Source organism: Streptomyces diastatochromogenes, from assembly GCF_002242805.1.
Lineage (GTDB): Bacteria > Actinomycetota > Actinomycetes > Streptomycetales > Streptomycetaceae > Streptomyces > Streptomyces diastatochromogenes.
Genome location: NZ_MCGQ01000007.1, coordinates 341,521 through 456,863 on the forward strand (window position 1 = coordinate 341,521; position 115,343 = coordinate 456,863).

Consider the following 115,343-nt stretch of genomic DNA (forward strand, 5'->3'; position numbering starts at 1 on the left):
CTCTGAAGGGTAGGACGGCCAACCGGTCAACTGACCCTCGATCAACAAAAGTTCAGCCCGTTAGGTGAAGAAAATCAGACCGGCGGACGCATGGCGGCGGACTCTGGTGGGTAAAACCTCTGTTTCCTCCTTCCACGGATACCACGCCGCGCCCTGGTCCCGCTCTGCAAGTCCACGGAACGGACCCTCACCCGGCCGGTAGGCTCCGCCCCCGTGAGCGACTCGACGGCACCCTTCCTGCGGAACACCCGCTCCTCCTACGACGCGATCGCCAAGGACTACGCGTCCCGCTTCCCGGACGGCCTGCCCCACCCTCTGGACCGCCAGCTGGTCACCGCCTTCGCCGAGCTGGTCACGGCGAACGGCCCGGCCCCCGTGGCCGACCTCGGCAGCGGCCCCGGCTACGTCACCGCCCGCCTGCACGACCTGGGCGTCCCCGCGTTCGGGGTGGATGTCTCCCCCGCCATGGTGACCCTGGCCCGCGAGGCGCACCCCCAACTCCGCTTCCACGTGGGCTCGATGACGTCCCTCGACCTGCCCGACGCGACCCTGGGCGGCATCCTCGCCCTCTACTCCACCATCCACGTCCCCGACGACCACCTGCCGACGGCGTTCTCGGAATTCCGCCGCACCCTGTCCCCCGGCGCCCCGGTTCTGCTCGCCTTCCAGTCCGGCCCGGAACCCGGCCACCTCCATCTGGCGGAACGCTTCGGCCATCAGATCGACCTGGACTACTACTGGCGCACCCCGGAGCAGGTCACGGCGCTGCTCACGGGGGCGGGCCTGGAGGTGGTGGCGACGGTGCTCCGGGAGCCGGACGGGGAGGAGACCCGCGGGCGGGCGTTCCTGCTGGCCCGAAAGCCCTAGCCGTCCGTCGCCGGCACTGCGTCGCGCCAGACCGTGACGTCCAGGGTGACGTAGTCGCTGGCGCTGGTGCTGGGCGACTGGCCCTGGAAGGTCCCGAGGGCGATGACGCCGTCCGGTGTGGTCACGCAGAACTGCCTGCCCTCGGACAGACGGCTCACGGAGATGCCGTCCCCCTGGCGGATGTACCGGGTCTCGTGCCTGCAGGCGTCCAGCGAGCCCTTGGCGCCCTGGTCGAGCAGGGCTAGTTCGTTGCCGACGGTGCTGACCGAGCAGGTGCCGCTGCCGCACAGCAGGTCGAGGTCGTAATATCCGCCGTCGTGGCGCGGCACCAGCGGTCTGTCCGCGAACTTCAGGGCGTAGCCGTCGGCCAGGTTGATGTTCTTGTAGACGGTGGCCTCGGGCGCGCTGCCCGAGGCCGCGCCGGACGGCGAGCCCGTCTTCTTCCCCCCGCTCTTCGCACCTCCCGTGGCCTGCGCCCCGGAGGTGCCGGCCCTCTTCGCGTCGCCACTGTTGCCGGAACTGGAACTGCCGCCGAGGTTGCCGAGGTAGCCGACGGCTGCGGCTATGAGCACGAGGGCTCCCGCGACACAGCCGAGGATGACGCCGGTCTTCGGCCGCCGGGCGGGATGGCTCACCGGCTGAGGAGGTTGCGGGGGCTGAACGGGGTGGGCGGCCTGGGTCGGCGCGTAGTGGGGGTGCGAGGAGGCCGCCGGAGGCTGCTGATGGGCCATGGGCGGCTGCGGGGACACCGGAACCGACGGGGACACGGCCGTCGGCTGGTACGGGCCGGGTGCCCCGGGCGCAGCCGTCGGGGGGTGCTGCGGCGCGGCGGGTACGAATGTCCCGCCGGGCCCTGCCGGAGGCTGCTGGGGTGGCACGGGCGCGGGCAGAGGAGCGGGCAGAGGAGCGTCGTAACGGCCGGCGATGACGGTGGTCACCGCGCCCGGCAGCCAGTCCTCGGGCCGGCGTAGCTGCGGGGTGCCGGAAGCGGCGCTGCACAGGGCGAGGACCTCGGCGAGCGAGGGGCGGGCGTCGGGGTCCTTGGCGAGGCACCGGCGTACGAGTTCGGTCAGCTCGGCGGGCAGTCCGGTGAGGTCCGCCTCCTCGTGCACGATCCGGTAGAGCACCGCGTGGGACGGCCCGTCCCCGTGGGCGGACCTGCCCAGGGCGGCGAAGGCGGCGACCTGGCCGAGGGCGAAGACGTCGGACTGCGGACCCACGGCCCGCCCCGCCGCCTGTTCCGGCGACATGAAGGCGGGCGTGCCGACCGTGACCCCGCTGCCGGTCAGCGCGGTGGTGTCGGCGGCGCGGGCGATGCCGAAGTCGATCACGCGGGGGCCGTCGGCGGCCAGCAGCACGTTGGACGGCTTCAGGTCGCGGTGCACGATGCCGGCGCCGTGCACGATCTGGAGGGCCTCGGCCACGCCGGCGGTGAGCAGCAGGACGGTGGAGACGGGCAGCGGCCCGTGCTCGGCGACCGCCACGGCGAGCGTGGGCCCGGAGACGTAGGCGGTGGCCAGCCAGGGCTGCGGGCCATCGGTGTCACTGTCGATCACGGGGGCGGTGTACAGCCCCTGAACCCGCTCGGCCGCACGCACCTCCTGCGCGAACCGCCGCCGGAATTCGGGGTCTTCGGCGAACTCGGGCCGAATCACCTTGATCGCGACAGGCCGCCCACCCGGCGTATGGGACAGATACACCTTGCCCATCCCACCGGCCCCGAGCCGAGCGGCGAGCCGATATCCGCCGATCACCGGCGGATCATCCACATCCAGCGCCTGAAAGGCCCCTTGAGGCATGCCTGAGCCGTTCATCGATCCCCCGTGTCATGCAACTCGTCTGCGGCGCAGGGATCTTAACGCGACGCCCCGTCGGCCTCTCTGGTCACACGAGGGCGACGATGGGGGTCGACGCCGCCCGGCGCCTCGGCCACGACCTCACGGAGCACCGCGGGCAGCAGATCACCCTGGACATGCTCGCCCTGTACCTCGGCGACCACGACGTACATCGCGGCGGGGCCAGGACAGCTAGGCCAACCCCACCGCCGCCAGCCGGTGCACATCCTTCGCCGTCCCCGTCACGCCCGACAGGAACCCCTGCGCCCGAGGCGAGGCGTTCTCCGTCAGCCAGCTGGGGTCGATGTCGCAGACGGCCACCCGTACGCCCGTGCCGGCCAGGGCCAGTGGCAGGGTGTGGACGACCGTGGACGGGAAGCTGAGGATGGTCCGGCCGATGGGGCCCCGGCGGGCGATCAGCTCCAGCGGCAGGTCCGGGCGGACTATCTCCAGCCCCGTCGACGTGGCCAGCCGGTGCAGCTTCTCCGTGTGCTCGCGGCGGTGTGCGAAGTAGCGGGTGGCGCCGTGGGCCCTGGCGAGGGAGCGGACGGCCTCCAGGTAGCGGTCGCCGTCCACCACGCCGGTCTCCACCAACGAGGTGCCGACCATGTCGGCGCCCTTGGTGATACGCGGCGGGCCGAAGCGGTCGCGGGTCCAGGCGAAGTCGTTGGCGGTGACCGTGACGCCCTCGGGGGTCTCCGTCACCGGCATGGAGGAGAAGACCTCGACGCGCCGCCGGTCGCTGGGCGTGAGCCGCCGGCGGGCCGAGGAGGAGACGGGGGCGAAGAGCAGGTCCCTGGCCCCCGGGCGGCCGCCCTTGCGGTGCCAGCGGACCAGGCGCTCGCCCCGGGCGAGCTGGGCGACGAACTCCATCGTCGCCGTGCCGTCGTCGACCACGACCAGGTCACGGGCCCGGGTGATCGTCAACAGCAACTGCACGTAGCGGGAGAACGGATCTCCCATGACGATGCGGTCGGCCCGGCGCAACGCACCCGCCAGGCCGCCGATCGTGTGGAACGGCGCGGTCGTACCGCCCCGCGCCTCCTCCCAGCGCACCCGATACCCCTCGTCCCGGGCCAGGTCCGCCATGCGGCGCAGCTGGCCCCGGGTCATGGGGTCGGTCGGGGACAGTACGACGACGGTGAGCTCCGCGTCGGCCGGCGGTACGGCACTGGCCGGCGACCGCCGTGCCTGCGCGGGCACGGACAGCCGGGCCGGCTCGGGGGCGCCGCGCAGGCCGTGGAGGTGAGCCCACTCCAGTACGTTCAGCAGCTGTACCGGGCTCTCCACGAAGGCGAGCGTGTGGGCGGGGTGGCCGGCCTGGCCGGCGCGGGGGCTCATCGTCGTACGACCGTCCCGTCGTAGGGCACGTAAGGCAGGTGAGGCGTGTAAGGGGTCGGGGCGCTCAGACCGCGACCGGCTCGCCCGCCGCCGCCGCGATCTCCGCCTCGGCGACGACGCCGGCGACGCGGCGCAGCTTCTTCATCGGGCCCAGCTCGGAGTCGTAGACCTTCTTGACGCCGTCACCGAGGGAGGCCTCGATGGTGCGGATGTCGCGGACGAGGCGCGTGAGGCCCTGCGGCTCCACGGAGGCGGCCTGGTCCGAGCCCCACATGGCGCGGTCGAGGGTGATGTGACGCTCGACGAAGGTGGCGCCGAGGGCGACGGCGGCCAGCGTGGTCTGCAGGCCGGTCTCGTGGCCGGAGTAGCCGATCGGGACGTTCGGGTACTCCTCCTGCAGGGTGTTGATCACGCGGAGGTTCAGCTCCTCGGCCTTCGCCGGGTAGGTCGAAGTCGCGTGGCAGAGCAGGATGTTGTCCGAGCCCAGGACCTCGACCGCGTGGCGGATCTGCTTCGGGGTCGACATGCCGGAGGACAGGATGATCGTGCGGCCGGTCGCGCGCAGGGCGCGGAGCAGCTCGTCGTCCGTGAGGGAGGCGGAGGCCACCTTGTGGGCCGGGACGTCGAACTTCTCCAGGAAGGCGACGGCCTCGGTGTCCCACGGGGAGGCGAACCAGTCGATCCCCTTCTCCTTGCAGTACTCGTCGATCTGGCGGTACTCGTCCTCGCCGAACTCGACGCGGTGGCGGTAGTCGATGTAGGTCATCCGGCCCCAGGGGGTGTCGCGCTCGATGTCCCACTGGTCGCGCGGGGTGCAGATCTCGGGCGTGCGCTTCTGGAACTTCACGGCGTCACAGCCGGCCTCGGCGGCCGCGTCGATCAGCTTGAACGCGTTCTCCAGCTCACCGTTGTGGTTGATGCCGATCTCGCCGCAGATGTAGACGGGGCGGCCCGGGCCGGCCTCACGCGTACCGAAGGAGCGGATACGGGAGTTGGTGCTCATGACAGGGGATGTCCTTACTTGGGGAGGGAATCGAGAGAGGGGCCGAGGATCCAGCTGGCGATCTCTCGGATCGCGCCGTCACCGCCGGGTACGGTGGTGATCGCGCGTGCGGCGCCGCGTACGACGTCGTGGGCGCTCGCGACCGCCACGGGCCAGCCCACGAGGGCGAAGCACGGGAGGTCGTTGACGTCGTTGCCGACGTAGAGCACGCGCTCCGGCGCGATGCCCTGCTCCTCGCACCACTGCTTCAGTGCGAGGTCCTTGCGGTCGATGCCGTGCAGCACGGGGAGCTTCAGCTTCCGGGCGCGGGCGGCGACCACCGGGTTCTGTTCCGAGGACAGGATCAGCATCCGCAGCCCGCTCTTGCGCAGGGCGGCGATGCCGAGCCCGTCTCCGCGGTGTACGGAGACGAACTCCCGTCCGTCGGAGTCGATCAGCACCCGGTCGTCGGTCTGGGTGCCGTCGAAGTCGAGGACTACGGCGTCGATGTCGTCGTAGGTGGGGAGCGAACCGGGGCGGTCCGCGTCGAAGAGGGGGGCCAGCGCGCGGGCGCGGGCCAGGTCGTGCGGGTCGTCGATCTCCAGCACGCGCGCGGGGTCGGTGCGGACGAGTTCCGTACGGCCGAAGAAGCGGTGCTGGTGCTTGCGGAAGCCGGCCGCGTCCATCGCGTAGGCGGCGCCGGTCTCCAGGAAGTCCTGGGGGCGGTCCTGGCGGCGCGGGCGGAAGGACTTGTCGTGGTTGACGCCGAAGCCGCCCTCGCCCGCCTCGTCGGAGTGGCGCCAGACGAAGCCGTGGAAGGGGGCGACGGTGACGGCGGTGTCCGCGCCCTGCTCGGCCACCGCGCCGGCGACGCCGTCGACGTCCTCGCGGACCAGGAAGGGGCTGGTGCACTGCACGAGCAGGACGACGTCGACGGGGGCTCCGTGCAGGGCCTCGTGGGCGTCCATCGCGTGCAGCACGGCCGCCTCGGAGGTGGCGGTGTCGCCGGCGATGGCGGCCGGGCGCAGCACGACCTCGGCGCCCGCCGTACGCGCCGCTGCCGCGATGGCCTGGTCGTCGGTGGAGACCACCACGTCCGTGACGAGCCGGGTGGCCAGGCACTCACGGACCGCCCGGGCGACCAGCGGGACCCCGCCGATGGGGGCGAGGTTCTTGGCGGGCACTCCCTTGGAGCCACCCCGCGCGGGGATCACCGCCAGCACACGGCGCACCACAACTGCTTTGTCGGACACGGGATTTACTCCTTGAAGGGTCACAGCTCCCCCATCCGTCGGATCACGGGGGCCACACGCTGCACGCCGTGGCGGTAGGCGCCGCGCGCGGCTCGGCGCACGATCTGGCGGACGGGTCCCGGCTCCTTGTCGGCGGCGGGCGCGCCGGGCAGCGGGGCGCCGTCGGGGCCGAGGTGGTGGCGGGCGAGGATGCCGGGCAGGTAGCCGGGCGCGGTCTCGGGTGTGTAGTAGGGGGTGAGGGGCGGCAGCCCCCCTGGGCGGTCCAGCAGCTTGGCGATGCGCTCGCGGGCCGTGTCGAAGGCGGTGGCGTAGGAGCCGTCGGCCGCGACGCCCTGCCGGGCGACCCACTCCTCGTTCGGTGCCGGGCGGTGTCCGGCGTCCAGCTGGTCCCAGGAGGCGAGGCACCCGGAGCCGGTGAAGTGGTGGTTGCCGAGCACCTCGCGCACGCCCAGGTCGGTCAGGACGACCGTCGGGATGCGGCGGTGCAGGGCTTCGAGAGCGGCCGTGGAGCTGACCGTGACCAGCAGGTCGGTGCGGTCGAGCACCTCGCCCATGTGGCCGTACACCAGGCGGAAGTTGGCGGGCAGGTCCGTGCCCTGGACCAGCTTCTGGTACGGCAGCTCCTCGATGTGGGTGGTGTGCTCACCGGGCTTGGAGCGCAGCTTCAGCAGCACCTCCCGCTCGGGGTGCTTCCGGGCGTGCCCGATCAGCCGGTTCAGCAGGTACGTACGGTCCTTGCGGCTGTCCGGGACGGAGGGCTGGGCCGCGAACACGACCGTGTAGGGCTCGTGTTCACCGGTGTACGGCTCTCCGCCGAGGAACGGCAGCGCGACCTCGGTCACCGCGGAGGCGTCGGCGCCCACCCCCTCGTACACGGCGCGGAAACGGTCCGCGTCGTGGCGGGAGTTGGCGAGGACGAGGTCCGCGCCGTGCCGCAGCAGCAGCCCGTCGGCGAGCTTCTCGTAGACGACGCCGACATAGCCGGTGACGACGACGGGACGCTTCCCGGAGCCCCAGGCGTTGCGCAGCCCGTGCAGCATCGCCTGCACACCGCCGCCGACGAGGGCGATGACGAGGACGTCGTACGACTGCTCGCTCATCGCGCGCAGGAACTCGACGCCGGTCACCTCGCGGAGGGAGTCCGCGTGGACGCCGACCTCTTCGAGCTGGCGGGGGGTGGGGGTGGCTCGTCCGCGCAGGAGGTAGCCGTCGAGCCGGATCTCGGCGCCCGTGGGGGTGACGCGCTGCGCGGTGAGCGCGCCCCACTTCCATCGGGTGTCGGAATCCGCGAGGACGGCGACCCGCAGGGACTTCGTTGCACTTGCTGGCACGCCGAAGACGCTAGGAAGGCATTCCGAGGTTCCGCCCAACCCGAATACAACAAACGGTTAACAGCACATCGCCGAATGGCGAATCAGGCCGTGATCGGGCCGGAAAACAGCCCGGTTCACAGCTTCGCCACGCGTCGTTCACCTGGCATCAAGGCGACGGTCAAGACACATGACGGGCTTCGCCCTAACGTCCGTGACGTGGTCAAGCTCTCCGTCATCGTGCCGTTCTACAACGTGCAGCAATACGCGCCCGACACCCTGAGGAGCCTCAGTGCGAACGCGCGTGAGGACTTCGAATTCATTCTCGTCGACGACTGTTCCCGCGACGGGACACCAGAGATTCTCGCGCGCGCGGAGCGCGAGCTGCCAGGCGCGGTCCTCGTCCGGCACGAGCAGAACGGAGGGCTGGCGACCGCCCGCAACACCGGTATCGACCGGGCGCGCGGCGAGTACCTGACCTTCCTGGACGGCGACGACTGGCTCGCCCCCGGGTACTTCCCGAAGCTGGTCAGCGCCATAGAGGATCTTGGCTGCGACTTCCTGCGCACCGATCATGTGCAGTGCACGGCCCGGTCGCGCACCGTGCACCGGGTGCCGGTCGGCCGGCGGAACGTGGTGCTGAACCCGCGCGAGGCGATCCTGCCCGCCGACCGGTCCACCTCCGTGGACTACGCCTTCGCCTGGGCGGGCATCTACCACCGCCGGCTGGTGGACAAGGGTCTGCTGCACTTCACCGACGGGCTGCGCACGGCCGAGGACCGGCCGTGGATCTGGAAGCTGCACCGGGAGGCGGAATCCTTCGCCGCGGTGAGCATGCTCGGTGTGTTCTACCGGCGCGGAGTCGCCTCGTCACTCACCCAGATCGGCGATGTCCGGCAGCTCGATTTCATTCGCGCGTTCGATCAGGTGATCGCGGAAACGGCCGCCGACCCGGAAGCCGACGCGCTCCTGCCGAAGGCCGTACGCACGTATTGCGCCATCATTTCCCATCACCTGGGATCCATCGAAAGGTTCGAGCCCGCGGTGGCGAAGAAACTGAAATCCCTGAGCGCCGGGGCGCTGCAGCGCATGCCGCAGGACGTGCTGGACGAGGCCCTGGACTCCATGGACCTGCAGCGCGCCACCAAGCTGCGCCGGCTGCGCCGCCGTCCCGCCTCGACGGGGGTCGCCGCGTGACCACCCAGATCTTCCAGGCGTCGACGCTGTACGGCACGGCGACGCTCGCCGCCGCCCTGGACTCGGGCTGCTTCGGCCCGGCCGGCCGGCGCATCCTGCTGGTCTGCAACAACGCGGCGACGCCCGAGACCACGCCCGGCCTGGACGAGATGCCCGGCTTCGAGCGGCTGCGCGAGCGCTTCGACGACGTGATCTCGTACAACGAGACGATCTTCCCGTTCCACCCCGGCGGCTGGGCGCCCCGGGTGGACGACATGCCGCTGTGGGAGCGGTATCTGCGCCACGAGTGGCACCTGGGCGACGACGACGTGGAGCTGGCCGTCGAGTCGATCCAGGTCAACCCGTCGCTGGCGCTCGCCCAGATCTTCACCGGCGCCCCGGTCACCGTCTACGCCGACGGCCTGATGAGCTACGGCCCGACCCGCAACAAGATCGACCCGCTGGTCGGCACCCGCGTGGACCGGGTGCTCCACCTCGACCTGGTGCCGGGCCTGAAGCCGCTGCTGCTCACCGAGTTCGGCGTCCCGGGCGAGATCGTGCCGACCCAGGCCTTCACCAAGGTGCTGGCCGAACTCGCCCCGCTCGGCGACGACCTGCCCGAGGTCGAGGAGCCCGCGCTGCTGCTCGGCCAGTACCTCTCCGCGCTGGACATCCTCACCGCCGAGCAGGAGGAGAACCTGCATGTGCGGATGCTGAAGGGGGCTGTCCAGCTCGGCCACACCAAGGTGGTGTTCAAGCCGCACCCCTCCGCTCCGGCCCGCTTCACCCGCAGCCTGGAGCAGGAGGCGGAGAAGCTCGAGGTCGAGCTGACCGTGCTCGACACGCCGGTCCTCGCCGAGGTCGTGTACCAGCGGATGCGTCCCGCGCTGGTCGTCGGCTGCTTCTCCACCGCGCTGCTCACGGCCTCCGCGCTGTACGGGCTGCCGGTCGCCCGGGTCGGCACGGACCTGCTGCTGGAGCGGCTGACGCCGTTCGAGAACAGCAACCGGATCCCGGTCACCGTCGTCGACGCGCTGCTGCCCGAGCTGAGCAACGGCGAAGCGGTCACCGAGCAGCGCGAGGGCATGGACGTGGCGGCGCTGGGCGCGCTGGTGCGTGCGGTGGGCTTCGCGATGCAGCCGAAGATCCTGCCGAGGCTGCGTGAGGAGACCGAGCGGTACCTCGCGGGGAACCTGAACGCGCAGACCCTGCGCTACTTCAAGCGCAAGCGTCTGACCTCGCTGGCGCTGCCCGGCGGGGTGCCCTCCCAGCTGTCGTTCATCCCGCGCAACGCCACGGTCCGCCGGGTGGCGCGCAAGGCGCGCAATCTGCGCCGGGTCGTACGTCGCTGAACCCACCGTAAGGCCGACCCCCCGTGAGGGCGGGCCCCGCACCGGGCCCGCCCTTCCTGCTGTCTCAGCGGCCCAGGACCGTCCGGATCCGGGCCGCGTTCTCCTGGGTGACCTTCCACAGCAGCTCCTGCCGGTCGTGCACGTCGGCGACGGTCCGGCTGTGGTGGTCCAGGATCTGCAGCGCCCGCTCGGTGAGCAGTGCGCCCAGGTTCTTCTCGTGGACGGAGACACCCCACTCGGGGCGCTCGATGTCGCTGAGGAAGTACGCCATCTTCGGGTGCGAGATCAGGCTGACGATGGGCGTGCCGACCCCGAAGGGGATCATTCCGGCGTGCCCGCGCATGCCGATGACCAGGCGGGTCCTGGCGTACGTCGCGCGGATCTCGTCGTTGGAGAAGTCGTACATCGGGATCACCGGCAGCGAGATCCCGTGCTCGCGGCGCAGGTCGAAGGCGATGCGCTCGTCGTCCAGGGAGTGGGCGACGCACCGCACCTCGGTGTGGGCGCCGATCGCGCGGACGGCCTTGGCCATCTCGGCGAGGAAGTGTCCGTAGTCGTGGCCGAAGCGCAGGCCCGCGCGGTCGTAGGCGGCGTTCAGCAGGACGGTGTCCTCGCGGTGCAGCGGGTCGCTCCAGCCGGGGACCAGCTGGCGCATGACCGTGGTCGGGCAGGGCTGGAAGACGACCTTGTCGTGCAGCTCGGGCGGGAGCAGCGAGCGGACCTTGGCGATGGAGCCGTGGTTGCGCAGGCCGAAGAAGGAGGCCTTCTCCACCAGCAGGCGCAGGCTCTCGTTGAACCGCTGGGCCCGGTAGGACTGCCCGTCGAAGGCGTTGAAGCCGACCGCGAAGACCATGATCGGCACGTCGATGGCGCGCAGGTGCTCGTCCGGGACGTTCCACTGCCAGGCGCTGTTGCCGTTGGGCATGGTGTCCGGGATGAACAGTCCGCCGCCGCCGATGACCAGGCCGCGCCGGGCGTTGACCCGCTCCAGGGCGGCCGGGTCGAACAGCCGGTGGGCGTGGACGGAGTGCCAGCGCCGGGAGGTGGTGTCGGGGCCGAAGGCGAGCCGGACCGTCTCGGGCAGCAGCTTGTCGCCCGCGTTGCCCTGCCGGTCCATGTAGAAGGCCACGTGCGCGAGCTGGTCCTCGGCGGCGCCCTGCTCCTGGCTGGGTACCGCGGCCGCGCGCTGGGCCCACAGCCGGCTGGAGCGGTGGGTGGGGTCGACGGTGAGGCCGGCCGTGGCGTACTTCAGGGCCTCGGCGTTGTCACCGTGCACCCAGGCCATCTGGGCGAGGCGGGCGTAGGCGGTGGCGGCCCGGTTGGGGGCGGCGGTGGCCAGCAGCAGCTGGGTCTTCGCCTCCTCCTGGCGGGAGACGCTCATCAGGGCGTGCCCGAGCACCTCGTGCGGCCAGGCCTCGTCCAGCGGGATGCGGACGCTGCCGAGGAGGTCCACGGCGTCCTGGTACTCACCGGCGGCGATGTGGGCGGCGGCGACCTTGCGGGCGGCCTCCACGTCACCGGTGCGCCGTACGTGCGGGGTGCCGTAGTGCACGAGCAGGTCGTGGTGGAGGTTGCCCTTGGACAGATAGGCCGCGTGGAACTCGGCGTCGCCCAGCTCGAACTCGCGCCAGCGCTCCTCGGCCTGCGCGTACCCGGCCTCACCGCCCTGCCAGGGCTTGTGCCGGCCGGTGAAGTGCAGGATCGCGGTGTCGTCGGGGACCGGCAGGTCGCCGGAGAGCCGCCGCTTGACGAAGTTGTAGCGGGAGTCCAGGCGGACGAAGTCGCCGTCGAGGACGGCGTTGAGGATGCCCTGGTCGTGCTTGTCGAGTTCGTAGGAGCCGCTGCGCCCGACCTGGTCGATCTTCGCGCAGAACGCGTCGGACAGGTACTCGCGCTGGATGACCAGGAGCCCGGAGTTGAGCTTGTGCTGGCCGTAGAAGAACTGCGGTACGGCAGCCAGTCCCTCGCGCAGCTGGAGGAGTTCACCGAGGTCGCCGAGGACGACCATGTCGGTGTCCAGGGTGATGACGGTGTCGTAGTCGCGCAGCTTGAAGATGTCGAGGATGAAGTAGGCCTTGCGGACCAGGTAGTTGTCCTGGTCGCCCTTGACGTAGGAGTCGTAGTGCTCGGCGTCGACGCGGCGCAGCACGATGCGCGGGTGCAGGGCGCGGATGCGGGCGACGGAGGAGGGCTTCAGGTCGTCGTGGAGGACGACGAAGTCCTCGCAGACGCCGGGGTTGGACAGGGCGAGGCTGCGCAGCAGGACGAGGAAGCCGGGCAGGTAGTTCTCGTCGACGAAGCTCGCGAAGGCGATGCGCCGCCGGCCGGTGAGGAGGTGCGCGGAGGTCTCCGGTGCTACCGGGGTGAAGGTGGTCATCGCAGGGATATCCTCAGGTCGGTCACGCTCTGGGCCCGCTCCATGACCCATGCCTTCTCGCTGGTGTATTCGTGCACGGAGGTGATGGCGAGCTTCATGGCCTCCTGGACGCGGTAGGCGCCGCTCTCGTAGAAGTCGAAGCCGATCAGGTCCAGGGTCGGGCTGACGTCCAGGAAGTCCAGCAGCCACAGCATGTTGAAGCCGGTGGTCGGGATGCCGGACCAGACGTCGTTGCCGACCCGGCCGATGTTCCGGACGGGCCAGCGCAGCGACTCGTCACCAAGGTACTGCTGGGCGCCGGGCACCAGCCGGTTGCGCAGCGAGTGCTTCCAGTCGCCGGAGACCCCGCCGAAGACGAGCCGGGTGGTCACCGGACGGTCCCAGTTGAAGCCGTGCTTGTGGATGGTGGCGTGGATGTCGGTACGGCTGCCGGTGTGCCCGGGGTCGATCCGGTACGAGTTGAAGCGGACGACGAGGTCGTAGTCGTCGATCTGGGTGCCCATCGAACTCTCGCCCACCCGGCCGGAGTTGGCGATCAGGCAGATCGACTTGCCGGCGATCTGGTTGCGGAACTCGCCGAGGCTGATCCACTGCACCCCGCCGACGGTGGGGTCGGCGACCGGGCCGCGCATCCGGATGCGGCGCTGCTCGGCGTAGAGGGCGACGGCCTCGGTGAGGGCGGTGGGGTCGGCGGCGATCCCGGTGCGCAGGTCGAGGTACTGGCTGAGCAGTTCCTGCCGGTCGGCCACCGGGGCCTCGTCGGCGGACAGCGCGAGCAGGGCGCCGACCAGCCGGGGCTCGGCCGCGTCCCAGTCGCCGAGGGCGTGCAGGGCCAGGCCCTCGGCCCACACGTCGGTGGCGGGGCCGCGGGCGAAGTCGGCGGCGCGCGGGCACTGGCGCTGGAGCAGGGCGAGCAGTTCGCGTTCGCGTTCGGCGGCCCGGCGCAGTCCCGTGATCCGGGCGGCCACGCCGAAGCCGTCCTCGCTGGTCAGTTCCAGATAGCGCTCGTAGGCCTGGACGGCCTCGGGCTCGTCGCCGAGGGCCTCCAGGGCACGGGCGCGCAGCCGCCAGCCGGCGCGGGAGTTCTTGCGCTCGGCGAGGACGGTGTCGCTGATCTGCAGGGCGAGGTTCAGCTCGTCGTCGTAGCCGCACTCGAGGGCCTTGTTGCCGACGGCGAGCAGAGCGTCCAGCAGGTCGGCCGGGATGCTGCCGGCGGGGGCGGTGGCCCCCTTGACGGCCCGCTTGAGCAGAGCGGTCGCGCCCTGGGCCGGGACGGGTGCGGGAGCGGACGTGCCGGTGGTGCTGAACACTACGAGCAACTTGCGCAGCTGCTCGGCCAGTTCCGTGCGCCGGCGGTCGAGGCTGCCCACGAGTTTGCCGCTGTGCACGGCGCAGGCTCGCAGGCAGTCCTCCAGCTCTCCTCCACGCGCAGGTGTCCGCCGGTTCTGGACCCTCGTCATAGCTCTCCTGATTTTGCCAAGCAAATACGGTGTTTACGGCGACATGCCGTCGGTTTGCGAAAGCGTGGGGGTGGATGGAGAAACTAGGAAGTCAAAGCGACCAATGGGTTAACGAATCCGAACAGGTAAGAGAATGGTTAGACCGTCAATCACGTCATTCCTGTGATTCACCCAGGTGACGGCGGAACGGCTCCCTCATGCCGGGGACTTTCACCAGAGCACCCGAGATGATCAACGCATCTTCGGGTAGGCGCCGAGCATCATGGCTGCTTCATCCCCCACTCTTGTCACCGCTCCCGCGCCCGCTCCCCCCACGCCCGGAACGGCCCCCGCCCCGCCACGCCGGGGCCGCCTGCTCGCCCTGGACGGCCTGCGGCTCGTGGCCGCGCTGATGGTCTGCCTCTACCACTACGCCGGACGCGGCGGCACGGTCTCCGCGTCCTGGCACCAGACACCGGCCCGCGTCTTCCCGACCCTGTCCCAGGTGGCCACGTACGGCTGTCTCGGCGTCCAGTTCTTCTTCGTCATCAGCGGTTTCGTCATCTGCATGAGCGGCTGGGGCCGTACTCTCGGCGACTTCTTCCGCTCCCGCGTCGCCCGCCTCTACCCGGCCTACTGGGTCGCCCTGGTGCTCGTCACCGGCGCGGCCCTCGCCGTGCCGGCCGTCGTGCACCCGGTCCGCCTGGACGAGTTCCTGGTCAACCTGACGATGCTGCAACAGCCCATGGGCGCCTCGCGCGTGCTGGGCGTGTGCTGGACGCTCTGGGTCGAGGTCCGCTTCTACGCGCTGTTCGCCCTGTTCGTCGTCGCGCGCGGGGTCACCTACCGCCGGGTGGTGCTGTTCTGCTGTGTGTGGACGCTGGCGGCGGCGGTGTGCCGCACCTCGGGCAACACGCTGACGGACCAGCTGGTCATGCCGGACTACGCCCCCTTCTTCGTCGGCGGTCTCGCCCTCTACCTGATCCACCGCTTCGGCGGCGACCTGCTGCTGTGGGGGATCGTGGCCGCCTCCTGGCTGCTCGGGCAGAGCAACGCCACGCGCGGCCTGTGGCACACGGGCGCGCACGGCGACTTCGTGCGCAGCCCGTACGTGATCCTGCTGATCGTCACGCTCGCCTTCGCCGGGGTGGCGGCCGTGGCGCTGGGCTGGACCCGCCGGGCGAACTGGCCCTGGCTGGCCACGGCCGGGGCGCTGACGTACCCGTTCTACCTGGTCCACGAGCACCTGGGCTGGTTCGTCATCCGGGTGCTGCACCGGGGCCTGGGCCTGCCCGCGTGGCCGACGCTCGGGGCGACGGTGCTCGGCATGCTGCTGCTGGCGTGGCTGATGCACCGGTTCGTGGAGAAGCCGTTCGGCCCGCGGCTGAAGAAGGCGCTCCGTGGCCGGAAGTTGGGCAGTCGTTCATCTCGCCTTGGGTTTTGAACCGGCCCCGGGGGCAGGCACCGTAGTGCCCCGCCCCCCGCGCCACAGGCTTTCCGCAGCGAACCCACAGACTGCCGTACCGAGGGAGTGCCTCCGCCTCATGGCCACCACCCAGGAAGCGATGCGACCGCCCCACCGACTCGACGACGTGCCCGGCTGGTTCCCGGTCCTCGACCAGTTGCTCTTCGAGTGGTTCCTGAACCGGCAGGAGGCCGGCGGGACCCGCGGCGACCTCCTGGAGGTCGGTGTCTACATGGGCAAGAGCGCGATCTTCATAGGCCGGCACCAGCAGCCGGGCGAGCGGTACACCGTGTGCGACCTCTTCGAGGGCGACGCCCCGGACGACGCCAACCGGGCCGAGTCGACCAAGTCCTACAGTGCGCTGACCCGGCGCGTCTTCGAGGACAACTACCGCTCCTTCCACGACGAACTGCCCCGGGTGCTCCAGGGGCCCAGCTCCCTGGTGCCCGCCGAGGTCGAGGCCCGCTCCTGCCGGTTCGTGCACATCGACGCCTCGCACCTGTACGAGCATGTGCACGGCGACATAGGGGCGGCTCACGACCTGCTGCTGCCCGACGGCATCGTCGTCCTCGACGACTTCCGCTCCGAGCACACGCCCGGCGTCTCCATAGCCACCTGGGAGGCCGTGCTCAACCGCGGCCTGCACCCCATCTGCCTGAGCACGCAGAAGCTCTACGGCACCTGGGGCGATCCCGAGCCGGTCCAGGAGGCGCTGCTGGACATGGCGCGGGAGCGGTCCGACTGCCACCTGAGCGTCCAGGAGGCCGCGGGGCACCGGATCGTCCGCCTGAAGTCCAAGGGGATGCCGGCGCCGGTGTTCCCGCCCTCGAAGCACGCGGTGGCGGCCAAGGCGCCGGAGCCGACGCCGGCAGCGGTGTCCGCACCGGCACCCGCTCCCGCACCCGCGGTACCGCCCGCCCGGCCCGCGCCCCGCCGGGGCAGCCGGGTCCGCCGGGTCGCCGTGGACCTGTTGCCGCCGGTCGTCACGCGGGCGATACGCAAGGCGCGCGCGGCCCGGAGCTGACCGCTCGCTCAGCCGATCCCGTACCGGGCCCCGATGCCCGCGATCACCAGCGCCAGCCCTTCCTCGAACTGCTGGTCGTAGTCGTCGAAGAGCACCTTTCCGGCCTCGGCCGCGAGCGGGAAGTCGGCCATGCGCCGGGCGCGCTCCTCGATGTCGTACCCCTCCCGGCGCTCGCCCGGGAGGGGCTGCACGCCCTGCTCCTCGGTGACGAACCCGATGGTGAACACGTTCATGGTCCGCGCCGCGTTGACCGCCTGCACCAGGGTGAAGCCGGCGCCCGTGAGGACGCGCAGGTGCGCCTCCATCTCGCGGGCGTGGTCGGTGCCCGTGAAGCGTGAACCGCTGAAGACCTTGGCGCCGTCGCGGTAGCCGAGCAGGGCGGCGCGCAGCCCTCGGCTGGTCCTGAGCAGCCGCTCCTGCCAGCTGTCGGCGGGATCGAGCGCCGTACCGGCGACCATCCGCCGGTACATCTCCGTCGCCATCTCGTCGAGCAGCGCCTGCTTGTCCTTGAAGTGCCAGTACAGCGCCGGGGCCTTGACGTCCAGCTCCTTGGCGATGGCACGCAGGGTCAGCCCGTCGAGGCCGACCTCGTTCAGCAGCCGCAGCGCCGTGTCCGCGACCCGTGTGCGGTCCAGGGGCGCGCGTCGTTCCGTACTCACGCTTGACAGCTTAACAGCGTTAAGGGCACGCTCATGGGCGACGGCACTTAACAACGTTAAGGAGAATTGTCATGGATGTACTGATCGTGGGGGCCGGTCCGACCGGCCTCACCCTCGGCATCGACCTCGTCCGGCGCGGTGTGGACGCGCTGGTCGTGGAGCGGGCGGAGGGGCTCTTCCCTGGCTCGCGCGGCAAGGGGATCCAGCCGCGCACCCAGGAGGTCTTCGAGGACCTCGGCGTCCTGGACGCGATCCGCGCGGCGGGCGGTCCCTACCCGGCGCGGACGATCTGGAAGGACGGCGAGCGGCTCGGCGAGCAGCCGATGTTCGAGGCCGTGGCGGCGGACGAGGGTGCGCCGTACACCGAGCCGTGGATGGTTCCGCAGTGGCGGACGCAGGAGATCCTGTACGCGCGGCTGGTCGAGCTGGGCGGCGAGGTCGGCTTCGGGCGCGAGGTGACGGGCCTGGAGCAGGACGCGGACGGCCTGAGCGTGCGGTTCGCCGACGGTACGACCGTCCGCGCGCGGTATGTCGTCGCGGCCGACGGCGGCCGCTCGGCGGTGCGGCGCGCGGTGGGCGTGGGCATGGCCGGGGAGACGGTCGACCCGAACCCGTTCCTGGTCGCGGACCTGCGGCTGAAGGGTCTCGACCGGGAGTACTGGCACACCTTCCCCAGGGCCGACGGCACCGGCGTGGCGCTGTGCCCGCTCGCCGGCACGGACGACTTCCAGCTGGCCGGGAGGTTGCCGGAGGGCACCGAGTTCGACCTGTCCCTCGACGGCATCCGGAAACTGGTCGCCGCGTACACGCACCTCGACGCCGAGGACGTCACCGAACTGCGCTGGGCCTCGGAGTTCCGGCCGCGGACCGCGCTGGCGGACCGGTTCCGGGTGGGCCGGGTGTTCCTCGCGGGCGACGCCGCGCACCTCCACTCACCGGCGGGCGGGCAGGGTCTGAACACCAGCGTCCAGGACGCGTACAACCTGGGCTGGAAGCTGGGCGCGGTGCTGCGCGGCGGGGCTCCGGAGGCCTTCCTCGACACCTACGAGGAGGAGCGGCGCCCCAACGCGGCCGCCATGCTGGGCCTGTCCACGGGCGTGCACCGCGGGGAGGTGCAGCGCGGGAAGGCGACGGTGCAGCTCGGGCTCGGGTACCCGGAGTCGTCCCTCAGCGAGGAGACCCGGGCCGTCCCGTCCGGGGTACGGGCAGGCGACCGCGCACCGGACGGCAGGGTGGACGGCGTACGCCTCTTCGACGCGTTCCAGGGGCCGCACTGGACGCTGCTGGGCGCGACGGCACCCGTTGCCGGGGTCCGCGCCCTCCCGGCAGCCCCGGAGTCGTACGGCCCCGGTGTCTTCCTGGTCCGCCCGGACGGATACGTCGGCTGGGCGGGCGACTCGACGGCCGGACTGCCCGCGTATCTCGACCGGGTCGGCTGCCGCTAGAACCTACGCGCTGGCCAGCGACAGCTTCACCGCGAACCCGAGGAACAGGGCGCCCGCCGCCGAGGTGGCCGTGGCCGACAGGCGCTTGCGGCGGCGGAAGGCGGCGGCCAGGCGGGTGCCGCCGAATATCAGCGCGCTGAGGTAGAGGAAGCTGGCCAGCTGCGCGAAGGCGCCGAGGACGACGAAGGAGAGGGCCGGGTAGGCGTACCCCGGGTCCACGAACTGCACGAAGAAGGCGACGAAGAAGAGGATCGCCTTGGGGTTGAAGAGGCTGACGACGAAGGCCCGCCGGAAGGGCTGCTCCTCGGCCGAGGCCACGGTCGCGGCCTCCTCCACGGCCTTCTCCCGCCGGGTCCGCCACATCGCCCACGCGGACCGCAGCATCCCGATCGCCAGCCAGGTCAGATAACCGGCACCGGCGTACTTCACGATCCCGAACAGCACGGCGTTGCCCTGGAGCAGCGAGGCGACCCCGGCGGCGGACAGTGTCATCAGCACGGTGTCCCCGCACCAGACGCCGGCTGCGGCGGTGTAGCCGGCCCGGACTCCGCGGCGGGCGGCGACGGAGAGCACGTACAGGGAGTTGGGGCCGGGGAGCAGGACGATCAGGACAAGACCGGCCAGATAGGTGGGGAGATCGATGACGCCGAACATGAGAAGGAGTGTCGCATGGGGGTACGACAGTCAGTCGTCCCCGTCCAGGAGGGTGTCCACGGGGAGGTCGAGCATGAGACCGACGGACTCCGGGACGAGCACGGTCTGACCTCGCTTGTAGCGGACGGGGGCGGGGTACTTGCCATCGACCGGGTCGGTGTAGAGAAGGACCTCGTCGTGCTTGCGGTCGGCGATGAGGTAGGCGGGGATGCCGGCCTGGGCGTAGCACTCGACCTTGGGGCCGAGATCGTCGGACCAGTTCGACGAGGTCACCTCGACGACCAGTCGGAAGACGTTCGGCGCATAGCAGTTCTTCTGGACGTGAGCGTCACGGAAGTCCTCGTCCACGACCGAGAAGTCCGGAACCGCGAAGTCGTCCGGCAGGGCGGGCAGCCACAGGCCGATGCCTTGCACATACCTAAGCCCTGCCTTCCGGGCTCCTGCTCCGCCGAATGCTTCGACCAGCCAAGTCAACGACAGTGCATGCGAACCGTCCGGCGGCGGTGTCACGATGAGCCTCCCCTGGAGAATCTCCACGCGGTGGCCAGGCAGTGCACGGGCAAGCTGGTCGGCTGCCTCGCCCAGGGTCAGCTCCTGCTGCAGTACGGCCATGGCGTCCTCCTTTTCGGGGCCCACTCTTCACGAGCGTAGCCGGGGGTGTGCGGATTCCGCCCCCGATCACTCGTACGAAGTAATCGCCCAGCTCAGAACGCATCCGTCGGCACATAACTCCCCCAAACCTCCCGCAGCGCGTTGCACACCTCCCCCACAGTCGCCCGCCCCCGCAACGCCTCCCGCATCGGATACAGCACGTTCTCCTCCCCCTCCGCCGCCTTCTTCAGCGCGGCCAGGGCCGAGTCCACCGCCCCCTGATCCCGCTCGGAGCGCAGCCTGGCCAAGCGCTCCCGTTGCCGTGCCTCGATGGCCGGGTCCACCCGGAGCGGCTCGTACGGCTCCTCCTCGGCCAGCTGGAAGCGGTTGACGCCCACGACCACCCGCTCGCCGGAGTCCGTCTCCTGGGCGATGCGGTACGCGTTCCGCTCGATCTCGGCCTTCTGGAACCCCCGCTCGATCGCCGCCTCCGCGCCGCCGAGATCCTCGACCCTCCGCATCAGGTCCAGCGCGGCCGTCTCTACGTCGTCGGTCAGCTTCTCGACCGCGTAGGAGCCCGCGAAGGGGTCGACCGTCGCCGGTACGTCGGTCTCGTAGGCAAGGACCTGCTGGGTGCGCAGGGCGAGCCGGGCCGCCTTGTCCGTCGGGAGAGCGATGGCCTCGTCGAAGGAGTTGGTGTGGAGGGACTGGGTGCCGCCGAGGACCGCCGCCAGCGCCTGCACGGCGACCCGGACCAGGTTCACCTCCGGCTGCTGGGCCGTCAGTTGTACACCCGCCGTCTGCGTGTGGAAGCGGAGCATCAGCGACTTGGGGTTCTTCGCCCCGAACTCCTCCCTCATCACCCGCGCCCAGATCCTGCGCGCCGCGCGGAACTTGGCGACCTCCTCCAGCAGCGTCGTACGGGCCACGAAGAAGAAGGAGAGGCGGGGTGCGAAGTCGTCGACGTCCATGCCCGCAGCGACCGCCGTGCGGACGTACTCGATGCCGTCGGCGAGCGTGAAGGCGATCTCCTGCGCGGGGGAGGCGCCCGCCTCCGCCATGTGGTAGCCGGAGATCGAGATCGTGTTCCACTTCGGGATCTCGGCGGTGCAGTACTTGAAGATGTCGGCGGTCAGGCGCAGGGAGGGCTTCGGCGGGAAGATGTACGTCCCCCGCGCGATGTACTCCTTCAGGACGTCGTTCTGGATGGTGCCCGTCAGCTGGTCGGCCCTCACCCCCTGCTCCTCCGCCACCAGCTGGTAGAGGAGCAGCAGCAGGGCCGCCGGGGCGTTGATCGTCATCGAGGTCGAGACCTGGTCCAGCGGGATGCCGTCGAACAGCACCCGCATGTCCTCGACGGAGTCGATCGCCACGCCCACCTTGCCGACCTCGCCGTGCGCGAGGGGTGCGTCGGAGTCGTGGCCCATCTGGGTGGGCAGGTCGAAGGCGACGGACAGACCGGTGGTGCCGTGCGTGATCAGCTGCCGGTAGCGGGCGTTGGACTCCACCGCCGTGCCGAAGCCGGCGTACTGGCGCATGGTCCAGGGGCGGCCGGTGTACATGGTCGGGTACACCCCGCGGGTGTACGGGTACGCCCCCGGTTCGCCCAGCTTCGTGTCCGGGTCCCAGCCGGTCAGGTCCGCCGGCCCGTAGACCGGCTCGATCGGCAGTCCCGACTCCGACTCACGCGCCATGGATGCCTCCGCAGTACGTCTCATCCGCGTTTTGTCCAGGTTTTATCCCCCCTCACCATGCCCCGTAGTTCGGCGGCGGTCACGCGGGGAAGCATCCCCGGCATGAGGATCCCGGGGAGACCAGCCGCTCTACTCGTCTCGGCCGCCGCCCTCGCCGCGCTCTGCGGCTGCACCGTGCAGCCTCCGGACGCCGACGGCAAGCACCACTCACCGGTGCGGGTCCAGCTGCCCTCCAGCCCCGCCCCCGACCCCACCCGGACGGCCGAGCGGACGCCCGCCGCCCAGCCCGCCCGGCCCGCGCCACGGGTGCTGTGGTCGCGCGGGGACAGCGGCCCGGGCGTGCGCGAGCTGCAGGCCCGGCTCCGCCAGGTCGCCTGGCTGTTCGACGGGCCGACGGGGACCTACGACGATCTGACCGAGCAGGCCGTCCGGGGCTTCCAGGGCAAGCGCGGGCTGCCGCGGACCGGTGAGCTGGACACCGTCACCTGGCAGCGGCTGCTGGCCATGACGCACCGGCCGGGCCAGTGGGAGCTGTACCTGATGGGCGGTCAGCCGGCCGCCGCGCCCGACCCGCGCTGTCTGACCGGCCGGGTGCTGTGCATCAGCAAGACCAGCCGGACGCTGCGCTGGATGATCGACGGGCGCACGGTCGAGACGGTCTCCGTCCGCTTCGGCACCCAGTACACGCCCACCCGCGAGGGTGTGTTCCACGTCTACTGGAAGTCACGGCACCATGTGTCGACGCTCTACCACTCCCCGATGCCGTACGCGATGTTCTTCAGCGGCGGCCAGGCGGTGCACTACTCCTACGACTTCGCGGCGCGCGGGTACGCGGGTGGTTCGCACGGATGCGTCAACGTGCGGGACGAGGCGGCGATCGCGCGGCTGTTCGCGCAGGTGGGGATCGGCGACAAGGTCGTCGTCTACTGGTGAGGATTTGGGGCGCGGGCGGGACCGGGGGAACGTGTCCCGCCCGCGCCAGGTGCACGAGCCACGGGTACGGGGGGAACCCCGGCTCAGTGCGACGGCCGATGACCAGTCGGCTCACTCATTACTGCGTCGCGGGGCCCGGAAACGTCACACCCTTGGCGGAAAAATTTTCGCGGCCGACAAAATCGCAGGTCAGAGGCGATATAGGGGTGGGGCAGGGGCGGGGCGGAACTCAGAGCGTGGTGTACGACGGGCTCGGCGTGGGCGCCGGACCCGTGGCCTTCCGGTCCGCGCCCGTGGGTGCGAAGGCCGAGGGTGCGGGGCTGGCGGCGCGGCCCTGGCGGTCGTGGCGGTGGCCGTGGCCCCGGCCCGGGTGACCGTCGTCGTCACCGCCCTGGCCGTTCTCGTCGCCCTTGTCCTTGCCCTTGTCCTTGCCCTTGCCTTCGCCGCCGCCGTTCGCGTTGCCCTTGCCGCCCTCGTCGCCGCCGGTGCCCTTGCCCGTACCGCCGGAGCTGTACTGGCCCGCGAGGACGGACTTGCAGTACGCGGTCACCCGCGAGGAGCCGCCCGCCAGGCCCTCCAGGGCCCGCCTGCGGTCGGAGCCCAGCTCCTTGCCGTCCTTCAGGTCGCGGCAGGCCGCGCTGGCGACCTGCCACCAGGTGCCGGGATTCCCGGAGGCGTCGCCGGAGCCGGGTGTGGTGCCCGGGTCCGTGCCCTGGTCGGGTGCGGTGGCCCCGCCGGAGGGGTCGAGGGACCCGCTGGTGCCGCCGTCGGGCGTGTCCGTGCTCGGGAGGATGCCCTGGGGGGACTGCGGCGTGGGCGAGGTGTGCGGTTGTCCCGGGCTCTGGGCGGCGGAGACGGAGGCCGCGGGGTCCGGGCGGTCGTCGTGGAACGGGATCGGCAGCACTCCGCTGCCGGCGGCCATGGCGACCCCGCCGAGCATGCCCGCGGCCACCGCCGCGGCGAGCGCGAGGCGCACCGGGCGGGCCCAGCGCGGCCGGCGGGCGCGGATTCCGGTACGGGTCGGGACGCCGATGCGGACCAGGCCGGCGTCGGAGCCGCGCGCGGACAGGCCGGAGCGCCCGGGGGTGCCGTCGCCGAGCGCGGCGGCGGTCCGCTCGGCCTCGGCCGCCTCGCGGACCTTGCGGAACGCGGCCAGCGCGGCCTGCTCGCCGGGGAGTTCACCGGTCGCGGGAGCCGCCTCGGCGGAGAGTGCGCCGAGCGCCTTCGCAAGCCGTTCCGCCTGGTCAGAGGAGGAGGCGTCGACGGCTTCCAGCGACTCACCGCGCAGCAGACGTTCCGCCGTATCACGGGTAAGCCACTTGTTGTGCTCGTCGGCCATCACATGTCCTTCTGCGTCCTCGCACGCGTATGCGTCACAGTTGCGGACGACACCGCACGACCGCGCGGTTCTCGCTGGGGAGGCAGCGCGTCGAGCACGCCCGCCGATTCCGGATCGTCGCCGAGCAGCTCCGCGAGCCGCTTCAGACCGCGGTGCGCGGCGGTGCGTACGGCCCCCGCGCGCTTGCCGAGGGTCTCGGCCGCGGACTTGGCGTCCAGGCCGACCACCACGCGCAGCACGACCGCCTCGGCCTGGTCCTGCGGGAGCCTGGCGATGAGCGAGAGGGTGCTGTCGGTGGCCAGGGCCTCGATGGCCTCACCGGCCGTGTCGGACTCGGCGGCCCGGCCGGTCAGTTCCGTCTCGTCGCCGCCTATCGCGGGGCGGCGGCCGCGCATCCGTATGTGGTCCAGGGCGCGGTTGCGGGCGATCCGGGCGGCCCAGCCGCGGAAGCGGTCCGCGTCACCGCTGAACCGGTCGAGGTCCCGGGCTATCTGCAGCCAGGCCTCGGACGTGACGTCCTCGGCGTCCGGGTCGCCGACGAGTGTGCGTACGTATCCGAGCAGCCTCGGATGCACCGCGCGGTACACCGTACGGAACGCGGTCTCATCCCCGTCCTGTGCCGCACGCACCGCGGTGGTCAGCTCCGCGTCGTCCCCCAGCACCGCACTCCCTTTACGCCTGGCTTCGGTCGGCGCGAAAGGCACGTTACGGCGTGAAACCGTTCCCCGTCCAGGTCGGTAGAAGATGCAACTAACTCGTGACACGCCCAGGTGTGACAGAAAACGCACTCTCGGCGCTGAAGGAAGTACGGGCCGTACAGCGGCCCGTGAGCGCGACGGCCGGGGCCTCTCCTGTGGGGGGTGGCGGCCCCGGCCGTTGCCCTGACGCTCGACCGCGGGTGAGCGGAGTCACTTCTTCCCGCCGGACTTACCGGAGTTGGCGGAGCCGGCGGCCTTCGAGTCCGCCTTGCCGCCGCTACCGCTCTTAGCGCTTTCGCTACTTCCGTGCCCATTACCGCTGTTGTGCGGCTTGTCGCTCTTGCCCTTGTTCGCGCCATCGGCGAGGGCGATCTGCTCGGAGCAGTAGGCGGCGACGTTCTCCTCGCCGCCCGCGGCCGTGACGAGCCGCTGCCAGGCCGTCGCCTCCAGGGCCTTGCCGCGGTCCTTGATCTGCTCGTAGGCGCGGCAGTGGGCCAGGGTGTCCTTCGCGGTGGCCGGGTGGCCGGGGCGCGTCGAAGGGGCTCCGGACTCGGGAGCGGTCGGCTGCGCGCTCGGCTGTTCCGGGGCGCTCGACGAGGGCCGCGTCCGCCGCCCGTCGTCGTCCTTCGCGGATCCGACGGAGTCGATCGCGGCGAAGGCGACACCGCCCAGCGTGACGCTCGCCAAAAACACGGAGAGCGTGGCCTTCAGTGAGAGCCGGGCGCCGCGCGCCTCCCGGGGCCGCCAGTCGTCCCGGCGCCGGGTCCGCGACGCGTGCGCCCCGGTGTCCCGGGCGGCGCGGAACGCGGCCACGGCGCGCTGCTCGGCCTCGGGGTCGATGCCGCCCGAGGCCGCGCCCCGGCGGAGCGCCGCGGCGAGCCGCGCCTCGAACGCGGCGTCCCGGCCGTCCCGGTCGGCCGGTGCCGGTCCGAGGACGGTGCCGCCAGGGTGCCCGCGCCGGCGGCCGGGCTCGTCGCCGCTGTGCCGTTCACCCATGTCCGTACCCGATCCTGTTCCTAGTGCGGCCCGCCCAGCCTCTCGGATCCGCCGGAGGCCTCGCCCCACTGCTTCTGCAGAATCCATACGGCTGGTGGCCGTCAGCGTTCATTTCGACTCCCCCAGCGTCCGGGGGCCGTCATCCGTCACACCTGAGTCCGCCGCGTCCCGGACGCCCAGCTGGCGGGCAAGCCATTTCAGCCCGCGGTACGCGGCCGTGCGGACCGCTCCGGGGCGCTTGCCGAGGACGCGGGCGACGGAGGGTCCGTCGAGGCCGACGACCACCCGCAGCAGCACGGCCTCGGCCTGGTCGCGCGGCAGCGACCGGACCAGTTCCAGGGCGCGCCCGGTGGAGAGGGACTCCAGCGCCTGGTCGTGCGTGCTGTGCGGTCCGGGCAGCTCCAGTACGTCCTGTTCGAGCGCCGCCGCCCGGGGCCGTACCCGCTGTCTGCGCAGGTGGTCCAGGGCCCGGTGGCGGGCGATGGTCGCGCTCCAGCCGCGGAACCCGGCGCCGTCGCCGCGGAACCTGCCGAGGTCGCGGGCTATCTCCAGCCAGGCGTCGGAGGCCACGTCCTCCGCGTCCTCGCCGACGAGGCCGCGGAGATAGCCGAGCAGGCTCGGCTGCACGATCCGGTAGGCCACCGCGAAAGCGTTCTCGTCACCGTCCTGGGCCCGTGCGACAGCCGCGCCCAGCTCCCCGTCCTGCGCCTGCAGGCGACGGGGCTCCCCTCCCTGGCCCAAAGACTGTCCTCGTTCGTACCGAGTGTGTAGCCACCATGGGTGGCGCGTCCCCCGTCGGGCGGCACACTCCGGCCGTGTCCACGCCCTACAAGGTCATCAGCGTCAGGCCTCACAGAAGTGTCACAGCTCCCGGTGCGCTCCCGGGTCGTCCGCACCCGTCCCGTGCCGTGCCCGTGCCCGTGTCGTCAGCCGATGGCGATGCGGGGATGGGCGCCGGGCCGGATCCAGGCCATGATCCGGTCCATCGTGGCGCGCGGCACGGACACACAACCAGCCGTCGCCCCCTTCCCGTTGACGTGCAGGAAGATGCCGGCGCCGCGACCGGGCGTGGCGGGCCACCGGTTGAAGTTGACGACGAGCGCCTTGGCGTACTGGGTCGGGTAGTTGATCAGATGCTCGCTGCCCCGGTCGCCGGACTCGGTGAGCGGGAAGTCGGCGCCCGCCGCGGTGTGCATCGAGTTGTAGTACTTGGACTGGGGGTCCTCCACCCACCAGTCCGAGCTGTTGACGACGTGGTACGGCATGCTCGTCCCGCCCGCCTCGACCCCGAAGCCCTCGGTGAGCGTGTACGTCCCGGAGGGCGTGGTGTACGTCCCCTGCCGCCGCGTCGCCCCGTCCGTGACGCCGTTGGAGCCGACCCGGCCGGCACTCGTGCCGAACTGCGCCTTCCAGCCCGAGGCGCCCTTGGCCCAGGCGGTGACGGTGGCGTAGGAGCCGCTCGCCTTCACGGTGATGAGCTGGGTGGCGTCGCCCGGGGAGGCGGGGACGGGGAAGTTCGGGGCGGCGTAGGCGGCGGGCGGCGCGGTGGTGGCCTGCTGGGTGACGGCGGTACCCGGGGCCGTACTCGGCGAGGCGGAGGCGTTGCCCTTGCCGCCGTCGTCCTTGGCCTTCGATGAAGCGGAGGCGGACGCGGACTTCGAAGGCGAGGACGACGCCGATGCCGACGCCGATGACGACGAGGAGGCACTCGGCGACGCCCCGACCGCGACACTGTCGGACCCGCCCCCGGCCTGCTGCTCGGCTCCCCCCTCCCCGCCTGGGCCTCCACAGGCCGACGCCGCCAGCAGGACACCGGCGACGGCCGGCGCGACGACGAAGCACGTACGGGCACGGGAACGCGAAGAGGGCAGCACGAAGAGACCCTTCGATGGGCAGCGGGAAGTGAAGGAACGGCCGGAAAACGGCGGCCGACCGGAACGAGGGCCGGTTATACAGCAGCGGTGAACGCGGAGGCGACCGAGGAGACGAACCGGACTCTCCACGCGAACCGCTCACCCGGTACGACGGCCGGCCTGCTCCCGCCGCGCCCGCCCGTGCAGCTTCAGCCAGAAGGTCTGCAACGAGTCCTCCGGACCGCCCGCTTCGAAACGGTTGAGCACCTTGCCGAGCGGGTTCCACACCCGCCCGTCCGGCATGCGCACGCCCGTCGACTGCCCGAAGTAGGCGCGCTGGTCGGCGTCGAAGTCCACCCACACCGCCCCCGCGCGGCGCACGAGCACCTCACCGACGTACGCCCCCAGCCCGGACAGCGCGTCCCGCGCCCGCTCCCGGTCGGCGCCGCCCTTGCGCAGCCCGTCGACCAGGAAGTCCACGACCCGCAGACTGCGCTCGGAGTAGTCCAGCGGCAGCCGGGTGCGGGCAGTGGCACGAGCGACGAAGTCAGCCGCGCACGCACGCATCTCACCCGCGCGCGGTCGTGTATCCACTCCACCCATGACAACGTTCCCCGTTCGCTCGGATCAGGGGAGCAGGACCCCGTTCCCCCGTCCACCAAGCGGAATCCGCCTCTCCAACATCACGGGTCACAGACGTGTCAATCACCACACGGGAACTCACACCAGACGCACAACCTTCTTACCCTGCCGTGCGTCGCACAGGTCACTTCACACCGGACGGCAGGGCCACGTTCCCGTCGAACACGCCACGGTTGTCGGCCCGTACCTCCTGACTCACCGTGATGTCCCCACCCTGGAACGGCACGAGAAACGTGAACGCGTACCGGTGTGCCACGACCCGGTACCCCTGCGCCCCGTCGCCCAGATCCCACGTCTCGGCGAAGCTCCTGAGCGTGATGTGACCGTCGGTCGCCGTCACCCCCGCCTTGCGCAACTGCCCCAGCACGGGCTCCACTTCGCGCACCGCCCGCTTGAGCGCGGGACGGTCGCGGGCAGCCGACAACTGCCACCCGGACGCACGCACCCGAAGCCGCACGCCCGCCCCCGTACGACTCACCGTCGCACTCTTGGCGTACGCCGCGAACGCGTCCAGCTCGGCCAAGGGGTCCTCGACGTCATTGGCGATGCCGGGCTCGGAGAGCGCCCCCTTCTTCCACCCCTCGGCGCCCTTCTTGACGTAACCCGTGCCACCGACGACGTACACCACCTCGGGCTCGCGCTCCCCCTTGCTGGTGGTCACAGTGCCGGTCTGCCGGAGCGCGACCGGGGCGGTGGTCCGGTGCACGGTCGCGGCGTACGTCGCCCCGGACGGCGCCTGCCCCTGCATGACGGCGGACTCACTGCCCCGCAGGGCGAACGTCCACCCCTTCTCGGCCCCCATGGCCTCCCGGGCACGGGCGACGAACTGCGCGGCGGTCCTGGGCTCCGGCTTCGGCGTGACCTTCGGCTCGGGTTGAGCCTGCGCGGTCTTCGAGGAAGTGTGCCGACCCGCGGGCTTCCGCTCGCCGTCGTGCGACGAACATCCGGACGACACGGCCACGGCAACGGCGACCAACACGACACCGAGGGCAGGGCGCCCATGCGGGCAGAGGGGTTTTCCGGTTCCGGGCAGCACGAATCAACCCTTCGACAGGGACGGCGAGTTCGATGGAGGCCCGGTTATACAGGAGCTGCGGAGGGGAGGGCGAGCAGCCGTACGAAGCGGGGCGAACGGGGCCCGTACCGCCGACTAGGACTTGTCCGGCCGATCACGGCGTTGGACGGGCAGCACGCTTTGGATATGAGGCGTGCTCGCCCGGTCCGGCCGGGATGGTTGCTGAGGTCGCCCTACCGGGCGTATCACCCGCTGTGTTCGGTGGTCACAGTCCTGGCTTCCCATGTTGAACACGTTGGCTGGTCTTTGGGGACCTGCTACCCAGGGCAACGGTGTCAGCCCACACAACTAGGGTTGCTGACCACTGACCTCAAGGGGCTTCACCATGGGCATTCATCCCGACGTCGCAGTACTGCTCGATCTCGTGCCGGCAGACTTCGCAGGCGGCGAGCAGATCGACTGGGCTGGGGCCGAAGTTGCGCTCGGCGCCAAGCTGCCGAGTGACTACAAGGCTCTGCTGGACACATACGGCGTGGGCGATATCGGAGAGCTCGTCATTCTGCCTCCACTTCCGAGTGATGTGCGCGGGTGGGAAGGGTGTCACATCGGAGCCATGACGGACGGCCTGCGTGGGCTCTGGGAGGAGGACGCAGGATTCCCCGACGTGACGCTGGGTGCCGATGCCGTCCTGCCCTGGGGTTCTGGAATGAACGCCAACGAGATGGCTTGGCTCATGAACGACCCAGATCCGGACAAGTGGCCTGTCATAGCCTGGCGCCGGCACCGCTCGTGGGGCGAATCGCCGTGGGCCCTGTTCGACTGCAACATGGTCCAGTTCATCACCCGCATGATGCTGGGTCAGTTCGACGCTTGCCCACTCGGCGATGCGTCGCTCTGGAAGCGGACAGACACGTTCGTCAGCTGGCGAGAGCAACATCGACGGCTCAGGGCCGGACTGGATCCTTCTACAGGCGAGCCCGATCCCTACGCTCACATGTACCCCATCACCGAGGACTGGCCCTGATCAGGCCCGGAGCCAGATCGCGAGGGCTGCCGCTGTCTCTATGCCGAGGAAAACGTGACGATCGCCCCCGGGAATCCCGGGGGCGATCGTCTTTCACATGTGGCTGGGACTCAGCGGCCGATCAGTCGATGCGGTCGTCCAGGCCCAGCACCTCCGGGTGGTCGCTGGGCCAGTTCTTGGGCATGCCCGGCACGTCGATGGTGCGCCCGTACACGCCGGCCAGGAACGCCACGGCACCGACCGGGAACTCCGACCAGTCGCCGTTGTCTCCGCGGACGACCACCGGCCATGCGTCCGGGTCCGCGGGGCTCGTCCTCCAGTAGAAGGAGTCCCCCGAATTGGACGCCGCCCAGCTGATCAGGCCTCCCGGCTGCGGGAAGGGAACGTAGTCCTCGGTGTCGCCCATCTCGTACAGATCCTGAAGGATCTCGTCCTCCCGGCACGCGGATCCCCACAACGCCTCGTTACCGGGCGTCGGAACGGACACCATAAGGAAGTCGTCGACGACCAGGACCGGATACGCCTCCGCCAGCGTGCGGAAGTCCGAGGGCAGCGCCGTCCCGAGAGCCGCCTCGAGGGCGGCCCAGTCCACAGCGCGCCCTCCTGGCACACGCCACTGCCTCATCGACGGCAGCGCGGCCTCCAGCTCTTCTACCCTCAGCATGTCGTCAGTCACCTCAAGTCTTCCTGCCGGGAGCGTACGGGTGGGATTCCGGGCTAGGAGACGGGACGTCTCGCCGTCAGTGCCGTCGAGTAGGTTCCGTCCGTTCGGCCCGACAGGCGAGCCGAACGGACGGGAGGACTCGTCGCCGTGAGCATCCACCTACACCTGCGCGCCGTCGCGGAATCCGAGATCCGGGACGACCACACCTGGCTTGCGGCGTTCATGTGGGAGGCCTGGGAAAACCACCCCGACGAGTACGCAGCGGGCATCGCCGACTCCATCGACAAGGTCTGGCACTCCGTCAATGACCTCTATGCCGCTGCCGATGCCCGCTCTGTGGATACCGACAAACCTTGGACGTTGCCGATTTACGGCGGACGCCCCGTGGCACACAGCGCCGAGGCCGACACCTCCAACCCGCCCCTGATGATTCTGGAGCGGCCTGGGGTGTCACAGGCCGCACGCTTCCTCGCGAACGTCTCTTTCGACGAGTTGTGGAACGTCGCCGGCGCCAAGCTCGGCGGCTACGGCCGAGACGAGGCGGAGGCCAGGCAGGAGTTCCTCGACCATCACAGGGACCTGCAAGGGTTCTACGGGCGAGCGGCTGCAGCAGGCCACGCCGTGGTCAAGGCGGTGTGGGCCTAGCTGGTCATGTGCTGGTTACAGCCATTCGTTGATGGCTGCGACCTGCGCGGTTGCTTCGTAGCGGACGGCGAGTCTCTCGTCCCAGCCGAAGTGGCTCAGTACGTCCGGTAGTAAGGCTCCCCGACAGACCCCGCGATCCCGAAAGGCGAGAACTCGGCGTCCGCCACCACCCGGTAGATGAATTCCGAGGCGGTCATGTCGAATCGCTGAAACGGTTCCAGCGGGTCAACGCGAGCCACAATCGGCCAGGTCGAGGGATCCGTCGCGGTATCGGCCAGCCAGTAGTACTCCTCCTCGATGAAGGAATAGCCCCACTGAACCAACCCCTTGCCGCTCTCCACCTCGCCCGCCCCGAGGATTCCGTACGGCTCGAACATCCGCCGACTGTCCGGGTTCCCCCGGACAGCTTTCAGCAACTTCTCATGGTTGGCGGGGACAGATTCCGACCCGCCCTGCGCCTTGAGCAGCATGACATGGTCACAGAAAGCGCCCCACTCGGAGAAACGGCGACGCAGTTCCTTGAAGTCGGCCGGCAGAGGGGCACCCAGGGCCTGTTCGGCTTCCGACCAGTCGGGTTCGCCGGGCTCGGCGTCCCAACCGGTCTCCGCCACCAGACGATCGACCCATTCCATATGCACCCCTCCGCGCGGCTGACTTGGCTATGCAGCCCATAAGCCTTTCATGGCCTTATAGACCGATTGCAACTTCGTCAGGGCTTGTTCAGAATTGTCTGGTTGACTATCTGGACTCCTGTCGAAGTATAGGCCGTCATTGTAACACCCGACGGAATCGGGTTGGTGGAGTTTTCATAGATCGGAATCGACGAATAGTAGACGGTATTCCCCGCCGCAATCGAATCTGCGATCTTCTGCTCCGCCCCGGACATGACCGGGGAATTGGCATTCCGGTACAGCGGAACGAGATTGCGCCGGTCCGTGCCGCTGCCGCCGAGCTGACGCGCCAGCAGATGGCCGCGGTTCATCGTGGGGTCGTTCCCCAGTTTGAAGCCCGGAGGGACGCTGTCCCAGAACCCTGGGGTCGAGGGCGGCCACGGTGCGTTGCTACCCATGATCTTCGTGTCCGGTCCGTTCAGCACCGAGTCCCCGTTCTTGTCGGTGTAGTTGAACCCACCGGCGGTGAGACAGGCGAACGCGCCAGTGGCTCGCCCCTGCTGATCGAGCGGGGCGTAGTAGGTCATGCTCGTACCGCGAGAGCAGTCCCCCCGGTCGAACGGACGCTGGGCGTCGCCGGGCTGCCATTCCTTCTCGGAGTCCGGCTTGAGGAGGAGCCCCTTGCTGTAGTCCGGCTTCTCACCGGGATCCGACTCGTATCCGTTGGGTGCGGTCGGCGTGGGCGCGGATGCCCACGCGAAGACGGTTGCCGCGATGCCCCAAGGAGACAGCCTGCTCAGCAGGCTGCCCCCACTCGCCGCAGCGCTGCCAGTCGCCTCAGCGGCGCCCGACAGGGCGCCTTCCAACGCTTCGGCACCGCCCTCCAGCGCGCTGCCGATGTCGCTGATCACGCCCGGGATGGACAGATGGCCGTCGAGCTCGACCATGCTGATCGGGTTGCCGCCGCCGAAGGCGTAGCGGTTGCCGGTGTAGGGGTCGGTGCCGAGGTTCATGTCGGCGAGGGCGCCGTTGTACATGTCCCGGCTGGTGAAGCGGTTCAGGCCCGGGCTGTAGTTGCGGAAGCCCATGTCGTACGTTCCGGACTGGGCGTCCCAGCGCTTGGCGTTGAACCGGTACGGGTTGTACGCCTCCTTGGTGGGGTCTGCGGCGTCAGGCTTGTCGATGCCGGTGAAGTCGGAGGTGTCGTCGGAGCCGTAGGCGGTGTAGCCGTAGGTCGCCTTCGTGTCGCCGTTCTTGTCCGTGAGGGTCTCGACGTCACTGTGGCCGTTGTAGCCGTAGTAGCCGTCCTCGGTCGTCCCGTCGCTGTTGTGCTTGATCTGCGACAGGCGTTCGCCCCACGGGCTGTACTGGTACGACTTGGTCAGCGTGCCGGCGACCTTCTCGTCCAGGACCTCCGAGGAGAGGCCCAGGTACTCGAAGTCCGTTGTCTTGCCCGCCGCCGTCTTCGAGGCGGTGCGGTCCAGCGGGTCGAAGGTGTACGTGGTGGACTTCATCGCGCCCGTGTCGTCCGCCTTCTGGGACTCCACGACGTGGTCGAAGCCGTCGTACACGCTCCGCTCGATGACCTTTCCGTTCGAGGTGACGGACTCCTGGCGGCCGAACGGGTCGTAGTTGTAGTTGGCCGTAGACGAGCCGGTGGTGGCGCTCAGCAGACGGTTGCGGTCGTAGTTGTAGTTGGTGGTGACGTTCTTGACGGTCTGGCTGATGACGTTGGCGTTGTTGTCGTGGACGTACGTCTCGGAGCCCGCGCCGTTGCCGGTCTTGACCGACTGCTTGAGGCGGTCAGCCGGGTCGTAGGTGTAGTCCGTGGTGGAGTCGAGGTACGCCGCGTGGTTGTCGGCGTTCATCTTCTTCGCCACGTCCTGCGACTTGTTGCCGTTCGCGTCGTAGGCGTAGGTGTGCGAGTCGACGAGGGTGCCGTTGGGCTTCTTCTCCGTCGTCGACTTGAGTGCCGCGTCCAGGTAGTACGTGTAGTCGACCGTGTTGCCGTTGGCCTTGGTCTCCTGGAGCTTCTGAGCGCGGTCGGTGTACGTGTACGAGGACACCTTGGGCGACGCGTCCGTGGCGGACTTGCCGACCGAGACCGTCTTCACCAGTTCACGCAGGTCGTACGTGTACTTGGAGAACTGGTCCGGGTGCGTGATGGTGTCCGTCTGGCCGTCGGCGTCGTACGTGTACGACGTGGCCTTCTTCTCCACGCCGGCCAGGGACTCGCTCACCTTCTGGACCTGGTTGAGGCCCGTGTAGGTGATGGCGTACGCGTCGATCTTCGCGGTCGACGAGGTGTCGTCGAGCTTGGTCAGGTTGCCGTTGAGGTCGTAGGTGTAGGCGAAGTTGTCCTTCTCCGTGTCGGCCGGGTCGCCGCTGGTGTCACGGACGAGCTTCACGCCATCGGCAACGACCTTGCCGCCGCTGTTCTGGAACAGCTGCAGCTTCGCCGCGTTGCCCTGCTTGAACGCGAAGGATCCCAGCGAGACCCAGGTGCCCTGGTTGGCGGTGGCGTTCTGGTCGATCGTCTTGTCGGTCGTGCCGCCGTCGTACGTCACCGTGTACTTCGCCGTCGTCGCGGCACCCGTCACCTGCGGGAACTTCACGTACGCGGCGTACGTGCCGTCCTTGGGGACGTTGAGCGTCCACGTGTAGGCGTCCGTGCCGGTGCCGGCCGCGTGGGTCTCGTGGTTGTAGCCCTGCTGACCGGTGATGTCTCCCTTCGTCCAGGTACCGGTCTTCGAGGTGTTCTGGGTGTCGGAGTTGTCGGCCAGGACGACCGACTTGCCCGCCGGCACGCCGTCGTCGGAGCGCGACTTCAGGGCACCGTCGGCGTAGTAGTCCCAGGTCATCGTGCGGTCCGAGGAACCGCCCGCCGAGGTCAGGGTCCGCTTGGTCTGCTGACCCATCTCGTTGTAGTCGTAGGTCGTGGTGATGTCCCACGGATCCGTGGACGACCTCGCCCAGCCGTTGTCGAAGTAGCTGTAGGTGGTGTCGTTGCGGACCGTCTCGCCGTCCGACGGCGGCAGCGAGGTCTTCGAGACCTGGCCCACCTTGTCGTAGGTCGTCTCCGTGTAGACGTTCGGGTCGTTGTAGCGCGAGTCCGCCGGGTCGTAGGGCTGGTACTGCTTGACCGGGCGGTTCAACGCGTCGTACTCGGTACGCGCCGTGAACGCCGTGGTCGTTCCCGCGGCGACCGCCCTCGGGGTGATCACCTTGGTGGTGTTGCCGACCTGGTCGTACTCGTACTTCGTCGAGCGTGTCGTGGTGCCCTCGTGCGGGACCTTGACCTCGGTCTGCTTGCCACGCTCGTCGTACGTGATCGTGGTCGTGTTGTTCTCGGCGTCCGTGGCCGAGGTGACCAGGCCGTCCTTGTCGTAGCCCTTCTTGGTGGTCTTGCCGGCCGCGTCCGTGACGACCGTGGCCCGGTGGTCCAGGTCGTAGTCGGTCTTGGTCGTGTAGTCGGTCGTGTCGGCCGTCGCGTTCTTCTTCGGGTCGATGACCTTGGTGACGTTGCCGACGTTGTCGTACTCGTAGGAGACCTTGTCACTGTTCGCGTTGACCACGGACGTGAGCTGGTAGATCTCGTTGTAGGTGTTCGTCGTGACGAAGTCGGTCGCGTCCGTCGTCGTCGCCGTGCCCTTGGGCTCGGTCGTCGTCTTGACGTTGCCGACCTTGTCGTACGTGTACGTCGAGGTACGCGGGGCGGTCTGGTTGTTCGCCGGACCCGTCGCCGACGTGATCTCGTCAGCGTTGTCGTACACCGCTGTCGAGACCGCGCCGTTGGGTGCCGTCGACTTGGTGACGTTGTCGTTCTCGTCGTACACCGGCGCCGGGCTGGTGATCACCACGCCGGTTTCCTTGGGCACGGTGTTGACCAGCGGACGCCCGAACGTGTCGTACGTCTGCGTGGTCACCTTGTTGTTGGCGTCGGTGACCTGGGTGACCTGGCCCCGCTCGTCGTAGACGTACTTCGTCGCGTTGGACTTGGCGTCGGTGATCGTGTCCGGGTAACCGGTGTCCCCGAAGCCGCTGTACGTCGTCGGGTTGCCGTTGGCGTCCGTCGCCTTGGTCAGCTCACCGTAGGCGTCGTACTCGTACTTCGTGGTGTAGTCGTCCGGCACCGACGTGGTCGCGACACCCTTCGGGTCGGTGACCGCAGTCACGTTCCCGAAGGTGTCATACCCGAACTGCCAGGCCCGCCCCTCGGGCGACGTCTTGCGGAACAGGTCCGCCGAGAAGCCGTCCGCCCGGGTCTGGTACTCGAACTTCGCGGCGTTCGCCGGCCACTTGGTGGTGTCCGAGACACAGGTGGCCGTCTGGTCGGGCACGCCGGCCTTGTTGTTCTCCGCGTCGCGCTGCCAGAGCGGGTAGCCCGTCTTCTGGTCGTAGCAGTACGCGGTCTTGGCGCCGTTGTCCTCCTCGACATACGTGACGTTGTTGTCCGCGTCCCAGCTCATCTTCGACGTCTGGGACTTGGCGTTGGTCGTCTGGACCGGGCGGCCGAAGTCGTCCGTGACGTACTTGGTGGAGTGCGTCTCGGCGTCCGTGACCGTGGTGTCGGTGAACTTCGTGTTCGCGGTGTCCACCGCGTAGGCGAAGCCGGTGTCACCGTTCAGACGGTCCGTGAACGTCTTCGTCCACCAGTGGTACTTCGGGTCGTCACCGCTCTGCGGCGCGTAGTACGCCAGCTTGGTGTCGTGGCCGCGCGGGTCGGTGGCCGTCACCAGCTTGACGTTCTTGTTGCCCTGCGTGGCGTCGTAGGTGAACTTGAAGACCTTCGGCTGGGCGGAGCCGTCGCCGTCGGTGAACCGACCGAGCAGGCCCTGCACCGTGTAGTAGAAGGAGACCTTACGGCCCGAGATGTCCGTGATGGACTTCACGTGGTCGTAGATGTCCGGGTCTGTCAGGCTCGTGCCCGTGACCTTGGCGCCCGTGCCGTCGATGTAGTCGTACGACGCGTCGCCCTTCTTGTAGTAGTCGAGCGTCAGGGACTGCCGGCCCGCCGGGTCGGTGACGTAGGCGAGGAACTTCGCCGCCTTGCCCTGGGTCTTGTGCTGCTCGTAGGTGTAGGTCTGCGTGTTGCCGTTCTTGTCGACGACAGACGTCAGGTAGCCGTCGCAGCCGAAGTAGAACCGCGTGCCGTCCGGACGCAGCAGCGTCCAGGCGTCCGGCACCGGGTCCTTGTCCGGGTTGCAGTCCAGGCCCGCCTTCATCGTGATGCGGTAGTGGACACCCGCAGGGGCCTTCCACGAACCGTCCGGCTGCTTGGTGAAGACGTGCGTGGTGCCGTCACCGTCCGGCAGACGGATCTCCGACGCGTTCTGAACCGGGTTGGGGTGGAAGTCCAGCGCCGCACCGAGCCGGATCGGCCCGCCCAGCTGCGCCGACCAGCCCGCACCCGCGCCACCGGTGGTGTTGTCGGTGTCCAGCGAGTTGTACGCGAAGCGCGCGAACGTCGTCAGACCCCGGCCCGGGTTGGTGAACGCGTTGTACGACCACACTGTGTTGCCGGAGGACAGATTGTTCATCACCGTCGAGCCGGCGCCCGTGTTCTTGCCGGTGTACGAGTAGAACTTCTCCAGGCCCAGCGCGTTGGAGGTGGGGTCCTCCACCGCCACGTTCTGCTTCAGCGGCGGTATGCCACCCGTGCCCGCCGACAGCCAGCTGCCGTCGGAGACCTTCTTGACGTCCCAGCCGAGTACGTACTTGGTGCGCTTGCTGCCCGAGTCCGAGTTGATGGGCGTCTTGACCTGCGCCTGGATCGTCGTCGACTGGCCCGGGGACAGCGCGGGGATCGCCGTGGACAGCTGGTTGCCGCCCGTCGTCGCGTCCGTGCCGTCGGGGAGCTGCCAGGTGTACGACAGGACCCGCTCACCGCTCGCCCACGCGCTCGACGTGGTGTTGGTGACCGTGAAGTCCACCGTGTACGTCGAGTTCGGGGTCATACGGGCCGGAGTCTGCGGCGCGTAGTACGTGTCGTCCGTGGTGGAGTCGACGTAGATGACGCGCAGCAGCGGGCCGATCTGCGGGTCGGCGGCCTCCGAGGCCAGGAACATCGTCTGCTCCTGCGGGCCCGTGGAGGTCTCGTCCTTCAGCTTGATCAGGGCGCCGTGGTTGGAGGACGGGGTGCGGGTCCAGCCCTGGGTGAGGGAGGTCGCGTCCCACCAGTGGCGGCCGACGTCCGAGACCGTGGCGACGGTGTCGGAGACGGTCGCCGAGTAGTCGCCGCCCGCCGTCGTCCACGCCGTGCCGGTCGCGGCGTTGTTCCAGGTGGCCTGGGTCTCGGTGAAGTCCTTGTTCAGGCCGTGGAGTTCGTAGATCGCGCCGTTGGTCTTGGTGGTGGTCTCCGCGCCCCACATGAAGAGGCGGGACTCCAGCACCGTGGCCGTCGTCGGGATCGCGCTGGTCGGGAACTTCATGACCGCGCGGGTCTTCTCGGTGGTGTTCGTGGGCGTGTTGTTGCCCACGCTCAGCCACTTCTGGCCCACGCCGTCCCGGCTGATGGTGTCCAGGTTGGTGGTCGGGGTCGCGGAGGACAGGGTGGTGTCCGTGACGCTGCCCGCGGTGCCCTGGATCAGGCTCATCGTGCGGCCGGCCTTGGGCACGCCGACGATGCGGGTGGGCGAGCCGAGGATCTGGCCGCCCTTCGTCTTCACCGCGAGCTGGTAGTAGTACGACCGCCCGATCTCCACCGAGGAGGAGTCCGGCGTCGGGGTCGCGGTGGTATCCGTGTACGCCGTCGACGACTTGTCGATCGGGGCGACGAGCGTGGCCGCGGACGGGGTGAACGCCTGCTGCGTGGAGCGGTGCAGCTGGTACTCGACGATGTCGTTGCTCGGATCACCGGTGGTGTTCGAGTACGCCTTCCAGGACAGCTCCGGGCCGGTGCCGTGGACCACGGTGGGCGAGTTCAGCGTGGTGCCGACCTTGCCGTACGTCACCGTCAGCCGCGGGATCGTGGAGGTCTCGCCGCCGTAGTCGCCGTCGCCGGCCTCGTAGCGCGGACCGCCCACCGGGCCGGCCGTCGTCTCGTCGGCGGCCTTCAGCACGAACCCGTTGTTGACCGAGGTGCCGTCCAGCCACTGCTGGACCGTGTCGGTCACCGGGAACTTGTGCCACTGGCTGTACTCGCCGATGTCCTTGTTGATCATCGCCGGGTTGGTGAGGCGGACCGCGTCCGCGATCACGGCCGTGGACGCGGACGCCGGGCCGTCGCCGAGGACGACCTTGCCCGCCGTGCCCGCCGCGAAGTCGATCTGCGCGCCGCCCGCCAGCGGGGCCCAGACACCGTTGGTGCCGGACTGCTGGTTCACCGTGTAGGTGGTGGAGCCGGTCTTGGACGTCACCGTGTACGGGGCGTTGGTGGCACGGTCGGTGGCCGCGACGTAGTGCACGTCGACCTGGTAGGTGCCCGCGTCCTTGATGTTCGGCTGCCAGGTGTAGGTGTCCCCGGCGACCGTGTCCTTGTTGTAGTGGTAGTCGCCGCCGATGCCGTACTGCCCGAGCGAGGACGTCGTCGCCGGCCAGGAGCCGGTGGCCGCCGTGGTGCCCGCGTCGCCGTCGTCCACCGTGTAGCTGGTGCCGGACAGCTCACCGACGGACGAGCTGGTGTTGTTCCAGTTCGCCGTCGTCTCGTCCCAGGTTCCGGTCGCCCGGTGCACCTCGACCGGCACCTTCGTGCCGCCGCCGTCGTGGGCGTTGTCGAAGTACATCTCCAGACGCGCCGAGTCGATCTTCGTGCCCGAGGGGATCTCGCTCAGCGGGAACTTGATCAGGGAGCGGGCCGTACCGGTGGCCGTGCGGCCGACCGACAGCTTCCAGGAGGTGTTGAAGTTCGTCGTCGGCTGGTCGGACAGGACCATCGTGTCCTGCGAGTCCGTCGGCGACGGCGCGATCGTGATCGTCGGGTCGATCACCACCGGGTACTGGCGGTCCTTCGAGGCCAGCCACTTCGTATCCGGGGTCACGGTCAGCTTCCAGGACTTGCCGTCCTTCGTGAGCTTCTGCGTGACCTTCGTGCTGTAGGTCTTGCCGAAGACGGACTTGTCCGCCTTCTTCGCGTCCGTCATGTACGGCGCCGGGATGACCATCACCGGGGTGTTCGGCAGCGCACCGTACAGCGCGATCGACCCGTCCTTGCGGGCCCGCGGCACCAGACCGTCGGTGTCCAGCGTGAACGTGAACTTCAGCGGACCGGTGGGGCGTTGGGCGAGGGTGATGTTCTCCTTCACCCGGCCGGGGCCCACCCCGTACTCCAGGTCCGCGCCGTGCACGGCGTCCTTGTAGGTGACCGTCGAGCCCTTGGCCACCGGCTTCAGAGAGCCGTCCGCGCCCTGCAGGCCCAGCGTGACCGCGCGGCCGTCGGGGGACCGGAAGCGCACCAGTCGGTCCGCGTCCGAACCGAACCAGCTGCGGCCCTCGTTGGTGGTGTTGGCGAAGTCGAAGCCCTTCGCGTCCGTCGCGTGGACGGCGGTGTCGATCGCCTTCCAGGCCGCCTTCTTGCCGGAGCCCGAGCGGTACGAGGTCGGCACGGCCGACAGATCCGCCTGCACCCGGCCGTCGGACAGCTGCCAGAAGCGCGCGGTCGAGGTGCGCCGGCTCTTCAGCTCCTTGACCCGCTTGGCCTTCGGGGCCTTCCTGCCCTTCGGCAGCTTCTGCCGGTCGGCCACGTCCAGCTCGTCGTGGGACGGCGGCTTGGCGAGCGGATGCTCGTCGTCGGCGCCGAGCCAGCCCTTGACGGTATCGACTATTCCTTTTCCGTCACCGTCGTGCGAATCGGACGCCGCATATGCGGCCTGTGGCAGCGCGGTACTTGCCACCGCGGACACCACCAGGCATGCAATTAGCCTGCCCAATCTGGGTTTCACTGCAACCCTTTCCTCATGTCTGACGTCGTAAACATCGACCGGAAACGTGTGGCTCACCCCATGCCGGGCAGGCCGCACGTAGCGGCGCCGCGGTTGTAATCACGCAGGTGAGGGCGTGTCAATTGACCTCACAGATCCCGACAGTTCGCCCATCGCGGGAAATCGGCGCCCGGTTTGTCCACTCGGTGGCGCGCCTTGTCCGCCGTCCTGTATAAGAGCCCGGATCCAAGAATTCCGGCGCACGCCCGCGAATTCCGAACGGCCGATTCAAAAGGGACTTTTCATGGGCGCTGAAGAGCGGGAAATGGCGGTGGACACGGCCGGGACCGGGGAGACCGGCGGGAATTCCGGACCCGGTGACACGGCGCGTGCGACCCGCCCGGACCGCACCGGCGTCCTCATCGCCGGCGCCCTGCTGGCCGTCTGCGGCGGGCTCGTCCTCTACGGCGTGCTCGACACCGCCGACAAGCCGGGCAAGCCCCCGGTCCCGACCGCAGCCGTGACCTACGAGGTCACCGGGAAGGGCACCGCCGACATCGCCTACCAGGGCCGGAGCGAGGGCGGGACCGCGACGGTCGACCGTGCCGTCGCGCTGCCGTGGAAGAAGACCGTTCAGGTGCCGCTCGGCAGGCCGCCGCTGGTCTCGATCACGCTCGGCGAGAAGGGCGGACAGGCCAGCTGCTCGCTCGCCGTGCGCGGCGAGCACGTCCAGACCGCCTCCGCGTACGGCAGGTTCGGCCGCGCCACCTGTCAGGCCGAGCTGGCCTCGCCGAAGCCGTCGGGGGCCGCCGGGTGAGTGCCCGGGCTGTCGCGCCGGCCGGGTGAGTGCCCCGCCTGTGTGACGTCCGGGGTACCCCGTGCGCTTTACAACTACCGCCTGTGTGACAGGTGGTGTCACTGTGTTGATTTCCTAGGGGTGGGACATTTTGAGTCCTCGCAGGACCCATGCGTACAGACCGCTCAGCCTCCAGCGGAGGGCGTGGCTGACACTCGGAGCCGTCGTCCTGGGCGGTGCCGGAGTCGTCACCTACGCGGTCGCGGATCCGGGCGCGCACCACGACGGCAAGGGTGGGGGCCGCGGCGCCTCCGTGCACACGCTGAAGCTGGCCGACCAGGGCGGCGGGCACCGGGGGCTGGCCAAGCGGGACACCGAGCGGTTCAGCGCCGCCCTGCTCACCTGGGACGACGAGCACGCCGGGCTGAAGGGCACGCCCGAGATCCGCTACCGCTCGCGGGAGACCGGTGAGTGGTCGGGCTGGCAGCGGCTGCCCGACGACCCGTTCTCGGCCGACGGCACCGAGGGCACGCGGGCCCGCGCCCGCGGCGGCACCGGGTCGATGTGGACGGGCGACGCGGACGGCATCGCCGTCCGGGTGGTGAAGGCCGACGGCACTCCGGTTCCCGGACTGCCGGCCGGCCTGGACGTCAAGCTGCTCGACCCCGGCACGGATCCGGCGGGCGGCGCGCAGCCGGCCGCGTTCGCGGCGGAGACGACGACTCCGGCGCCGTCCGACTCGTCGTCAGCGTCGGACTCGTCGTCACCGACGGACTCCCCGGCGCCCAGTGACTCGGCGTCAGCATCCGAGTCCGCGTCAGCATCCGAGTCCGCGTCGGACTCCGCGTCCCCCTCGGTGTCCGAGTCCGCCTCCACGTCCGTCTCCCCCTCCCCGTCCAGCACCGTCCCGGCCGCGCGCCCCTCCACGGTCGCCAAGCCGCCGGTCATCACGCAGGCCGAGTGGGGCGCCTCCACCGACTACGACGGCACGCCGAGCTACGGCACCGAGATCAAAGCCGCCGTCATCCACCACACCGGCGTCGACAGCGACAACAAGCTGTCCTGCGCCGACTCGCGGGCCCGGCTGCGCACCATCCAGCAGGAGCACTTCTCCCGCGGCTACTTCGACATCGGCTACAACTTCGTCGTCGACCGGTGCGGCCAGATCTTCGAGGGCCGCAGCGGCGGGATGGACCTGCCGGTGGTCGGCGCGCACGACATCGGGTTCAACACCAACACGGTCGGGATCTCCTACATCGGCAACTACATGAGCGCGCAGCCCAGTCGCGCGGCTCTGGACTCCATCGCCCGGATCGTGGCGTGGAAGTTCGGGATGTACGGCGTCGACCCGACCGGCAAGGTCACGCTGACCTCCGGCAGCGACGCGGGCGTCGACGGCAACAAGGTCGCGAAGGGCACGTCGATCACGCTGCCGCGGGTGTTCGGCCACCGGGACACCAACGCCACCGCCTGCCCCGGCGACAACCTGTACAAGAAGCTGTCCCTGATCGCCGCGCTCGCCAAGACCCCCGGCATCTCGCACGCCCTGCCCACCTCGGACCGCGACCGGGACGGCCTGCCCGACCTGGTGGCGGGCACCCCGAAGGCGAACTCGGTGACGGTCGTGCCGGGCGGGGTCGACGGCCCGGTCACGGCCAAGAAGGTCACACTGACCCAGAACAGCCCGGGCGTCCCCGGCACCTCCGAGTCGGGTGACGGCTTCGGCACCTCGACCGCCTGGGGCGACGTCAACGGCGACGGGTACGCCGACCTCGCGATCGGCGCGCCCGGCGAGGACGACACCAACGGCAACGCCGACCGCGGCCAGGTCACGGTCCTGTACGGCCCGGCCCTGAACACCGGCTTCTCGTACACCACGTCCGGGGTCACGGCGGCGGGCGCGGGACTCGGCTCCACCGTCACGGTCGGCGACTTCAACGGCGACGGCAAGGCGGACGTGTTCGCGGCCGGCACCGGCAAGGGCGGCACCTGGAACGTCCGGCTGACCGGCGGCGCCACGTCGTCCGGCACGCTGACCACCGCCACGGGTGCGGTGGCCCACCTGGACGCGGCGACCGGCGACTTCAACCGGGACGGCTACGCCGACGTGGCCCTCAACTACCGGGACGCGGGCGGCATCGGGCGCGTGGTCCGGTTCGCGGGCTCGGCGACGGGCCTGACGAAGGCCGGGGTCATCTCGGTCAAGGGCGGCCGGTCGATCGCCGCGGGCGATGTGGACGCCGACGGCTACGACGACGTCGTCATCGGGCAGCCGTACGCGAGCGAGTCCGGCGGCAAGGCGGGCGGCCAGGTCACCCTGGTGCGCGGCTCGGCGACCGGGTTCACCACCACCGGCCTGACCACGGTCCACCAGGACACCTCCGGCGTCCCCGGCGCCGACGAGTCCGGCGACGCGCTCGGCGCCTCCGTCTCGGTCGGCGACTACGACGGCGACGGCTACCCGGACGTGCTCGCGGGCGCCCCCGGCGAGGACATCACCCGCGACGGCGTGAACCGCTCCAACGCGGGCTCGGCGGTCCTCCTCAAGGGCGGCTCCACGGGCCTGACCGGCTCCGGCGCGGTCGCCGTCTCGCAGGACACCTCCGGTGTCCCGGGCGCCACCGAGTCCGGCGACCAGCTCGGTTCGTCGGTGTCGCTGACCGACCTGTCCGGGTACGGCCGCGCCGATCTGACGCTGGGTGTCGCGGGCGAGGACGGCGGCGACGGCATCCTGATGTACCTGCCGAGCAACAGCACCGGGCTGGGCTACGCGCAGACGACGGTGCTGAGCAAGGCGGTCCTCGGGACGCCGACGGCCGGGGCGCTGGGCACGACCCTGGCGCCGTAGCGACCACGTGATTCCACCGGCCGGGACCCGCTCGTGCGAGGGGGCCCGGCCGGGCGCGTTCATACGGAGGCGGTCGCGTCCCGGCACAGCAGGCGAAGCGAGCCGTTGCCCGCGAAGCAGCGGCGGGCCTCCTCCAGGGGGTCCCACAGCTTGCCGTCGGGCGTGCGGATCCAGTGGTCGCCGCCGGTCGCCCACCACTCGGCGCCGGTCTGGCGGACGATGACCTCGCCGGCGTAGGCGCCGAAGCCGCGCAGCACGTTCTCGACCGCCGCGTAGGGCGGTTCCTCGCGGCGTATCTCCTCGATCATCCGGTCTACCCGCCACAGGCTCTGCGCCGAGTAGTCGAGCCGCACCCGCGCGCCCTCGCGCATGGTCGCCACCGCGTCGGCCGCCCACCGGACGGGCTTCGCCGCGGCGTGCGGCCGGGTCTCCTGTGCTGTCACGTACTGCGCTGTCACATAGGAAGAAGCGGGCCGGGCCGGGCATCCGTCACGCGGATCGGAGCCGTTCCCGCAACCGGTGCAGGACCGCCCCACGGCCACCGCACGACGGGCACAGGACTCCCCCAGAAGCGGGGTTTGAAATCCGGTCAGCCGCGGCTGCGGGCCCGGCGGGACACCACCGCCTGCAGCACCCGGCGGCCCTCGACGGAGACGTCGAGGGCGCGGCGCAGCCCGTTCGTGCCGTGCTCGGCGAGGAGTTCCAGGACGACGACCTGGCGGCGCAGTTCGGCGGCGACGAGCGGGGACGCGTCCGCGGCGACGCCGCTCGCGCGCCCGGCCTCCAGGCCGTCGGCCGACGAGCTGTCGCCCGCGGCCGGGTCGAGGAGCCGGTGGATGCGCAGGGAGGCGACGGAGCAGGCGTCGGCCCAGGCCCGTATCGCCTCGGCGGTGCGCTCGGCCGGGGCCGCGTCCAGCATGCGGTGGGCGAGATGCTCGGCCTCGTCCTCGCCGGCCTGCGCCGGACCGAGCGCGCCGCGCGCCTTCTCCAGGCCGGCGGTCCACTCGGAGCCGTCGGCGATGCTCGCCCACATCGGGCGCAACACCTCGTCGTCACCCCCGAGCAGGGGGACGCACCGATCCAAACAAGCCAGCCCACTGGCAGCCAGTCCGCGTTCGTCGGCCTGAGCGATCAGTTCCACCAGGCTCATGAAAGCCTCCCTCGCCAGGGCGCCGCCTTTACGGAGCCCGCACTTCCCCTTACTGCGTGCGACGGCGAGAGAGTGTCACATCAGTGGGTTTTCAGCCAAGAGCCGGGACGAGCATCGGGCCGGCGAGGGCCTTCTGGTGCTGCATGCGGGTCAGCCGCAGTACGACGAGGACGGCGAGCCCGGCGGCCACGATGTCGACGGCGTCCGAGATCATCACCTCCAGCGCCGCTTCCCGGAAGTCGGCCGCGGTGTGCGCCGAACCGTAGGCCCGCTGCATGAGCCAGCCCACCTGGCTGGTCACGAGCCACAGCGCCCACCAGAAGTTGACCAGCGCGTGCCGCGGGCGGGCGCCGACCGGGCCGCTCGCGTCCCAGACGTCCAGGACGACCCGGCGCGGGTACCAGAAGTTCGCCAGCGGCACGACCCAGCCGGCGATCACCCAGGCGCGCGCCTTGCTGTGGCCGTCCGGGCGGAACACCTCGGCGTTCACCCGCACCCGGTAGAGCCAGACGAGGAACACGACAGCGCAGACCAGCCACATCGCCGTCTGCGCCACCCCGGACGCCGTGTACAGGGTGTCCGCGTCGTGGGCGCGCCCGGTCAGAGCCGCGCCGAAGGCACCGGAACCCCTCGCGAGGTCGTCCGCCACCCCGTACACACCGAAACCGGCCCCGATGGCGAACAGATCGGTCAGGGCGACCAGGCCGAGCAGCACGACGGTGGCCCGGCCGAGCCCGAGCGGCGAACGCAAGCGTGGAACAGACATGAACCGAGACCCCCGTGTCCCCCTGTATGTGCTTCAGCACGCGGAATCTACGGTTCATCGGCCCCGTACGTCCACCCCGAACGGGTCAGCCGAGCCGGTCCGCCAGTTGCCTGAACTGCGCCCAGGACAGAGTGGGCGCACCCGGGTCCCACAGCTTCTGCACGGTGGCCCTGAGCGGCATCCGTATCCCGGCGGCGACCTGTGCCTCGGTCTGGGCGTTGGGGAAGTCGGACCACACCGCGAAGGACCCGCCGAGTATCTGCCCGTCGTAGCTCGCCGGTACGGCGGTCGTGCCGCGCAGCACCCGCGGGTTCCACTGCTCGTAGATGCGCTGCCCGGTCGGATAGACGAAGGTCTGCGGCTGCCCGAGGACGTAGTACAGGAACTCGTCGTTGTAGTTGAGCACCTTGCGGCCCGCGCTCAGGTACTCCACCGGCTGCCGGGCGCCGATCTCCTTGCCGGTCCAGTAGGCGACCTGGAGATCCTTGGCGGGCTGCACCGAGGTGTTGCGGAAGAAGCCGTCGTTCCAGGCCCGCATGGTCCGGTCGTGGGCGCGCACGGTGGCGGCCCGGTCGTTCAGCCAGCCGGTGGCGAGGTCGGCGACGGTCGCGCCGGAGCCGAACTTCTGCTGCGCGGCGGCCGCCAGCTGCGGATACGACGCCTGCGGGTTCGCCACGGTCAGCGCCTGGTACTCGTCGCCGCCGAGGTGCCACTGGTTGCCGGTGAAGAGCCCGGCGTACTCGTTGAGCAGATCGTCGACGATCTTCGCGGAGGCGGCCTTGGAGATGTCGATCGCGCCCCTCGTCGCGACCCCGTTCACGTTGCGCAGCTGCAGGTCGGGGTGGGCGGCGATGACCGCGCCCAGATGCCCGGGCGAGTCGATCTCGGGCACCACGGTGATGTGCCGGGCGGCCGCCAGGTCGACGATCTGCTTGACCTGCGCCTTGGTCAGATGGTCCTTGGAGACGATCTCGGGATGGCTGCTGGACTCGATCCGGAAGCCCTGGTCGTCGGAGAAGTGCAGCCCCAGCTCGTTGAACTTCAGGTCCCCCAGCTCGCGTATCCGGTCCTCGATCCAGGACGCGGTGTACGGCTTGCGCGCGATGTCCAGCATGAAGCCGCGCGCCGGCTTCGCGGGCTCGTCCCGTACGACACCCTCCGGCGCCGTACCGCCGCCGTGGACCTCCTGCTTGAGGGTGCGGGTGCCGTAGAAGACGCCCGCGTCGGCCGGCCCGCTGATGTCGACCCGCCCGCCGCGCACGGTCATGGTGTACGACTCCGGGTTGCCGCCCCCGCTGCCCAGGGTCAGCCGCAGATCCCCGGCCCGTACGTCGTCCTTCTCCCCCGCGTACGCCAGTCCCAGCTCACCGGCTATCAGCCGCCCCTCGTCGGCCAGCTCCGGATCGCTCACCACCACCCGCTCGCCCCGCTGCGGCCGCCAGCCGGGGCCGCGCGCCGGGGTGTGGGAGCGCACCGCGGGTATGGTGCGCGGCGCCTGGGAGAGCGGATAGGACCGGCTGGGCGTGGGACTGCTCGGCGTGGCGGCGCGACTGGACGCGGCACCGGAGGCCCGTTCCGACGGCGCCCGCACCGCACTCCCGGCCGGTTTCCCGCCGCCGCCGTCCGCCGAGGCCCACACGCCGACGCCCACGCCGAGCGCCACGGTCCCCACGAACGCGGTGGCTATCACCGCTCGCTTCCGCCTCACCTGCTGCGCCGAGGCCCGGCGCCTGTGCTGGCTCACTCAGCCAACGTACGACCGATCGGCGGTTCATTCGTCACCGAGACGTTCTGAAACTCTCCCGTTCGAGTGAAATTCGGGCATCCGACGGACACAGAGTGACCACTCTCGATAACGTGACGACACACCTTTCACGGCATCCCCTGCCACACCACATGTGACGCGAGGACCCACGCTGCCTGCGCACCGTCTCCCGTATCTCCCCAAACCGCTGGACGCCTTCAACGCCGCTCCGGCTGACGAGGCCCGCGCCCTGCTCCTCCACTGCCTCCGCAGCCTGCGCTGGTCCCGCCGACTGACCGACCACCGCCCCTACCCCGACCTGGACTCCCTCCTGGCGGCGGCGGACGAGGCGGCGTACGACCTGTCGCCGGGGGATCTGGCCGAGGCGCTGGCCGGGGAGTCCCTTCCCGATCTGCCCGAGGACGCCTACTCGGCCGCCCACATGGCCCTGAGCGCGGCACACGCGGCCTACGAAGCCCGATTCGGACACGCGTTCGTCATCTACCTGGGCGATGCGCACCCGAACGAGGCCATCGACCACATCCTCGAAGGCATTCGATCACGATTGGCAAACGATCCCGAGGAAGAACGGGTACTGGCAGCAGACGAACTCCGCCGCCTCGCAGGGCAACGGCTGGGACAACTCCTCAGGGGCGCGGGGCTGCATCTACCAGCGGCTCCGCCGTGGGGCGCGACCAACCACAACGGCGCCGCACCCGGCAAATAACCGGACAGGCCACCCCAGTAGCCGCAAGGCAATAGCCCATCCGATGCCAGTTTGATCACACAGGTAGGCCCCCCGTAAGCCTCACGGCACCGCATGGATACGATGCTGGGGGCCGGTGGACCGTACCCGGCCGGGCCCGACCGACACCGAAGCCGGCGCGGCCCTAGTCCCCGCTCCCGGAGGGTTCTTCCGTGCCGGCTGGAACGCTGTACCGCGGCCGGGAAGGAATGTGGTCCTGGGTGGCTCACCGAGTCACCGGCGTCCTCATCTTCTTCTTCCTGTTCGTTCACGTCCTGGACACCGCACTTGTCCGTGTCTCCCCCGAGGACTACGACAAGGTCGTAGCCACGTACAAGACGCCGATCGTCGCGCTGCTGGAGTACGGCCTCGTCGCCGCCATCCTCTTCCACGCGCTCAACGGCCTGCGCGTCATCGCCGTCGACTTCTGGTCGAAGGGCCCGCGCTACCAGAAGCAGATGCTCTGGAGCGTCGTCGGCATCTGGGTCGTCCTGATGGCCGGGGCGATCTACCCCGTCCTCGGCCACGCCGCTCGTGTTCTGTTCGGGAGCTGACGCAGATGTCGACCACTGAAACCACCGCAGCCGGCGTCGGCCCCGTCGAGGGCGCCCCCGTCTACACCGTCGACAACCCGGCCCCGCTCATCGAGGCGCCGCGCAAGCGGACCAAGAAGACCCCCAAGTCCACGCGGGGCAACTTCGAGATGGCGGCCTGGCTGTTCATGCGCCTGTCCGGCGTCGTGCTGGTCGTCCTCGTCCTCGGCCACCTGCTGATCCAGCTGGTGCTGGACGGCGGCGTCTCCAAGATCGGCTTCGCCTTCGTGGCCGGCCGCTGGGCGTCCCCGTTCTGGCAGGTCTGGGACCTGCTGATGCTGTGGCTGGCGATGCTGCACGGCGCCAACGGCCTGCGCACGGTCATCAACGACTACGCGGAGCGCGCGAACACCCGGCTGTGGCTGAAGGGCCTGCTCTACACCGCCACGGTGTTCACCATCCTGCTGGGCACGCTGGTGATCTTCACCTTCGACCCGAACATCCGCTAGGCACGGGGCTGCGAGAATCATGAAGATCCACAAGTACGACACCGTCATCGTCGGCGCCGGCGGCGCCGGTATGCGCGCCGCCATCGAGTCGACGAAGCGCAGCCGCACCGCCGTGCTGACCAAGCTCTACCCCACCCGCTCCCACACGGGCGCCGCGCAGGGCGGTATGGCCGCCGCGCTCGCCAACGTGGAGGAGGACAACTGGGAGTGGCACACCTTCGACACGGTCAAGGGCGGTGACTACCTGGTCGACCAGGACGCCGCCGAGATCCTGGCGAAGGAGGCCATCGACGCCGTCCTCGACCTGGAGAAGATGGGCCTGCCGTTCAACCGGACGCCCGACGGGACGATCGACCAGCGCCGGTTCGGCGGTCACTCCCGCAACCACGGCGAGGCCCCGGTCCGCCGCTCCTGCTACGCGGCCGACCGTACCGGCCACATGATCCTCCAGACGCTGTACCAGAACTGCGTCAAGGAGGGCGTGGAGTTCTTCAACGAGTTCTACGTCCTGGACCAGCTGATCACCGAGGTCGACGGCGTCAAGAAGTCCGCCGGTGTGGTGGCCTACGAGCTGGCCACCGGCGAGATCCACATCTTCCAGGCGAAGGCGGTCATCTACGCCTCCGGCGGCACCGGCAAGTTCTTCAAGGTGACGTCCAACGCGCACACCCTGACCGGTGACGGCCAGGCCGCCGTCTACCGCCGCGGTCTGCCGCTGGAGGACATGGAGTTCTTCCAGTTCCACCCGACCGGCATCTGGCGCATGGGCATCCTGCTGACGGAGGGCGCCCGCGGTGAGGGCGGCATCCTCCGCAACAAGGACGGCGAGCGCTTCATGGAGAAGTACGCGCCGGTCATGAAGGACCTCGCGTCCCGTGACGTCGTCTCCCGCTCCATCTACACGGAGATCCGCGAGGGCCGCGGCTGCGGTCCCGAGGGCGACCACGTCTACCTGGACCTGACGCACCTCCCGCCGGAGCAGCTGGACGCCAAGCTCCCGGACATCACGGAGTTCGCGCGCACCTACCTCGGCATCGAGCCCTACACGGACCCGATCCCGATCCAGCCCACCGCCCACTACGCGATGGGCGGCATCCCGACGAACGTCGAGGGTGAGGTCCTGTCGGACAACACCACCGTCGTCCCGGGTCTGTACGCGGCCGGCGAGGTCGCCTGTGTGTCCGTGCACGGCGCCAACCGTCTCGGCACCAACTCGCTGCTGGACATCAACGTCTTCGGCCGCCGCGCGGGCATCGCCGCCGCCGAGTACTCGGCGAAGGCCGAGTACGTCGAGCTGCCGGAGAACCCGGAGTCCTTCGTCGTCGAGCAGATCGAGCGGCTGCGCAACTCCACCGGCAACGAGCGGGTGGCCACGATCCGTCGTGAGCTGCAGGAGACCATGGACGCCAACGTCATGGTGTTCCGCACGGAGCAGACGATCAAGACGGCCGTCGAGAAGATCGCCGAGCTGCGCGAGCGCTACAACAACGTGGCGATCCAGGACAAGGGCAAGCGGTTCAACACCGATCTGCTGGAGGCCATCGAGCTGGGCAACCTGCTGGAGCTGGCCGAGGTCATGGCGGTCTCCGCGCTCGCCCGCAAGGAGTCCCGCGGCGGTCACTACCGCGAGGACTACCCGAACCGCGACGACGTCAACTTCATGCGCCACACCATGGCGTACCGCGAGGTGGGCGACGACGGCACCGAGTCCGTCCGTCTCGACTACAAGCCGGTCGTCCAGACCCGCTACCAGCCGATGGAGCGTAAGTACTGATGGCAACTCCTGTTCTGGACAAGGTGGAGGCGGAGGCCGCGGCCTCTCCCTACATCACCGTCACCTTCCGGGTCCGCCGCTTCAACCCGGAGGTCTCGGCCGAGGCGACGTGGGAAGACTTCCAGCTGGAAATCGACCCGAAGGAGCGTGTCCTCGACGGTCTCCACAAGATCAAGTGGGACGTCGACGGCACCCTCACCTTCCGCCGCTCCTGCGCGCACGGCATCTGCGGCTCGGACGCCATGCGGATCAACGGCAAGAACCGCCTGGCGTGCAAGACGCTGATCAAGGACATCAACCCCGAGAAGCCGATCACGGTCGAGCCCATCAAGGGCCTCACGGTCCTGAAGGACCTGGTCGTGGACATGGAGCCGTTCTTCCAGGCGTACCGGGACGTCATGCCGTTCCTGATCACCAAGGACACGAACGAGCCCACGCGCGAGCGGCTGCAGTCCGCCGAGGACCGCGAGCGCTTCGACGACACGACGAAGTGCATCCTCTGCGCGGCCTGCACGTCCTCCTGCCCGGTGTTCTGGAACGACGGCCAGTACTTCGGTCCGGCCGCGATCGTGAACGCCCACCGCTTCATCTTCGACAGCCGTGACGAGGCGGGCGAGCAGCGCCTGGAGATCCTCAACGACAAGGACGGCGTGTGGCGTTGCCGCACGACCTTCAACTGCACGGACGCCTGCCCGCGCGGTATCGAGGTCACGAAGGCGATCGCCGAGGTGAAGAAGGCACTGATCACGCGCCGCTTCTGACGTCGGCATCCGTACGTCGGTGAGGGCCCCGTTTCCGCTGGAGACGGGGCCCTCTGGCGTGCGGAAGCACGATCGGGTGAACATGATCGCGCAGAACGCACGGGCATGGTCCGCCTACCATGATGGTCCCGACACCAGCCCACGAGAGGGACGTGATGTCCGCTGCAGCCGTCGAGCGGCCCTCTGGAGACCGTCCGCTGATCGCGGAAGCCAACCGGCTCATGGAGCGCAACCCGGGCTACCGCGTCGAGATCATCGGGGGCCAGATCATCGTGTCCCCGCCCCGGGACGGCGCCCACGCACGCGCCCTGACGCAGCTGATGCGTCCCTTCATTGCTGCTGGGCCGGCCGACGGAGAAACCGAGGTCCTCCAGGGCATCGGCCTGTGGCTCCCCGCCGGGGGCGAGGATTACGCGATTCCGGACCTCGCCGTCGTGGACGCCGACCTCGAGGAACACTTCGTCGAGAACAACTGCTACGACCCCGTCTGCTTCCGCCTGGTCCTGGAGGTCACCTCCAGCAACTACCGGACCGACCTGCGCACCAAGGTCGCCGCGTACGCGGAGGCGAAGGTCCCGATCTACGTCATCGTCGACCGCAAGCACCAGCGCCTCCACGTCCTCACGGACCCCGCCGGGGACAAGTACGAGAACCACCGCCCCCACGCCCCCGGCGAGATGGTCACCCTCCCCGACTCCCTCGGCGCCATGGTCACCCTGGACGTCGCCGAGATCCTCGAAGCGGGCCGCTCCCGGCGCACCTGAGCGAGCGCCAGGAGCCCCACCGAATCCGCTTCGGTGGGGCTCCTCGCATCTTGTCGGGATTCCCCCCTAATCTGACGACATGTCTGACGATGAGTCGTACGAGCTGCTCGGGTTCGACAACGTACTGCTGCCCGTCGGGGACCTCGGTGAGGCCGTCGGGTTCTATGAGCGGGCCGGGTTCGCCGTCGGGTTCCGGTTCGACGAGGGTGGGATCGCGCTGCTGAAGGTCGGCGGCGAGACGCCCGGGATCCTGCTGCGCGTCGAGGACGGGCTGGGCCACCGGCCGCCGCCCTGGCCCTCGCCGCGCCTGTGGCTGGAGGTGCCGGACGCGCGGGCCGCGGCGCGCGAGCTGGCCGCCGCCGGGATCCCGCCGCTGGACGAGGTGTTCTCGGTGGCCACGGGCTGGACCGTCGAGATCGCCGACCCCTGGGGAAACGTCCTCGGTTTCACCGACTACACCAAGCGGCCGGCACTGGGCCGCCGAGGCTGAGATCCCACCCCCCTATTGAGTTGAACATGTTCAAAAGCAGGTCTACAGTCATACCTGTCAGCGTTTTGAACGCGTTCAAGAAGGGGTGGGGCATGGACCGCACCGTCATCGCCTACGTCATCTATCTGGTCGTCAGCATCGGTCTGACCATCTGGGTGGCGCGCACGCTCAGCCGCAACGGCCGGGTCTTCCTCGGCGACGTGCTGCACGGCAACGAGAAGCTCGCGGACGCCGTCAACCACCTCCTCGTGGTCGGCTTCTACCTCGTCAACCTCGGCTTCGTGGCGCTGTACCTGAGCGGGGACGAGACGATCGAGGACACCCGCGGCATCTTCGAGGCCCTGTCGACGAAGCTCGGCGTGGTGCTGCTGGTGCTCGGCGTGATGCACCTGGGCAACGTGTACGTGCTCAACAAGATCCGGCGGCGCGGGATCATGGAGCGCGAGCAGCAGCCTCCGGTGCCCCCGCAGGGCTGGATGCCGCCGACGGTCGGGGCGTGACCAGCGTGACCACCACGGGGGACCGGGGCGCCGCGGGCGTCCCGGTCCGCGGGCTCACCGTCCTGTACGACGCCCAGTGCGCTCTCTGCACCCACCTGCGGGACTGGCTCGTACGACAGTCGCAGCTGGTACCGCTGGAGCTGGTGCCGGCCGGGTCGGCCGAGGCGCGCAGGCGCTACCCGGGGCTCGACCACGCCGCCACCCTGGACGAGATCACCGTGATCGGCGACAGCGGGCAGGTCTACCAGGCCTCCCGGGCCTGGATCGTCGTCCTGTGGGCCCTGCGCGAGCACCGCCCGCTCGCCCACAAGCTGAGCACCCCGGCCGGGGCCAAGCTGGCCCGGGGCGCGGCGCTGGCGGCCGCGAAGTGGCGCGGTGCGCTGTGGGGCGGGCAGAGCTACCGGCGCACGGACGGGTGGGCCTACCACCCCCGTACCGGCTGGAGTTACCAGGGGCCGTCCTGTTCCGACGGTGCCTGCGCGACTGGTTAGGCTCGTCCCGTGCCCGTGAAGAACGACGGCCCCGAGGCCGGCCCCCAGAGCAAGTCCGAGCAGACCCGCGCCCTGATCCTGGAGACCGCGATGCGGATGTTCCAGGAGCTCGGCTACGACAAGACGACCATGCGGGCCATCGCCAAGGAGGCCGGGGTCTCCGTCGGCAACGCCTACTACTACTTCGCGGGCAAGGAGCACCTGATCCAGGGCTTCTACGACCGGATCGCCGCCGAGCACCAGGTGGCGGTCCGGGAGGTCCTGGACCGGGAGACCGATCTCGAGGCGCGGCTCGCGGGCGTGCTGACCGCATGGCTGGACATCGCCAGGCCGTACCACGAGTTCGCGGTGCAGTTCTTCAAGAACGCCGCCGACCCCGACAGCCCGCTCAGCCCCTTCTCACCGGAGAGCGAGCACGCCCGGGAGCAGGCCATCAGCGTTCACCGCGAGGTGCTGGCCGGCTCCAAGTCCAAGGTGGCGCCCGAACTCCGGGAGGTGCTCCCGGAGTTGATGTGGCTCTCCCAGATGGGCCTGGTCCTGTACTGGGTGTTCGACCGCACCGAGGGACGGGAGCGCAGCTACCGGCTGGCGCGCCGGGGCGCACGGCTGACCGCCCGCGGGGTCGCCCTGGCCCGCTTCCGGGTGCTGCGCCCCCTGGTGCTGGAAGTCCACGAACTGTTCACGGACTTCCTGCCGGGGATGACGAAGGCACTGCCGGACCCGGGGGCCAGGGCGCGACGCGACGAGACGGACTGATCAGATCCACTGCAGACGCCACAGGCGGAACACGCCCGTGCCGTCGTCGAGGTACTGGCTGCCGCCGACGTCCTCGGTGCTGACCACGTACTCCTTGCGCTGCCACAGCGGGATCAGCGGCACGTCGGTCGCCACGTCCTTCTGGATGTCACGGAAGTCGTTGGCCGCCCGCGCGCGGTCGGCGTACTGCTGGCTGTCCAGGATGAGGTGGTCGACGACCTTGTTGCTGTAGCCGGTGCTCATGGTGGAACCGGTGCCGACGAGCGGGGAGCCGAAGGTGTCCGCGTCGGGGTAGTCGGCCACCCAGCCGACCGCCCACGCGTCCATCTTCCCGGCGGCCCAGCGCTTCTGGAAGTCGGTCCACTCGTATCCCTGGACGTCCACCTTGAACAGGCCGCTCGCCTCCAGCTCCTTCTTCAGCTCGGCGGCCTCCTGCTCGCCCGCGCCCCGGTTCTTGCCGTAGCCGAAGGTGAAGTGCACCGGCAGGGTCACCCCGGCCTCGGTGAGCAGCTGCCGGGCCTTCTGGGTGCTCTGCGTCGGGTAGTCGTCGAAGAAGGACGTGGTGTGGCCGGTGATGCCGGTCGGGATCAGCGAGTAGAGCGGGTCGACCGTGCCCTCGTACACCGTTTCGGCCAGCCGCTCGCGGTTGACCAGCCAGGCCATGGCGCGGCGCACCCGCACGTCGTGCAGCGGCGAGCCGGCGCGGGTGTTGAGGTAGAGGTTGTGGGTCTCGGAGCTGTCGGACTCGTTGACGCGCTGGTTCGGGTCGCTCGGGTTCAGCCGGGAGAGCACGCTCGGCGGCAGGGTCCGGGTGGCGACGTCGAGCTGCTTGTCCTGGTAGGCGCTGTTGAGCTGCGCGGAGTCGGCGTAGTAGCGCAGCTCGATGGGGCGGCCGGTGCCGCTGAGGTACCCCTTGTAGCTCCCGTACGGGTCGAGGACGGCCTTCTTGTCCTTCGTGTACGAGGCCAGCGTGTACGGGCCGGTGCCGTCGACGCCGGTGTCGGTGCGCAGGGCGGTGGCCGGGTACTTGTCCTTGTCGACGATCGAACCGGCGCCCGTGGCGACCTTCAGCGGGAAGGTGGCGTCCGCGGACGACAGATGGAAGGTGACCGTCGTCGCGTTGTCGGCGGTCACCGAGCCGAGGGTGGAGAACAGCGACGCCGGGCCGACGGGCGCGTTGATCTTCTTGACCCGCTCGAAGGAGTACTTCACGTCCTCGGCGGTCATCTTGCGTCCGCTGGGGAACGTGATGTCGTCGCGCAGCCTGCACTGGTACGTCTTCAGCCCGGTGCCCTCGAAGTCGCAGCTCCTGGCCGCGTCCGGGACCGGTTGGACACCGCCCGGCTCGAAGGTGAGCAGTGTCTGGAAGACATTGCTGAACAAGGCCCAGGAACCGGCGTCGTACGCGCCGGCCGGGTCCAGTGAGGTGACGGCGTCGGTCGTGCCGACGGTGATCGTCTTGTTCTGGTCCGTTTGCGACGGCAGCAACTGCCAGCCGCCGATTCCCACGACCGCGAGTACGAGCAGCGTCACGAGAATGCGCATGCGAACAGATCGCATGGTGGTGCCCTCCCCAGGCCCTCCAGGGCCCTACCCCTGGCCAGCACAATTTCGCCACTCCCCTAAGCGGCGGGGCTCACCTAATCACAGGACTTTCACCCGGGGGAAGGGCTTTCTGACCAGTTGTGGAAGAACTTACCGAGGCGTTTGTTTCCGCCGGGTTTCACAGGGTCTTCACAGGCGTAGGGGGGTTCGGGTCACGCGCGCGTGGCGGCCAGTTCGATCACCGTCACGTCCGACGGTGCCCCCACACGTGTGGGCGGTCCCCAGGCGCCCGCGCCCCGGCTGACGTACAGCTGGGTGTCGCCGTACCGGTCGAGACCGGCCACGGTCGGATTGGCCGCGGCCGCGATGAGGTTGCCGGGCCAGAGCTGGCCGCCGTGGGTGTGGCCGGAGAGCTGGAGGTCGACTCCGTGCCGGACGGCCTCGTGGATCTGCGCCGGCTGGTGGGCGAGGAGCACGCACGCGCGGGCCGGGTCCCGGTCCCCGAGCGCCCTCTGGAAGTCCGGGCCCTGGCCCTCGCTCTCGCCCTGGAGGTCGTTCACCCCGGCCAGGTCGAAGTACGGCAGCTCGGTGCGGGCGTTCTCCAGCGGGTGCAGGCCGAGGCTGCGCACCTCGGCGACCCACTGTTCGGCGCCGGAGAAGTACTCGTGGTTGCCCGTGACGAAGTAGGCACCGTGCCGGGCACTGAGCTGGGCGAGGGGTGCGGCGGCCGGGCCGAGGTCCTTGACGCTGCCGTCCACCAGATCGCCGACGACCGCGATCAGGTCGGGCTGGGTCGCGTTGACGGTGTCGACGACCCGCTGCGCGAAGCTCCGGCCCAGGACGGGGCCCAGGTGGATGTCGCTGACGACGGCGATCCGGAAGCCGTGCGCGGCGCGTGGCAGCTTGGCGAGCGGGACGGTGATCCGCTTCACCTGTGGGCCGCGGAGTACTCCGTAGGTTCCGGTGCCTACGGTCGCTACGGCGGCGCCTGCTGCGGCGCCGGCGACGACGCGGCTCACGAAGAGGCGCCGGGTGGGTTCCTGGGTGCCCGGTGCCTCGGTGGGCGTACCAGGGGGCTCCGCCCCCTGGACCCCCGTCTTGCCCACCCTGCCCACCCGTCTCGGTCGGCTGAGAAGTGGGCGTATCACCTCTCCCGTCGCCACCGCCAGCAGCAGGTACAGCGCCAGTGCCATCCACAGGAAGCCGGGCCAGGCGAGGGTGCGCTGGAGCCAGAAGGGGGCGCCGGAGCGTTCGGCGACCAGGGCCGCGATCATCAGGAGCGGGCCGGCGACGAAGACCGCCGTACCGGCGCGGCGGGCGGGGCCCGGGCCGCGGGTCGTGTCGCGGACCAGGCGGCGCCACAGGTACCAGTGCCCCAGCGCCAGGACGGCCAGGACGATCAGCGCGACAAGGACGAGGACGAGGACCACGCTGCCGTATCCCCCGCTATGACGAACGGCGCAGTGCGCGCAGTCCGCGCAACCCGATGACCCCGATGACCGTCCCCAATACGAAGGAAACGACCGCCAGCAGCAGGTGCACCCAGAAGTACGCGGTCGGGTGACCGTCGTCGAAGGCGAGTCCGCTGCTGTCCTTGACCAGGTTCTTGACGAAAGTGACCCAGATGACCCAGCTCCACACCCCGAAGGCGAGCAGGAACCAGGAGATGGGGCGGCTGAGCTTCACAGGGACTGACCTTTCAACGCAACGCCGGGCACCCGCAGGCGGCCGGGGGTCCGGGGGTTGCCCCCCGGATGAGCACAGCATGGGACCAGTATCGCCGTTCGGTGTCCGGCTCCGTGTCCGGGGTGGGGTGCGAGGCGGGACTTCGCGGCCTGTGCCAGGTACGTTTCCGACCGTGCCCGCACCGAAGAAGACCGTCAGGCGATCCCTGCTGGTCACCACCGCCACGCTGCTGTCCCTGTCCGTCACCGCGCCCGCCGCGCTCGCGGCCCCGACCCCCTCGACGAGCCCGACGGCCACGCCGCCGGCGCAGATGTCGCTGGTCGGCGGAGCCCGGCTGGGGCAGCCCGGGACGCAGGTGAACCTCGCCGACGGCGTGCCCGTGCTCCCCAAGGACCTCACCGCCCGCTCCTGGATCGTCTCCGACGCCGAGTCCGGCGACATCCTCGCCGCGCACAACGCGCACTGGCGGCTGCCCCCGGCGAGCACCCTGAAGATGCTGTTCGCCGACACCGTGCTGCCGAGGTTCCCGAAGACGACCGAGCACAAGGTGATGCCGAACGACCTGGCCGGCATGGGCGTCGGCTCCAGCGTGGTCGGGATAAAGGAGGGCCGCACCTACAGCGTCCACGACCTGTGGCTCGGCGTCTTCCTGCGCTCGGGCAACGACGCCGTGCACGTGCTATCCGCGATGAACGGCGGCGTCGCGCAGACCGTCAAGGACATGCAGGACCACGCCGACGAACTGCAGGCCCTGGACACGCACGTGGTCAGCCCGGACGGCTACGACGCGCCGGGGCAGGTGTCGTCGGCGTACGACCTGACGCTGTTCGCCCGCTCCGGGCTGCAGAAGAAGGACTTCCGCGACTACTGCTCGACGGTGAGCGCGAAGTTCGGCTCCGGCGAGATCCGGAACACCAACCGGCTGCTGAGCGGCGACACCGACGTGCCCGTCTATCAGGGCATCGCCGGGGTGAAGAACGGCAACACCACCAACGCGGGCGCCACCTTCACCGGTGTCGCCGAGCGGGGCGGCAGGGTGCTGCTGGTCACGGTGATGAACCCGGAGAAGCACGAGCACAACGAGGTCTACAAGGAGACCGCGAAGCTGTTCGACTGGGGCTTCCAGGCGGCCGGCAAGGTCCAGCCGGTGGGCGAGCTGGTCCCGCCGAAGAGCGCCGCGCAGTCCACCGCCACGCCCGGCGCCACCGCCTCCGCCGGGACGGCGGGGAAGACCGGCGGCTCCGGCTCGAAGCCGGTGGCCAGCGCCACCGCAGGGGGCGGCTCCAGCGGCGTCGGGATCGCCCTGGGCGTCGTCGGCGGGCTGCTGGTGCTGCTCTGCGGCGGGGCGTTCCTGGTCAACCGCCGTTGGCCGCTGCCGGACCTGATGCGCCGTCGGACGCGTTCCTGACGACGCCCTCGCGTCCGTTCTCGCCGTTCTCGCGGTTCCCCTCGCTCGGCGTCGCCGTCCAGGCGGCGCAGAACAGGAGGAGTTTCGCGGTGAAGTTGATCCACAGCAGCAGGGCCACAGGGACGCCGAACGCGCCGTACATGCTCTTCGCGGCGACTCCCTGGATATAGCCGCTGAGCAGCACCTTCAGCAGTTCGAAGCCGACCGCGCCGATGAGCGCGGCCACCAGCAGGCGGCGGCGCGGCGGCTCGACACCGGGCAGCAGGGTCAGGACGTAGAGCAGGACCACGAAGTCGGCGAGCACGGCGACGGTGAAGGCCGCGATCCGCAGCAGGACCGCGCCCCAGCCCGCCCGCTCGATGCCGAGCTGGTCGGTGGTCCAGCCCACCAGCGCGGAGGCGACGGTGGAGATGGCGAGCGTGGCGAGGAGCGCTCCGCCGAGACCGACCAGGATGCCCGCGTCCTTGACCTTGGCCAGGACCGGGTTCCCCTCCCTGTCGGGCAACTCCCACACCACGCGCAGGCAGTCGCGCATCTGGCCGACCCAGCCCATGCCGATGAACAGCAGCACGGCACCGGCGATCACGCCGACCGTACCGGCGTTCTGGACCAGGGAGTTGATGTCCAGCTGGTCGGCGATGCCGGGGACCTGGTCGGCGATCTTGTGCTGGAGGTCCTTCTGCTGCGACTCGCTGAGCGTGGCGGCGGCGATCGCGGCGATCAGCGTCAGCAGCGGGAACAGCGCGATGAAGCTGATGAAGGTCATCGCGGCGGCCAGCCGGGTCCACTTCACCCGGTCCAGCCGCTCGTACGACCGCCACGCGTGCGTGGCCGTCAGCCAGGTGACGATCGGCCCGATCCCGGGAAGCTTCTTCAGCCAGTCCATGATCGGACTGTGCCCGCTCCGAGTGGCCGTCAACACCGCGTTTCTCCACCAGAACGGTCATACACGGGCGATACGGTCGGCTGTCATGAAGGACGCCACCGATCTGCCCCAGTCCCTGCTCGTCCTCGGCGGCACGTCCGAGATCGCGCTGGCCACGGTCCGCCGCCTGATCGCCCGCCGCACCCGCACCGTCTGGCTGGCCGGCCGCCCCTCCCCCGCCCTGGACCAGGCGGCCGCGCACCTGCGCGCCCTGGGCGCCGACGTCCGCACCGTCGCCTTCGACGCCCTCGACCCCGAGTCCCACGAGACGGCCCTCGGCAAGGTCTTCGCCGAGGGCCACATCGACCTGGTGCTGCTCGCCTTCGGCATCCTCGGCGACCAGGCCCACGACGAGCGCGACCCGCTGCGCGCGGTCCGGGTCGCCCAGACCAACTACACCGGAGCCGTGTCGGCCGGCCTGGTCGCCGCCCGCGCCCTCCAGACCCAGGGCCGCGGCTCCCTGGTGGTCCTCTCCTCCGCCGCCGGCGAACGGGCCCGCCGCGCCGACTTCATCTACGGCTCCAGCAAGGCCGGCCTCGACGCCTTCGCCCAGGGCCTCGGCGACGCGCTCCACGGCACCGGCGTGCACGTCATGGTCGTACGACCCGGATTCGTCCGCACGAGGATGACCACCGGCCTGCCCGAGACCCCGCTCACCACCACCCCCGAGGCGGTCGCCACGGCCATCGAACTGGGTCTGCGCCGACGCTCGGAGACGGTGTGGGTGCCGGGCGCGCTGCGCCTGGTGATGTCGGCCCTGCGGCACGCGCCGCGGGCGCTGTTCCGGAGGCTGCCCTTGTAGCCCGGCCGTACTGCCGGCGCTACGAGACCGCGCTGCTCCGGTCCACCCCGCGGAGCGCTTGTGGAGGCACGACGGACCCTCCGAACGTGTACTCCCGCAGCTTGCGCCACACGTCGTCGGCGCCCTGCTCGTACAGCGCGAACCCGGTGCACGGCCACTCGGCCTCGAAGCCGGCCAGCTCGGCGAAGGCGCGGTCCATCGCCGCCTCGTCGATGCCGTGCGCGACCGTGACATGCGGGTGGTACGGGAACTGCAGCTCGCGCGCCACCGGCCCCGAGGAGTCCCGCAGCCGCTGCTGCAGCCAGGCGCAGGTCTCGGCGCCCTGTACGACCCGCACATAGACGACCGGAGACAGGGGACGGAAGGTGCCGGTCCCGCACAGCCGCATCGGGAACGGCCGGGCGGCCGCCGCGACCTGCGTGAGGTGCGCCTCGACCGCCGGCAGGTCGGTCGCGTCCAGCTCGGTCGGCGGCAGCAGGGTGACGTGGGTGGGGATGCCGTGAGCCGCGGCGTCGCCGAAGCCCGCGCGCAGCTCCTGGAGCAGGCTGCCGTGAGGCTCCGGGACCGCGATCGACACGCCGATCGTTACGGTCCCCACGTCGTCTCCTGTCGTCGCGTGATGTCGTCTCGGCCGTCCCCGTCCGGGCCGTCGGCTATCGACTGTACGGCCATGGATGTCCTGTGGGCAGGCGCAGCGGAAGTGATGTGCAGCGCTCTGCCCGGTGGGACGTGTGTACGGTCGTGCGCCGCAGCGCCGGTCCGTGCTTCTCAGTGCTTCGCCGGCAGGAAACCCACCCGGTCGTACGCCTGCGCAAGCGTCTCGGCGGCGACGGCGCGCGCCTTCTCCGCGCCCTTGGCGAGGATCGAGTCGAGCGTCTCGGAGTCGTCCAGGTACTGCTGCGTGCGCTCCCGGAACGGCGTCACGAACTCGACCATGACATCGGCGAGGTCCGTCTTGAGCGCGCCGTACATCTTGCCCTCGTAGTCCTGCTCCAGCTCGGCGATCGACCTGCCGGTGAGCGTGGAGTAGATGGTGAGGAGGTTCGACACGCCCGGCTTGTTCTCCGCGTCGTAGCGGATCACGGTGTCGGTGTCGGTGACGGCGCTCTTGACCTTCTTGGCGGTCGCCTTCGGCTCGTCGAGCAGGTTGATCAGGCCCTTCGGCGTGGACGCCGACTTGCTCATCTTGATCGACGGGTCCTGAAGGTCGTAGATCTTCGCCGTCTCCTTGAGGATGTACGGCGACGGGATCGTGAACGTGTCGCCGAACCGGCCGTTGAAACGCTCGGCGAGGTCGCGGGTCAGCTCGATGTGCTGGCGCTGGTCCTCGCCGACCGGCACCTCGTTGGCCTGGTAGAGGAGGATGTCGGCGACCTGCAGGATCGGGTACGTGAACAGGCCGACGGAGGCCCGCTCGGCGCCCTGCTTGGCCGACTTGTCCTTGAACTGGGTCATACGGCTGGCCTCGCCGAAGCCGGTGAGGCAGTTCATGATCCAGGCGAGCTGGGCGTGCTCGGGGACGTGGCTCTGCACGAAGAGGGTGCAGCGGTCCGGGTCCAGGCCCGCGGCCAGCAGCTGGGCCGCGGCCAGGCGGGTGTTGGCGCGCAGGTCCTTCGGGTCCTGCGGGACCGTGATCGCGTGCAGGTCGACGACCATGTAGAAGGCGTCGTGGGACTCCTGCAGGGCTACCCACTGGCGGACGGCGCCGAGGTAGTTGCCCAAGTGGAACGAACCGGCGGTGGGCTGGATGCCGGAGAGCACGCGAGGTTGGTCAGCGGAAGCCATGTTTTTTATTGTCGCAGAGAGCTCGGGGGGTTCGGTGCGTGGGGAACTGCGGACCGTGGTGGGCTGGTCGCGCAGTTCCCCGCGCCCCTGAGGTTGGCTGCCCCTTGAGGCGTTGATCAGCCCAGGTCGACTTCCGGGTACAGCGGGAAGCCCGCGACCAGGTCCGTGGCCCGCTGGGCGATCTCCTCCGCGATCTTCTCGTCGAGGATGTGGGCGGCCTTGGACGGGGCGCCCGACTTGGTGGTGCCCTGCTCCGTCGTCGTCAGGACGCGGTCGATCAGGCCCGCCGCCTCGTCCATCTCCGCCGTGCCGAGACCACGGGTGGTCAGGGCGGGGGTGCCGATGCGGATGCCGGAGGTGTACCAGGCGCCGTTCGGGTCGGCCGGGATCGCGTTGCGGTTGGTGACGATGCCGGACTCGAGCAGGGCGGCCTCGGCCTGGCGGCCGGTGAGGCCGTAGGAGGTGGCCACGTCGATCAGGTTGAGGTGGTTGTCCGTGCCGCCGGTGACCAGGGTGGCGCCGCGCTTCATCAGGCCCTCGGCGAGGGCGCGGGAGTTGTCGACGATGCGCTGGGCGTAGTCCTGGAAGGAGGGCTGACGGGCCTCGGCCAGGGCGACGGCCTTCGCGGCCATGACGTGCGGGAGCGGGCCGCCGAGCACCATCGGGCAGCCGCGGTCGACCTGGTCCTTCAGGGAGTCGTCGCACAGGACCATGCCGCCGCGCGGGCCGCGCAGCGACTTGTGGGTCGTCGTGGTGACGATCTGGGCGTGCGGGACCGGGTCGAAGTCGCCGGTCAGGACCTTGCCGGCGACCAGGCCCGCGAAGTGGGCCATGTCGACCATGAGGGTCGCGCCGACCTCGTCGGCGATCTCGCGCATGATGCGGAAGTTCACCAGACGGGGGTACGCCGAGTAGCCCGCGACGATGATCAGCGGCTTGAACTCGCGGGCCTGGGCGCGCAGGGCCTCGTAGTCGATCAGGCCCGTGGCCGGGTCGGTGCCGTAGGAGCGCTGGTCGAACATCTTGCCGGAGATGTTCGGGCGGAAGCCGTGGGTGAGGTGGCCGCCCGCGTCCAGGGACATGCCGAGCATGCGCTGGTTGCCGAAGGCCTGGCGCAGCTCGGCCCAGTCGGCCTCGGAGAGGTCGTTGACCTGGCGGGCGCCGGTCTTCTCCAGGAACGGGACCTCGACGCGGTCCGCGAGCACGGCCCAGAAGGCGACGAGGTTGGCGTCGATGCCGGAGTGCGGCTGGACGTAGGCGTGCCGGGCGCCGAAGAGGGTCTTGGCGTGCTCGGCGGCCAGGGACTCCACCGTGTCGACGTTGCGGCAGCCGGCGTAGAAGCGGCGGCCGATGGTGCCCTCGGCGTACTTGTCGCTGAACCAGTTGCCCATCGCCAGCAGGGTGGCCGGGGAGGCGTAGTTCTCGGAGGCGATCAGCTTGAGCATCTCGCGCTGGTCGTGGACCTCCTGGCCGATGGCGTCGGCGACGCGCGGCTCGACGGCACGGATGACGTCGAGGGCGGCGCGGAAGGCGGTGGACTCGGTCGACAGGGGCTGCTCTGGCATGGGGACCTCCGGACGGCGTGTGTACAGCGTTCACGTTCGGCCCAGGCGCACGGCACTGTTTTACCGCTCGGGCCGCTCCCCGATGGTCGGTCCCATCCCTAGCGCGCCAGTCACGGCCCGCTGATCAGCCTACCGGGCGCGTCGGATCGCGCAGGTCCCGCGTCCACCATGCGAGCGAGGATAAGAAGGGGGATGCATCCCGACTCTCTGGCCCTCTGGAGTTCCCGTGAACGCTACGGAGACGCTCATCGCCGCCGCCGACGCCCATAGTGCGCACAACTACCACCCGCTGCCGGTGGTCGTGGCCACCGCGGACGGGGCCTGGATGACGGATGTCGAGGGGCGGCGCTACCTCGACCTGCTGGCCGGGTACTCGGCGCTGAACTTCGGGCACGGCCACCGGCGGCTGGTGGAGGCGGCCAAGGCGCAGCTGGAGCGGGTGACGCTGACCTCGCGGGCGTTCCACCACGACCGGTTCGCCGCGTTCTGCACCGAGCTGGCCGCGCTGTGCGGTATGCAGATGGTGCTGCCGATGAACACCGGCGTCGAGGCGGTGGAGACCGCGGTGAAGACGGCCCGGAAGTGGGGGTACCGGATCAAGGGGGTGCCCGCCGAGATGGCGAAGATCGTGGTCGCGAGCGGCAACTTCCACGGCCGTACGACGACGGTCATCAGCTTCTCCACCGACCCCGAGGCACGGGCGGACTTCGGGCCGTACACGCCGGGCTTCCAGATCGTGCCGTACGGCGACCTGACCGCGATGCGGGAGGCGCTCACCGAGAACACGGTCGCGGTGCTGCTCGAACCGATCCAGGGCGAGTCGGGGGTGATCGTCCCGCCGGCCGGTTATCTGCCGGCGGTGCGGGAGCTGACCCGGGAGCGGGACGTGCTGTTCATCGCCGACGAGATCCAGTCGGGGCTGGGCCGGACCGGGCGGACCTTCGCGTGCGAGCACGAGGGGGTCGCACCGGATGTGTACGTGCTGGGGAAGGCGCTGGGCGGCGGGATCGTGCCGGTGTCGGCGGTGGTGTCGAGCACCGAGGTGCTCGGGGTGTTCCGGCCGGGTGAGCACGGATCGACGTTCGGCGGGAACCCCCTGGCGTGTGCGGTGGCGCTGGAGGTGATCAGGATGCTGCGGACGGGCGAGTACCAGGCGCGGGCCGCCGAGCTGGGCGATCATCTGCACCGGGAGCTGGCCGCCCTGCTCGGCACCGGCAAGGTGACGGCGGTGCGCGGGCGCGGACTGTGGGCCGGGGTCGACATCGCGCCGAGGCTCGGGACGGGCCGGCAGGTGTCCGAGCGGCTCATGGACCGGGGTGTCCTGGTGAAGGACACCCACGGTGTGACGATCCGGATCGCGCCACCGCTGGTGATCAGCAAGGAGGACCTGGACTGGGGCCTCGCCCAGCTCTCGGCCGTGCTGGAGGGCTAGAGGATCACGTGCGGCAGGAAGCGGGCGTACCCGTCGGTGATCAGGCCCGAGGACTCGCGGATGCCAAGGCCCGCCGGTTCGTCCCGGACGACCCAGGCGCCGAGCACGACGTGGTTGCCGTCGAAGGCGGGCAGCGGGGCCAACTGCTGGTAGCAGCACGGCTCTTCGCGCGGGGCGACGGGCGTGCCGGGCTCGTGCACGGTGACGCCCTCGCCCTCCCGGCCGAGCAGCGGCTTGGCGACGTAGCCCTGGTGGGTGGCCAGCTCGCGCGGGCCGTCCAGGTAGGCGGGCAGGAGGTTCGGGTGGCCGGGGTACAGCTCCCAGAGGATCGCCAGGAGGGCCTTGTTGCTCAGGAGCATCTTCCAGGCGGGTTCGATCCACAGGGTGGTGCCGGTGCCGCCGCCGTTGTCGAGGGTGTCGAGGACGTGCCCGGCGAAGGCGTCGGTGGTGAGCCACTCCCACGGGTAGAGCTTGAAGATGCTGCGGATGAACCGGAGCCCGTGGTCCACGAAGCGGCCGGAGAGGGTGTCCCAGCCGATCTCCTCCATGGAGATCCAGTCGGTGGCGAGGCCGGCCTGTTCGGCGGTCTCCTTCAGGTAGGCGACCGTCATCAGGTCCTCGCCGAGTTCGTCGGCGGAGGAGTGCGCGAAGTGCAGGGGGCTGCCCGGCGGGAGCAGCGCGGCCTGCCCGCGCCAGGCGTCGACCAGGCGCTCGTGCAGGGAGTTCCACTGGTCGGCGCCGGGGAAGCGTTCCTCCATCCAGAACCACTGGGGGGAGGCGGCCTCGACCAGTGAGGTCGGGGTGTCGGCGTTGTACTCCAGGAGTTTCGCCGGTCCTGTGCCGTCGTAGCGGAGGTCGAAGCGGCCGTAGACGGAGGGGAGTTCGGCGCGGCGCTGCCAGGCCTCGGTGACGGCGGCGGCGACGCGCGGGTCGGTGATGCCGAGGTCGGCGAGGCGGCCCCCGGCCACGATGTGCTCGGCGGCGGCCAGGCACATGGCGTGCAGTTCCTCGACGGTCTCCTCCAGTGCCTCGACCTCCTCCAGGCTGAAGACGTAGTAGGCGCTCTCGTCCCAGTAGGGGCGCAGCGAGCCGTCGGGGTGGCGGGTGAGCGGGTAGACGAGCCCCTGCTCCTCGACGGTCTGCTGCCAGCCGGGACGGGGGGTGGTGGTACGGCGTTCCATGCGACGTCCGTGTCTTCTGGGTCTTCTGGGTCTTCCGGGTCTCCCGGTCAGCCGCCGGAGCTGCCGTGGCCGCCGCCGAAGCCGCCGCGGTGCACACCGCTGTGCGAGGAGCCACCCGAGCCCGAGCCCTTGCTGGGCTTGGTGAAGGAGCCCCCGTCGACCCAGGAGCCCTTCTTCTTGCCGCCGTAGTACCAGGCGCCGTTCACGGAGACCTTGGTGGCCTTGCAGTTCTTGTCGGAGACGACCTTGTAGCCCTTGGCCAGCCGGTAGCTGTCGCGGTCGACGCAGCGCTTGTCCGGGGCGGAGGAGCAGGCGGTCAGGGCGGTCGCGAGCAGGCCCATGCCACCGAGCAGGACGGTCCCGGAGCGAAGGCGTCGGCGTACGGTGTCCATGCTGCGGTCTCCCCCGTCGGCTGGCTGGCCTGTTTTCGGCGGTCAGCCTAGAGACTGGTGAGAACGGGCACCGAGGCGGGTCGCCGCTTCCCCCCTCCCCTAGAGTCACTTCGTGCTCTTTGGAATGGTGTGTGCCCTGGCCGCTGCGGTCTGCTTCGGTACGGCGACGGTGCTGCAGGCGGTCGCCGCACGGGAGGCCGGTGAAGGCGGAGGCGGCGAGGCCGCGCTGCTGCTGCGGGCCCTCAGGCAGTGGCGGTACTTGGCGGGTCTTGCGCTGGACGGTCTTGGCTTCCTGTTCCAGATCGCGGCGCTGCGCTCGATCCCGATCTACGCGGTGAGCGCGGCACTGGCGTCGAGTCTGGCGGTGACGGCGGTGGTCGCGGCACGCCTGCTGCGGGTACGGCTCAGCGGCACGGAGTGGGGTGCGGTGGGCGTGGTGTGCGCCGGGCTCGCGATGCTGGGCCTGGCAGCCGGGCCGGAAGGGGAGGTGGCCGGGTCGGAGACCCTGAAGTGGGCCATGCTCGCGACGGCGCTCGCCATGCTGGTACTCGCGCTGCTGGGCGGCCGGCTGTCCGGGCGCATGCGGGCGCTGGTGCTGGGGCTCGGGGCGGGATTCGGCTTCGGCGTGGTCGAGGTGTCGGTCCGCCTGATCGACTCACTGCACCCGGCCGACCTGCTCACCAACCCGGCGGCCTACGCCCTCCTCATCGGCGGGGCCGCCGCCTTCATCCTGCTGACCTCCGCCCTCCAGCGCGGCTCGGTGACGACGGCGACGGCGGGCATGGTGATCGGCGAGACGATCGGCCCGGCGGCCATCGGCGTGATCTGGCTCGGCGACCGGACGCGGGAGGGGCTGACCTGGCTGGCCGCGCTCGGGTTCGCGGTGGCGGTGGCGGGGGCGTTGGCGCTGGCGCGGTTCGGGGAGGCGCCGGTGGCTGAGGAAGCCTGAAGCAGCCTGTCCTACGGCAACACCCTGCACAACGCCTCCAACGCCCCCGCCCAAGCACTCTCCGGCGGTGTCCCGTACCCCACCACCAGCGCGTCCAGCGGCTCGGCGAGCGCCTGCTCGTGGCGGTGGAAGGAGAGCCCGTGCAGGGCCAGGCCCTGCCAGGTCGCCGCCTGGATCACCGACTGTTCGGTGCCGGACGGCAGGCGCAGGACCGCGTGGAGGCCGGCCGCGATGCCGGTGACGCGGACCTCGGGGGCGCGGTGGGCGACGGCGGTGGCGAGGGCGTCGCGGCGGCGGCGGTAGCGCAGGCGGGCGGAGCGTACGTGGCGGTCGTAGGCGCCGGACACCATGAACTCGGCCAGGGTCAGCTGGTCCAGCACTCCGCAGGTGTCGATGCGGCCCTTGGCCGCGGCCGCCTCCTCCACCAGGGACGGTGGCAGCACCATCCAGCCGAGGCGGAGGCCGGGGGCGAGGGACTTGCTGGCGGTGCCGAGGTAGACGACGCGGTCGGGGTCGAGTCCCTGGAGGGCGCCGACGGGCTGGCGGTCGTAGCGGAACTCGCCGTCGTAGTCGTCCTCCAGGACCAGCCCGCCGGTGCGGCGCGCCCACTCCACGACGGCGGTGCGCCGGTCGGGGTGCAGGGGCATGCCCATCGGGAACTGGTGGGCGGGGGTGAGGAGGACCGCTCCGCCGTCGCCCAACCCGGCCGTGTCCGTGCCGAGTTCGTCGTAGGGGAGGGCGGGGGTCGCCAGGCCCGCGGTGCGCAGGAGGTCCCAGTGGACGGCGAGGCCGTACGACTCCACCGCGATGGTGCGCACCCCGCGCGTGCGCAGCACCGAGCCGAGGATGCGCAGGGCGTGGGAGATGCCTGCGGTGATCATGACCGTGTCGGGGGTGGTACGGACGCCGCGGGCGCGGGCGAGGTAGGTGGCGAGGGCGGTGCGGAGTTCGGGGCGGCCGAGCGGGTCGCCGTAGCCGAGGGCGTCGAAGGGGGCGGTCGCCAGTGCGCGGCGGGCGGCCTTGAGCCACTCGGTGCGCGGGAAGGCGGCGAGGTCGGGGGTGCCGGGGATGAGGCTGTAGGCGGGGCGGCCGGGGTCGCGGCGCCGGGGTTGTGCGGTGTCCGCGGGCGGGACGACGGCCCGCTCCGCGACGCTGGTGCCGGAGCCCTGTCGCGCGGTGAGCCAGCCCTCGGCGACCAGGTCGGCGTAGGCCTCGGCGACGGTGTTGCGGGCGATGCCCAGGTCGGCGGCGAGGGTGCGGGAGGAGGGCAGCCGGGTGCCGGGGGCGAGGCGGCCGGTGCGCACCGCGTCCCGGAGCGCGTCGGTCAGGCCGCGGCGCAGCCCGCTGGATCCGGCGGGTTCGAGGTGCAGGTCGACGCCCAGAGTGGCCCAAGGATTCGCCATGGAAATGGACCATACTCCTGGGCTTCCTCGCTCCTAGGGTCGAAGCCATGAGCACCGCAGAGGAAACCGTCGAGTACGCCACCGAACACGCCCCCAGGATGCAGTGGGCCAAGCACTCTCCCGAGGTCTACAAGGCGATGGTCCGCCTGGACTCGGCCGCCAAGCAGGGCCTGGACCCCACGCTGTACGAGCTGGTGAAGATCCGCGCCTCGCAGATCAACCACTGCGCGTTCTGCCTCGACATGCACACCAAGGACGCGCTCGCGGCCGGCGAGAGCGTCGAGCGGATCGTGCAGCTCAGCGCGTGGGAGGAGTCGCGGCACTTCTACACCGAGAAGGAGCTGGCGGCGATCGAGCTGACCGAAGCGGTCACCGTGCTGACCGACGGCTTCGTGCCGGACGAGGTGTACGACCGGGCCGCCCAGCACTTCGAGGAGGCGGAGCTGGCCCAGCTGATCGCCGCGATCACGGTGATCAACGCGTGGAACCGGTTCGGCGTGACCACCCGGATGACCCCGGGCCACTACCGGCCGGGGCAGTACAAGTGAGCCGTACGCAGCTGCTGGACCGCGAGGTCGGCCTGGCCATGTCGGCGCTGAGCGCGGCGGAGTCGGACGACCGCATCCATCTGCTCAACGCCTGGGAGGAGGCCGAGGACCTCTACAGCGAGCGGGAGCGGGCCGCGCTGGCGCTGACCGAGGCGGTCACCGTGCTGACTGGGGGCACCTCCCGGACGAAGTCTGGGGGAGGCTTCGTACCGGACGAGGTGTACGACACCGCCGCCAAGCACTTCGGCGAGGCCGAACTCGCCCATCTCATCGGCCTGATCACCGTCATCAACGGCTGGAACCGCCTGATGGTCAGCCGCCGTGTCCCGCCAGGGGGGTACCAGCCGTGAACAAGGTGGACGTGTTCCGCACCCTGCACCGCAAGCGCGCCCAGGGCGATCCACTGGTCCTGCCGGGCCCCTGGGACGCGGCGAGTGCCCGGGTGTGCGTCGAGAGCGGGTTCCCGGCGCTGGCCACACCGAGTGCGGGGGTGGCCGCCTCGCTCGGGTACGAGGACGGGGAGACCCCGGCCGACGAGATGTTCGCGGCGGTGGCCCGGATCGTGCGGGCGGTGGACGTGCCGGTCTCGGCGGACGTCGAGGGCGGGTACGGGCTCGCGCCGAAGGAGCTGGTGGAGCGGCTGCTGGAGGCGGGTGCCGTGGGGTGCAACCTTGAGGACTCCAACGGGGGTGTCCTCAAGGACCCGCACGAGCACGCCGAGTACCTCGCCGAGGTCCGCTCGGCCGCCGCCGACCGGCTCTTCGTCAACGCCCGCGTGGACACGTTCCTGCACGGCGACGGCGATCCCGAACGGGCCATCGAGCGGGCCGCGTTGTACGTGGCCGCGGGCGCGGACTGCGTGTATCCGATCCTCGCCCCGGTGGACGTACTGCCCCTGCTGCGGGCCGGGATCCAGGGCCCGCTGAACATGGTGGCCCGGCTGGACGGCGAGGGCCCCTCGCCCGCCGTGCTCGGCGAACTCGGAGCCACCCGCGTCACGTTCGGGCCGGGGCTCCAGCGGCGGGCCACGGCGGCGCTGCGGGAGATCACCAAGAACCTTTCCGCATAAGAGCTTGAGCAGATAGGCGATCGTCAGCGGTGCCGTTGGGGGTTGTTTGCCCAGCGGCGGATGATGGTTGGGCGGATCAGGCTGCGGATCGTGACGGTGATGTCGTCGCTGACCCGCTTGCCTGGTGAGTCACTTCGCGATGAGGCCCGTCGCGGCGGCGATCCGGCCAAGGGTGTGGAGCAGGGCCGCTGCTTCGGCGGGGCTGATCGCGCTCAGCAGTTCCTCATCGTTCTGCCGCGCCAGTGAGAGCGTCTGATGTCGCAGCTCGCGGCCGGTCGGCGTCAGTTCGATGAGCTGACGCCGGCGGTCTGCGGTATCGCGTACCCGTCGCACGGCATCGAGTTGCTCAAGCTCATCGAGCATGTCGACGACCACGCTCGCGGTCACGCCGACGGCCTTGGCCAGTTCGAGCTGCGCCCGCGGCCCGCCGGACAGGAGTTCCAGGACGGCGCAGTGCCGGGGGCGCAGCCCGAGCGGGGCCAGCCGGTCCGCGAACCGCACGTTCGCCTGTTGACCCAGCTTGCCCAACAAGAAACCCACCGTGTCGGTCAAAGACTCTTCCGCTGCCACATCGTCAACGTTAGCCTAGCCATATGATTCGGTACCCGAACGATATGGTTCCCTCAGTAAATGCCCGTCGATTCGGCGGGCTTGTCGCGCTCCTCACTGTGGTCACGTCCGGCTACTTCACGGTGTCCAGCCTGGTCGACCCAGGCGGGCTGGTGCCTGGAGGCGACCAGGTCGCGCCCAGGACGTATGCCGCCTATATGGCGGCCCGCAGCATCGTCCTGCTCGGCGGAATGGTCTGGCTGCTGGCCATACGCGCCTGGCGTTCCCTTGGCCTGCTACTCGCGCTGAACGGCGCGGTCCAGATCGTCGACGCAGTGATCGGCGCTGTCCATCAGCAGGTCTCTCAGACCATCGGCCCCCTGCTGTTCGCCACAGCCCTGCTGACAGCGGCCCGACTGCTTGGAGTCCGCGCCCGGCCTCTGGGACGGGCTGGAAGCACGGGCACGCACGGCCCCCATCCTTGAGCACTGACGCGCGCCTGGGAGTTGTGGCGACGCGGGGCCCAGTCAACGGCCCCTGCCCCACCACCGGATCGCACGCGCCAGGGTGGGGCTGGACGCAAACGCAGCATCACCGCCAGTGATGCCCGTTGTGCAAGCCCATCGCTTTAGCGATGGGTAGTTGACGGCAGCCACTTCTTCCACTCGGAGGGGTGGCTGTCCACCCACTTCTTCGCCGCCTCCTCGGGCGACAGCTTCTGGTCGGCGATCATCAGGGAGACCTCGTTCTGGTCCTCGGTCGTCCACTTGAACTTCTTCAGGAAGGCCGCCGCCTCGCCGCCGGACTTCGCGAAGTCGGCGTTGAGGTACTTCTGCAGCGGGGTGTGCGGATACGCGCAGGCGACCTTGGCCGCGTCGGCGTCGCAGCCCTCCTTGTACGGCGGCAGCTTCACCTCCGTCATGGGGACCTTCTTGAACAGCCATTGGGGTGAGTACCAGTAGGTCAGGAAGGGTTTCTTCTCCTTGGCGAACTGTTTCATCTGGGTGATCTGGGCCGCCTCGGAACCGGCGAAGACGACCTGGTAGTCCAGCTTCAGGTTGTTCACCAGGGCCTTGTCGTTGGTGACGTAGGACGGGGAGCCGTCCATCAGCTGGCCCTTGCCGCCGCTCTCCGCGGTGCGGAAGAGCGAGGCGTACTTGTTCAGGTTCCGCCAGTCGGTGATGTCCGGGTGCTGCTGGGCGAGGTACGTCGGGACGAACCAGCCGATGTGTCCGGTCACCCCGAGGTCGCCGGCGCGGGCGATCGTCTTCTTGTCGGTGACGTACCGCTTCTCCTGGTCCGGGTGGCCCCAGTCCTCCAGGATGGCGTCGACCCGGCCCTGGCTGAGCGCGTCCCACGCGGGCACCTCGTCCACCTGGACGGTGTCGACGCGGTAGCCCAGCTTGTGTTCGAGGAGGTACTGGGCGACGGCCACGTTGGACTGCGCGCCCACCCAGGACTGCACGGACAGGGTGACCGTCTTCGCGCCCTGGGCGTTCGCGAACGGCGAGGCCTGCTTGGTCATGTCGGCGGCGCCGCAGCCGGTCAGCAGCGCCAGCGCGGACACACCGGCGGCCACCGTGAAGATCGTACGAATGCGCATGTCAGGCTCCCTTCCTCGCGCGGCGCTCGGTCGGCTGGGTCACCCGGTCGAGCATCAGGCCCAGGCAGACGATGGCCGCACCGGCGACCAGGCCGGTCGCCAGGTCGCCCTGGGCGAGGCCGAAAGCGACGTCGTAGCCGAGGGCGCCACCGCCGACCAGGCCGCCGATGATGACGACGGCGAGGACCAGGACCACGCCCTGGTTGGCGGCGAGCAGCAACGACCGCCGGGCGAGCGGGAGCTGGATCTGCCACAGCTGCTGGCGGCCGGTCGCGCCGAGCGAACGCGCCGACTCCAGCGCGGCCGGGTCGACCTGGCGCAGGCCCTGCGCGGTGATCCGGACGACGGCCGGGAGGGCGTACACGACGGCCGCGGCGACGGCGGGCGCGCGGCCGACGCCGAACAGGGCGACGACCGGGATCAGGTACACGAACTGCGGCATGGTCTGGCAGACGTCCAGGACCGGGCGCAGCGCCCGTTCGACGCGGTCGCTGCGGGCGGCCGCGACACCGGCCGCGAAGCCGAGGACGAGGGTGACGGCGACGGCCGCAAGGACCTGGGAGAGCGTGTCGAGGGACGGCTCCCAGACCCCGAGCACGCCGATCGCGGCCATGGCGAGGACGGCGGTCAGCGCGGTGCGCCAGGTGCCGATCAGCCAGGCCAGCGCGGCGACGAGGAGCAGCACCGACCACCAGGGCAGCCACTGCAGGCCGCCGCGGACGGGGTCCAGGATCCAGGTGGTGAAGTGGCCCGCCCAGTCGGCGGTGCCGCCGACGACCGGGACGCCGGAGTAGAGGTGGGCGGTCATCCAGTCGACGGCGCGGTTGACCGGTTCGGCGATGTGCAGGGTCCAGCCGGAGGGCCAGTCGAGGGTGCCGAGGAGGCGGGTGGCCAGGGCGACGGCCACGGTGATGGCGAGGACGTACGGCCAGCCGATGGTACGAGGCTGGGCGCCGCCTTCTCCCGCGGCCGCGGTAACACGGTCCAGGACCACCGCCAGCAGCACGATCGGGATGCCGGCCGCGAGGGCCGCGCCCACGTCGACCGAGGCGAGGGCCTGGTAGACGCGGTCGCCGAGGCCGCCCGCGCCGATGACGGAGGCGATGACGGCCATGGACAGCGCCATCATGATCGTCTGGTTCAGGCCGAGCAGGAGTTCCTTGCGGGCCAGCGGGATGCGAGCGGTCAGCAGCCGCTGGCGGGCGGTGGCGCCGAGCGACTCCACGGCCTCCAGGACTTCGGGGTCGGCGCCGCGCAGGCCCAGCGCGGTGAGGCGGGCCATCGGCGGGGCGGCGTAGACGACGGTGGCGAGGACGGCCGCGGGGACGCCGATGCCGAAGACCAGGACGACGGGGAGGAGGTATGCGAACGCGGGGAGCACCTGCATGGTGTCCAGGACCGGGCGCAGGGCCCGGTCCAGGCGGTCGGAGAGACCGGCGGCCAGGCCGAGGAGCGCTCCTACGGCCACGGAGGTGAGGACCGCCACGACCATGAGCGCGAGGGTCTGCATGGTCGGCACCCACATGCCGAGGGCTCCGCAGGTCAGGAACGCGATCGCCGTGCCGGCGGCCAGGCGGACACCGGCGACCCGCCAGGCGACCAGGGCTCCGAAGGCGGTGACGCCGGTCCAGCCCGCGGCGAGGAGGGTGAGGTAGACGGCGCGTACGGCCAGTACGACGGCGTTGCTGACGTAGCCGAAGCCGTAGAGGAACAGGGGGTGGGTGTCCCTGTTGTCGATCACCCAATTGCTGGCGGTGGCGAGGGGGTGGGAGAGGTCGACGGTGAGGGTGTGGGGCCAGGTGTTGCTGCCCCAGTGGCTGTTGGCCAGGGGGACGAGGACCGCGGCGACCGCGGCCAGCGCGAGGAGCTTGGCTGCGGCTCGGTTTCTCAGGATGCCGGGGATCGCCGTGCGGGAGGTCGGGACGGTGAGCGTTGCCATCAGACGTCCTCCGGGCTGGTGCGGGGCGGGGGTGGGGTCGCTTGCCCGCGCTTGCGGGGTGCCGCTGCGCCCACCCGTGCCGCCCCAGCGGCACGACTGCCCGCAGCTGCGGCGGCATGGCTGTCCGCGGCTTCGGCGGCGCCGGTGCTCGCAGCAACGCCTGCGACCACGTCGAGCAGCTGCGCGTGGTCGACCACCCCCACGCACTTCCCCTCGTCCATCACCCGGGCCGGAGCGCCCGCTCGGGCCACTGCCTCGATCGCCTCTGCCACCGGGGCGTCCGGGCGGACCGCGGGGCCGTTGGCCGGGTCCTGCGGGGACGCGGGGCGCATGGCGGTACGGCAGGTGACGACCTGTTCGCGGGGGACGTCGCGGACGAACTCGCGGACGTAGTCGTCGGCCGGGGAGGAGACGATCTCCTCCGGGGTGCCGAGCTGGACCACGCGGCCGTCGCGCATCAGGGCGATGCGGTCGCCGAGCTTCAGCGCCTCGCTGAGGTCGTGGGTGATGAAGACCATCGTGCGGCCCTCCTCGCGGTGCAGCCGGGCCACCTCGTCCTGCATGTCGCGGCGGATGAGGGGGTCCAGGGCGCTGAAGGGCTCGTCGAACAGCAGCACCTCGGGGTCGACGGCGAGTGCGCGGGCGAGTCCGACGCGCTGGCGCTGGCCGCCGGAGAGCTGGCCGGGGCGGCGCTTCTCCATGCCCTCCAGGCCGACCTTGGTGACGAACTCGGCGGCCCGCTCGCGCCGTTCGGACTTGCCGACGCCCTGGATCTCCAGGCCGTAGGCCACGTTGTCGAGGACCGTGCGGTGCGGGAGCAGGCCGAAGTGCTGGAAGACCATCGCGGCGCGGTGCCGCCGCAGTTCGCGCAGGCGGGCCTTGTCCATGGCGCGGACGTCCTCGCCGTCGATGGAGATCGTGCCCGCCGTCGGCTCGATCAGCCGGGTCAGGCAGCGGACGAGGGTGGACTTGCCGGAGCCGGAGAGGCCCATCACCACGAAGACCTCGCCCTTGCGGACGTCGAAGGAGACGTCCCGGACGGCGGCCGTGCAACCGGTGCGGGAGCGCAGGTCGGCGGGGTCCAGCGCGGCGAGTTCGGCGTCGGCCGGGATCCGGTCCGCCTTCGGGCCGAAGACCTTCCACAGGCCGTCCACCGAGAACACCGGCGTGTTCGGTGTCGTAGTCGTAGTCGTACTCATCACGCACCACCTCCGATCAGGTCGACGGCCTTCTCCCCGACCATGAGCACCCCGATCATCGGGTTCACGGCGGTCATGGTCGGGAAGACGGAGGCGTCGGCTATGCGAATGCCGTCGAGACCACGGATCTTCAACTCCGGGTCCACCACGGCTAGTTGGTCGTCAGCGGCGCCCATCTTGCAGGTGCCCGCCGGGTGGTACACGGTGTGGGCGACCTTGCGGGCGTACTCGCTCAGCTCCTCGTCGCCGGTGACGCCGGGGCCGGGGCACACCTCCCGCTTCAGCCAGCCCGCCAGCGGCTCGGCCTTGGCGATCTCGCGGGCGATGCGGATGCCGTCGACCAGGGTCCGGGCGTCATAGTCGTCCTCGTCGGTGAAGTACCGGAAGTCGAGGGCGGGCTTCACGGAGGGGTCCGCGCTGGTCAGGTACAGGCGGCCGCGGCTCTTCGGCTTGGGGATGTTGGGGGTCATCGAGACGCCGTACGAAGGGCGTTCGTAGCCGAAGCGCTCCGGATTGTCCGTGAACGGGATCTGGTAGAAGTGGAACATCAGGTCCGGGCCCGGGTGTTCGGGGTCCCGGCGCACGAACAGGCCCGCGTCGGAGTCCATCGCGGAGTTCTCCGGGATCGGTCCGTGGGTCTCCCAGACGATGACCGACTCGGGGTGGTCGAGCAGGTTCTCGCCGACGCCCGGCAGGTCCTGCACGACGGGGATGCCGAGCGCCTCCAGGTCCTCACGGGGGCCGATGCCCGAGTGCAGGAGCAGGCGGGGCGAGTCGACGGCGCCCGCGCACAGCAGGACCTCGCCCCGGGCCCGGATCAGCAGCTCCTCGCCGTCCTTGGTGCGCACGTGGACGCCCTCGGCGCGGGTGCCGTTCAGCTCCAGCCTGTGCGCCCAGGTCTCCAGGAAGAGGTGGAGGTTCGGGCGCTCGTCCATCACCGGGTGCAGGTACGCCACCGAGGCGGAGGAGCGCTTGTTGTTCTCGGGGTGGTAGGCGAGGTCGAAGAAGCCGGCGCCCTCGGTGAACGGCTTGCGGTTGAAGCCCTCGACGCGGGGGACCCCGAGCGCCTGCTGGGCGGCGTCCACGAAGTCGCGGGCGATGGCGTTCCGGTCCTTCTCGTCCACGGAGACGATGTTGTTGAGGAGGCGGGCGAAGTAGGCCTCCATGGGGACGGCACCCCAGCCCTTGGCGCCGGCCGCCTCCCACTCGTCCCAGTCGGACGGGAGCGGCTTGAAGGAGATCAGGGTGTTGTGGGAGGAGCAGCCGCCGAGGACGCGGGCCCGGCTGTGCCGGATGTGGGAGTTGCCGCGGGGCTGTTCGGTGGTCGGGTAGTCGTAGTCGAGGTCGCCGCCGAGCAGGCCCATCCAGCGGCGCAGGGTCAGCACGTCGTCGCGGCCGACGTCGCTGGGGCCGCCCTCGATGACGGCGACGGTGACGTCGGGGTTCTCGGTGAGGCGGGAGGCGATGACGGAGCCCGCGGTGCCGCCGCCGATGACGACGTAGTCGTAGAGGTGGGGGGTGTGGGACATGGTGGGACTTACTCCAGGTGGGGCTTGCGGCTTGCGTGGGGTGGGGGGCTCAGCCGGCGAACCAGCGCACCGGCTTCGGCGCGAGGTTCTGGTACACGTGCTTGGTCTCGCGGTACTCGGCGAGACCGGCCGGCCCCAGCTCGCGGCCCGTGCCGCTCCTGCCGAAGCCGCCCCACTCCGCCTGCGGCAGGTAGGGGTGGAAGTCGTTGATCCAGACGGTGCCGTGGCGCAGCCGGCCCGCGACCCGCCGAGCGCGGCCGGCGTCGGCGGTCCAGACGGCGCCCGCGAGGCCGTACTCGGTGTCGTTGGCGAGGGACACCGCCTCCTCCTCCGTGCGGAAGGTCTCGACGGTGAGGACCGGGCCGAAGACCTCCTCGCGTACGACCCTCATCTCGCGATGGCAGTGGTCGAGGACGGTGGGCTCGTAGAAGTAGCCGGACTCGGGGCGTTCCGGAGCGGGCGAGGGCCGCTTGCCGCCCGAGCGCAGCACCGCGCCCTCGGCCAGGGCGGAGGCGACGTACGCCTCTACCTTGGCGCGCTGCTGCGCGGAGACGAGCGGGCCGCACTCGACGCCGTCCTCGGTGCCGCGGCCGAGCCTGATCTTCTCGGCGCGGCGGGCGAGTTCGGTGACGAAGCGGTCCCGGACGGACTCCTCGACGATGAGGCGGGCGCCGGCCGAGCAGACCTGGCCGCTGTGGATGAAGGCGGCGTTGAGGGCCTGGTCGACGGCGGTGTCGAAGCCCTCCTCGGTGGCGCAGGCGTCGGCGAAGACCACGTTGGGGTTCTTGCCGCCGAGTTCGAGGGCGACCTTCTTCACGGTGGGCGCCGCGGCCTGGGCGACCTTGGTGCCGCTGACCAGGCCGCCGGTGAAGGAGACCAGGTCGACGTCGGGGTGCTCGGCGAGGCGGGCGCCGACGGTGTGGCCGGGTCCGGTGACCAGGTTGGCGACTCCGGCGGGCAGGCCGGCCTCGGCCAGCAGCTCGATCAGCGCGACGGTCGTCATCGGGGTGATCTCACTGGGCTTGATCACGAAGGTGTTGCCGGCGGCGAGCGCCGGGGCGATCTTCCAACTGGCCTGGAGCAGGGGATAGTTCCAGGGCGTGATCAGCGCGCACACGCCGACGGGCTCGTGCACGACCACGCTGTGGATGTCGGGCGAGCCCGCGTCGACCACCCGGCCGGGGGCCTCGGCGGCGACCAGGTCGGCGAAGTAGCGGAAGGCGTCGGCGACACAGTCGATGTCGATGCGGCCCTCCTCGGCGGTCTTGCCCGCGTCCCGGCTCTCCAGCAGGCCGAGTTCTTCGCGATCGCGCACGAGGAGGTCGGCGACGCGGCGCAGCAGGGCCGCGCGCTCGGCGACGGGGGTGCCCGGCCAGGGGCCGTGGTCGAACGCCTGCCGGGCGGCGGTCACCGCGCGCTCCGCGTCCTTCTCGTCGCCCTCCGCGACCACGGCGAACGTCCGGGCGTCCGCGGGGTCGAGGATCTCGCGCGTCGCGCCGGAGCCGGCTTCCAGCCACTGGCCGCCCGCGTGGATGGTCGCCCGGGCCTGTCGTTCCGTAATGTCCGCCATGATCGGTATTGCCTTCCGTTCCTGTTCAGTGCCCCTGTGTCACAGTCGTGTCACAGTCAGGGACCGTCACCGCCTGCCCCGCCCGTCCGATCGCATGCGCAATCGATGTCCGATAGTGTGCCGCGTCACTGAAAATGCGGGCGAAAAGGGACAAAAGTAGGCTGGAGAAGGGAGCTTGCGGCGATCACGGAGGTGCCGCGATGGCCGGACGGCCACTGATCTGTGCGGCGGCAAGCGTGACCTTGCTCCTCTCCCCCGCCCTGGTGACGGCGGCCGGCGCGGACGACACCGGCGATCCGAGCGCCCGTGAACTGGCCCGGGAGGCGGAGGACCATCTGCTCCACACCCAGTCCCTCCACATGACGTGGACGGACCGGACCGCGGCCGCGAAGAAGGGGGAGCTGGCGTCGATGGACCTGTCCCTGGACCGGGACGGCAACTGCGTCGGCACGGTGCGGATGGGCGCGCACGGCGGCAGCCTCGCGATCATCAAACAGGGTGACGAGGTGTGGCTGAAGGGCGACAGCACGTACTGGAAGGCCGAGCTTCCGGGCGTCCAGGGCACCGCGGCGGCCGCACTCCTCAAGGACCGCTACATCCACGGCACCACCCACGACAGCGTGCTCAAGAACTGGGCCGACGCCTGCGACCTGAAGGCCTTCCAGAAGGAGCTGACCCCCGACTCGTCCCCCGAGAAGCCGCTGACGCGAGGCGACAGGACCACGGTCGAGGGCATACCGGTGATCCCGCTGAAGGGCGAGGAGGACGGCAAGCCGGTCACCCTCTACGTCACGGCGGACTCACCGCACCTGCTGGTCGAGGGCACCCAGAAGGGCGACGGCACCGACCTGACGATCACGTTCTCGGACTACGGCGAGCCCGTACCGTCCGCCACCCCCTCCGCGAAGGAGTCGGTGGACGTGTCCCAGCTGGGGGATCTGCGGAGCACCTGAACCGTCGGCTGGTGACCGGCCGACCGTCGCATCAGCTCCCCTACACAGCCGCGCAGCCAGGCGTGGGCCGGGTCGGCGTCGTGGCGGGGGTGCCAGGCCAGCCCCACCGGGAGCGGCGGGAGCGGGAGCGGCACCTCGAAGGTGACCAGGCCGAGGGCGGCGGCCGGCGGACACCCCCAGGAGCTGACCAGCCCGACCAGGTCGGTCTCGCGCAGCACGAAGAGCGAGGCCGGGAAGGTGCCGACGCTGCCCACCACCCGGCGTTCCAGGCCGAGTTCGGCCAGCGCCTCGTCGACCGGTCCGTACAGCCTGCCACGCCGGGAGACGTTGAGATGGCCGGCCTCGGTGGCGAACCGCTCGGGCGTCAACTCGCCGGCGAGCAGCGGATGTCCGGCTCGTACGACACCCAGCATGCGGTCCTCGTACACCGTCTCGACGTGCACCTCGGGCGCGGCCGTGTCGATCACGCCGACCTCCAGATCGGCGGTGCCCTGGCGCAGGACCGGCGCGTCCACATGGCTCTCGGACAGGAAGCGGAGGCGGATGCCGGGGGCCTCCTCGGCGGCACGGGCGAACAGGGTGGCACCGTGGGCGGCGGCGATCGCATCGTGGCCGATGATCGTGAAGGTACGGGTGACGGTGCGCAGGTCGGCGTCCCGGCCGGGCCGGAACAGCGCGCGGGCCCGCTCCACCACCGCGCTCACCTCGGCCCGCACGGCGAGCGCGTGCGGGGTCGGCACCATCCGACGCCCGGCCCGGACGAGGACCGGATCACCGAGGGCCTTGCGGATCCGGCCGAGGGTGCGGCTCATCGCCGGTTCGGACAGGTGCAGCCGCCGGGCGGCGCCCTGCACGCTCTGCTCCTCCAGCAGAACGTCCAGCGCGACCAGCAGGTTCAGGTCCAGGTCCGCGGATTGCGTCATGCGCAAGTGTCCCTTGCAAAGGTTGCACTGGAAAGCAGGTCAGGGGCGAGCCTACGGTGACAGGGCATCCCTCACCACCCGCCCTAGCTCCCGGGAGGAGCCGTGCCCTCGCACGCCCTGAAACGCCCCACCCTGCTCGCGCTGTGCGCCTGCGTCCTGGTCGCGCAGAGCATGGTCGCCGCCATCAACCTGCTGATCCCACAGCTGAGTTCGTCCGGCCTGCATCCCTCGCACAGCGAGATCCTGTGGACGGTCGACGCGTACGTCATCGTCTTCGCCGGGCTCCTCGTCCCGGCCGGCGCGCTCGGTGACCGGCACGGTCGCAAGGGCGCGCTGCTCGCCGGGCTCGGCCTCTTCGCGGTGGGCGCCGCCACCAGCGCGCTGGCGACCGGCCCGGCCGTGCTGATCGCGGGGCGGGGTCTGTCCGGCGCCGGAGCGGCCCTGATCACCCCCGCCACCCTGTCGATCCTGATGCAGCTGTCCGCGCCCGAGCACCGGGCCCGCTCGCTGGCCGCCTGGACCCTGTCGATCGGCCTGGGCGGGGCGGCGGGCAACCTGGGCGGCGGCCTGGCCGGCCAGTTCCTTTCCTGGCGTGCCCTGTTCGCGGCCATGGTCCCGCTCGCCGCAGTGCTCGCCGCCGCCGTCGCCGTCACCACCCCGCGCACCGAACGGTCCCCCGGCAGCAACCCCGACCCGCTCGGCACCCTGCTGCTCACCGCGGGCCTGGTCGCGGTCCTGTTCGGCATCATCGAGGGCCCGGCCTACGGCTGGACCTCCGCCCGCATCCTCGGCTCCTTCGCCGCGGGCGCCCTGCTGATCGCCACGTTCACCCTGCACGCCCTCCGCTCGGCGGCCCCGCTGTTCGACCCGCGCGTCTTCGCCTCCTCCCGCCTGCGCGCCGCCTCCCTCGGCACGGCCACCGGCTTCTTCGGTCTGTTCGCGCTCTTCTTCGTCAACTCGCAGTACCTGCAGGACGTGAAGGGCTTCGGGGCGGCCCTCACCGGTGTCGCGATCCTGCCGCTGCCCGTCGGGATGGCGGCCGCCCAGCGGCTGGCCAACCGCTGGGCGGCCCACCCGCGCGCGGTCATCGGCACCGGCCTCGCCCTGATCGGCCTGGGCCTGCTCGGCGTCTCCACGGCCGACGCGCACACCCCCTACTGGGCCTACGCCGGCTGGCTGCTGGTCGTCTCGGCCGGCACCGGTCTGTCCATGCCCGCCCTGACCCTCGGCGTCGTCACCTCGCTCCCCGCCCATCAGGCGGGCCTCGGCTCGGGCCTGGGCACCACCGCCCGCGAGACCGGCGCGGCCCTCGGCGTCGCCGTCACCGGCACCGTCCTGTCCGCCCACCCCGACCTCGTCCACGGCATGGGCCCGGCCCTGCGCACGGTCGCCCTGGTGGTGCTGGCGGCGACGGCGCTGGTGGTCGTCGGCTACGGCGGCCGGACCGGGTCACGCACTATCGCGTCCGGACCGGAACGCGTACTGTCGCGATCGGCGCGCCCCTGACGCCCAACGCCCGCCGCAGACCACCGGGTTGCCCCCTCCCCCGCTCGCCACGACACCGAGGAGCCGTCCGTGCCGGCCCTGCTGAACCCCGTCCTCGACCTGCTGATGCTCCGGGGCACCGTCACCGAGACCGAACCGATCGCCGCGCGCATGCGACGCCTGCGCATCGAGGGCGACGCGCTGGCCGGGCTGGAGGTGCGGCCCGGCCAGCAGGTGCGGGTCCTGGTCGGCTCCGGGCTGACCCGGCGCACCTACTCGGTGTGGCGCCACGAGCCCGCCGGTGCCGTCGAGTTGTGCGTCCTGGACCATCCGGAAGCAGGGCCTGGCGCCCGCTGGGGACGGACCGCCGGGGTGGGCGACGAGGTGCGGCTGGGCAGACCGGAGGGATCGTTCGTGCTGCGTGCCGAGGCCGCACACCATGTCTTCGTCGGCGAGGAGACGGCGTCCGTCGCCTTCGGGGCCATGCTCGCGGCGCTGCCCGAACAGGCGCGTATCTCGGGGTGCGTCGAGACGGGGACGGCGGCGGACCGCCTGCCGCTGCGCCACGCCGGGCGCCTGAACTGGTCCCTGCGCGGCGACACCTCGCTGCCGGAGGCGGTACGAAGGCTCGCCCCCGAGCCGGGTGGCATCGCGTACGTCGCCGGGGAGGCGCGGACCGTGCAGGAGGTGCGGCGGGTGCTCGTCCGGGAGGCGGGATGGGACCGGCGGTCGGTCCTCACCAAGCCGTTCTGGGCGCCGGGCAAGCGCGGAATGGAGTGACCGCGGCCCCAGGCCCCTGTCGGCCCTACGCGCAAGACCCACCCGTCGGGCAGAAGGAAGCCAGCGCCGTCGTGAGCGGCCCGCGGACCAGGCCGTCGGACAGGCTCTCCGGGCCGCTGGCGCGGATCGCGTACAGCGTGCCGTCGGTCGCGCGGAAGCGGTGGTCGACGACCCGGCGGGGGCCCTTGTCCGGGTCGTCGTAGCGGTACGACAGCTCGGCCCAGGTGGCTCCGGAGCGGCGGGCGAGGGCCCGGTAGCCGGGCTGGCGGGAGTAGCCGTAGCCCGGGTCGTTCTCGGCGAGGTCCAGGGACTCGGTCACGGTGGACTCGGCCAGCTCGAAGAGCTGCAACTGACGGCCGTCGGACGGGGAGTCGTAGAACACCACGGTCGCCTTCTCGCCCTGCTTCTGCCGCCGGGTCCAGCCCTCGGGGACGGCGAGGGTGTAGCCGACGGGGTCGTGGGCGAGGCGGTAGCCGGCGGGGGGCTCCGTCGATGCGGACGGGGGCGTCGGGCCGGGCGCCTCGGGCGCGGCAGGCGTCGAGGCCTTCGAGGCGGAGACCGTGACCCCGGCGGCCGGAGCGGATGCCGACGGGGTGCCGCTGCCGGCCCGGTCCCGGCCTAGGTACCAGACGCCGAAGCCGGCGCCGCCGCCGACCAGGGCCATGGCGACGACCAGGGCGAGCAGACGGCCGCCGTGGACGCGGCGAGGCGCGGCGCCGTACGACGGCGAAGGGACCGGGCCGTCGGCCTGGGTGGGGGTGACAGGCCAGGGCTGCGGCGGAGGCGGGGTGTCCGCGGGGCGGCCGTCGGCGGAACCGGGCGGCGGCGGGACCGGGCCCGTGCTGGTCTCCGCGGACGCCCAGGGCGGAGGCGGCGGGAGCGGGGCCGACTGGGTCTGGGCCGAAGCCCACGGCGGCGGGGTGGGCGGTTGGTCGGCGGTCCAGGCCGCCCGGCCTCTCTCCTCGCCGGGTGCGCGCTCGGCCCCGGGCCCGTGGTCCGGACCGGAACCCTCCGCGCCGTAACCCTCCGGGCCGTTCCAGCCGTTCGATCCGTTCCAGCCGCTCATCACGAACCCCCCGAATCACCCTTCCCTGTACTGCTTTTGACAGTAGCGGCGAAAACGGGCGCGGGCCCCGCTCCGGACGAAACCGGAACAGGGCCCGCACAGGCTCGCGGCGCATCGCCGGAGGCAGCCGGGTGCGGCCTCAGATGAGACCCAGGGAGCGGACCGCGTCGCGCTCCTCCTCCAGCTCCTTGACGGAGGCGTCGATGCGGGCGCGGGAGAACTCGTTGATGTCCAGGCCCTGGACGATCTCGTACTTGCCGTCCTTGGTGGTGACCGGGAAGGAGGAGATCAGGCCCTCCGGGACGCCGTAGGAGCCGTCCGACGGGATACCCATGGAGGTCCAGTCGCCCTCGGCGGTGCCGTTGACCCAGGTGTAGACGTGGTCGATGGCGGCGTTGGCGGCGGAGGCGGCCGACGAGGCGCCACGGGCCTCGATGATCGCGGCACCGCGCTTGGCGACGGTCGGGATGAAGTCCTCGGCCAGCCACTTCTCGTCGCTCACGACCTCGGCGGCGTTCTTGCCGGCGACCGTGGCGTGGAAGATGTCCGGGTACTGGGTGGCGGAGTGGTTGCCCCAGATGGTCAGGCGCTTGATGTCGGCGACCGTCGAGCCCGTCTTCTTCGCGAGCTGGGTCAGCGCGCGGTTGTGGTCGAGGCGGGTCATCGCGGTGAAGCGCTCGGCCGGGACGTCCGGCGCGGCCGCCTGCGCGATGAGCGCGTTGGTGTTGGCCGGGTTGCCGACGACGAGGACCTTGATGTCGTCCGCGGCGTTGTCGTTGATGGCCTTGCCCTGCGGCTTGAAGATGCCACCGTTGGCGGAGAGCAGGTCGCCGCGCTCCATGCCCTTGGTGCGGGGGCGGGCGCCGACGAGGAGGGCTACGTTGGTGCCGTCGAAGGCGACGTTCGGGTCGTCCGTGATGTCGATGCCCTGCAGGAGCGGGAACGCGCAGTCGTCCAGCTCCATGGCCGTGCCCTCGGCGGCCTTCAGCGCCGGGGTGATCTCCAGGAGGCGCAGCTTGACCGGCACGTCCGCGCCGAGCAGCTGGCCGGAGGCGATGCGGAAGAGCAGGGCGTAACCGATCTGGCCGGCCGCGCCGGTGACGGTGACGTTCACGGGAGTGCGGGTCATGGCGTTCTCCGTATGACAGCTGGCGGTGGGGCGTCACCGCCCCTGCGGATGATCGATCTCTTGGCGTCAAGAGAATCCAGCGGTCAGGCTATCGCGCATCCGGCATGCGAGACGTCCGGGGGGTCATGTGGCTCAGCCCACAAGTCGGACTCGTGATTCAAGAAGTGGCGGCCGCCCGTCCGGGAGAGGAGGGAGGACGGCCGCCGTTGGGGGGTACCGGCTGACCGGACTCCCGTGGGGGTACCGTTCGCGTGCCCAGGATCCGGCGAGCCATGCCTCCGTCCCCGGAATTCCACCCGAATTGGTTCGCCCCCCTCGTCCGAGGACCGCCGGACGGCCCCTGACGTCCTACTTCGTGCACCCCGTCCGCCCGGAGGCGAGGGTCGCGCAGGCCTTGGCCTCGGCCGCGTCCTTCACGGCGACCATCGGCGTGTAGGCGATGGTGTCCCCGGTGGCGGTGATGTCCCCCGTCTGGCGGAGCTTGCCCGCGGAGAGCTGGACCCGGTCGCCCTGGGCGGCGCCGGTGATCCGTCCCCAGGCGGTGCCGCAGGTCTTGCTGTAGCGGACCTCCAGGGTGGTGGTGCCGACGGTGGCGGTCTTGGCGGTGGTCACCAGGTCTCCGCTGCAGCCCATCGCCTCCGCGTCCTTGCCGTTGCAGGCGGCGCCGCTGCACTTGACCCCGACGGGCAGGCTGGGGTTGCTGCTGGCGGTCGGGGACGGCAACTTGGCAGCACCCTCGTGCTTGGCACGGCCGCCCAGGTCGGTGAAGAAGTAGACGGCCGCGACGACGACGAGGACACCGACGAGGCCCGCGAGGAACATCGTCAGCCGCCCCTTGCGCCCCTTGGCTGAGGTGCCGCCCGCGGGCCGCGCCGCCTGCGGCTGCCCGTCGTACGGGTTCGGGGTGCCCGGGGTCCAGCCCGGACCGTCCGCCGGGGACTCGGGCCGCGCACCGGCACCAGCGCCAACACCGGCACCGGCACCGGCACGGCGGCTCGTCTTCGACGGGCCCTCATAGCCCGCCAGCCCCCAGGAGTTGACCTCGGACGCCGCGCCGCGGTCCGCGTTCTCCCGCCCGTCGGCGTCGGACGCCGTCGGCTGCGGCGGGATCGTCGGTGAGACGCCCGCCGGGCCGGCGATGCCCGGGATCGCGGTGGTGCCGGCGCCTCTGCGGGCCGTCTTGGTGCCGCTCGCGCCCTCGGCGGCCTCGGCCTCGGCCGCCCCGAACTCCCCGAGCGCGGCGCGCGCCTGGGCGATACGAATCTGCTCCATGGTCCGGTCATGCCGCATCTCCGCCCGGCTCCAGGCGCGTTCGGCCAGCTCCCACATGGTGGTGAGATGGACCGGGTTGGTGCCGGTGACCTCGGCGAGCGCGACGATCGCGCCCTTGGGCGCGAGCAGCCGGCCGCCCAGGTAACGCTCCCAGGACGTCTTGCTGTAGCCGGTCCGGTCGGCCAGCGCCGCGATGCTCAGGCCGCTGCGGTCCACGAGCCGCCGCACCTGGCTCGTGAACTCCTTGATCTGCGGATCCAGCTCGTCCGGCAAGGCTTTCCAACGAGGCATTGCTTCCCCCCTCTTTTCCCCCCGGTTGGTGCTGTTGGTTCCCCGCGCCGTTCCCCGCACGTGACCCTCGCGCCGGTCCGGTCCCCCCGGCGCGGCCCCCTCTGGCTACCCACAGGGATGCGCTGACTAAGGATCCCAGTTCCCGGAGTGGGGGCGCACAGGAGCATCGCCCCCGCCGGTTGTGCACCGTCGCACGCCGACCGCCCCACAGTCCACCGGACCGTCCCGATTGGACACCTTGGACACGTTAGCCCGGTTCTACGGCACCTTCGAAAGGTATCCCCGAACTGTCAACACATCGACACGGCAGGCACACATGTGGCAGGGCGCGGACACCGTAGCGGAACGGTCACCTCCGTGCCACAGCACACGGACAGCCGTTGAGCAGGCAGTTCATGGGGGGAAGGCTGGATCCGGACGGCGGCTCGTCCTTGCTCGGGGGAGGGGGCGGGCCGCCGTTCCTGGGGCTGTCGGCCTGTTGGACAGGCCCCGAGATCATCCGCCGCGCGGGCGGCGCTACTTGGTGGTCAGCGTGAAGTGCAGCGTGTCCTTCAGGAAGGGGATCTGCAGCCACGGATTGGGCTGGGCCATCATCGCGAGCAGGACGATCGCGAGGCCCAATATCCCGTAGGTCACGATGTCCGTGAAGCGCGAGCGGACGGCGAGCATGCCGACACTCGGCAGTATCCAGCGCAGGACCGCGCCGGCCAGCAGGGCGGCCCCGATCAGCAGGGTGCCCACACGGAACAGGTCGAGCGCGCACAGCAGCAGGCCGAGCGCGACCGTGGACAGCATGACGAGCATGGGCCACTGCCGGGCGGGCGCCGGGGCGTCGCCCCGGGCGGTCCGGCCGCCGCCCTCGGGGCGCGCGGTGTCCTTGGTGAACCGCGGGAAGCGGCGCGTGGGCCGCTGCGGCTGCCCGCCGCTGTCGGGGGCGGCCGGCCCGGCGCCGGGGCGGGTGTCCTCAGCCGGCACTGCGCTCCGCCGCCTCGACCACGTTGACCAGCAGCTCCGCACGGGTCATGGGGCCCACGCCGCCCGGGTTCGGGGAGATCCAGGCGGCCACCTCGGCCACGTCCGGGTGGACGTCACCGACGATCTTGCCCTCGGCGTTCCGGGAGACGCCGACGTCCAGGACGGCCGCGCCCGGCTTGACGTCCTCGGCGCGGATCAGGTGCGGGAAGCCGGCCGCGGCGATGATGATGTCGGCCCGCTTGAGGTGGGCGGACAGGTCACGGGTGCCGGTGTGGCACTGGGTCACGGTGGCGTTCTCGCTGCGGCGGGTGAGCAGCAGCGGCATCGGGCGGCCGATGGTCACGCCCCGGCCGACGACCACGACCTCGGCGCCCTTGATCTCGACGCCGTGGCGGCGCAGCAGGGTCAGGATGCCGTTGGGGGTGCAGGGCAGCGGCGCCGGCTCGTTCAGCACGAGGCGGCCGAGGTTCATCGGGTGCAGGCCGTCCGCGTCCTTGGCCGGGTCCATCATCTCCAGGATGCGGTTCTCGTCGATGCCCTTGGGCAGCGGGAGTTGCACGATGTAGCCGGTGCAGGCCGGGTCCTCGTTCAGCTCGCGGACGACCGCCTCGATCTCCTCCTGGGTGGCCGTGGCGGGCAGCTCGCGCTGGATGGAGGCGATGCCGACCTGGGCGCAGTCGCGGTGCTTGCCGGCGACGTACTTCTGGCTGCCGGGGTCGTCCCCGACCAGGATCGTGCCGAGGCCGGGCGTGACACCCTTCTCCTTCAGCGCCGCCACGCGGGCGGTCAGATCGGACTTGATCGCGGCTGCGGTGGCCTTGCCATCGAGAATCTGGGCGGTCATGACACCATCCTCGCGGATGACCGGCTCCCGGTTCCAATCCGGGTCCGCCCGGGGCGGTCCCCCGCGCCCTCTCCTTGATCGATGATGTTGCACTTGCACAACACCTTGCGAATCCGGCTGGACAACAATCGGCCTTTCCTACGAGCATGAGCGGCGCAGTATCGCGGTCCGGTTGGGGGGCAAGCCGCTCAGATCCTGACGTTCCTCCGTTCCTTCCGCGTCGTCCCCGCAGTGTCAACGGAGGAAATCCGCCATGAGTTTCGGCTCGCCCAACAACCCTTACGGACAGCCGCAGGATCCCCAGCAGGGCTACGGCTACCCGCAGCAGCCCGGCTACCCGCAGGCCCCGCAGGGCGTCCCGCCGCAGCAGGGCTACGGCTACCCGCAGGCGCCGCAGGGCGGATACCCCGGCTACCCGCAGCAGCCCGGCTACGGCATGCAGCCGACGTACGCGAACTGGGGCCAGCGCTTCCTCGCCCGGCTGCTCGACAGCCTGCTGTACGCGGTGCCGTACGGCATCGCCGTCGCGGGCGCCAAGAACGCCCCGATCCTCGCGATCATCGGCTTCCTCGCCCTGATCGGCCTGTTCGTCTGGCAGATCATCATGGAGGGCAAGACCGGCCAGACGGTCGGCAAGAAGGCGCTGGGCATCCGCACGCTCAAGGAGGAGACCGGGCAGCCGCTCGGCGGTGGCATGGCGTTCGTGCGCCAGCTGGCCCACATCCTGGACGGCCTGCCCTGCTACCTCGGCTACCTGTGGCCGGCCTGGGACGCCAAGCGTCAGACGTTCGCCGACAAGGTGTGCGGCTCGATCGTCATCCGCTCCAACTGAGCTGAGCGCCTGAACGGAAAGCGGCCTCCGGCCCCCCGCGAGGGGAGCCGGAGGCCGCTTGCTTCAGCCCTGTGGGCTCAGTGGAAGAAGTGGCGCGTGCCCGTGAAGTACATGGTCACGCCCGCCGCCTTGGCGGCCTCCACGACGAGTTCGTCACGGATCGAGCCGCCCGGCTGGACGATCGCCCGGACGCCCGCGTTGATGAGGATCTCGGGGCCGTCGGGGAAGGGGAAGAAGGCGTCGGAGGCCGCGTAGGAGCCACGGGCCCGCTCCTCGCCCGCCCGCTCGACCGCCAGCTTGCAGGAGTCGACGCGGTTGACCTGGCCCATGCCGACGCCGACCGAGGCGCCGTCCTTGGCGAGCAGGATCGCGTTGGACTTCACCGCCCGGCAGGCCTTCCAGGCGAAGGACAGCTCGGCCAGCTCCTGCTCGCCGAGCGGCTCGCCGCTGGCCAGGGTCCAGTTGGCCGGGTCGTCGCCGTCGGCCTGGAGCCGGTCGGTCTCCTGCAGCAGCACGCCGCCGTCGATCGCCTTGACCTCGACCGGGTCGGCCGGGCCGTTCGGGGCCTTCAGCACGCGGATGTTCTTCTTCGTGGCGAGGGCCTCCAGGGCCCCCTCCTCGTAGTCCGGCGCGACGATGACCTCGGTGAAGATCTCCGCGACCTGCTCGGCCATCTCCTTGCTGACCGGGCGGTTCACGGCGATGACGCCGCCGAACGCGGACAGCGGGTCGCAGGCGTGCGCCTTGCGGTGCGCCTCGGCGACGTCCGCGCCGACCGCGATGCCGCAGGGGTTGGCGTGCTTGATGATCGCGACGCACGGCTCGTCGTGGTCGTACGCGGCACGGCGGGCGGCGTCCGTGTCCGTGTAGTTGTTGTACGACATCTCCTTGCCGTGCAGCTGCTCGGCCTGGGCGAGACCGGCGCCGGCGGCGTCGACGTACAGGGCGGCGGGCTGGTGCGGGTTCTCGCCGTAGCGCAGGGTGTTCTCGCGCTCCCAGGTGGCGCCCAGGAAGTCCGGGAACGGGGAGTCGTCGACGGGCGCGTACGCGGACGCGAACCAGGAGGCCACGGCCACGTCGTAGGCGGCCGTGTGCTGGAAGGCCTCGGCGGCGAGCCGCTTGCGGGTGGCGAGGTCGAAGCCGCCGGCCGCGACGGCGCCGAGGACGTCGGCGTACCGCTCCGGGCTGGTGACCACGGCGACGGAGGGGTGGTTCTTGGCGGCGGCGCGGACCATCGACGGGCCGCCGATGTCGATCTGCTCGACGCACTCGTCGGGCGAGGCGCCGGAGGCGACGGTCTCCCGGAACGGGTAGAGGTTGACCACGACCAGGTCGAACGGCTCGACACCCAGCTCGGCGAGCTGCTCGCGGTGGCTGTCCAGACGCAGGTCGGCGAGGATGCCCGCGTGCACCCGGGGGTGCAGGGTCTTGACCCGGCCGTCCAGGCACTCGGGGAAGCCGGTCAGCTCCTCGACCTTGGTCACGGGGACACCGGCGGCGGCGATACGGCCGGCCGTGGAGCCGGTGGAGACCAGCTCGACACCGGCCTCGTGCAGCCCGCGCGCGAGGTCTTCGAGCCCGGTCTTGTCGTAGACGCTGACGAGCGCCCGGCGAATGGGCCGCTTGGTGCTCTCGGCGGTGGCGGTCACTGGATAACTACCTTTCGTCCCTCAATGCGATAGCCGTGGCGGGCGAGCCGCCCCACGACCTCGACGAGCAGCCTTCGCTCGACTTCCTTGATGCGCTCGTGCAGCGCGCTCTCGTCGTCCTCGTCCCGGACCTCGACCACGCCCTGAGCGATGATCGGCCCGGTGTCGACGCCGTCGTCGACGAAGTGGACGGTGCAGCCGGTGACCTTGACGCCGTACGCGAGCGCGTCCCGCGCGCCGTGGGCCCCGGGAAAACTGGGCAGCAGGGCGGGGTGCGTGTTGACGAACCGCCCGCCGAACCGCGCGAGGAATTCCTTCCCGACGATCTTCATGAACCCGGCCGAGACCACGAGGTCGGGTTCGTGCGCGGCCACGGCCTCGGCCAGGGCGGCGTCCCACTCCTCCCGCGTCTCGAAGTCCTTCACCCGGCACACGAAGGTCGGCAGCCCGGCCCGCTCGGCGCGGGCGAGCCCCTCGATGCCGCCGCGGTCGGCCCCGACGGCGACGATCCGAGCGCCGTACGACTCGGCTCCGGCGCGCTCGATCTCGTCCAGGAGCGCCTGCAGGTTGGTGCCGGATCCGGAGACCAGCACGACAAGGCGCTTGACCGCTTGGCCAGCGGAGGTGGCGGCCACGGTGGGGCCCTTTCTCGGGGAAGCGTTGTGTCCGGCCGGCGTTTGTACAGTCGTACGAATGCTTCGCGCCCCCGGATACGGGGAAGTCTACGAAGCGGCCGACCGTCAGCAACGATACCGGCACTCCGGAAGGCCCCCTCGGGACGGGTGCGTGGCCGGAAGGTAGCGTTCGGAAGGAATCACGAAGGAGCAGCCTCGGGAACGCGGTCGCCGTGCGGTGCGTTCACCAGGTGGAAGCTCACGTCGGACTGCCGTATTCGCCTAGGGGAAGACGCTCTTTTGATGCCCGATCGCAGCCTGCGACTCCTCACGTTCCCCCCGAGCCCGGCCCAGGGAGGCGAGTGGGGTGCCGTGCTGCTGCGGGAGCGGCCGGCCTCGCCGCCCCAGGCGCCCCAGGGCGGGCGGGACGGCGACGAGCGCGGCGGTGAGCAGCAGGACGACAACCCGTTCGCGCCGCCGCCGGAGGGCTCCCCGGACCGGCCGTGGCAGCCGCGTCGCCCCGAGGGGTCCTCGGGCTCCGGGGGCGGTTCCTCCCGGGGCACCCAGTGGAGCGACCGGCAGCCCGGCCGCTCCCCCGGCGGCTTCGGCGAGCGGCCCGGCGGCGGCCCCGAGGGCCCGGGCGGCCCGACCGGCCCCAACCTGCGCTGGGACCCGACGGACCCGGCCCAGCGCCGCGCGCGCTACGCACTCCTGTCCGGCATATGGGCCGTCTTCTTCGCCCTCTTCAGCTGGCCGTACGTGGCCCTGCTGCTGGGCGCGCTGGCCCTGTACTGGGGCATCAGCGCCCTGCGCGCCAAGCCCCGCACCCCCGACCCCGACACCCCGGCGCCCGCCCCGGGCCCCCGCCCGCAGACCACGGCGGCGATCGGCGGCCTGGTCACGGCCTCCCTGGCCCTCGCCCTGGTGGCCACGACCTTCGCGGTGCAGCTGGTCTACCGCGACTACTACACCTGCGTCGACGACGCCCTCACCCATGAGGCCAAGCAGTCCTGCCAGCAGCTTCTGCCGCAGGAGCTGCGGGGGGTGCTGGGGGTCGGGAACAGCTAGGGCTGCGGGCTCAGCGGGGTGCTTCCGAGTCGGGGGGATCGGTTCGCGAGGGTTCGGTGGGCTGGTGAAGGGCGTCCGTGAGGGGCGAGGGCTCCGGTACGGGTGAGTGGCCGGCCGGCGGGGGCGAGGGCTCGCGCAGGGGCGGCCAGCTGGGTGCGGCGGGCTCGTCGATGAGGGACGAGTCGGGTGAGTCCAGGGGCGTCGATGCTGCTCGCAGGGCTGCCCAGCGGGTGGCGCGGGCGACGTCGTCGTGCCAGGCCGAGGGGAACGGGTCGGGGGCGGGCAGGACCTCGTAGCGCTCGTCCTCGTCGGGGGCGGTGAGGGCGGTCGGGGGGTTGACTGTGGGCTTGGCCGGGGGTTCTTCGCGGCGGGTTGGGGTTTTCGCCGCCTTGGCTGCCTGGGCCCGCGTTTCCTTCGCCTGATCCTTCGCGGCGGCCTGCGGGGAGTCCTTCGCGGCCTCCTTGGCCACCGGCTTCGTAGCCTCCTTCGTGGCGTCCTTGGCCGCCCCCTTCGCCGCTTCCACCGTGGCCTCCCCGGTCGCCCCCTTCGCCGCTTCCGCCACCGTCTTCTTCGCCACCGCCCCCTTCCCCGCCTCCGCCGGCCGCTTGCTCCCCGGTTCCGTCCCCTGTGCCGGCACCGCGCCCCGGGCCCGCCGGCCCCGCAGCCGCCATGCCCGTGCCGTCAGCGTCACCGGCATTCCGACCACCGTGAGCCAGAGCGCGGCCGCTCCCCCGCTCTGCCACCACAGCGGGCCGAAGCGGGCCAGTGCGGCCACGCCCAGCGGGCCGCCGGACAGCGCGGCGAGCAGGGCGAGGATCGCCGCACAGAGGAGCGCGGCCAGGACGAGCACCCCGACGGTCCGCCCGGCCGACCAGGGCGCCCTCGGCTCCTGCTGGGCCTCCTGCGCCTCCTGCGTCACGCGCCCCGCGGCCCCCCGCGCCACGAACCAGCCGACCGTCACCCCGGCCGCCACCGGCACCAGTCCCGCCGTCCAGTTCAGCGTCGTACCGGCGCCCGCGTCCGGTACCGCGGCGAGCAGGGGGAACGGGGGCAGCAGCGGGGCGGGGTCGGAGGCGAGAGGGTGCACCAGGTGCCCGGTACCGAGGGCGAAGCCGGGGCCGAGAGCGTAGGACGCCGACCACACCGCCGCGTTGGGGATGAGCCCGATGCCGAGGAGCAGGACGGCGAACCGGCCGGTCCAGCCCTCCGTCAGCTGCAGGAAGGACGCCCGCGCGGCCGCGCCGTGCAGGACCAGCGAGACGCCGAGCAGCAGCGACCCGCCCCCGAAGAGCACCGCCGTCCCGGCCCCCGCGGCCCGTACGGCCGTACCCACCCGCGCCCGCGCGTCCGACCCGAACAGCAGCCGCCGCACCGGCCCCGGCAGCGTCAGCAGCAGGCCGAGCACGGGCTCGCGCGGGCGGCCGTGCGCCGACCACACCCCGGCCCCCGCCGCGCTCGCCGCGACGAGCGGCAGACATGCCGTCACCCAGCCCCACACGGGCCGCAGTTCGCCGCCGGAGCAGTACAGCGCGGCCGCGGCGCCGACGCCGAGGTAGCCGAGGACCACCCCCGTCCACGCCGTGTGCGCCGGGACCGGTGGCGGGGCGTCGGGTTCGGCGGACGCGTCCGTCGCGTCCCGCGCCGCCCGGTACAGCAGCCACACCGGCAGCGCGAGCAGCAGCAACGGGGTCACTCCGACCGGCAGCGGCACGCCGGAGAGCGTGTCGGTGCGGACCAGTTCGACGCCGTGCGCCAGCAGCCACAGCGCGGCGGCGATGCGCAGCGCGCCGCCCGGCCCACTGTCGGGGTACGGCGAGCTGATCCACAGCCCCAGGACGAGCACGGCGAGCGAGCCGAGCCCGAGCCCGGCGGCGACCGCACCGCCCAGCAGGCTCGCGCCCAGCCCGGGCGATCGGTCGCGCATCCCGTTCAGCAGGAGCGACAGCGACGGTCGGCGAGCGGTCATGAGGGTCACGCCCGCCATGCTCCCAACGACACGCGCTTTTCCGTCGTAACGGGCGAACCGCCGATGTGTCGCTCAATATATGTTTATGTGCTTTTTCGTACGAAAGGGTGTTCTGTGACGAAGAGCCAGATCAGCGAGCAGCCAACCGCCCTGACGCCCGCTCAGACCTTCGACGCGCTCTACGCGTTCTGCGCCCCCGCACTCGTACGCCAGACGTACCTGCTCACCGGACGCCGGGAGCTGGCCCGGGAGGCCGTGGAGCGGGCCTTCCAACTCGCCTGGCAACGCTGGCCGGAGGTGGCCCAGGACCGGGACCCGGGCGGCTGGGTCCGGGCGATGGCCTACGAGTACGCCCTCTCCCCCTGGCACTCCTTCCGCCCGCGCTACCGGCACCCCGAGCCCCCGCCCGCCGACCCGGCCGACCGCACGCTGCTGTCCGCCCTGCTGAAGCTCCCGCCGTCGTACCGGCGCACGCTCATCCTGTACGACGGCGTCGGCCTCGACCTGCCGGAGACGGCGGCGGAGACGGAGGCGAGCACCCCGGCCACCGCCGGCCGGCTGACCCGCGCCCGGGCGGAGGTGGCCGCGCTGCTTCCGGAACTGGCCGACCCCGCCGCACTGCACCGGCGGCTGCTGGAACTGGCCTCCAAGGAGCATCTGCGTGCCGCGAAGCCGCCCGCGGTGCGGACGGTCGGCGAACGCCGGAACGTGTTCTGGACACGGGCGGCCATCGCCTTCACGGTCACGATCATCAGCGCGACGACGCTGACACTGCGGACGGCACCCACGCACTACGAGCCGCCGATCGCTCCGGCGCAGGCGGTGCGCGGGGTTCCGCCGGCGGGGGTCATGGGTCCGCTGTCCCAGGAGGAACTGGTCCTGCGCGCCAAGCTGCACGGCGAGACGTCGAGCGGCCCGGAACGGTTGATGCCGGCGGCACGCTGAGGCACTGACTCGCCGCAGGGCCGAGCAGGCGAAACGTCGGCAGGCCCGCCCCGGACAACGGGACGGGCCTGCCGGCGTTCGGCCAAGAAGCTCAGGCGCTCAGGATCTCCCGAGCGAGCTTCGCCGTCTCGGTCGGGGTCTTGCCGACCTTGACGCCCGCGGCCTCGAGGGCCTCCTTCTTCGCCTGGGCGGTGCCGGACGAACCGGAGACGATGGCACCGGCGTGGCCCATCGTCTTGCCCTCGGGCGCGGTGAAGCCCGCGACGTAGCCGACGACCGGCTTGGTCACGTTCTCCTTGATGAACGCGGCCGCGCGCTCCTCGGCGTCGCCACCGATCTCACCGATCATGACGATCAGGTCGGTGTCGGGGTCGTCCTGGAAGGCGGCCAGGGCGTCGATGTGGGTGGTGCCGATGATCGGGTCGCCACCGATGCCGACGGCCGTCGAGAAGCCGATGTCACGCAGCTCGTACATCATCTGGTACGTCAGCGTGCCGGACTTCGAGACCAGGCCGATGCGGCCCGGCTTGGTGATGTCGCCCGGGATGATGCCGACGTTCGACTGACCCGGGGTGATGATGCCGGGGCAGTTCGGGCCGATGATGCGGGTCTTGTTGCCCTTCTTGCCGGCGTACGCCCAGAAGGCGGCCGTGTCGTGCACGGCGATGCCCTCGGTGATCACGACGGCCAGCGGGATCTCGGCGTCGATGGCCTCGTCGACCGCGTCCTTGGTGAACTTCTCCGGCACGAAGATGACGGAGACGTTGGCGCCGGTCTTCTCGATGGCCTCGGCGACCGTGCCGAACACGGGTACCTCGGTGCCGTCGAAGTCCACGGTCTGACCCGCCTTGCGCGGGTTCACGCCGCCGACGACGTGGGTGCCGTCACCCAGCATGAGCTTGGTGTGCTTCATGCCCGTGGCGCCGGTCATGCCCTGGACGATGACCTTGCTGTCCTTGTTGAGCCAGATAGCCATGGTGGTGTGAGTCCTCGTCCTTGTGCTTACTTGGCGGCGGCCAGCTCGGCGGCCTTGTCGGCCGCGCCGTCCATGGTGTCGACGCGCTGCACCAGCGGGTGGTTGGCGTCGGTGAGGATCTTGCGGCCCAGCTCGGCGTTGTTGCCGTCGAGGCGGACGACGAGCGGCTTCTCGACCTTCTCGCCGCGGTCCTCGAGGAGCTTCAGGGCCTGCACGATGCCGTTGGCGACCTCGTCACACGCGGTGATGCCACCGAAGACGTTGACGAACACGGACTTGACGTCCGGGTCGCCCAGGATGATCTCCAGGCCGTTCGCCATGACCTGGGCGGAGGCGCCACCGCCGATGTCCAGGAAGTTGGCGGGCTTGACGCCACCGTGGTTCTCACCGGCGTACGCGACGACGTCCAGGGTGCTCATGACGAGACCCGCGCCGTTGCCGATGATGCCGACCTCGCCGTCGAGCTTGACGTAGTTGAGGCCCTTCGCCTTGGCGGCCGCCTCGAGCGGGTTGGCGGCGTCCTTGTCGTGGAGCTCCTCGTACTCGGGGTGGCGGAACTCGGCGTTCTCGTCGAGCGACACCTTGCCGTCGAGGGCGATGACCTCACCGGAGGCGACCTTCGCGAGCGGGTTGACCTCGACGAGGAGGGCGTCCGACTTGATGAAGGTGTCCCACAGCTTGACGAGGACGTTGGCGACCTTGTCCGCGACCTCGGCCGGGAACTTGGCGGCCGCGACGATCTCGCGGGCCTTGGCCTCGTCCACGCCGTCGATCGGGTTGATCGGCGTCTGGGCGACGGCCTCCGGACGGGTGGCCGCCACCTCCTCGATCTCCATGCCGCCCTCGACGGAGGCGATGGAGAGGAAGGTCCGGTTGGCACGGTCGAGGAGGAAGGAGACGTAGTACTCCTCGAGGATCTCCGGAGCCGTCTCGGCGATCATCACCTTGTGGACCGTGTGGCCCTTGATGTCCATGCCGAGGATGTCCGTCGCCCGGGCGACGGCCTCGTCCGCGGAGGCGGCCAGCTTGACGCCACCGGCCTTGCCGCGACCACCGACCTTCACCTGCGCCTTGACGACCGACTTGCCGCCCAGCCGCTCGGTGATCTCGCGCGCCGCCTCAGGCGTGTCGATGACTTCACCGGCCAGCACCGGTACATCGTGCTTGGCGAAGAGGTCCCTCGCCTGGTACTCGAACAGGTCCACGCGCTTCCGTCCCTATCAGTGATCTCGCGGTTCGTTGGATGCGTGGGCGTGCCGCGAAGGGCAACGTGACGTCCGCTGTCACTAGGGAAGCGCACACGGTGTCCGAGCGCGCGGCATGTCCGTCTCGCAGGTTATCGCCGCTTGCGGGGGCTCCCTAAATCGAGGGTCACACCTGAGCGGTGATACCTGTCACATGATGCCGGTATTCCTGACACGGCGTGCCGCGATCGGGGTGATGTGCGAGGCCTCACCGGGCTGGGGTTGACCCGGTGAGGCCTCTGGACGGGCCCCGAAAGGCCCGGGGCGGTTGATCCCCACCCCAATGGGGACCACCCGCCCCCTACCGCGGGGGTGCGGCCGGACGGGCCGTCGGCGTTCGGCCGTCCGGGTCCGCCGGCCCCCGCGGAGCTGCTCGGGCGCTCAGCCCTACTGCACGCCGTGGGTGTACGCCAGACCCTGGACGTAACCCTGGGCGTAACCCGGGGCGACGGACTGGGCGACGCCCTCGGCCCCGGCGACCGCGTGCCCGGCCAGCGGACCGCCGGTGGCCTGCGCGGTCCCGGCGAGGTCCTGCGCGAACGGCCCGACCTGCTGCGTGAGGGGCGCGGTCGCGCCGACGACACCGCCCGCGTAGGGACCGGCCTCGCCCGCCACGCCGTACGCCAGCCCGCTCGCGCTGCCGCCGACACCGTCCACGACCGGCGACACGGTCCCGGTGACCGTGTCCACGAGGGGCTGGACGGCCCCGGTGACTCCGGCCGCGAACGGCGGCACCTGCCCGGTCACCCCCTCCGCGAAGGCACCGGTCTGCCCGGTGACCCCGTGGGCGAGCGGCGGTACGGCGCCCGCGACACCGCCGGCGAAGGGCCGCACGTCGCCCACCACGCCGTACGCGAGCGTCCCCGCGTCCGCCACGGCCTGCCCGGCGACGGGCGCGACCCCGTGCACGGCGGTCCCGGCGACGGGCGGCAGCACGGCGTCCACGGCGTCGTGGGCCACCTGGCCGGCCAGCCCGGTGGCGTACGGCGGCACGTCCGCGAGGACCCCGCCGGCGAGGGGCAGCCCGTCGGCGAGCGCACCGGTGGCGACGCCGTGCACACCGGCGACCGCGCCCGTCCCGACCCCGTGCACGTCGGCTCCCGCGCCCATGGCGACGCCGTGCACGTCGGCTCCGGCGCCCGTGCCGACCCCGTACACGTCACCCACGGCGCCCGTCGCGACGCCGTGCACGTCACCCACGGCACCCGTGGCAACGCCGTAGACGTTGCCTGCTGCGCCCGTCGCGAGTCCGTGTACGTCGCCCACGGCACCCGTGCCGACCCCGTACACGTCGCCCACGGCGCCCGTCGCGAGTCCGTGCACCTGGGCCACGGCGTCCGTGACCGTGTGCCGCACGCCCGCGACGGTGCTCGTGGCGGTTGCCTGCGCGCCCGTCGCGGCGCTGGTGGCGGTGCCCTGCGCACCTGCCACCGCGTACCCGGCCGTGGGCAGGACGCCCGCCACGGCACCCGAGGCGGTGCCCTGCACGCCCGCGACGGTGTACCCGGCGGTGGGCAGGACGCCCGTCACGGCGCTCGTGGCGGTGCCCTGCACGCCCGCCACCGCGTACCCGGCGGTGGGCAGGACACCCGTCACCGTGCCGGTGGCGGTCCCCTGGACGCCCGTCACCGTGCCCGAGGCGGTGCCGTGGACACCGGTGACCGCGTGCCCGGCGGTCGGCAGGACGCCCGCCACCGCCTGGTCGGCGACCGGCCGCACCCCGGCCACGGCGGCGGAGGCCACCGGCGGGACGGCGGCGGCGGTCGTCTCGTCCACGACGGGTGCGACGGTGCCCGGCACGGCCCGCACCGTGCCGACGACCCGCTGCTCGACACCGGAGACCGTTCCGGTGACGTGCGCGGGCACGGCGGCGACGCTCGCCTCGGCGGCGCCGGTCGCCCGAGCCGCCTCGCCGCCCGCGAGGGCGGCCGCACCGGCGGTACGGCCCTGCGCCCCGGCCACGGTCTGCTGTGCCGTCGTCCGTACGGCGCCCTCGACCCCCGCGGCCCGCAGGCGCGCGGCGGCCTGGGTGGCCTGCAGCTTGGTCTGGGCGGCCGCCAGGGCCTGCTCCAGCTCGGGGGCGAAGGAGGAGAGGGGGCCGAAGAGGTAGTCGATCGCGTCCTGCGGGGAGGGGGTGGACGGAGCAGAGGGCGCGGTGGGCGTGGACAGATGGGTGGCCGTGCGGGTCGCCGTCGCGGCCTCGGCGGTGGCCCGGCCGGTGACCTGGGCGCCCGCCGTCTGCGCGTGCGCCTCGGTCTGCGCCTGGGCGGCGCGGGCGGACCGGGCGCCGTTGATGGCCTGGCCGCCCCTGATCTTCGCGGCCGGAACCTTCGCGTCGACGTACCGACGGGCCTGGTCGGCGGTGCTGGTGACGGTCCCGGTCTGCTGCTGCGCGTGGGCCGCCGTGCCGGAGACGGCCGCGGTGGCCGTGCCGGTCACGTCGGAGACGGTGTCGTGGACGCCGGTGAGGACACCGTCGACGGTGTCGGTGAGGGTGCCGGTGGTGCTGTCGGTGTCGGGTACGGACACCGCCGGGGTGGACAGCTCGTCGGCGCTGGCCACGGCGGAGCCGAGGGCCCAGGCGCCGGTGACTCCGGCGGCTATCACGATCGAGCGGCGGATGTTCTTGTTCATGCGTGCGTCAAGTCCTTCGGAAACGGCTAGGGGATTCCGTCCGGAGGCGCCGGGGAGACCGGCGGGTCCGGCGGAGCGGGCAGACCTGTTCCGCCCCCGCGCGACAGGTCCGTGGCGGGGAGGTCGGCCCTTGGCCTAGCCGGGGAAGACCGGGATGTCCCGGTGCCGTTCCCGGGTCCCGGGCGCGTCGACGCGCGCGGCGGTGCCGGGCAGCAGCCGCAGGGGCGCCCGGCCGTCGAGGGTGACGGCATACGCGTCACCGTGGCGGGATGCGGTGCCGTCGGCCGCCTGCTTGCCGAGCACGCCGTCCGGGTCCCCGGTGGGCGCGGGCTGGGCGGGGGCGTCGACGGCTGATGCGGCGCGATGCACGGGGAGCTGCGCCGGGGCCCGGAGAACGTGGGCGGGCGGCGCGAAGTCCGGCCCGTACACGGCGGCCGGCGGCCGTGCGGATACGGCGGTACGGGCTTCGGTGCGGGCTCGGTCGCCCTGGTCCGCCGCCGGTGCCGAGCTGCCGGGCCGGTCCGCCCTGGGTTCCGGGGTGACCGGCGCGGGCAGCGGATGCACCGGCAGTTCCTCGGAGACCTCCGGGAGCTTCGGCAGCTTCGGCAGCGGCATGGAGGGCACGGCGGACGTGGTGGGCAGCGCGGGCGCCTCGGCCCGCGTCCCCTCAAAGGCGTGGGAGGCCGTCTGCACGACCTTCCGTACGGGAGTGACAACCCGGTCCGTGACAACCCGGTCCGTGACGACCCGTTCGGTGACGGTTCGTACCGCGTCCTCGTGCTGCCCGCCCACCGGGCGTACCGAGGTCAGCGAGGGCACCGGAGCCACCGGCGTCCCGTCGGCCGCGTGGGCCTGCTCCCCGCAGAGGAACCCGAGCAGGAACAACCCGCCGACCAGCATCGCCAGTTGCAGCGCACGCCGCCCGGCCGCCGTACGCAGCACGCGCACAGCGGTACCGAACACAGCGGCTGGCAAGGTCAAGAGGAGAGGCTTCCGGTCGGCACGGCGGGGGAGGCGGCGACATCGATCCTCGCACGGTCGGCCCGAGGTGACGCAACCCCCTATTACCGATGGGTAGTCATGTCCCTTTTCTCGCCCGGCGTCACGCGGTGTCCGGTATGGGCAGCGGGCGCTTCTCGATCGCCGCCGCCATCACCTCCGGGAACAGGTCCGGCGTGCAGGCGAAGGCCGGTGCGCCGAGCGCCCCGAGCGCGGCCGCGTGCTCACGGTCGTAGGCGGGCGCTCCCTCGTCCGACAGCGCGAGCAGGGCCACGAACTGCACCCCGGACGCCTTCATGGCCGCGACCCGCTTGAGCATCTCGTTGCGGATGCCGCCCTCGTAGAGGTCGCTGATCAGCACGACCACCGTCTCGGCGGGCCGGGTGATCTGCGACTGGCAGTAGGCCAGCGCCCGGTTGATGTCCGTGCCGCCGCCGAGCTGGGTGCCGAAGAGGACGTCGACCGGGTCGTCCAGCTGGTCGGTGAGATCCACGACCGCCGTGTCGAAGACGACCAGCCGGGTGCTGATCGACCGCATGGAGGCGAGCACCGCCCCGAACACGGACGCGTAGACCACGGACGCCGCCATCGACCCCGACTGGTCGATGCAGAGGATGACCTCCTTCTTCACGGACTGCGCGGCCCGCCCGTACCCGATGAGCCGCTCCGGCACGATCGTGCGGTACTCGGGCAGGTAGTGCTTGAGGTTGGCCGCGATGGTGCGGTTCCAGTCGATGTCGTGGTGGCGCGGCCGGCTGATGCGCGCGCTGCGGTCCAGGGCGCCGGTGAGGGTGGCCCGGGTGCGGGTGGCGAGCCGCTTCTCCAGGTCCTCGACCACCTTGCGCACGACCGCCCGTGCCGTCTCCTTCGTCGTCTCCGGCATCGCCTTGTTGAGCGAGAGCAGCGTGCCGACCAGGTGCACGTCGGCCTCCACCGCCTCCAGCATCTCCGGCTCCAGCAGCAGCGCGGCCAGCCCGAGCCGGTCGATGGCGTCGCGCTGCATGACCTGGACGACGGAGGAGGGGAAGTAGGTGCGGATGTCCCCGAGCCAGCGCGCCACGGACGGCGCCGAGGCACCGAGCCCCGCCGAACGGTCCCGCCCGGTCTGCGGTCTGTCCCCCTTGCCGTACAGCGCGGTGAGCGTTCCGTCCATCGCCGCGTCCCGGCCGGACAGGGCGCATCCGGTGCCGTCGGCCTGGTCGCCGCCGAGCACCAGCCGCCAGCGCCGCAGCCGCTCGTGCGCGGGGTCGCCGGTCTCGGCAGGTGTTGTCTCGGTCGTCATGCGCCCACCCCCGTAAGGCTGTTGTCGTGAGTTGCCTCGTGTTCCCGCACCTCGTCCAGGCCGAGCAGCAGCCGCACCACCGGCAGCACGGCGTCGGCGCGCCCGGTGTCCGGTTCGGCGGCGAAGCCGGGCAGCCCGGCCGCCGGGGTCGTCGGGCCGGTGTTCTTTCCGGGCCCGCGCCGCACCAGTTCGCCGAGGGTTCTGCGCACGCCCGGCTCGTACGCCGAGAACGTGCGCCGCAGCAGCGGCAGTACGTCCGTGAACGCCTCCGCGGGCACCCCGGTCAGCCAGGTGTCGACCAGCCCGAGCAGCCGCTCGTCGTGCACCAGCAGCATGCCGCCCCCGCCGCCGACGAAGCCCTCGATCCAGGCGGCCGCGTCGGCGGGCGGTGTCCCCGGCGAGAGCACCAGACCCATCAGCCGGGCCGCCTCCTCGGGCCCCAGCTCGCCGTCGTCCAGCAGCAGCCGCACGGCCCGCCCCCGTAGGACACCGGGCACGGTGTCCCGCAGGGCCAGGGTCCGCAGCACGGAGCGCCAGCGGCCGCGCAGGTCCCGCTGGCCGGTGTCCGACGTGCCGATCAGGGTCTCCGCCAGGAGGCCCACGGCACCGTGCACGGCGTCGACATGGCCGCGCATCTCCTCCGCCGCGTCTGTGTCCAGGGCGGCGCAGGCCGGCGGGAGGCCGACGAAGACCCGCTCGGCGAGGCCGGCCGCGACACCGGCCAGCGCGCCGGTGTCGGTGCCGCGCACATCGCCGTAGCGCAGGGAGCGGACCAGCGCGGGCAGCGCCTGGGCGAGGTGGCCGACGTCCGTGTCGAGGGCCGCCCGGTCGGCGAGCACCCGCATCACCAGGGGCAGCGCGTCCGGCAGCCCGGCGAGCAGGCACTGTTCAGCGAGCGCGGTGACCTCGGCGAGGGCGCCCGCGCCGACCGCGTCCGCCTCGGCCCTGGCCGTGGCCGCGGCGAGCACGGTCGTCCCCCACACCCCCGCCTCGGCGACCCGCACCGACAACTCCGGCTCCCAGCGCAGCCGCCAGGTCTCCCGGAAGGTGCCCGTACTCCCCCGCGACACGGCAGGCTCGCCCCAGCCGACGCCGAGCAGCCGCAACCGGTGCAGAAGTCTGCTGCGGCCGGCGTCGGTCTCCTTGCGCAGGTCCAGTTCCAGCTCGCGCTCCAGCGCCTCCGGTTTGATCCGCAGCCGGCGCTGCTCCCGGGCCAGGTCGCGCTGCAAGGGCACCGCGGGCGCCGCCTCCGGCACCTCCCCCAGCACGTCCCCGACCACCAGCCGGTCGTGCACCAGCGCCAGCGGCACGTCCGAGCCGTCGCACATCACCGCGCGCACGGCGTCGGTGGTCTCGCTCAGGCCGGGCAGCGGACGGCCGCGCATGGCCGCGAGCGTCTCGGCGAGCCGCACCGCCTCGATGACGTGCGCGGAGGAGACGATCCGGTCCTCCTCGCGCAGCAGCCCCGCCACCTTGGTCAGCCACCGCTCGACCGGCCGGTCCGGCGCCCGGAACAGGTGCCCGTACCAGCCCGGCGAGTCGATGCCGGCGCCGTACCCGCTCGACCGGGCCAGCCTGCGGTGCGTCCACGGCACCCAGGTGAGGTCCGCCTTGACCTTGGGCAGCCCCTTCAGCAGCGCCCGGTCCGCCGTGACGGCGGCCTTCTCCCGCAGCGCGGGCACGTGCCACGCCCCGCACACCACGGCCACCGCGTCCCCGAACTCCTTGCGGGCGGCCCGCACCTGGAGCCTCATGTGGGCCTCCCGCACCAGGTCGCGGGGCCGCCCGCCGACGCCGTACCGCTCCCGCAGCGCCGTCATGGCCTCCTCCAGCGCGGCGAACGGCGCGAACGGGTCCCGCCGCCCCGGGCCACGGTGCTCGACGACGTCCTCCCACCAGCGCTCGGGATCGTCGTACCCGGCGGTCTCGGCGAGCACGGCGAGGGGGTCGACGCGCAGGTCCCGCACAGCGCCCGGCTCGCCCTCGGTGTCCGGGGCGTCCTCGTCGTCCGCGCCGTCCTCGTCGTCCTCGTCGGACGGCGCCTCCGGCTCGGTGTCCCACGCCAGCGTGTGTGTGGCGGGCAGGTCGATGAAGCGGGCCGGGACGCCCTGTTCGAGGGCCCAGCGGATCGCCACCCACTCGGGGCTGAACTCGGCCAGCGGCCAGAACGCCGAGCGGCCGGGCTCGTCCACGGCGTGGCCGAGCAGGGCGACCGGGGGCCGCATGTCCGGGTCGGCGGCGAGCGGGATCAGCGCGTCGGCCTCGGGCGGCCCCTCGATCAGTACGACGCCGGGCCGGGCGGCCTCCAGGGCTGCGCGCACCGCGCGCGCGGAGCCGGGCCCGTGGTGCCGCACGCCGAGCAGCAGCGGCCCCGAGGCATGGGCCTTGCCCCATGTGGTGTCGTCGCTCATACGCTCACCTCCCGGCAGGCCCGGTAGAAGTCCTTCCAGCCGTCGCGCTCGCGGACGACCGTCTCCAGGTACTCCTGCCAGATGACACGGTCGGCCGCCGGGTCGCGGACAACGGCACCGAGGATGCCGGCGGCGACGTCGCCCGGGCGCAGCACGCCGTCACCGAAGTGGGCTGCCAGAGCGAGACCGTTGGTGACGACGGAGATCGCCTCGGCGGTGGACAGCGTGCCGCTCGGCGACTTCAGCTTCGTCCGGCCGTCGGCGGTGATCCCGTCGCGCAGTTCGCGGAAGACCGTCACGACCCGGTGGATCTCCTCGACGCCGTCGGGCACGGCGGGCAGGTCGAGAGAGCGGCCGATCTGCTCGACGCGGCGCGAGACGATGTCGACCTCGGCGTCGGCGCTCTCCGGCAGCGGCAGCACCACGGTGTTGAAGCGGCGGCGCAGCGCGCTGGAGAGGTCGTTGACGCCGCGGTCGCGGTCGTTGGCGGTGGCGATGAGGTTGAAGCCGCGGACCGCCTGCACCTCCTGGCCCAGCTCCGGTATCGGCAGGGTCTTCTCGGACAGGATCGTGATCAGCGTGTCCTGTACGTCGGCCGGGATGCGGGTCAGCTCCTCCACCCGGGCCGTCATGCCCTCGGACATGGCCCGCATGACGGGGCTGGGCACGAGGGCGTCGCGGCTGGGGCCGTGCGTGAGCAGCTGCGCGTAGTTCCAGCCGTAGCGGATCGCCTCCTCAGGCGTGCCGGCCGTGCCCTGCACCAGCAGCGTCGAGTCGCCGCTGACGGCGGCCGCCAGGTGCTCCGACACCCAGGTCTTCGCCGTGCCGGGCACGCCGAGCAGCAGCAGGGCGCGGTCGGTGGCGAGGGTGGTGACGGCGACCTCGACGATACGGCGCGGGCCCACGTACTTCGGTGTGATCACCGTGCCGTCCGGCAGGGTGCCGCCGAGCAGATAGGTCGCCACCGCCCACGGCGACAGTTTCCAGCGGGCCGGGCGCGGACGGTCGTCCTGGGCGGCCAGCGCGGTGAGTTCGGCGGCGAAGGCGTGCTCGGCGTGCGGTCGCAACGCCTGCGGATCCTTGCTCCCACTCGCTTCGACGGACGTCGGTTCCACGGACACAGTCATGGCTGAGGCCCCCTCCAGCTCGGCCGGTTCGGTCTGGCATCCACCGTGCACCACGCCACTGACAATCGCCGTGACCTGCACAAATACGCTCGCAGGGCCGATTGTCAGTGGGGGGATCTACCGTCGGTGGCATGACTGAGCAGGGGGTGCGCTGGACCGCGGAGCAGGTGCTGGCACTGGCGCCTGACGCCGCGTCACGCAAAGCGGGAAGCAAGCTGGGTACGGCCGGGCCGTGGTCCGAGTCGGGCAGCGGAGAGGGGACGGTGTGGGGGCTGTGCAAGGGCAGTGGCAGCAGGCCGTACCAGACGGTGGTGGACCTCGCGGACGCGGCCGGGCCCGCGTACAAGTGCAGTTGCCCGAGCCGGAAGTTTCCGTGCAAGCACGCGCTCGGGCTGTTGCTGCTGTGGGCGGAGGGGGACGGCGCGGTGCCGGCCGTGGCCGAGCCGCCGGAGTGGGCCGAGCAGTGGCTCTCGGGCAGACGCAAGCGTACGGAGAGCAAACGGGCGGAGGGCGGCGGGAGTTCCGCACCCGGCTCCGCTGATCCGGAGGCGGCGCGGCGCCGGGCGGAGCGCCGGGCCGAGCGGGTCACGGCGGGCACGACGGAGCTGGAGCAGCGCCTCGCCGACCTGCTGCGCGGCGGCCTGGCCTCGGCGGAACAGGAGGGGTACGGGCTGTGGGACGAGACAGCGGCCCGCATGGTCGACGCACAGGCCCCCGGACTGGCGTCTCGGGTGCGGGAGTTGGGGGCGATACCCGCATCCGGCCCGGGCTGGCCGGCCCGCCTGCTGGAGGAGTGCGCCCTGCTGCACCTCCTCGACCAGGGCTGGCTGCGCCGTGACCGGCTGCCGGACGCCCTCGCGGCCACCGTCCGCTCCCGGCTCGGCCTGCCCGCCGCGGCGGACGGCCCGCCGGTGCGCGACCGCTGGCTGGTCCTCGCCCAGTACGACACGGTCGACCCGAAACTGACGACGCGCCGGATCTGGCTGCACGGCGCCGAGTCGGGCCACACCCGGCTGCTCCTCTCCTACGGCGCGGCCGGCCGGGCACCGGAGCTGTCACTGCCGGTCGGTCTGGCGCTGGAGGCCGAGCTGTCCGTGTTCCCCGGCGCCGGACAGGTGCGGGCGGCCCTGGGCGAGCAGCACGCCCCGCCCGCGCCCGCCGCGCTGCGCCCGCCGGGCGTGACCACGGCCCAGGCGGCGGCCCGCTACGGCGACGCCCTGCGCGAGGACCCCTGGCTGGACTCGGTCCCGGTCACGCTGGACCGCGTCATACCGACGCCGGACTCGGAACCGGGCGCCTGGCAACTGGCCGACGCCGAAGCGGACTCGGCACTCCCGCTCACCCCGTCCGCCCGCTCCCGCCCGGGTCTGTGGCGCCTGGTCGCCCTCTCCGGCGGCGCCCCCGTCAAGGTCTTCGGCGAGTGCGGCCACCGCGGTTTCACCCCGCTGACGGCATGGCCCGAGGGCCCGGGCGCCCCGGTGACGCTGTGCTGACCGGCCCGACCACCGAGGGACACGAAGAGAAGGGAACGTGATGAACGGATCCTCAACCGAGCCGACCGGTCAGGCCCTGGCCCTGGCCCTGGCCCCACCCTCCTGGGAAGACCTCGTCACCAGCGCCCTCCTCGGCACCGACCGGCGCCCTCCGGCGGCGGCGGTGCCCGGGCGGGAAGCACCCGTGGCCCTGCTGGACGCCGCCGCCGTGGTCACCCTGCGGCGGCGGGCGGGGCTGCGGCCCGCGGCGGCCGCGCGGCGGCCGGTACCCGCTCCCGAGGACACGCGTCCGGCGCTGCCCGCCGCCGCCGCGCGCAGGCTGGCGCTGCTGCTGGCCGACCGTTCCGGCGGGGGAGGCGGTGGCCGGCGGGGCAGCTCACCGGACCTCATGGAGCTGCTCCCGCAGTGGCTCGCGGCGGCCAACGCCCACGGGTACGCGGCACCCCCGCAGGCACTGCCCGCGCTGCTGGACGCCGCCCGGGGCCGTACGGACCTGCGGCCGGCCGCGCTGGAGTTCGCTGGGCCGCGGGCGCTGTGGCTGGCCCGGCTCAACTCGGACTGGCGGTTCGCCCTGCGCTCGGCACCGGGCGGCGGAGCGGCGCTGCCCGACTCCGAGGACGGCGAGGCGGTGCAACGGCTGTGGCAGGAGGGCCTGTTCGCCGAGCGGGTCGCCCTGCTGTCCGCCCTGCGCGCCCATACGCCGGCCCCCGCCCGGGAGCTGCTGACCGCGACCTGGGCGACGGAACGGGCCGAGGACCGGCTGATGTTCCTCGACGCGCTGCGCACGGGCCTGTCCGCCGAGGACGAGCCGTTCCTGGAGCAGGCCCTGGGCGACCGCAGCCGCAACGTCCGGGCGACGGCGGCGGAGCTGCTGTCCGCGCTGCCGGGCTCGGCGCTCGCCGCGCGGATGGCGGTGCGGGCCACGGCCTGCGTGGCCGTCGACCGCACGGGGGACTCGCCCACGATCGTCGTGGAGGCGCCCCCGGAGTGCGACCGGGGCATGGAGCGGGACGGCGTGGTGGCCAGACCTCCCGCGGGCAGAGGCGAACGGTCTTGGTGGCTGGGCCAGTTGGTGGAGGCGGCACCGCTCGGCACGTGGCCGGGGCGGCTGGGCGGACGTACTCCGGAGCAGATCGTGGCGCTGCCGGTGGCCGACGGCTGGCAGGGCGAACTGCACGCGGCCTGGTGCCGGGCGGCGGTGCGGCAGCGGGACGCCGCGTGGTCGAGGGCGCTGCTCGGCGTCCCCTCGGCCCCGGAGGCCGGCGGGCCCGGGGCGGTGTCGCTCGCGGAGCGGGCGAAGCTGCTGGCCGCGCTGCAGGATGGGGAACGGGCCGAGTGGGTGGCGGGATTCATCGCGACCCATGGCCTGTCGGAGGCGTTCCAGCTGCTCGGGGTGTGCGGGATCCCCTGGGCCGCCCCGCTCGGCCGGGCCGTGGTGGACGCCCTCGACATCGCCCGGGACGCGGGCAGTTACCCCTGGAGCTTCAGCGGGGTGATGGGCCTGGCCGAGCGCTGCCTGGACCCGGCCGAGGCGGCGCGCCTGGACGGCCTGCTGGCGATACCGGACGAGCGCGAGGACGCGTCGCCCGGGGCCGGGGGCTACTGGGCGGAGGCGTTCCAGCGCCTGGTGAGCACGTTGCGGTTGCGGGCGGCGATGGCCACGGAGTTGAGCGAGACCAGCCCGTCCGGCGCGGGGACTCAGCCCCCGGAGGCAGCCGACTGACCCGCGTTCTCCCGTACCCACTCCACGATCGCCGTGGTCGTCGCGCCCGGGGTGAAGATGGCCGCGACGCCCTTCTCCTTCAGCGGCGGAATGTCCTCCTCCGGGATGATGCCGCCGCCGAAGACGAGGATGTCCTCGGCCTCACGCTCCTTGAGGAGGTCGATGACGGCGGCGAAGAGGGTGTTGTGGGCGCCCGAGAGGATGGACAGGCCGATCGCGTCGGCGTCCTCCTGGATGGCGGTGTCGACGATCTGTTCCGGCGTCTGGTGAAGGCCGGTGTAGATGACCTCCATACCGGCGTCGCGCAGCGCCCGCGCGATGACCTTGGCACCGCGATCGTGGCCGTCGAGCCCCGGCTTGGCGACCACCACGCGGATCGGACCGGCTGCCACACCCATCACTGCCTCCATCAAGCGACCGTGGAAGCGACCGCTTCCGTCCGTACCGACAAGTACCGCATATCTGGCACGTTCCGCCACCCGTCGGGAAGTGAACGAACGTTATCTCCAGCATCCCGCAACCGGCGGTTTTACGGTGCGGAGCGAGGGGGAAATCACACGGTGGGACATGAGGGCGTACGGGGGATCGAGCCGTCTCCCCGTGCGCCGACAGGAGGTCGGCCCATGAAGGTCACCGGGGTACTGCCACTCTTCCTCCCGCTCTGCCGGCGCCTGTGGCCCGGCAGACTGGTCGATCTGGCCGAGCTGTCCGTGACTCTCCTCAAGGCGACCGCGCTCGAGGCCGCGATCCTGGCCGGTCACCTGCTGCTGTATCCGACCGGCCTCACCCAGGAGCACCGCTCCCCCGTACTCCCCGCCCAGGACGGCGCCACCCGGCTGCCCGGCCGGCCCGGACCACCGGTCGTCCTGCTGCACGGCTTCATCGACAACCGCTCGGTCTTCGTCCTGCTGCGCCGCAACCTCGCCCGGAACGGAAGGCAGCGCGTCGAATCGCTCAACTACTCTCCGTTGACCTGCGACATACGCATCGCGGCCGAGCTGCTGGGGCGGCACATCGAGGAGATCTGCGACCGCACCGGGAGCGGCCAGGTCGACATCGTGGGGCACAGCCTCGGCGGCCTGATCGCCCGTTATTACGTCCAGTGCCTGGGCGGCGACCTGCGGGTGCGCACGCTGGTCACCCTGGGCACCCCGCACTCCGGCACCAGGGCCGTACCGCTGGCCAACGCCCATCCGATCGTGCGCCAGATGCGGCCCGGCTCCGAGGTGATCGAGGAGCTGACCCGGCCCGCGCCGGGCTGCCGGACACGGTTCGTCAGCTTCTGGAGCGACCTCGACTCCGTGATGGATCCGCCGGAGACGGCCTGCATCGACCACCCCGACCTGGACGCCCTGAACGTCCGGGTGACCGGGATCGGGCATCTCGCACTGCCGGTGCACCCCGCGGTGGCGGCCGGGATACGCGAGGCCCTCGACAACACCCTCCCCGAGGAACCGCTCAGCGGCGGCCTGACAGTGGCCTGACGGCGGCCCGACAGCCGGTCCACAGGTGACGCACGGTCACCTGACATCGAACACTCTTCGAACACAAGGCCAAACTCGTGTCCGTCGTCCGCCAAAACACGGCCGATTGCCCGTTTCCGGCCAACGCGAAACCAGCCGAAGATTGTCGCGCCCACGTACCGCCGGGTACAGTCGCCGCACTGCTCTGGCAGCCCCTGTTGTCGAGGCGAAAGAGAAGTTGGTGAACGACCGTCACCCGTCGGGGATCATGACCACCCCGGCCCCGGCTTCCGACGCCTCCGCCGCGCACTACGCGCACTACGGGGCCCAGGAAGCCCAGTACGACGACCTCACCACGTACGGCGGCTACGACGCCACCGGTTTTGCGGGCGGCGCCACCGGCACCGGAGCCTTCGCCACCGACCCGCTCTTCGGCAGCCTCCCGGGCCACGAGCAGCACACCGGCGCCTACGACACCACACAGTGGCAGACCGGCACCCACCAGCCCCTGAACCAGGACCCGTACGCGGCCCAGCACCACGCCGCCTACGACTCGGGCGTGTACGACACCACCGCCTGGTCGGTCCCCGCGCAGTCCACCGGGAACGACATCAGCGGGCAGTGGGACGCGAGCGCCTGGCTCCAGCCCGACCGGTCCGCCGGCGCCGACCCCACCCAGCAGTGGGAGTGGGGCACCCAGGCGTTCGACACGGGCGCGTACGACGCCACGCAGTGGAACTCCGACAACGCGGCCGTGCCGCACGAGCAGCTTGCCGAACCGTTCGACCAGCAGGCCACGGCCACGTTCGAGCAGGTCGGCGACGTGCAGGCGACCGGCGCCTTCGAGCAGTTGTCGTACGAGGACGCCCCCTACGGCGAACCGGGCGAGCACGGCGAAATCGGCGATTTCACCGAAACACCCGACGCGAACGGCGAGTTGGGCGCGACGGGCGAGCTGCCCGCCGTACCGTCCCTGCTCGACGACCAGGAAGAGGCCACCCCGGTCCCGGCGCCCCGTGCGGGCTCCCGCAGTGCGGCGCGTTCCCGGCGCCGTACGCCCCCCAAGCGCTCCGCGCTGCTGACCGTCGCCGTGCCCTCGGCCTGTGTGATGGGGGTCGCGGGGATCGCCGCCGCCTCCGTCGGCGGCCTGAGCGACGGCGGCAAGGACACCACCGCCTCCGCCTCGGACGCGCACGCGGTGAAGCCGTCCGTCGCCAACAGCAAGCTGGACTCCCAGCTGCGGACCCTCTCCGCCGGCGCCGACGACTTCGCCGACCGGGCCAGCCGGACGCAGGAGCGCATCGACCTCAAGGCGCAGCAGGAGCTGCAGCAGAAGAAGGCCGCCGCGGAGGCCGCGCTCAAAGAGCGGCTGCGTCCCAAGTTCGCGCTGCCGGTCATGCAGCGGGGGCTCAGCGCCTACTTCGGCCAGGCCGGTGTGAACTGGATGTCCGTGCACACGGGCATCGACTTCCCGGTCTCCTACGGCACCACGGTGATGGCCGCCACCGACGGCGTCGTCTCCACCAAGTGGAACAGCGCCTACGGCAACATGATGATCGTGACGGCGAAGGACGGCACGGAGACCTGGTACTGCCACCTCTCCAGCTACCGCGTCGCCTCCGGTACGACCGTCAAGGCCGGCCAGCCGGTCGCCTACTCCGGCAACTCGGGCAACTCCACCGGCCCGCACCTGCACTTCGAGGTACGGCCGGCGGGCGGAGCGGCCATAGACCCGCTGCCGTGGCTGCGCAGCCACGGACTGGACCCGACCTGAGCCCCACGACATGAGCCCCGCCGGATCGGCGGGGCTTTTTTCGTCCGGCTACAGCTTCTCCACCGGCGCGTACCGCAGCAGCAGCCGCTTCGGCTTTCCGTCCCCGAAGTCGATCGTCGCCTGGGCCTTGTCCTCCACGCCCGACACCGCGACGACCGTGCCGAGCCCGAACTGGTCGTGGGTGACCCGGTCGCCGACGGCCAGGGACGCCACCGGCTTCTCGGAGGCCCGCCGGGTGGCGAACCCGGACGCGCCCGCCGCCGACGAGCGGGAGCGGGACGAGGAGAGCGAGGCCGCGATCCCGGAGGCCGGCCCGGAGGACACCGGCGCGGCAGCCCCCGTCCGCTTCCACTCCACATGGGCGGGCGGGATCTCCTCCAGGAAGCGGGAGGGCGGGTTGTACGACGGCTGCCCCCAGGCGCTGCGCATCGCCGACCGGGTGAGGTAGAGCCGCTCTCGCGCGCGCGTGATGCCGACGTACGCCAGGCGCCGCTCCTCCTCCAGCTCCTTGGTCTGGCCGAGGGCGCGCATGTGCGGGAAGACGCCGTCCTCCATGCCGGTCAGGAAGACGACCGGGAACTCCAGGCCCTTGGCGGTGTGCAGGGTCATCAGGGTGATGACGCCGGAGCCTGCCTCGTCCTCGTCGGGGATCTGGTCGGAGTCGGCGACCAGCGCCACCTGCTCCAGGAAGTCGGCGAGCGTGCCGGCCTCGCCTTCGGCACGTTCCTGCTCGAACTCCAGGGCCACGGCCGCGAGTTCCTGGAGGTTCTCGATGCGGGTCTCGTCCTGCGGGTCGGTCGAGGCCTGCAACTCGGCCAGGTAGCCGGTGCGTTCGAGTATGGCCTCCAGGACCGTGGCCGGTCCGGCGCCGGACTCGACGATCGTGCGGAGGTCCTCCATCAGCACGTTGAACCGCTTGACGGCGTTCGTCGACCGCGCGGCCATGCCGTACGCCTCGTCCACGCGCTTCAGCGCCT

98 protein-coding genes and 1 riboswitch (1 of these 99 running past the window's edge) are annotated in these 115,343 nt (G+C 71.3%); of the genes, 39 read left to right on the top strand and 59 right to left on the bottom strand.

The annotated features are described in order from the left end of the window. Positions 1–213 precede the first annotated feature (213 nt). Positions 214–867 (top strand): class I SAM-dependent DNA methyltransferase, encoded by a 654-nt coding sequence (locus BEK98_RS06100; RefSeq protein ID WP_094215348.1) that lies wholly within the window; start codon positions 214–216, stop codon positions 865–867. Here BEK98_RS06100 and BEK98_RS06105 read toward each other — a convergent pair. The 5 genes from BEK98_RS06105 to BEK98_RS06125 all read right to left on the bottom strand — a co-directional run bounded on the left by BEK98_RS06105 (position 864) and on the right by BEK98_RS06125 (position 7,609). Beyond that, on the bottom strand, positions 864–2,681 hold the full coding sequence (locus BEK98_RS06105) for a serine/threonine-protein kinase (protein WP_094215349.1): 1,818 nt from the start codon (positions 2,679–2,681) through the stop codon (positions 864–866). The genes BEK98_RS06100 and BEK98_RS06105 overlap by 4 nt on opposite strands. A 213-nt stretch (positions 2,682–2,894) precedes the next feature. Further along, positions 2,895–4,043: a hypothetical protein gene (locus BEK98_RS06110; RefSeq protein ID WP_094215350.1), complete on the bottom strand. Its 1,149-nt coding sequence runs from the start codon at positions 4,041–4,043 to the stop codon at positions 2,895–2,897. A 64-nt stretch (positions 4,044–4,107) separates the two neighbouring features. Continuing rightward, positions 4,108–5,046: an N-acetylneuraminate synthase family protein gene (locus BEK98_RS06115; protein ID WP_094215351.1), complete on the bottom strand. Its 939-nt coding sequence runs from the start codon at positions 5,044–5,046 to the stop codon at positions 4,108–4,110. Positions 5,047–5,060: 14 nt separating this feature from the next. Beyond that, the gene (locus tag BEK98_RS06120; RefSeq protein ID WP_094215352.1) at positions 5,061–6,278 is read right to left on the bottom strand and encodes an N-acylneuraminate cytidylyltransferase; all 1,218 of its coding nucleotides are present in this window, start codon (positions 6,276–6,278) and stop codon (positions 5,061–5,063) included. 20 nt (positions 6,279–6,298) lie between these two features. Continuing rightward, positions 6,299–7,609, bottom strand: coding sequence for a DUF6716 putative glycosyltransferase (locus BEK98_RS06125; protein WP_094215353.1), 1,311 nt, complete (start codon positions 7,607–7,609; stop codon positions 6,299–6,301). Positions 7,610–7,807: 198 nt separating this feature from the next. Here BEK98_RS06125 and BEK98_RS06130 point away from each other — a divergent pair, with 198 nt between their 5' ends. Together BEK98_RS06130 and BEK98_RS06135 are read left to right on the top strand one after the other, a co-directional pair. Beyond that, a complete protein-coding gene (locus tag BEK98_RS06130) occupies positions 7,808–8,785 on the top strand; it encodes a glycosyltransferase family 2 protein (protein ID WP_094215354.1) in 978 nt (325 codons plus the stop codon). Further along, positions 8,782–10,116 (top strand): alpha-2,8-polysialyltransferase family protein, encoded by a 1,335-nt coding sequence (locus BEK98_RS06135; RefSeq protein WP_094215355.1) that lies wholly within the window; start codon positions 8,782–8,784, stop codon positions 10,114–10,116. The genes BEK98_RS06130 and BEK98_RS06135 overlap by 4 nt, the downstream gene beginning before the upstream one ends. A gap of 64 nt (positions 10,117–10,180) precedes the next feature. On the opposite strand, the gene BEK98_RS06140 is transcribed toward BEK98_RS06135, so the two are convergent. Then, positions 10,181–12,493: a glycosyltransferase gene (locus BEK98_RS06140; RefSeq protein WP_094215356.1), complete on the bottom strand. Its 2,313-nt coding sequence runs from the start codon at positions 12,491–12,493 to the stop codon at positions 10,181–10,183. Further along, positions 12,490–13,953 (bottom strand): glycosyltransferase family 29 protein, encoded by a 1,464-nt coding sequence (locus BEK98_RS06145; protein ID WP_094215357.1) that lies wholly within the window; start codon positions 13,951–13,953, stop codon positions 12,490–12,492. Before BEK98_RS06145 ends, BEK98_RS06140 begins: the two co-directional genes overlap by 4 nt. Positions 13,954–14,215: 262 nt before the next feature. On the opposite strand from BEK98_RS06145, the gene BEK98_RS06150 reads away from it, so the two are divergent. Then, positions 14,216–15,376 (top strand): acyltransferase family protein, encoded by a 1,161-nt coding sequence (locus tag BEK98_RS06150; RefSeq protein WP_208643024.1) that lies wholly within the window; start codon positions 14,216–14,218, stop codon positions 15,374–15,376. Positions 15,377–15,476: 100 nt separating this feature from the next. After that, positions 15,477–16,421: a class I SAM-dependent methyltransferase gene (locus BEK98_RS06155; protein WP_094215358.1), complete on the top strand. Its 945-nt coding sequence runs from the start codon at positions 15,477–15,479 to the stop codon at positions 16,419–16,421. A gap of 8 nt (positions 16,422–16,429) precedes the next feature. On the opposite strand, the gene BEK98_RS06160 is transcribed toward BEK98_RS06155, so the two are convergent. Further along, a complete protein-coding gene (locus BEK98_RS06160; protein ID WP_094215359.1) occupies positions 16,430–17,080 on the bottom strand; it encodes a TetR/AcrR family transcriptional regulator C-terminal domain-containing protein in 651 nt (216 codons plus the stop codon). 71 nt (positions 17,081–17,151) lie between these two features. Between BEK98_RS06160 and BEK98_RS06165 the strand changes: the two genes are divergently transcribed. Then, on the top strand, positions 17,152–18,525 hold the full coding sequence (locus tag BEK98_RS06165) for an FAD-dependent monooxygenase (RefSeq protein WP_208643025.1): 1,374 nt from the start codon (positions 17,152–17,154) through the stop codon (positions 18,523–18,525). Positions 18,526–18,528: 3 nt separating this feature from the next. On the opposite strand, the gene leuE is transcribed toward BEK98_RS06165, so the two are convergent. From leuE to BEK98_RS06180, 3 genes are all read right to left on the bottom strand, one after another. After that, on the bottom strand, positions 18,529–19,179 hold the full coding sequence (leuE, locus tag BEK98_RS06170; protein ID WP_094215361.1) for a leucine efflux protein LeuE: 651 nt from the start codon (positions 19,177–19,179) through the stop codon (positions 18,529–18,531). Positions 19,180–19,209: 30 nt separating this feature from the next. Next, positions 19,210–19,791, bottom strand: a complete 582-nt coding sequence (locus tag BEK98_RS06175) for a Uma2 family endonuclease (RefSeq protein WP_094215362.1) — start codon at positions 19,789–19,791, stop codon at positions 19,210–19,212. Between the two features lie 92 nt (positions 19,792–19,883). After that, positions 19,884–21,464 carry an acyl-CoA mutase large subunit family protein gene (locus tag BEK98_RS06180; protein WP_094215363.1) on the bottom strand — a complete coding sequence of 527 codons (1,581 nt, stop codon included), beginning with the start codon at positions 21,462–21,464 and terminating at the stop codon, positions 19,884–19,886. 102 nt (positions 21,465–21,566) lie between these two features. Here BEK98_RS06180 and BEK98_RS06185 point away from each other — a divergent pair, with 102 nt between their 5' ends. Further along, positions 21,567–22,397, top strand: a complete 831-nt coding sequence (locus tag BEK98_RS06185; RefSeq protein WP_094215364.1) for a L,D-transpeptidase family protein — start codon at positions 21,567–21,569, stop codon at positions 22,395–22,397. Positions 22,398–22,626: 229 nt separating this feature from the next. Here the strand turns inward: BEK98_RS06185 and BEK98_RS06190 are convergent, their stop codons facing one another. The 7 genes from BEK98_RS06190 to BEK98_RS06220 form a co-directional block, all read right to left on the bottom strand. Next, the gene (locus tag BEK98_RS06190) at positions 22,627–23,736 is read right to left on the bottom strand and encodes a hypothetical protein (RefSeq protein ID WP_094215365.1); all 1,110 of its coding nucleotides are present in this window, start codon (positions 23,734–23,736) and stop codon (positions 22,627–22,629) included. After that, positions 23,736–24,398: an RNA polymerase sigma factor gene (locus tag BEK98_RS06195; RefSeq protein WP_094215366.1), complete on the bottom strand. Its 663-nt coding sequence runs from the start codon at positions 24,396–24,398 to the stop codon at positions 23,736–23,738. The genes BEK98_RS06190 and BEK98_RS06195 overlap by 1 nt, the downstream gene beginning before the upstream one ends. A 246-nt stretch (positions 24,399–24,644) precedes the next feature. Then, complete coding sequence (locus tag BEK98_RS06200) at positions 24,645–25,430, bottom strand: hypothetical protein (RefSeq protein ID WP_094215367.1); 786 nt, start codon at positions 25,428–25,430, stop codon at positions 24,645–24,647. 108 nt (positions 25,431–25,538) lie between these two features. After that, a complete protein-coding gene (locus BEK98_RS06205) occupies positions 25,539–26,171 on the bottom strand; it encodes an RNA polymerase sigma factor (protein WP_094215368.1) in 633 nt (210 codons plus the stop codon). A 185-nt stretch (positions 26,172–26,356) separates the two neighbouring features. Further along, a complete protein-coding gene (locus BEK98_RS06210) occupies positions 26,357–27,304 on the bottom strand; it encodes a L,D-transpeptidase family protein (RefSeq protein WP_341868955.1) in 948 nt (315 codons plus the stop codon). Between the two features lie 138 nt (positions 27,305–27,442). After that, positions 27,443–27,886: a hypothetical protein gene (locus BEK98_RS06215; RefSeq protein WP_094215369.1), complete on the bottom strand. Its 444-nt coding sequence runs from the start codon at positions 27,884–27,886 to the stop codon at positions 27,443–27,445. Between the two features lie 163 nt (positions 27,887–28,049). Further along, positions 28,050–28,904 carry a hypothetical protein gene (locus tag BEK98_RS06220; RefSeq protein WP_094215370.1) on the bottom strand — a complete coding sequence of 285 codons (855 nt, stop codon included), beginning with the start codon at positions 28,902–28,904 and terminating at the stop codon, positions 28,050–28,052. A 421-nt stretch (positions 28,905–29,325) separates the two neighbouring features. Here BEK98_RS06220 and BEK98_RS06225 point away from each other — a divergent pair, with 421 nt between their 5' ends. Continuing rightward, the gene (locus BEK98_RS06225; protein WP_094215371.1) at positions 29,326–29,964 is read left to right on the top strand and encodes an SMI1/KNR4 family protein; all 639 of its coding nucleotides are present in this window, start codon (positions 29,326–29,328) and stop codon (positions 29,962–29,964) included. Between the two features lie 121 nt (positions 29,965–30,085). Here BEK98_RS06225 and BEK98_RS06230 read toward each other — a convergent pair whose 3' ends face one another. Beyond that, positions 30,086–30,628, bottom strand: coding sequence for an SMI1/KNR4 family protein (locus tag BEK98_RS06230; protein WP_244201764.1), 543 nt, complete (start codon positions 30,626–30,628; stop codon positions 30,086–30,088). A 147-nt stretch (positions 30,629–30,775) separates the two neighbouring features. On the opposite strand from BEK98_RS06230, the gene BEK98_RS06235 reads away from it, so the two are divergent. Beyond that, a complete protein-coding gene (locus tag BEK98_RS06235) occupies positions 30,776–31,273 on the top strand; it encodes a DUF1877 family protein (RefSeq protein WP_094215372.1) in 498 nt (165 codons plus the stop codon). Positions 31,274–31,368: 95 nt separating this feature from the next. On the opposite strand, the gene BEK98_RS06240 is transcribed toward BEK98_RS06235, so the two are convergent. Both BEK98_RS06240 and BEK98_RS06245 read right to left on the bottom strand, forming a co-directional pair. Then, positions 31,369–31,905: a hypothetical protein gene (locus BEK98_RS06240; RefSeq protein ID WP_094215373.1), complete on the bottom strand. Its 537-nt coding sequence runs from the start codon at positions 31,903–31,905 to the stop codon at positions 31,369–31,371. A gap of 77 nt (positions 31,906–31,982) precedes the next feature. Further along, positions 31,983–39,758, bottom strand: a complete 7,776-nt coding sequence (locus BEK98_RS06245) for a golvesin C-terminal-like domain-containing protein (RefSeq protein WP_244201783.1) — start codon at positions 39,756–39,758, stop codon at positions 31,983–31,985. Positions 39,759–41,046: 1,288 nt separating this feature from the next. On the opposite strand from BEK98_RS06245, the gene BEK98_RS06250 reads away from it, so the two are divergent. Beyond that, positions 41,047–41,559, top strand: a complete 513-nt coding sequence (locus tag BEK98_RS06250) for a hypothetical protein (protein WP_244201765.1) — start codon at positions 41,047–41,049, stop codon at positions 41,557–41,559. A gap of 130 nt (positions 41,560–41,689) precedes the next feature. Next, entirely contained in the window at positions 41,690–44,386 is a 2,697-nt protein-coding gene (locus BEK98_RS06255; RefSeq protein WP_094215375.1) for an FG-GAP-like repeat-containing protein, read from the top strand. A 59-nt stretch (positions 44,387–44,445) separates the two neighbouring features. On the opposite strand, the gene BEK98_RS06260 is transcribed toward BEK98_RS06255, so the two are convergent. From BEK98_RS06260 to BEK98_RS06275, 4 genes are all read right to left on the bottom strand, one after another. Further along, complete coding sequence (locus tag BEK98_RS06260) at positions 44,446–44,829, bottom strand: hypothetical protein (protein WP_208643026.1); 384 nt, start codon at positions 44,827–44,829, stop codon at positions 44,446–44,448. 146 nt (positions 44,830–44,975) lie between these two features. Beyond that, positions 44,976–45,536 carry a hypothetical protein gene (locus tag BEK98_RS06265; RefSeq protein WP_094215377.1) on the bottom strand — a complete coding sequence of 187 codons (561 nt, stop codon included), beginning with the start codon at positions 45,534–45,536 and terminating at the stop codon, positions 44,976–44,978. A 91-nt stretch (positions 45,537–45,627) separates the two neighbouring features. Continuing rightward, positions 45,628–46,287 (bottom strand): DUF4328 domain-containing protein, encoded by a 660-nt coding sequence (locus BEK98_RS06270; RefSeq protein ID WP_244201766.1) that lies wholly within the window; start codon positions 46,285–46,287, stop codon positions 45,628–45,630. Positions 46,288–46,387: 100 nt separating this feature from the next. Further along, the gene (locus tag BEK98_RS06275; protein ID WP_094215379.1) at positions 46,388–48,046 is read right to left on the bottom strand and encodes a beta-N-acetylhexosaminidase; all 1,659 of its coding nucleotides are present in this window, start codon (positions 48,044–48,046) and stop codon (positions 46,388–46,390) included. A 154-nt stretch (positions 48,047–48,200) separates the two neighbouring features. On the opposite strand from BEK98_RS06275, the gene BEK98_RS06280 reads away from it, so the two are divergent. The 10 genes from BEK98_RS06280 (at position 48,201) to BEK98_RS06325 (ending at position 55,369) form a co-directional block, all read left to right on the top strand. Further along, positions 48,201–48,773: a 2-oxo-4-hydroxy-4-carboxy-5-ureidoimidazoline decarboxylase gene (locus BEK98_RS06280; RefSeq protein WP_094215380.1), complete on the top strand. Its 573-nt coding sequence runs from the start codon at positions 48,201–48,203 to the stop codon at positions 48,771–48,773. A gap of 191 nt (positions 48,774–48,964) precedes the next feature. Further along, positions 48,965–49,345 carry a succinate dehydrogenase, cytochrome b556 subunit gene (gene sdhC / locus BEK98_RS06285; protein ID WP_094215381.1) on the top strand — a complete coding sequence of 127 codons (381 nt, stop codon included), beginning with the start codon at positions 48,965–48,967 and terminating at the stop codon, positions 49,343–49,345. A 5-nt stretch (positions 49,346–49,350) separates the two neighbouring features. Then, on the top strand, positions 49,351–49,833 hold the full coding sequence (locus tag BEK98_RS06290; protein WP_094215382.1) for a succinate dehydrogenase hydrophobic membrane anchor subunit: 483 nt from the start codon (positions 49,351–49,353) through the stop codon (positions 49,831–49,833). Positions 49,834–49,852: 19 nt separating this feature from the next. Then, positions 49,853–51,607: a succinate dehydrogenase flavoprotein subunit gene (gene sdhA / locus BEK98_RS06295; protein ID WP_094215383.1), complete on the top strand. Its 1,755-nt coding sequence runs from the start codon at positions 49,853–49,855 to the stop codon at positions 51,605–51,607. Continuing rightward, on the top strand, positions 51,607–52,368 hold the full coding sequence (locus tag BEK98_RS06300) for a succinate dehydrogenase iron-sulfur subunit (protein WP_094215384.1): 762 nt from the start codon (positions 51,607–51,609) through the stop codon (positions 52,366–52,368). Before sdhA ends, BEK98_RS06300 begins: the two co-directional genes overlap by 1 nt. A gap of 155 nt (positions 52,369–52,523) precedes the next feature. After that, entirely contained in the window at positions 52,524–53,132 is a 609-nt protein-coding gene (locus BEK98_RS06305; protein WP_094215385.1) for a Uma2 family endonuclease, read from the top strand. A 79-nt stretch (positions 53,133–53,211) separates the two neighbouring features. Beyond that, complete coding sequence (locus tag BEK98_RS06310) at positions 53,212–53,622, top strand: VOC family protein (protein WP_094215386.1); 411 nt, start codon at positions 53,212–53,214, stop codon at positions 53,620–53,622. Between the two features lie 92 nt (positions 53,623–53,714). Continuing rightward, complete coding sequence (locus BEK98_RS06315; protein ID WP_094215387.1) at positions 53,715–54,122, top strand: hypothetical protein; 408 nt, start codon at positions 53,715–53,717, stop codon at positions 54,120–54,122. Next, entirely contained in the window at positions 54,119–54,613 is a 495-nt protein-coding gene (locus BEK98_RS06320; protein ID WP_094215388.1) for a thiol-disulfide oxidoreductase DCC family protein, read from the top strand. Before BEK98_RS06315 ends, BEK98_RS06320 begins: the two co-directional genes overlap by 4 nt. Positions 54,614–54,622: 9 nt before the next feature. Next, a complete protein-coding gene (locus BEK98_RS06325) occupies positions 54,623–55,369 on the top strand; it encodes a TetR/AcrR family transcriptional regulator (protein WP_094215389.1) in 747 nt (248 codons plus the stop codon). On the opposite strand, the gene BEK98_RS06330 is transcribed toward BEK98_RS06325, so the two are convergent. The 3 genes from BEK98_RS06330 to BEK98_RS06340 form a co-directional block, all read right to left on the bottom strand. Next, entirely contained in the window at positions 55,370–56,914 is a 1,545-nt protein-coding gene (locus tag BEK98_RS06330; protein WP_094215390.1) for an ABC transporter substrate-binding protein, read from the bottom strand. A 212-nt stretch (positions 56,915–57,126) separates the two neighbouring features. Beyond that, positions 57,127–58,344, bottom strand: a complete 1,218-nt coding sequence (locus BEK98_RS06335; RefSeq protein WP_094215391.1) for a metallophosphoesterase — start codon at positions 58,342–58,344, stop codon at positions 57,127–57,129. Positions 58,345–58,360: 16 nt separating this feature from the next. Beyond that, complete coding sequence (locus tag BEK98_RS06340) at positions 58,361–58,600, bottom strand: SCO4848 family membrane protein (protein WP_094215392.1); 240 nt, start codon at positions 58,598–58,600, stop codon at positions 58,361–58,363. Between the two features lie 172 nt (positions 58,601–58,772). On the opposite strand from BEK98_RS06340, the gene BEK98_RS06345 reads away from it, so the two are divergent. Beyond that, complete coding sequence (locus BEK98_RS06345; RefSeq protein ID WP_094215393.1) at positions 58,773–60,008, top strand: D-alanyl-D-alanine carboxypeptidase family protein; 1,236 nt, start codon at positions 58,773–58,775, stop codon at positions 60,006–60,008. Here BEK98_RS06345 and BEK98_RS06350 read toward each other — a convergent pair. Beyond that, a complete protein-coding gene (locus BEK98_RS06350; RefSeq protein ID WP_094215394.1) occupies positions 59,956–60,894 on the bottom strand; it encodes a YihY/virulence factor BrkB family protein in 939 nt (312 codons plus the stop codon). The two genes, BEK98_RS06345 and BEK98_RS06350, sit on opposite strands and share 53 nt — an antisense overlap. Before the next feature lie 85 nt (positions 60,895–60,979). Here BEK98_RS06350 and dprE2 point away from each other — a divergent pair, with 85 nt between their 5' ends. Next, complete coding sequence (dprE2, locus tag BEK98_RS06355; protein ID WP_094215738.1) at positions 60,980–61,735, top strand: decaprenylphospho-beta-D-erythro-pentofuranosid-2-ulose 2-reductase; 756 nt, start codon at positions 60,980–60,982, stop codon at positions 61,733–61,735. A 19-nt stretch (positions 61,736–61,754) separates the two neighbouring features. Here the strand turns inward: dprE2 and BEK98_RS06360 are convergent, their stop codons facing one another. From BEK98_RS06360 to BEK98_RS06370, 3 genes are all read right to left on the bottom strand, one after another. Further along, on the bottom strand, positions 61,755–62,333 hold the full coding sequence (locus BEK98_RS06360) for a 2'-5' RNA ligase family protein (RefSeq protein ID WP_094215395.1): 579 nt from the start codon (positions 62,331–62,333) through the stop codon (positions 61,755–61,757). A gap of 170 nt (positions 62,334–62,503) precedes the next feature. Beyond that, positions 62,504–63,520: a tryptophan--tRNA ligase gene (gene trpS, locus BEK98_RS06365; protein WP_094215396.1), complete on the bottom strand. Its 1,017-nt coding sequence runs from the start codon at positions 63,518–63,520 to the stop codon at positions 62,504–62,506. 116 nt (positions 63,521–63,636) lie between these two features. Next, positions 63,637–65,085 carry a glycine hydroxymethyltransferase gene (locus BEK98_RS06370; RefSeq protein WP_094215397.1) on the bottom strand — a complete coding sequence of 483 codons (1,449 nt, stop codon included), beginning with the start codon at positions 65,083–65,085 and terminating at the stop codon, positions 63,637–63,639. A 32-nt stretch (positions 65,086–65,117) separates the two neighbouring features. Then, a riboswitch (ZMP/ZTP riboswitch) is annotated at positions 65,118–65,209 on the bottom strand. 102 nt (positions 65,210–65,311) lie between these two features. On the opposite strand from BEK98_RS06370, the gene rocD reads away from it, so the two are divergent. Then, entirely contained in the window at positions 65,312–66,517 is a 1,206-nt protein-coding gene (rocD, locus tag BEK98_RS06375) for an ornithine--oxo-acid transaminase (RefSeq protein WP_094215398.1), read from the top strand. Here the strand turns inward: rocD and BEK98_RS06380 are convergent. Then, entirely contained in the window at positions 66,514–67,698 is a 1,185-nt protein-coding gene (locus BEK98_RS06380) for a glutathionylspermidine synthase family protein (protein ID WP_094215399.1), read from the bottom strand. The two genes, rocD and BEK98_RS06380, sit on opposite strands and share 4 nt — an antisense overlap. Positions 67,699–67,745: 47 nt before the next feature. Further along, positions 67,746–68,090, bottom strand: a complete 345-nt coding sequence (locus BEK98_RS06385; protein WP_094215400.1) for a hypothetical protein — start codon at positions 68,088–68,090, stop codon at positions 67,746–67,748. A gap of 124 nt (positions 68,091–68,214) precedes the next feature. Between BEK98_RS06385 and BEK98_RS06390 the strand changes: the two genes are divergently transcribed. Next, positions 68,215–69,039, top strand: a complete 825-nt coding sequence (locus BEK98_RS06390; RefSeq protein ID WP_094215401.1) for a DMT family transporter — start codon at positions 68,215–68,217, stop codon at positions 69,037–69,039. An 11-nt stretch (positions 69,040–69,050) separates the two neighbouring features. Here the strand turns inward: BEK98_RS06390 and pdxR are convergent, their stop codons facing one another. Then, positions 69,051–70,442 carry a MocR-like pyridoxine biosynthesis transcription factor PdxR gene (pdxR, locus tag BEK98_RS06395; protein ID WP_094215402.1) on the bottom strand — a complete coding sequence of 464 codons (1,392 nt, stop codon included), beginning with the start codon at positions 70,440–70,442 and terminating at the stop codon, positions 69,051–69,053. Between the two features lie 47 nt (positions 70,443–70,489). Here pdxR and BEK98_RS06400 point away from each other — a divergent pair, with 47 nt between their 5' ends. The 3 genes from BEK98_RS06400 to BEK98_RS06410 are packed head-to-tail and all read left to right on the top strand — an operon-like array spanning position 70,490 to position 72,059. Next, positions 70,490–70,990: a carboxymuconolactone decarboxylase family protein gene (locus BEK98_RS06400; protein WP_094215403.1), complete on the top strand. Its 501-nt coding sequence runs from the start codon at positions 70,490–70,492 to the stop codon at positions 70,988–70,990. Then, positions 70,987–71,340 (top strand): carboxymuconolactone decarboxylase family protein, encoded by a 354-nt coding sequence (locus tag BEK98_RS06405; protein WP_107428256.1) that lies wholly within the window; start codon positions 70,987–70,989, stop codon positions 71,338–71,340. The genes BEK98_RS06400 and BEK98_RS06405 overlap by 4 nt, the downstream gene beginning before the upstream one ends. Then, positions 71,337–72,059 carry an isocitrate lyase/PEP mutase family protein gene (locus BEK98_RS06410; protein ID WP_094215404.1) on the top strand — a complete coding sequence of 241 codons (723 nt, stop codon included), beginning with the start codon at positions 71,337–71,339 and terminating at the stop codon, positions 72,057–72,059. Before BEK98_RS06405 ends, BEK98_RS06410 begins: the two co-directional genes overlap by 4 nt. A gap of 129 nt (positions 72,060–72,188) precedes the next feature. Here BEK98_RS06410 and BEK98_RS06415 read toward each other — a convergent pair whose 3' ends face one another. Further along, on the bottom strand, positions 72,189–72,629 hold the full coding sequence (locus BEK98_RS06415) for a MarR family winged helix-turn-helix transcriptional regulator (protein WP_094215405.1): 441 nt from the start codon (positions 72,627–72,629) through the stop codon (positions 72,189–72,191). A 23-nt stretch (positions 72,630–72,652) separates the two neighbouring features. Between BEK98_RS06415 and BEK98_RS06420 the strand changes: the two genes are divergently transcribed. After that, positions 72,653–73,093 (top strand): hypothetical protein, encoded by a 441-nt coding sequence (locus BEK98_RS06420; protein WP_143684080.1) that lies wholly within the window; start codon positions 72,653–72,655, stop codon positions 73,091–73,093. Between the two features lie 143 nt (positions 73,094–73,236). On the opposite strand, the gene BEK98_RS06425 is transcribed toward BEK98_RS06420, so the two are convergent. Genes BEK98_RS06425 through BEK98_RS06445 form a run of 5 tightly spaced genes read right to left on the bottom strand, consistent with a single transcriptional unit; the run spans position 73,237 to position 80,448 of the window. Continuing rightward, positions 73,237–74,211: an ABC transporter substrate-binding protein gene (locus BEK98_RS06425; RefSeq protein WP_094215407.1), complete on the bottom strand. Its 975-nt coding sequence runs from the start codon at positions 74,209–74,211 to the stop codon at positions 73,237–73,239. A gap of 1 nt (position 74,212) precedes the next feature. Then, on the bottom strand, positions 74,213–76,150 hold the full coding sequence (locus tag BEK98_RS06430) for an ABC transporter permease (protein ID WP_208643027.1): 1,938 nt from the start codon (positions 76,148–76,150) through the stop codon (positions 74,213–74,215). Then, positions 76,150–77,349, bottom strand: a complete 1,200-nt coding sequence (locus BEK98_RS06435; RefSeq protein WP_094215408.1) for a quaternary amine ABC transporter ATP-binding protein — start codon at positions 77,347–77,349, stop codon at positions 76,150–76,152. Before BEK98_RS06435 ends, BEK98_RS06430 begins: the two co-directional genes overlap by 1 nt. Beyond that, complete coding sequence (locus tag BEK98_RS06440) at positions 77,349–78,878, bottom strand: GMC family oxidoreductase (protein ID WP_094215409.1); 1,530 nt, start codon at positions 78,876–78,878, stop codon at positions 77,349–77,351. Before BEK98_RS06440 ends, BEK98_RS06435 begins: the two co-directional genes overlap by 1 nt. A gap of 49 nt (positions 78,879–78,927) precedes the next feature. Beyond that, complete coding sequence (locus BEK98_RS06445) at positions 78,928–80,448, bottom strand: aldehyde dehydrogenase family protein (protein ID WP_094215410.1); 1,521 nt, start codon at positions 80,446–80,448, stop codon at positions 78,928–78,930. 200 nt (positions 80,449–80,648) lie between these two features. Between BEK98_RS06445 and BEK98_RS06450 the strand changes: the two genes are divergently transcribed. Next, on the top strand, positions 80,649–81,401 hold the full coding sequence (locus BEK98_RS06450; RefSeq protein WP_094215411.1) for a hypothetical protein: 753 nt from the start codon (positions 80,649–80,651) through the stop codon (positions 81,399–81,401). On the opposite strand, the gene BEK98_RS06455 is transcribed toward BEK98_RS06450, so the two are convergent. Then, positions 81,317–82,324 (bottom strand): LysR family transcriptional regulator, encoded by a 1,008-nt coding sequence (locus BEK98_RS06455; RefSeq protein ID WP_094215412.1) that lies wholly within the window; start codon positions 82,322–82,324, stop codon positions 81,317–81,319. The two genes, BEK98_RS06450 and BEK98_RS06455, sit on opposite strands and share 85 nt — an antisense overlap. Before the next feature lie 102 nt (positions 82,325–82,426). Here BEK98_RS06455 and BEK98_RS06460 point away from each other — a divergent pair, with 102 nt between their 5' ends. Together BEK98_RS06460 and BEK98_RS06465 are read left to right on the top strand one after the other, a co-directional pair. Then, positions 82,427–83,830, top strand: coding sequence for an MFS transporter (locus BEK98_RS06460; RefSeq protein ID WP_094215413.1), 1,404 nt, complete (start codon positions 82,427–82,429; stop codon positions 83,828–83,830). Between the two features lie 69 nt (positions 83,831–83,899). Further along, on the top strand, positions 83,900–84,589 hold the full coding sequence (locus BEK98_RS06465) for a siderophore-interacting protein (RefSeq protein ID WP_094215414.1): 690 nt from the start codon (positions 83,900–83,902) through the stop codon (positions 84,587–84,589). A 25-nt stretch (positions 84,590–84,614) separates the two neighbouring features. Here BEK98_RS06465 and BEK98_RS48885 read toward each other — a convergent pair whose 3' ends face one another. The 5 genes from BEK98_RS48885 to BEK98_RS06490 form a co-directional block, all read right to left on the bottom strand. Further along, the gene (locus BEK98_RS48885; protein ID WP_094215415.1) at positions 84,615–85,655 is read right to left on the bottom strand and encodes a hypothetical protein; all 1,041 of its coding nucleotides are present in this window, start codon (positions 85,653–85,655) and stop codon (positions 84,615–84,617) included. Positions 85,656–85,794: 139 nt separating this feature from the next. Continuing rightward, positions 85,795–86,784, bottom strand: a complete 990-nt coding sequence (locus BEK98_RS06475) for a malate dehydrogenase (protein ID WP_094215416.1) — start codon at positions 86,782–86,784, stop codon at positions 85,795–85,797. A 348-nt stretch (positions 86,785–87,132) separates the two neighbouring features. Next, a complete protein-coding gene (locus tag BEK98_RS06480; protein WP_094215417.1) occupies positions 87,133–88,347 on the bottom strand; it encodes a helix-turn-helix domain-containing protein in 1,215 nt (404 codons plus the stop codon). Positions 88,348–88,863: 516 nt separating this feature from the next. After that, positions 88,864–89,322, bottom strand: a complete 459-nt coding sequence (locus BEK98_RS06485) for a DUF3017 domain-containing protein (protein ID WP_094215418.1) — start codon at positions 89,320–89,322, stop codon at positions 88,864–88,866. Further along, positions 89,312–90,166 (bottom strand): bifunctional methylenetetrahydrofolate dehydrogenase/methenyltetrahydrofolate cyclohydrolase, encoded by an 855-nt coding sequence (locus BEK98_RS06490; RefSeq protein WP_094215419.1) that lies wholly within the window; start codon positions 90,164–90,166, stop codon positions 89,312–89,314. The genes BEK98_RS06485 and BEK98_RS06490 overlap by 11 nt, the downstream gene beginning before the upstream one ends. Positions 90,167–90,419: 253 nt before the next feature. Here BEK98_RS06490 and BEK98_RS06495 point away from each other — a divergent pair, with 253 nt between their 5' ends. Further along, positions 90,420–90,998 carry an RDD family protein gene (locus tag BEK98_RS06495; protein WP_094215420.1) on the top strand — a complete coding sequence of 193 codons (579 nt, stop codon included), beginning with the start codon at positions 90,420–90,422 and terminating at the stop codon, positions 90,996–90,998. Positions 90,999–91,075: 77 nt separating this feature from the next. Here the strand turns inward: BEK98_RS06495 and purH are convergent, their stop codons facing one another. Continuing rightward, entirely contained in the window at positions 91,076–92,647 is a 1,572-nt protein-coding gene (gene purH / locus BEK98_RS06500) for a bifunctional phosphoribosylaminoimidazolecarboxamide formyltransferase/IMP cyclohydrolase (protein WP_094215421.1), read from the bottom strand. Then, the gene (gene purN, locus BEK98_RS06505; protein WP_094215422.1) at positions 92,644–93,282 is read right to left on the bottom strand and encodes a phosphoribosylglycinamide formyltransferase; all 639 of its coding nucleotides are present in this window, start codon (positions 93,280–93,282) and stop codon (positions 92,644–92,646) included. Before purN ends, purH begins: the two co-directional genes overlap by 4 nt. A gap of 282 nt (positions 93,283–93,564) precedes the next feature. On the opposite strand from purN, the gene BEK98_RS06510 reads away from it, so the two are divergent. Then, positions 93,565–94,329, top strand: coding sequence for a hypothetical protein (locus BEK98_RS06510; RefSeq protein WP_094215423.1), 765 nt, complete (start codon positions 93,565–93,567; stop codon positions 94,327–94,329). A gap of 10 nt (positions 94,330–94,339) precedes the next feature. On the opposite strand, the gene BEK98_RS06515 is transcribed toward BEK98_RS06510, so the two are convergent. Beyond that, the gene (locus tag BEK98_RS06515; RefSeq protein WP_425276591.1) at positions 94,340–96,172 is read right to left on the bottom strand and encodes a cell division protein PerM; all 1,833 of its coding nucleotides are present in this window, start codon (positions 96,170–96,172) and stop codon (positions 94,340–94,342) included. On the opposite strand from BEK98_RS06515, the gene BEK98_RS06520 reads away from it, so the two are divergent. Then, entirely contained in the window at positions 96,077–97,240 is a 1,164-nt protein-coding gene (locus tag BEK98_RS06520) for an RNA polymerase sigma factor (protein WP_425276592.1), read from the top strand. The two genes, BEK98_RS06515 and BEK98_RS06520, sit on opposite strands and share 96 nt — an antisense overlap. Before the next feature lie 91 nt (positions 97,241–97,331). Here the strand turns inward: BEK98_RS06520 and sucD are convergent, their stop codons facing one another. From sucD to BEK98_RS06555, 7 genes are all read right to left on the bottom strand, one after another. Beyond that, positions 97,332–98,216: a succinate--CoA ligase subunit alpha gene (sucD, locus tag BEK98_RS06525; protein WP_094215425.1), complete on the bottom strand. Its 885-nt coding sequence runs from the start codon at positions 98,214–98,216 to the stop codon at positions 97,332–97,334. Positions 98,217–98,242: 26 nt separating this feature from the next. Beyond that, the gene (sucC, locus tag BEK98_RS06530; RefSeq protein ID WP_094215426.1) at positions 98,243–99,421 is read right to left on the bottom strand and encodes an ADP-forming succinate--CoA ligase subunit beta; all 1,179 of its coding nucleotides are present in this window, start codon (positions 99,419–99,421) and stop codon (positions 98,243–98,245) included. Between the two features lie 426 nt (positions 99,422–99,847). Further along, the gene (locus tag BEK98_RS49545; protein ID WP_208643028.1) at positions 99,848–102,094 is read right to left on the bottom strand and encodes a beta strand repeat-containing protein; all 2,247 of its coding nucleotides are present in this window, start codon (positions 102,092–102,094) and stop codon (positions 99,848–99,850) included. A 135-nt stretch (positions 102,095–102,229) separates the two neighbouring features. Further along, the gene (locus BEK98_RS06540) at positions 102,230–103,069 is read right to left on the bottom strand and encodes a hypothetical protein (RefSeq protein WP_143684082.1); all 840 of its coding nucleotides are present in this window, start codon (positions 103,067–103,069) and stop codon (positions 102,230–102,232) included. Between the two features lie 127 nt (positions 103,070–103,196). Further along, on the bottom strand, positions 103,197–104,375 hold the full coding sequence (locus BEK98_RS06545) for a VWA domain-containing protein (RefSeq protein ID WP_094215428.1): 1,179 nt from the start codon (positions 104,373–104,375) through the stop codon (positions 103,197–103,199). Further along, positions 104,372–106,786, bottom strand: a complete 2,415-nt coding sequence (locus tag BEK98_RS06550) for a DUF5682 family protein (protein WP_094215429.1) — start codon at positions 106,784–106,786, stop codon at positions 104,372–104,374. Before BEK98_RS06550 ends, BEK98_RS06545 begins: the two co-directional genes overlap by 4 nt. After that, positions 106,783–107,913 carry an ATP-binding protein gene (locus tag BEK98_RS06555; RefSeq protein WP_094215430.1) on the bottom strand — a complete coding sequence of 377 codons (1,131 nt, stop codon included), beginning with the start codon at positions 107,911–107,913 and terminating at the stop codon, positions 106,783–106,785. Before BEK98_RS06555 ends, BEK98_RS06550 begins: the two co-directional genes overlap by 4 nt. 131 nt (positions 107,914–108,044) lie before the next feature. Here BEK98_RS06555 and BEK98_RS06560 point away from each other — a divergent pair, with 131 nt between their 5' ends. Further along, complete coding sequence (locus tag BEK98_RS06560) at positions 108,045–109,406, top strand: SWIM zinc finger family protein (protein WP_094215431.1); 1,362 nt, start codon at positions 108,045–108,047, stop codon at positions 109,404–109,406. A gap of 40 nt (positions 109,407–109,446) precedes the next feature. Continuing rightward, positions 109,447–111,129, top strand: coding sequence for a DUF5691 domain-containing protein (locus BEK98_RS06565; RefSeq protein WP_094215432.1), 1,683 nt, complete (start codon positions 109,447–109,449; stop codon positions 111,127–111,129). On the opposite strand, the gene icmB is transcribed toward BEK98_RS06565, so the two are convergent. Continuing rightward, positions 111,105–111,527: a coenzyme B12-dependent isobutyryl CoA mutase small subunit gene (icmB, locus tag BEK98_RS06570; RefSeq protein ID WP_094215433.1), complete on the bottom strand. Its 423-nt coding sequence runs from the start codon at positions 111,525–111,527 to the stop codon at positions 111,105–111,107. The two genes, BEK98_RS06565 and icmB, sit on opposite strands and share 25 nt — an antisense overlap. 225 nt (positions 111,528–111,752) lie before the next feature. On the opposite strand from icmB, the gene BEK98_RS06575 reads away from it, so the two are divergent. Both BEK98_RS06575 and BEK98_RS06580 read left to right on the top strand, forming a co-directional pair. Beyond that, positions 111,753–112,613 carry an esterase/lipase family protein gene (locus BEK98_RS06575; protein ID WP_094215434.1) on the top strand — a complete coding sequence of 287 codons (861 nt, stop codon included), beginning with the start codon at positions 111,753–111,755 and terminating at the stop codon, positions 112,611–112,613. 220 nt (positions 112,614–112,833) lie between these two features. Further along, positions 112,834–114,366: a M23 family metallopeptidase gene (locus BEK98_RS06580; protein ID WP_094215435.1), complete on the top strand. Its 1,533-nt coding sequence runs from the start codon at positions 112,834–112,836 to the stop codon at positions 114,364–114,366. Positions 114,367–114,414: 48 nt separating this feature from the next. Here the strand turns inward: BEK98_RS06580 and pcrA are convergent, their stop codons facing one another. Beyond that, positions 114,415–115,343, bottom strand: partial view of a DNA helicase PcrA gene (gene pcrA, locus BEK98_RS06585; RefSeq protein WP_094215436.1) — the final stretch only. 1,561 nt of this gene lie beyond the right edge of the window; 929 of the gene's 2,490 nt are visible here — the last part of the coding sequence; the start codon falls outside the window, past its right edge; its stop codon occupies positions 114,415–114,417.

Bases quoted from the DNA above. Each gene is read 5' to 3' on its own strand.
- BEK98_RS06105 (WP_094215349.1), bottom strand. From the start codon at position 2,681: ATGAACGGCTCAGGCATGCCTCAAGGGGCCTTTCAGGCGCTGGATGTG.
- BEK98_RS06110 (WP_094215350.1), bottom strand. From the start codon at position 4,043: ATGAGCCCCCGCGCCGGCCAGGCCGGCCACCCCGCCCACACGCTCGCC.
- BEK98_RS06115 (WP_094215351.1), bottom strand. From the start codon at position 5,046: ATGAGCACCAACTCCCGTATCCGCTCCTTCGGTACGCGTGAGGCCGGC.
- BEK98_RS06140 (WP_094215356.1), bottom strand. From the start codon at position 12,493: ATGACCACCTTCACCCCGGTAGCACCGGAGACCTCCGCGCACCTCCTC.
- BEK98_RS06145 (WP_094215357.1), bottom strand. From the start codon at position 13,953: ATGACGAGGGTCCAGAACCGGCGGACACCTGCGCGTGGAGGAGAGCTG.
- BEK98_RS06150 (WP_208643024.1), top strand. From the start codon at position 14,216: ATGGCTGCTTCATCCCCCACTCTTGTCACCGCTCCCGCGCCCGCTCCC.
- BEK98_RS06155 (WP_094215358.1), top strand. From the start codon at position 15,477: ATGGCCACCACCCAGGAAGCGATGCGACCGCCCCACCGACTCGACGAC.
- BEK98_RS06165 (WP_208643025.1), top strand. From the start codon at position 17,152: ATGGATGTACTGATCGTGGGGGCCGGTCCGACCGGCCTCACCCTCGGC.
- leuE (WP_094215361.1), bottom strand. From the start codon at position 19,179: ATGTTCGGCGTCATCGATCTCCCCACCTATCTGGCCGGTCTTGTCCTG.
- BEK98_RS06175 (WP_094215362.1), bottom strand. From the start codon at position 19,791: ATGGCCGTACTGCAGCAGGAGCTGACCCTGGGCGAGGCAGCCGACCAG.
- BEK98_RS06180 (WP_094215363.1), bottom strand. From the start codon at position 21,464: ATGGCGCGTGAGTCGGAGTCGGGACTGCCGATCGAGCCGGTCTACGGG.
- BEK98_RS06185 (WP_094215364.1), top strand. From the start codon at position 21,567: ATGAGGATCCCGGGGAGACCAGCCGCTCTACTCGTCTCGGCCGCCGCC.
- BEK98_RS06190 (WP_094215365.1), bottom strand. From the start codon at position 23,736: ATGGCCGACGAGCACAACAAGTGGCTTACCCGTGATACGGCGGAACGT.
- BEK98_RS06200 (WP_094215367.1), bottom strand. From the start codon at position 25,430: ATGGGTGAACGGCACAGCGGCGACGAGCCCGGCCGCCGGCGCGGGCAC.
- BEK98_RS06215 (WP_094215369.1), bottom strand. From the start codon at position 27,886: ATGGGTGGAGTGGATACACGACCGCGCGCGGGTGAGATGCGTGCGTGC.
- BEK98_RS06225 (WP_094215371.1), top strand. From the start codon at position 29,326: ATGGGCATTCATCCCGACGTCGCAGTACTGCTCGATCTCGTGCCGGCA.
- BEK98_RS06230 (WP_244201764.1), bottom strand. From the start codon at position 30,628: ATGCTGAGGGTAGAAGAGCTGGAGGCCGCGCTGCCGTCGATGAGGCAG.
- BEK98_RS06240 (WP_094215373.1), bottom strand. From the start codon at position 31,905: ATGGAATGGGTCGATCGTCTGGTGGCGGAGACCGGTTGGGACGCCGAG.
- BEK98_RS06245 (WP_244201783.1), bottom strand. From the start codon at position 39,758: ATGGTCCTGTCCGACCAGCCGACGACGAACTTCAACACCTCCTGGAAG.
- BEK98_RS06250 (WP_244201765.1), top strand. From the start codon at position 41,047: ATGGGCGCTGAAGAGCGGGAAATGGCGGTGGACACGGCCGGGACCGGG.
- BEK98_RS06265 (WP_094215377.1), bottom strand. From the start codon at position 45,536: ATGAGCCTGGTGGAACTGATCGCTCAGGCCGACGAACGCGGACTGGCT.
- BEK98_RS06290 (WP_094215382.1), top strand. From the start codon at position 49,351: ATGTCGACCACTGAAACCACCGCAGCCGGCGTCGGCCCCGTCGAGGGC.
- sdhA (WP_094215383.1), top strand. From the start codon at position 49,853: ATGAAGATCCACAAGTACGACACCGTCATCGTCGGCGCCGGCGGCGCC.
- BEK98_RS06300 (WP_094215384.1), top strand. From the start codon at position 51,607: ATGGCAACTCCTGTTCTGGACAAGGTGGAGGCGGAGGCCGCGGCCTCT.
- BEK98_RS06305 (WP_094215385.1), top strand. From the start codon at position 52,524: ATGTCCGCTGCAGCCGTCGAGCGGCCCTCTGGAGACCGTCCGCTGATC.
- BEK98_RS06310 (WP_094215386.1), top strand. From the start codon at position 53,212: ATGTCTGACGATGAGTCGTACGAGCTGCTCGGGTTCGACAACGTACTG.
- BEK98_RS06315 (WP_094215387.1), top strand. From the start codon at position 53,715: ATGGACCGCACCGTCATCGCCTACGTCATCTATCTGGTCGTCAGCATC.
- BEK98_RS06330 (WP_094215390.1), bottom strand. From the start codon at position 56,914: ATGCGCATTCTCGTGACGCTGCTCGTACTCGCGGTCGTGGGAATCGGC.
- BEK98_RS06350 (WP_094215394.1), bottom strand. From the start codon at position 60,894: ATGGACTGGCTGAAGAAGCTTCCCGGGATCGGGCCGATCGTCACCTGG.
- dprE2 (WP_094215738.1), top strand. From the start codon at position 60,980: ATGAAGGACGCCACCGATCTGCCCCAGTCCCTGCTCGTCCTCGGCGGC.
- trpS (WP_094215396.1), bottom strand. From the start codon at position 63,520: ATGGCTTCCGCTGACCAACCTCGCGTGCTCTCCGGCATCCAGCCCACC.
- BEK98_RS06370 (WP_094215397.1), bottom strand. From the start codon at position 65,085: ATGCCAGAGCAGCCCCTGTCGACCGAGTCCACCGCCTTCCGCGCCGCC.
- BEK98_RS06380 (WP_094215399.1), bottom strand. From the start codon at position 67,698: ATGGAACGCCGTACCACCACCCCCCGTCCCGGCTGGCAGCAGACCGTC.
- BEK98_RS06385 (WP_094215400.1), bottom strand. From the start codon at position 68,090: ATGGACACCGTACGCCGACGCCTTCGCTCCGGGACCGTCCTGCTCGGT.
- BEK98_RS06390 (WP_094215401.1), top strand. From the start codon at position 68,215: ATGGTGTGTGCCCTGGCCGCTGCGGTCTGCTTCGGTACGGCGACGGTG.
- pdxR (WP_094215402.1), bottom strand. From the start codon at position 70,442: ATGGCGAATCCTTGGGCCACTCTGGGCGTCGACCTGCACCTCGAACCC.
- BEK98_RS06400 (WP_094215403.1), top strand. From the start codon at position 70,490: ATGAGCACCGCAGAGGAAACCGTCGAGTACGCCACCGAACACGCCCCC.
- BEK98_RS06420 (WP_143684080.1), top strand. From the start codon at position 72,653: ATGATTCGGTACCCGAACGATATGGTTCCCTCAGTAAATGCCCGTCGA.
- BEK98_RS06425 (WP_094215407.1), bottom strand. From the start codon at position 74,211: ATGCGCATTCGTACGATCTTCACGGTGGCCGCCGGTGTGTCCGCGCTG.
- BEK98_RS06430 (WP_208643027.1), bottom strand. From the start codon at position 76,150: ATGGCAACGCTCACCGTCCCGACCTCCCGCACGGCGATCCCCGGCATC.
- BEK98_RS06435 (WP_094215408.1), bottom strand. From the start codon at position 77,349: ATGAGTACGACTACGACTACGACACCGAACACGCCGGTGTTCTCGGTG.
- BEK98_RS06440 (WP_094215409.1), bottom strand. From the start codon at position 78,878: ATGTCCCACACCCCCCACCTCTACGACTACGTCGTCATCGGCGGCGGC.
- BEK98_RS06445 (WP_094215410.1), bottom strand. From the start codon at position 80,448: ATGGCGGACATTACGGAACGACAGGCCCGGGCGACCATCCACGCGGGC.
- BEK98_RS06450 (WP_094215411.1), top strand. From the start codon at position 80,649: ATGGCCGGACGGCCACTGATCTGTGCGGCGGCAAGCGTGACCTTGCTC.
- BEK98_RS06455 (WP_094215412.1), bottom strand. From the start codon at position 82,324: ATGACGCAATCCGCGGACCTGGACCTGAACCTGCTGGTCGCGCTGGAC.
- BEK98_RS48885 (WP_094215415.1), bottom strand. From the start codon at position 85,655: ATGAGCGGCTGGAACGGATCGAACGGCTGGAACGGCCCGGAGGGTTAC.
- BEK98_RS06475 (WP_094215416.1), bottom strand. From the start codon at position 86,784: ATGACCCGCACTCCCGTGAACGTCACCGTCACCGGCGCGGCCGGCCAG.
- BEK98_RS06480 (WP_094215417.1), bottom strand. From the start codon at position 88,347: ATGCCTCGTTGGAAAGCCTTGCCGGACGAGCTGGATCCGCAGATCAAG.
- BEK98_RS06490 (WP_094215419.1), bottom strand. From the start codon at position 90,166: ATGACCGCCCAGATTCTCGATGGCAAGGCCACCGCAGCCGCGATCAAG.
- BEK98_RS06495 (WP_094215420.1), top strand. From the start codon at position 90,420: ATGAGTTTCGGCTCGCCCAACAACCCTTACGGACAGCCGCAGGATCCC.
- BEK98_RS06510 (WP_094215423.1), top strand. From the start codon at position 93,565: ATGCCCGATCGCAGCCTGCGACTCCTCACGTTCCCCCCGAGCCCGGCC.
- sucD (WP_094215425.1), bottom strand. From the start codon at position 98,216: ATGGCTATCTGGCTCAACAAGGACAGCAAGGTCATCGTCCAGGGCATG.
- BEK98_RS49545 (WP_208643028.1), bottom strand. From the start codon at position 102,094: ATGAACAAGAACATCCGCCGCTCGATCGTGATAGCCGCCGGAGTCACC.
- BEK98_RS06545 (WP_094215428.1), bottom strand. From the start codon at position 104,375: ATGACGACCGAGACAACACCTGCCGAGACCGGCGACCCCGCGCACGAG.
- BEK98_RS06550 (WP_094215429.1), bottom strand. From the start codon at position 106,786: ATGAGCGACGACACCACATGGGGCAAGGCCCATGCCTCGGGGCCGCTG.
- BEK98_RS06555 (WP_094215430.1), bottom strand. From the start codon at position 107,913: ATGACTGTGTCCGTGGAACCGACGTCCGTCGAAGCGAGTGGGAGCAAG.
- BEK98_RS06560 (WP_094215431.1), top strand. From the start codon at position 108,045: ATGACTGAGCAGGGGGTGCGCTGGACCGCGGAGCAGGTGCTGGCACTG.
- BEK98_RS06565 (WP_094215432.1), top strand. From the start codon at position 109,447: ATGAACGGATCCTCAACCGAGCCGACCGGTCAGGCCCTGGCCCTGGCC.
- icmB (WP_094215433.1), bottom strand. From the start codon at position 111,527: ATGGGTGTGGCAGCCGGTCCGATCCGCGTGGTGGTCGCCAAGCCGGGG.
- BEK98_RS06575 (WP_094215434.1), top strand. From the start codon at position 111,753: ATGAAGGTCACCGGGGTACTGCCACTCTTCCTCCCGCTCTGCCGGCGC.